Annotated in this window: 88 protein-coding genes and 9 pseudogenes (1 of these 97 running past the window's edge); 47 read left to right on the top strand and 50 right to left on the bottom strand. The window is 67.9% G+C overall.

Annotation, left to right across the window (positions count from 1 at the left end; all coding sequences use genetic code 11):
- Window positions 1-872 precede the first annotated feature (872 nt).
- Entirely contained in the window at window positions 873-3,386 is a 2,514-nt protein-coding gene (locus OG538_RS00005) for a Helicase associated domain protein (RefSeq protein ID WP_406088824.1), read from the top strand.
- Between the two features lie 227 nt (window positions 3,387-3,613).
- Here the strand turns inward: OG538_RS00005 and OG538_RS00010 are convergent, their stop codons facing one another.
- On the bottom strand, window positions 3,614-4,519 hold the full coding sequence (locus tag OG538_RS00010) for a hypothetical protein (RefSeq protein ID WP_406088826.1): 906 nt from the start codon (window positions 4,517-4,519) through the stop codon (window positions 3,614-3,616).
- Between the two features lie 96 nt (window positions 4,520-4,615).
- A complete protein-coding gene (locus OG538_RS00015; RefSeq protein WP_406088828.1) occupies window positions 4,616-5,737 on the bottom strand; it encodes a S1 family peptidase in 1,122 nt (373 codons plus the stop codon).
- A gap of 1,527 nt (window positions 5,738-7,264) precedes the next feature.
- On the opposite strand from OG538_RS00015, the gene OG538_RS00020 reads away from it, so the two are divergent.
- A complete protein-coding gene (locus OG538_RS00020; protein ID WP_406088829.1) occupies window positions 7,265-7,606 on the top strand; it encodes a hypothetical protein in 342 nt (113 codons plus the stop codon).
- A 295-nt stretch (window positions 7,607-7,901) separates the two neighbouring features.
- Complete coding sequence (locus OG538_RS00025) at window positions 7,902-8,297, top strand: hypothetical protein (RefSeq protein ID WP_406088831.1); 396 nt, start codon at window positions 7,902-7,904, stop codon at window positions 8,295-8,297.
- 814 nt (window positions 8,298-9,111) lie between these two features.
- On the opposite strand, the gene OG538_RS00030 is transcribed toward OG538_RS00025, so the two are convergent.
- Window positions 9,112-11,184, bottom strand: a complete 2,073-nt coding sequence (locus tag OG538_RS00030; protein ID WP_406088833.1) for a Shedu anti-phage system protein SduA domain-containing protein — start codon at window positions 11,182-11,184, stop codon at window positions 9,112-9,114.
- A gap of 383 nt (window positions 11,185-11,567) precedes the next feature.
- On the opposite strand from OG538_RS00030, the gene OG538_RS00035 reads away from it, so the two are divergent.
- Window positions 11,568-12,206: a hypothetical protein gene (locus tag OG538_RS00035; protein WP_406088835.1), complete on the top strand. Its 639-nt coding sequence runs from the start codon at window positions 11,568-11,570 to the stop codon at window positions 12,204-12,206.
- 674 nt (window positions 12,207-12,880) lie between these two features.
- A complete protein-coding gene (gene ltrA, locus OG538_RS00040) occupies window positions 12,881-14,320 on the top strand; it encodes a group II intron reverse transcriptase/maturase (protein WP_406088837.1) in 1,440 nt (479 codons plus the stop codon).
- Window positions 14,321-14,450: 130 nt separating this feature from the next.
- Here ltrA and OG538_RS00045 read toward each other — a convergent pair.
- The 8 genes and pseudogenes from OG538_RS00045 to OG538_RS00080 all read right to left on the bottom strand — a co-directional run.
- Window positions 14,451-15,300 (bottom strand): annotated as a pseudogene (locus OG538_RS00045) (IS5 family transposase); the annotation flags it as partial.
- 31 nt (window positions 15,301-15,331) lie between these two features.
- Window positions 15,332-15,913 carry a S1 RNA-binding domain-containing protein gene (locus tag OG538_RS00050; protein ID WP_406088839.1) on the bottom strand — a complete coding sequence of 194 codons (582 nt, stop codon included), beginning with the start codon at window positions 15,911-15,913 and terminating at the stop codon, window positions 15,332-15,334.
- A gap of 33 nt (window positions 15,914-15,946) precedes the next feature.
- Window positions 15,947-16,660 carry a hypothetical protein gene (locus OG538_RS00055; protein ID WP_406088841.1) on the bottom strand — a complete coding sequence of 238 codons (714 nt, stop codon included), beginning with the start codon at window positions 16,658-16,660 and terminating at the stop codon, window positions 15,947-15,949.
- A gap of 718 nt (window positions 16,661-17,378) precedes the next feature.
- On the bottom strand, window positions 17,379-18,263 hold the full coding sequence (locus tag OG538_RS00060) for an IS3 family transposase (RefSeq protein ID WP_406088843.1): 885 nt from the start codon (window positions 18,261-18,263) through the stop codon (window positions 17,379-17,381).
- The gene (locus tag OG538_RS00065; protein WP_406088845.1) at window positions 18,260-18,565 is read right to left on the bottom strand and encodes a transposase; all 306 of its coding nucleotides are present in this window, start codon (window positions 18,563-18,565) and stop codon (window positions 18,260-18,262) included. Before OG538_RS00065 ends, OG538_RS00060 begins: the two co-directional genes overlap by 4 nt.
- A 70-nt stretch (window positions 18,566-18,635) precedes the next feature.
- Entirely contained in the window at window positions 18,636-19,055 is a 420-nt protein-coding gene (locus OG538_RS00070; protein ID WP_406088847.1) for a hypothetical protein, read from the bottom strand.
- The gene (locus OG538_RS00075; RefSeq protein WP_406099914.1) at window positions 19,052-25,573 is read right to left on the bottom strand and encodes an RHS repeat domain-containing protein; all 6,522 of its coding nucleotides are present in this window, start codon (window positions 25,571-25,573) and stop codon (window positions 19,052-19,054) included. The genes OG538_RS00070 and OG538_RS00075 overlap by 4 nt, the downstream gene beginning before the upstream one ends.
- Before the next feature lie 198 nt (window positions 25,574-25,771).
- Complete coding sequence (locus OG538_RS00080) at window positions 25,772-28,078, bottom strand: LamG domain-containing protein (RefSeq protein WP_406088849.1); 2,307 nt, start codon at window positions 28,076-28,078, stop codon at window positions 25,772-25,774.
- Window positions 28,079-28,232: 154 nt separating this feature from the next.
- On the opposite strand from OG538_RS00080, the gene OG538_RS00085 reads away from it, so the two are divergent.
- Window positions 28,233-29,050 (top strand): IS5 family transposase gene (locus tag OG538_RS00085; RefSeq protein ID WP_406088851.1). Its coding sequence is split into 2 segments (ribosomal slippage): window positions 28,233-28,581 and window positions 28,581-29,050, totalling 819 coding nucleotides; the frame shifts between segments, so codons are not numbered across the junction.
- A gap of 921 nt (window positions 29,051-29,971) precedes the next feature.
- On the opposite strand, the gene OG538_RS00090 is transcribed toward OG538_RS00085, so the two are convergent.
- Window positions 29,972-30,097, bottom strand: a complete 126-nt coding sequence (locus tag OG538_RS00090) for a hypothetical protein (RefSeq protein ID WP_406088853.1) — start codon at window positions 30,095-30,097, stop codon at window positions 29,972-29,974.
- Between the two features lie 92 nt (window positions 30,098-30,189).
- Between OG538_RS00090 and OG538_RS00095 the strand changes: the two genes are divergently transcribed.
- Window positions 30,190-36,156 carry a hypothetical protein gene (locus OG538_RS00095; RefSeq protein ID WP_406088855.1) on the top strand — a complete coding sequence of 1,989 codons (5,967 nt, stop codon included), beginning with the start codon at window positions 30,190-30,192 and terminating at the stop codon, window positions 36,154-36,156.
- 3 nt (window positions 36,157-36,159) lie between these two features.
- Window positions 36,160-37,800: a hypothetical protein gene (locus tag OG538_RS00100; protein ID WP_406088857.1), complete on the top strand. Its 1,641-nt coding sequence runs from the start codon at window positions 36,160-36,162 to the stop codon at window positions 37,798-37,800.
- Window positions 37,801-37,872: 72 nt separating this feature from the next.
- Here OG538_RS00100 and OG538_RS00105 read toward each other — a convergent pair whose 3' ends face one another.
- From OG538_RS00105 to OG538_RS00115, 3 genes are all read right to left on the bottom strand, one after another.
- Entirely contained in the window at window positions 37,873-40,833 is a 2,961-nt protein-coding gene (locus tag OG538_RS00105; protein ID WP_406088859.1) for a hypothetical protein, read from the bottom strand.
- A complete protein-coding gene (locus tag OG538_RS00110; protein WP_406088861.1) occupies window positions 40,830-43,604 on the bottom strand; it encodes a DUF6603 domain-containing protein in 2,775 nt (924 codons plus the stop codon). Before OG538_RS00110 ends, OG538_RS00105 begins: the two co-directional genes overlap by 4 nt.
- Before the next feature lie 266 nt (window positions 43,605-43,870).
- Window positions 43,871-45,073 (bottom strand): IS110 family transposase, encoded by a 1,203-nt coding sequence (locus OG538_RS00115; RefSeq protein WP_406088863.1) that lies wholly within the window; start codon window positions 45,071-45,073, stop codon window positions 43,871-43,873.
- A 453-nt stretch (window positions 45,074-45,526) separates the two neighbouring features.
- On the opposite strand from OG538_RS00115, the pseudogene OG538_RS00120 reads away from it, so the two are divergent.
- Window positions 45,527-45,921 (top strand): annotated as a pseudogene (locus OG538_RS00120) (transposase); the annotation flags it as partial.
- Window positions 45,922-45,936: 15 nt separating this feature from the next.
- Here the strand turns inward: OG538_RS00120 and OG538_RS00125 are convergent.
- Window positions 45,937-47,127 carry an IS110 family transposase gene (locus tag OG538_RS00125; protein ID WP_406088865.1) on the bottom strand — a complete coding sequence of 397 codons (1,191 nt, stop codon included), beginning with the start codon at window positions 47,125-47,127 and terminating at the stop codon, window positions 45,937-45,939.
- 243 nt (window positions 47,128-47,370) lie between these two features.
- On the opposite strand from OG538_RS00125, the gene OG538_RS00130 reads away from it, so the two are divergent.
- Window positions 47,371-47,778: a transposase gene (locus OG538_RS00130; protein ID WP_406099916.1), complete on the top strand. Its 408-nt coding sequence runs from the start codon at window positions 47,371-47,373 to the stop codon at window positions 47,776-47,778.
- Window positions 47,779-47,930: 152 nt separating this feature from the next.
- Here OG538_RS00130 and OG538_RS00135 read toward each other — a convergent pair whose 3' ends face one another.
- Together OG538_RS00135 and OG538_RS00140 are read right to left on the bottom strand one after the other, a co-directional pair.
- The gene (locus OG538_RS00135) at window positions 47,931-48,326 is read right to left on the bottom strand and encodes a protein NO VEIN domain-containing protein (protein WP_406099918.1); all 396 of its coding nucleotides are present in this window, start codon (window positions 48,324-48,326) and stop codon (window positions 47,931-47,933) included.
- A gap of 204 nt (window positions 48,327-48,530) precedes the next feature.
- Window positions 48,531-48,689, bottom strand: a complete 159-nt coding sequence (locus OG538_RS00140) for a hypothetical protein (protein ID WP_406100447.1) — start codon at window positions 48,687-48,689, stop codon at window positions 48,531-48,533.
- Here OG538_RS00140 and OG538_RS00145 point away from each other — a divergent pair.
- The 3 genes from OG538_RS00145 to OG538_RS00155 all read left to right on the top strand — a co-directional run bounded on the left by OG538_RS00145 (window position 48,648) and on the right by OG538_RS00155 (window position 50,222).
- Entirely contained in the window at window positions 48,648-48,959 is a 312-nt protein-coding gene (locus tag OG538_RS00145; RefSeq protein WP_406088867.1) for a transposase, read from the top strand. The two genes, OG538_RS00140 and OG538_RS00145, sit on opposite strands and share 42 nt — an antisense overlap.
- 25 nt (window positions 48,960-48,984) lie before the next feature.
- On the top strand, window positions 48,985-49,455 hold the full coding sequence (locus OG538_RS00150; RefSeq protein ID WP_406099920.1) for a DUF4259 domain-containing protein: 471 nt from the start codon (window positions 48,985-48,987) through the stop codon (window positions 49,453-49,455).
- Between the two features lie 125 nt (window positions 49,456-49,580).
- Window positions 49,581-50,222 (top strand): DsbA family protein, encoded by a 642-nt coding sequence (locus tag OG538_RS00155; protein ID WP_406088869.1) that lies wholly within the window; start codon window positions 49,581-49,583, stop codon window positions 50,220-50,222.
- A 79-nt stretch (window positions 50,223-50,301) separates the two neighbouring features.
- Here OG538_RS00155 and OG538_RS00160 read toward each other — a convergent pair whose 3' ends face one another.
- Genes OG538_RS00160 through OG538_RS00175 form a run of 4 tightly spaced genes read right to left on the bottom strand, consistent with a single transcriptional unit; the run spans window position 50,302 to window position 54,564 of the window.
- Window positions 50,302-51,006, bottom strand: a complete 705-nt coding sequence (locus OG538_RS00160) for a TSUP family transporter (RefSeq protein ID WP_406088871.1) — start codon at window positions 51,004-51,006, stop codon at window positions 50,302-50,304.
- Window positions 51,003-52,364, bottom strand: coding sequence for an MFS transporter (locus OG538_RS00165; RefSeq protein ID WP_406088873.1), 1,362 nt, complete (start codon window positions 52,362-52,364; stop codon window positions 51,003-51,005). Before OG538_RS00165 ends, OG538_RS00160 begins: the two co-directional genes overlap by 4 nt.
- Window positions 52,361-53,227, bottom strand: a complete 867-nt coding sequence (locus OG538_RS00170) for an SDR family NAD(P)-dependent oxidoreductase (protein WP_406088875.1) — start codon at window positions 53,225-53,227, stop codon at window positions 52,361-52,363. The genes OG538_RS00165 and OG538_RS00170 overlap by 4 nt, the downstream gene beginning before the upstream one ends.
- The gene (locus tag OG538_RS00175) at window positions 53,224-54,564 is read right to left on the bottom strand and encodes a flavin-containing monooxygenase (protein WP_406088877.1); all 1,341 of its coding nucleotides are present in this window, start codon (window positions 54,562-54,564) and stop codon (window positions 53,224-53,226) included. Before OG538_RS00175 ends, OG538_RS00170 begins: the two co-directional genes overlap by 4 nt.
- A 141-nt stretch (window positions 54,565-54,705) precedes the next feature.
- Between OG538_RS00175 and OG538_RS00180 the strand changes: the two genes are divergently transcribed.
- Window positions 54,706-55,347 (top strand): TetR/AcrR family transcriptional regulator, encoded by a 642-nt coding sequence (locus OG538_RS00180; RefSeq protein ID WP_406088879.1) that lies wholly within the window; start codon window positions 54,706-54,708, stop codon window positions 55,345-55,347.
- A gap of 1,066 nt (window positions 55,348-56,413) precedes the next feature.
- Here the strand turns inward: OG538_RS00180 and OG538_RS00185 are convergent.
- Together OG538_RS00185 and OG538_RS00190 are read right to left on the bottom strand one after the other, a co-directional pair.
- On the bottom strand, window positions 56,414-57,535 hold the full coding sequence (locus OG538_RS00185) for an FAD-dependent oxidoreductase (RefSeq protein ID WP_406088881.1): 1,122 nt from the start codon (window positions 57,533-57,535) through the stop codon (window positions 56,414-56,416).
- A 49-nt stretch (window positions 57,536-57,584) separates the two neighbouring features.
- Window positions 57,585-59,117: an MDR family MFS transporter gene (locus OG538_RS00190; protein ID WP_406088883.1), complete on the bottom strand. Its 1,533-nt coding sequence runs from the start codon at window positions 59,115-59,117 to the stop codon at window positions 57,585-57,587.
- Window positions 59,118-59,266: 149 nt separating this feature from the next.
- Between OG538_RS00190 and OG538_RS00195 the strand changes: the two genes are divergently transcribed.
- The 5 genes and pseudogenes from OG538_RS00195 (at window position 59,267) to OG538_RS00215 (ending at window position 63,455) form a co-directional block, all read left to right on the top strand.
- Window positions 59,267-59,872: a TetR/AcrR family transcriptional regulator gene (locus tag OG538_RS00195; protein ID WP_406088885.1), complete on the top strand. Its 606-nt coding sequence runs from the start codon at window positions 59,267-59,269 to the stop codon at window positions 59,870-59,872.
- Between the two features lie 796 nt (window positions 59,873-60,668).
- Window positions 60,669-62,132, top strand: coding sequence for a serine/threonine-protein kinase (locus OG538_RS00200; protein WP_406088886.1), 1,464 nt, complete (start codon window positions 60,669-60,671; stop codon window positions 62,130-62,132).
- Between the two features lie 155 nt (window positions 62,133-62,287).
- A complete protein-coding gene (locus tag OG538_RS00205; RefSeq protein WP_406088888.1) occupies window positions 62,288-62,743 on the top strand; it encodes a hypothetical protein in 456 nt (151 codons plus the stop codon).
- Window positions 62,744-62,814: 71 nt separating this feature from the next.
- A pseudogene (locus tag OG538_RS00210) lies at window positions 62,815-62,976 on the top strand (IS256 family transposase); the annotation flags it as partial.
- Window positions 62,973-63,455, top strand: coding sequence for a hypothetical protein (locus tag OG538_RS00215; protein WP_406088890.1), 483 nt, complete (start codon window positions 62,973-62,975; stop codon window positions 63,453-63,455). The pseudogene OG538_RS00210 and the gene OG538_RS00215, both read left to right, overlap by 4 nt.
- Before the next feature lie 282 nt (window positions 63,456-63,737).
- On the opposite strand, the gene OG538_RS00220 is transcribed toward OG538_RS00215, so the two are convergent.
- The 6 genes from OG538_RS00220 to OG538_RS00245 all read right to left on the bottom strand — a co-directional run bounded on the left by OG538_RS00220 (window position 63,738) and on the right by OG538_RS00245 (window position 69,541).
- Entirely contained in the window at window positions 63,738-65,051 is a 1,314-nt protein-coding gene (locus tag OG538_RS00220; protein WP_406088892.1) for an MFS transporter, read from the bottom strand.
- A gap of 287 nt (window positions 65,052-65,338) precedes the next feature.
- Window positions 65,339-66,292 (bottom strand): catechol 2,3-dioxygenase, encoded by a 954-nt coding sequence (locus OG538_RS00225; RefSeq protein WP_406088893.1) that lies wholly within the window; start codon window positions 66,290-66,292, stop codon window positions 65,339-65,341.
- Complete coding sequence (locus OG538_RS00230; RefSeq protein ID WP_406088895.1) at window positions 66,289-67,395, bottom strand: 4-oxalomesaconate tautomerase; 1,107 nt, start codon at window positions 67,393-67,395, stop codon at window positions 66,289-66,291. Before OG538_RS00230 ends, OG538_RS00225 begins: the two co-directional genes overlap by 4 nt.
- On the bottom strand, window positions 67,392-68,087 hold the full coding sequence (locus tag OG538_RS00235; RefSeq protein ID WP_406088897.1) for a 4-carboxy-4-hydroxy-2-oxoadipate aldolase/oxaloacetate decarboxylase: 696 nt from the start codon (window positions 68,085-68,087) through the stop codon (window positions 67,392-67,394). Before OG538_RS00235 ends, OG538_RS00230 begins: the two co-directional genes overlap by 4 nt.
- The gene (locus OG538_RS00240) at window positions 68,087-68,842 is read right to left on the bottom strand and encodes a PIG-L deacetylase family protein (RefSeq protein ID WP_406088899.1); all 756 of its coding nucleotides are present in this window, start codon (window positions 68,840-68,842) and stop codon (window positions 68,087-68,089) included. Before OG538_RS00240 ends, OG538_RS00235 begins: the two co-directional genes overlap by 1 nt.
- A 45-nt stretch (window positions 68,843-68,887) precedes the next feature.
- On the bottom strand, window positions 68,888-69,541 hold the full coding sequence (locus tag OG538_RS00245; protein ID WP_406088901.1) for a GntR family transcriptional regulator: 654 nt from the start codon (window positions 69,539-69,541) through the stop codon (window positions 68,888-68,890).
- A gap of 1,821 nt (window positions 69,542-71,362) precedes the next feature.
- Between OG538_RS00245 and OG538_RS00250 the strand changes: the two genes are divergently transcribed.
- Window positions 71,363-71,593 (top strand): hypothetical protein, encoded by a 231-nt coding sequence (locus OG538_RS00250; protein ID WP_406088903.1) that lies wholly within the window; start codon window positions 71,363-71,365, stop codon window positions 71,591-71,593.
- A 368-nt stretch (window positions 71,594-71,961) separates the two neighbouring features.
- Here the strand turns inward: OG538_RS00250 and OG538_RS00255 are convergent, their stop codons facing one another.
- Entirely contained in the window at window positions 71,962-72,954 is a 993-nt protein-coding gene (locus OG538_RS00255; RefSeq protein ID WP_406088905.1) for a phosphotransferase, read from the bottom strand.
- 59 nt (window positions 72,955-73,013) lie between these two features.
- Here OG538_RS00255 and OG538_RS00260 point away from each other — a divergent pair.
- From OG538_RS00260 to OG538_RS00280, 5 genes and pseudogenes are all read left to right on the top strand, one after another.
- A pseudogene (locus OG538_RS00260) lies at window positions 73,014-73,554 on the top strand (Mu transposase domain-containing protein); the annotation flags it as partial.
- Window positions 73,551-73,855: pseudogene (locus tag OG538_RS00265) on the top strand (ATP-binding protein); the annotation flags it as partial. The pseudogenes OG538_RS00260 and OG538_RS00265, both read left to right, overlap by 4 nt.
- An 84-nt stretch (window positions 73,856-73,939) precedes the next feature.
- A pseudogene (locus OG538_RS00270) lies at window positions 73,940-74,197 on the top strand (IS256 family transposase); the annotation flags it as partial.
- A 49-nt stretch (window positions 74,198-74,246) separates the two neighbouring features.
- Entirely contained in the window at window positions 74,247-75,230 is a 984-nt protein-coding gene (locus tag OG538_RS00275) for a GNAT family N-acetyltransferase (RefSeq protein ID WP_406088907.1), read from the top strand.
- Window positions 75,231-75,492: 262 nt separating this feature from the next.
- Window positions 75,493-76,395, top strand: a complete 903-nt coding sequence (locus tag OG538_RS00280; protein WP_406088909.1) for a hypothetical protein — start codon at window positions 75,493-75,495, stop codon at window positions 76,393-76,395.
- A gap of 268 nt (window positions 76,396-76,663) precedes the next feature.
- On the opposite strand, the pseudogene OG538_RS00285 reads toward OG538_RS00280, so the two are convergent.
- A pseudogene (locus OG538_RS00285) lies at window positions 76,664-77,648 on the bottom strand (IS5 family transposase).
- A gap of 48 nt (window positions 77,649-77,696) precedes the next feature.
- Between OG538_RS00285 and OG538_RS00290 the strand changes: the two are divergent.
- Window positions 77,697-77,940 (top strand): annotated as a pseudogene (locus OG538_RS00290) (dipeptidase); the annotation flags it as partial.
- A gap of 142 nt (window positions 77,941-78,082) precedes the next feature.
- Here the strand turns inward: OG538_RS00290 and OG538_RS00295 are convergent.
- Window positions 78,083-78,454, bottom strand: a complete 372-nt coding sequence (locus tag OG538_RS00295) for a MerR family transcriptional regulator (protein ID WP_406088911.1) — start codon at window positions 78,452-78,454, stop codon at window positions 78,083-78,085.
- Window positions 78,455-78,502: 48 nt separating this feature from the next.
- Between OG538_RS00295 and OG538_RS00300 the strand changes: the two genes are divergently transcribed.
- Both OG538_RS00300 and OG538_RS00305 read left to right on the top strand, forming a co-directional pair.
- On the top strand, window positions 78,503-79,387 hold the full coding sequence (locus OG538_RS00300) for an NAD(P)H-binding protein (protein WP_406088913.1): 885 nt from the start codon (window positions 78,503-78,505) through the stop codon (window positions 79,385-79,387).
- A 77-nt stretch (window positions 79,388-79,464) separates the two neighbouring features.
- On the top strand, window positions 79,465-79,608 hold the full coding sequence (locus OG538_RS00305) for a hypothetical protein (protein ID WP_406088915.1): 144 nt from the start codon (window positions 79,465-79,467) through the stop codon (window positions 79,606-79,608).
- 346 nt (window positions 79,609-79,954) lie between these two features.
- Here OG538_RS00305 and OG538_RS00310 read toward each other — a convergent pair whose 3' ends face one another.
- From OG538_RS00310 to OG538_RS00320, 3 genes are all read right to left on the bottom strand, one after another.
- Entirely contained in the window at window positions 79,955-80,275 is a 321-nt protein-coding gene (locus OG538_RS00310; protein WP_406088917.1) for a hypothetical protein, read from the bottom strand.
- A gap of 772 nt (window positions 80,276-81,047) precedes the next feature.
- Window positions 81,048-81,389: an SDR family oxidoreductase gene (locus tag OG538_RS00315; RefSeq protein ID WP_406088919.1), complete on the bottom strand. Its 342-nt coding sequence runs from the start codon at window positions 81,387-81,389 to the stop codon at window positions 81,048-81,050.
- Window positions 81,386-81,661: an SDR family oxidoreductase gene (locus OG538_RS00320; RefSeq protein ID WP_406088921.1), complete on the bottom strand. Its 276-nt coding sequence runs from the start codon at window positions 81,659-81,661 to the stop codon at window positions 81,386-81,388. Before OG538_RS00320 ends, OG538_RS00315 begins: the two co-directional genes overlap by 4 nt.
- A gap of 623 nt (window positions 81,662-82,284) precedes the next feature.
- Between OG538_RS00320 and OG538_RS00325 the strand changes: the two genes are divergently transcribed.
- The 7 genes from OG538_RS00325 (at window position 82,285) to OG538_RS00355 (ending at window position 89,603) form a co-directional block, all read left to right on the top strand.
- Window positions 82,285-82,794, top strand: coding sequence for a DUF2231 domain-containing protein (locus OG538_RS00325; RefSeq protein WP_406088923.1), 510 nt, complete (start codon window positions 82,285-82,287; stop codon window positions 82,792-82,794).
- Window positions 82,795-83,552: 758 nt separating this feature from the next.
- Window positions 83,553-84,479 (top strand): SGNH/GDSL hydrolase family protein, encoded by a 927-nt coding sequence (locus OG538_RS00330; RefSeq protein WP_406099922.1) that lies wholly within the window; start codon window positions 83,553-83,555, stop codon window positions 84,477-84,479.
- 677 nt (window positions 84,480-85,156) lie between these two features.
- Window positions 85,157-85,963: a hypothetical protein gene (locus OG538_RS00335; protein WP_406088924.1), complete on the top strand. Its 807-nt coding sequence runs from the start codon at window positions 85,157-85,159 to the stop codon at window positions 85,961-85,963.
- A 472-nt stretch (window positions 85,964-86,435) separates the two neighbouring features.
- Window positions 86,436-86,981, top strand: a complete 546-nt coding sequence (locus OG538_RS00340) for a GNAT family N-acetyltransferase (protein WP_406088926.1) — start codon at window positions 86,436-86,438, stop codon at window positions 86,979-86,981.
- Window positions 86,982-87,051: 70 nt separating this feature from the next.
- On the top strand, window positions 87,052-87,231 hold the full coding sequence (locus OG538_RS00345; RefSeq protein ID WP_406088928.1) for a hypothetical protein: 180 nt from the start codon (window positions 87,052-87,054) through the stop codon (window positions 87,229-87,231).
- 691 nt (window positions 87,232-87,922) lie between these two features.
- Window positions 87,923-88,855, top strand: a complete 933-nt coding sequence (locus OG538_RS00350; protein ID WP_406088929.1) for an aminoglycoside phosphotransferase family protein — start codon at window positions 87,923-87,925, stop codon at window positions 88,853-88,855.
- Window positions 88,856-89,099: 244 nt separating this feature from the next.
- On the top strand, window positions 89,100-89,603 hold the full coding sequence (locus OG538_RS00355) for a DUF6924 domain-containing protein (protein WP_406088931.1): 504 nt from the start codon (window positions 89,100-89,102) through the stop codon (window positions 89,601-89,603).
- Window positions 89,604-89,862: 259 nt separating this feature from the next.
- On the opposite strand, the gene OG538_RS00360 is transcribed toward OG538_RS00355, so the two are convergent.
- Together OG538_RS00360 and OG538_RS00365 are read right to left on the bottom strand one after the other, a co-directional pair.
- A complete protein-coding gene (locus OG538_RS00360; RefSeq protein ID WP_406088933.1) occupies window positions 89,863-90,405 on the bottom strand; it encodes a DUF6882 domain-containing protein in 543 nt (180 codons plus the stop codon).
- 484 nt (window positions 90,406-90,889) lie between these two features.
- Window positions 90,890-92,140 carry a PP2C family protein-serine/threonine phosphatase gene (locus OG538_RS00365; RefSeq protein WP_406088935.1) on the bottom strand — a complete coding sequence of 417 codons (1,251 nt, stop codon included), beginning with the start codon at window positions 92,138-92,140 and terminating at the stop codon, window positions 90,890-90,892.
- 137 nt (window positions 92,141-92,277) lie between these two features.
- Here OG538_RS00365 and OG538_RS00370 point away from each other — a divergent pair, with 137 nt between their 5' ends.
- Window positions 92,278-92,601 (top strand): hypothetical protein, encoded by a 324-nt coding sequence (locus OG538_RS00370; protein ID WP_406088937.1) that lies wholly within the window; start codon window positions 92,278-92,280, stop codon window positions 92,599-92,601.
- A 40-nt stretch (window positions 92,602-92,641) separates the two neighbouring features.
- On the opposite strand, the gene OG538_RS00375 is transcribed toward OG538_RS00370, so the two are convergent.
- Window positions 92,642-94,177 (bottom strand): alpha/beta hydrolase domain-containing protein, encoded by a 1,536-nt coding sequence (locus OG538_RS00375; RefSeq protein ID WP_406088939.1) that lies wholly within the window; start codon window positions 94,175-94,177, stop codon window positions 92,642-92,644.
- A 600-nt stretch (window positions 94,178-94,777) separates the two neighbouring features.
- On the opposite strand from OG538_RS00375, the gene OG538_RS00380 reads away from it, so the two are divergent.
- Window positions 94,778-95,428, top strand: coding sequence for a hypothetical protein (locus tag OG538_RS00380; protein ID WP_406088941.1), 651 nt, complete (start codon window positions 94,778-94,780; stop codon window positions 95,426-95,428).
- Window positions 95,429-95,490: 62 nt separating this feature from the next.
- Here the strand turns inward: OG538_RS00380 and OG538_RS00385 are convergent, their stop codons facing one another.
- The 6 genes from OG538_RS00385 to OG538_RS00410 form a co-directional block, all read right to left on the bottom strand.
- The gene (locus OG538_RS00385) at window positions 95,491-95,907 is read right to left on the bottom strand and encodes a hypothetical protein (protein ID WP_406088943.1); all 417 of its coding nucleotides are present in this window, start codon (window positions 95,905-95,907) and stop codon (window positions 95,491-95,493) included.
- 4 nt (window positions 95,908-95,911) lie between these two features.
- Window positions 95,912-96,742 carry an IS5 family transposase gene (locus tag OG538_RS00390; RefSeq protein WP_406088945.1) on the bottom strand — a complete coding sequence of 277 codons (831 nt, stop codon included), beginning with the start codon at window positions 96,740-96,742 and terminating at the stop codon, window positions 95,912-95,914.
- Window positions 96,743-96,917: 175 nt separating this feature from the next.
- On the bottom strand, window positions 96,918-97,865 hold the full coding sequence (locus tag OG538_RS00395; protein WP_406088946.1) for a hypothetical protein: 948 nt from the start codon (window positions 97,863-97,865) through the stop codon (window positions 96,918-96,920).
- Window positions 97,862-99,286, bottom strand: a complete 1,425-nt coding sequence (locus tag OG538_RS00400) for a methyltransferase domain-containing protein (protein ID WP_406088947.1) — start codon at window positions 99,284-99,286, stop codon at window positions 97,862-97,864. Before OG538_RS00400 ends, OG538_RS00395 begins: the two co-directional genes overlap by 4 nt.
- Entirely contained in the window at window positions 99,283-100,599 is a 1,317-nt protein-coding gene (locus OG538_RS00405; RefSeq protein WP_406088949.1) for a prenyltransferase/squalene oxidase repeat-containing protein, read from the bottom strand. The genes OG538_RS00400 and OG538_RS00405 overlap by 4 nt, the downstream gene beginning before the upstream one ends.
- 1,118 nt (window positions 100,600-101,717) lie before the next feature.
- Window positions 101,718-101,975 (bottom strand): hypothetical protein, encoded by a 258-nt coding sequence (locus OG538_RS00410; protein WP_406088950.1) that lies wholly within the window; start codon window positions 101,973-101,975, stop codon window positions 101,718-101,720.
- Between OG538_RS00410 and OG538_RS00415 the strand changes: the two genes are divergently transcribed.
- Entirely contained in the window at window positions 101,974-102,507 is a 534-nt protein-coding gene (locus OG538_RS00415; protein WP_406088951.1) for a GNAT family N-acetyltransferase, read from the top strand. The two genes, OG538_RS00410 and OG538_RS00415, sit on opposite strands and share 2 nt — an antisense overlap.
- A 626-nt stretch (window positions 102,508-103,133) precedes the next feature.
- Here OG538_RS00415 and OG538_RS00420 read toward each other — a convergent pair.
- A complete protein-coding gene (locus OG538_RS00420) occupies window positions 103,134-103,394 on the bottom strand; it encodes a hypothetical protein (RefSeq protein ID WP_406088953.1) in 261 nt (86 codons plus the stop codon).
- Window positions 103,395-103,445: 51 nt separating this feature from the next.
- Here OG538_RS00420 and OG538_RS00425 point away from each other — a divergent pair, with 51 nt between their 5' ends.
- Complete coding sequence (locus OG538_RS00425) at window positions 103,446-103,808, top strand: SRPBCC family protein (protein WP_406088955.1); 363 nt, start codon at window positions 103,446-103,448, stop codon at window positions 103,806-103,808.
- Window positions 103,809-104,110: 302 nt separating this feature from the next.
- Here OG538_RS00425 and OG538_RS00430 read toward each other — a convergent pair whose 3' ends face one another.
- Window positions 104,111-104,608, bottom strand: a complete 498-nt coding sequence (locus OG538_RS00430) for a MarR family winged helix-turn-helix transcriptional regulator (protein WP_406088957.1) — start codon at window positions 104,606-104,608, stop codon at window positions 104,111-104,113.
- A gap of 96 nt (window positions 104,609-104,704) precedes the next feature.
- Between OG538_RS00430 and OG538_RS00435 the strand changes: the two genes are divergently transcribed.
- Both OG538_RS00435 and OG538_RS00440 read left to right on the top strand, forming a co-directional pair.
- Window positions 104,705-105,169, top strand: a complete 465-nt coding sequence (locus tag OG538_RS00435; RefSeq protein ID WP_406088958.1) for an SgcJ/EcaC family oxidoreductase — start codon at window positions 104,705-104,707, stop codon at window positions 105,167-105,169.
- Window positions 105,170-105,225: 56 nt separating this feature from the next.
- A complete protein-coding gene (locus tag OG538_RS00440) occupies window positions 105,226-105,921 on the top strand; it encodes an SgcJ/EcaC family oxidoreductase (protein ID WP_406088960.1) in 696 nt (231 codons plus the stop codon).
- A 267-nt stretch (window positions 105,922-106,188) separates the two neighbouring features.
- Here the strand turns inward: OG538_RS00440 and OG538_RS00445 are convergent, their stop codons facing one another.
- The gene (locus tag OG538_RS00445; RefSeq protein WP_406088962.1) at window positions 106,189-107,634 is read right to left on the bottom strand and encodes an FG-GAP and VCBS repeat-containing protein; all 1,446 of its coding nucleotides are present in this window, start codon (window positions 107,632-107,634) and stop codon (window positions 106,189-106,191) included.
- 264 nt (window positions 107,635-107,898) lie between these two features.
- Here OG538_RS00445 and OG538_RS00450 point away from each other — a divergent pair, with 264 nt between their 5' ends.
- Both OG538_RS00450 and OG538_RS00455 read left to right on the top strand, forming a co-directional pair.
- Window positions 107,899-108,039: a hypothetical protein gene (locus OG538_RS00450; protein ID WP_406088963.1), complete on the top strand. Its 141-nt coding sequence runs from the start codon at window positions 107,899-107,901 to the stop codon at window positions 108,037-108,039.
- A gap of 329 nt (window positions 108,040-108,368) precedes the next feature.
- Window positions 108,369-109,145: a DUF4097 family beta strand repeat-containing protein gene (locus OG538_RS00455; protein WP_406088965.1), complete on the top strand. Its 777-nt coding sequence runs from the start codon at window positions 108,369-108,371 to the stop codon at window positions 109,143-109,145.
- Between the two features lie 6 nt (window positions 109,146-109,151).
- Here OG538_RS00455 and ppk2 read toward each other — a convergent pair whose 3' ends face one another.
- Window positions 109,152-110,087, bottom strand: coding sequence for a polyphosphate kinase 2 (gene ppk2, locus OG538_RS00460; RefSeq protein WP_406088967.1), 936 nt, complete (start codon window positions 110,085-110,087; stop codon window positions 109,152-109,154).
- 386 nt (window positions 110,088-110,473) lie between these two features.
- Here ppk2 and OG538_RS00465 point away from each other — a divergent pair, with 386 nt between their 5' ends.
- From OG538_RS00465 to OG538_RS00480, 4 genes and pseudogenes are all read left to right on the top strand, one after another.
- Entirely contained in the window at window positions 110,474-111,022 is a 549-nt protein-coding gene (locus tag OG538_RS00465) for a DUF6896 domain-containing protein (protein WP_406099923.1), read from the top strand.
- Between the two features lie 37 nt (window positions 111,023-111,059).
- Window positions 111,060-113,306 carry a telomere-associated protein Tap gene (tap, locus tag OG538_RS00470; protein WP_406088969.1) on the top strand — a complete coding sequence of 749 codons (2,247 nt, stop codon included), beginning with the start codon at window positions 111,060-111,062 and terminating at the stop codon, window positions 113,304-113,306.
- Between the two features lie 6 nt (window positions 113,307-113,312).
- Complete coding sequence (gene tpg / locus OG538_RS00475) at window positions 113,313-113,870, top strand: telomere-protecting terminal protein Tpg (protein ID WP_406088970.1); 558 nt, start codon at window positions 113,313-113,315, stop codon at window positions 113,868-113,870.
- A 325-nt stretch (window positions 113,871-114,195) separates the two neighbouring features.
- Window positions 114,196-114,533, top strand: a pseudogene (locus OG538_RS00480) (site-specific integrase); the annotation flags it as partial.
- Here the strand turns inward: OG538_RS00480 and OG538_RS00485 are convergent.
- Window positions 114,461-115,343, bottom strand: the 3' portion of a protein-coding gene (locus tag OG538_RS00485; protein WP_406088972.1) for an MFS transporter. Its footprint extends 392 nt past the window's final position; 883 of the gene's 1,275 nt are visible here — the last part of the coding sequence; its start codon lies off the right edge, out of view; its stop codon occupies window positions 114,461-114,463. The pseudogene OG538_RS00480 and the gene OG538_RS00485 sit on opposite strands and share 73 nt — an antisense overlap.

The following is a 115,343-nucleotide window of genomic DNA, read 5'->3' on the forward strand; positions in this document are numbered from 1 at the left end:
CATCGCTGCGCGATGGGCAAGCGAACCACCGCGCTGCGCGCGGTGGTTGCGCTCCCGCTCCGCGTCCGCGCTGTACCTCGCTGCGCGAGGTACCCACCTCCCGGACTGCGTCCGGGAGGTGACGGTCCGTCCGCTGCGCTTCCGGACCGGGCCTTGCTGTGCAAGGCCTGACTGGTCCTCCGTTTCACTCCGGACCAGGTTGGGCCGGTCCGCTGCGCTCCCCTGCCCAACGGTCCCTCCGGCTGCGCCTCCAGGACCTTGTGGCCCGCTGGCGCGGGCCCGGCTGGCTATGAGGGGCGGGCTCTTAGCGCCTTCTTCTGAAGTAGCCGCGTTGGTGCAGCTTGTAGATGATCACGGGGGCCAGGATGAGCCACACGGCCAGGAATGCCCATTTGAGCCATGGGGGTCCATCAGGCCGGGCGCTCTGGGCCAGTTCTGTGGCAGCCACGCTGAGTCGAGTCATGTCTCCCGGATGCCCAGGCCGGCGGGCGGCACACAGCAGCCGCTGGCCAATTGCGAGGGCGGGCTGACCATCCGAAGAAGCGGACGAGACTGAGGGAGCGTCAAGGTCCCGGACTGGCTTGCGATAAGGCAAGACTAACGGCTTTCAGCCGCGTTCGGGGGAATCTCGTCTCATTCTTTGTGCTTCATTTCTTAGAGCGGGATAGACTCTGGACTCAGAGCACACCACCCCGGATCGCTCCGGAGGGTTATCGAGATCCACTCAACCGCCTTGCCGGTATTCCGGTGGGGCGGATCAACCAGCCGATCACGTCAGTCCAAACGTAGCCCTTGTGGTCCGTCTAAGTGCAGATTTGCCATTTCCCTCCGCTTGAATCGACCGGACGGCACCTCAGGAGAAGGCAGGCGATATGTCGAGCAAAGACCGCGCTGATCAGCGCGAGGCAGCCCAGCGAGAAGCCATTGACGCGGTCCTGCGTGCCCTCGAATTGCCTGCAAGATCACTTGTGCCCGAGCGAGGGCTTCGAACGCAGGTGATCATGGCGACCGGCTCCGGGAAGACGCGGGTGGCGGTCCGCAGCGCGGAGGAGCTCCACGCGGGCCGTGTGCTGGTGCTCGTGCCCTCGCTGGACCTGCTCGCCCAAACCGAGTCCGCGTGGCGCGAGGGCGGCCGCCGGGGGCCGATGATCGGGGTTTCCTCGCTGCGGCGTGAGGAGGTGTCCTTCCCCAACACCACGGACGTGGACGAGCTGGTGGAGTGGACGCGGGGCCTGGACAAGGTAACCGTGTACGCCACATACGCCTCGCTCGGTCTGGGCACGCTGGAGCGGGCGCACGCCGGGGGCCTCGCGGCCTGGGACCTGATCGTCGTGGACGAAGCCCACCGCGTTTCGGGCCGGATCGGGAAGCCGTGGGCGGTCGTCCACGACAACCAGAAGATCCCCTCCCTGCGCCGCCTCTACATGACGGCCACGCCGCGGCTGTGGCAGCTCGGGGACGAGGACGAGGCCGGCGCACCGGGCGAGTTGGTCGCGAGCATGGAAGACGACCCCGAGGGCCCCTTCGGCAGCCGCTGCTTCACGCTGACGCTCTCGGAGGCGATCGACCGGGGAATCTGTGCGCCCTACCAGGTCGTATGCGTGGACGTGACGGACACCGCGCTCCAGGCCGCGCAGCTCCTGGGCGCAGAGGGCCGCTCGGCTGAGGTGCGCGGGGCCCGGCTTGCCGCTCTGCAGACCGCCTTGGTGAAGGCGTCGGCGGAGGAGAACTTCCGGCGCACGCTGGTCTTCCACCACATGGTGAAGGAGGCCGAGGCCTTCGCGGCCGGCCTTCCGGACGTCGCCGCGCAGCTGCACGCCGCCGATCCGGAGCTGTATCCGAAGACGATCTGGGCGGACTGGCTGTGCGGCGACCACAAGCCGCTCCATCGGCGCCGGCTGCTCGGGGAGTTCGCGGCCGGGATCGCAGGCGACGGCACCGTGGTGGAGAAGTGCTTCCTGTGCTCGGTGAAGGTGTTGGGCGAGGGCGTAGACACCAAAAGCTGTGACTCCGTGTACTGGGCGGACGTACGCGGCTCGATGCCGGACCTGGTCCAGGCCGTGGGCCGGGCGCTGCGGATGCAGCCCGGCGAGGGCAAGGTTGCTTCCCTCGTGGTGCCGGTGCTGCTCGGGCCGGGCGAGACGGCCGACAACATGCTCACCTCCCGGGCCTTCGGCGGGCTCGCCAAGCTGCTGGAGGCGCTGCGGGCGCACGACGCGCGGATCGTGGAGAGCCTCGCGGAGCAGCAAGCCCCGAGCCGCTACAAGCCCGTAGCCAAGGACGACAGCGGCAAGAGCACGGGCGAGAGCGGCGAGGGCTCCGGAGGCGTCAGCGCCCCCGCCAAGGCCCTGCTGAAGTTCTCCACTCCCCGCGACCCTGCCGCGCTCGCCGCGTTCATCAACCTGCGGGTCCTCAACCCGGAGCACGAGCACTGGCGGCGCGGCGTGGAGGCGGCCGTCATCTACGCCCGCGAGCACGGGGACCTCCGCGTGCCGTTCACGTTCCGGGTGCCCGCCGTGGACGACGGCCAGGAGGCGGAAGCCACCGGGTGGCCGGCCTCGCTCGCCGGGTTCCCGCTCGGGCAGTGGACTGCCGACGCCCGCCGGTTCTACGCCCGCGGTGACATGGACGAGGACCGCGTCGCGCAGCTGGAGAAGCTCGGCATGATCTGGAGCCACTTCGACGTCGCGTGGGAGGAGGGCCTGTCCGCCGCGCGCGGGTGGGCCGAGACGAACGGGCACCTCCTGGCCCCGCTGGACGCCACCTTCCAGGGCGCGAAGGTGGGCATCTTCCTGAAGAACGCGCGGGCCGCCGCCCGCAAGGCCGCGGAGAACGAGCAGCGGCGTGCCGAGGGTCTGCCGGTTCAGTCGTCGGCCGGAGCCCTGTCGGACGAACGTCGCGAGCAACTGGAGAACATCGACGCCTCCTGGTGCCCGAGCTGGCCGGTGACCTGGCAGCGGGCCTTCCACCTGGTTCGGATGCACCTGGACGCGGGCGAGGCGCTGCCCACCGAGGCGGGCGACGTCCTGCGCCAGGGCGAGGACCTCGGACGGTGGGTGCAGTCGGTGCGGTACGGGTGGGATCAGCTCACGACCGTGCAGCAGTGGATGTGCGAGCAGGTTCTCGGGATCGAGCCCGCCAGCGAGGACGAGAAGCCTAAGCGCCGTACGCAGGCCGACAAGTGGGCGATGAACTACGAGGCCGCCAAGCAGTTCTACGAGCGCGAAGGCCACCTCCAAGTCCCGAGGAAGCACGTCGAGCGAATGGTCGGCGAAGAACGGGAGCACCAGCTGGGGGCCTGGATCGGGAATCAGCGGAGCAGAGCCGCGACGCTGCCCCCGGAGCGGATGGAGCAGCTGTCCGAGGTCGGGATGCGGTGGTCGTAGCTGTGTAGCGGCGTACAGACAAGCACGTGGGCCGGACAGGATGCTGTCCGGCCCACGCTGACGCCCAGGGGCAGTCGAAGTCAAGCATCTCCTGAGACGGGGCGGCTCCCTTGCGCCGTTCTGCCGTACTGTCTTCCAGCGGTCAGCTGCGCGCTACTAAAGCGGGTGGGAACTAACGGGGTCGCTGACGCTCCATTTCCAGTCCCTGCCACTGCTCCTCGCACGGCTCAGCTCCAGCTCGGTGAGGGCCCGTGCAGCGGCTTATAGGGAATGGGACGGCCGGTGTCTGCGTCCAGTAGAACTCGGTCTCCCAGAGGGCGCTCCAGCTTCACTGTCACTTGCTGCAAGTGTCCCTGCTTGGTGCAGGTGCCGGACCCCGCTCGCTCCTGGACAGAGGATGTCAGCACGACGCTGCCGTGCGTCTCCAGCACATCAATTGCCGGTTCATCGTCGCAGAGGCCATGAACTGTGACCACAGTGATCGATCGCCTGTCTGGTGTCATTTGAACCAGCCGGTCGAGTGGGTATCCGGGGATGTCCGAGCCCGACCCCATCGGCGACTTAGGGAGGGCCGACGGAATGACTGCGGCCTGCTTGAGGGGGGAGGCATAGCCCCGGAGGTTGAACAGCCAAGCTGGAACCACGGCCGGTCCGCGGGCAGTGGACAGGTTCATCTCTCCCAGACTCGCACCGGTCACAGTGAGGTGTGGTGTTCCATCATCGACGCGGGCACCGCCGGTCAAAATCTTGTACGCCTCATCGGCTCCCCTCAGCGGTCGTGTAAGTGTTCCGTCGTCGTCCCAAGTCACACGGCCAGCTTTGTGCGTGGTGCCGGGCAACTTTCCTTCCAGGACGAAACTGTGGTCTTGGTAGGCTTGTCGATCGGCCTTGCTGCGCAGCCCGCCTCTCGGTAGTTGAGTCACGTCGCTCATGGGATGGAAACCGTCACGCCATGCGGCAGCTGCGGCTGACCCGTCCCATGCCTCAGCGACCTGTTTGGCGCGCTGAGCTTGCATCTTCGTGTCCCTACTGACTTCTTGCTGGCTGCCGCAACCGGAGACGGCCCCCAGGCCAGCGGCAGACAAAGCGACTCCAGCGAGCAGGCTGACAGAGCGCAATATCTTGATGAGCATTTGGCCTCCCGGCGAAACAGAGCAATGGGTCGTCCCGTCTGTGACGTGGCTGGGCCAGGCGGGGTTCCGGTTGCGGCAACTGGAGCGCAGGCGGCGTCAGTAGACCTTGAGGCCGCGCTCTGTCAGCACGGTCTGCACCTTAGTGAAGTAGTTACGGTAGGTGCCGCTGGAGGAGGATGTGCACGTCGTCTCGGCGGTTCCTCCGGAGAGAAGTCCCAGCGCCGTCGTGCCATTGAATGCCGGCCCTCCACTGTCCCCGCCGAGAGCGCAATTGTTCACCTCAAACATGCCATACAATGACTTACCGTCGATCGTGACGGTCACTGCGTTCTTAGTGACATTGCCCGTCAAATCTTGGCTCATGACTCCAATCCTGCTGATGTGTTCGTTCTCCGACGGGTAGCGCGAGTCAGTGATCTGGCCGAACGTACCGTCCCGAAACCGGACCATCCCGAATGGGTAAATATCGGCACCATCTGCTCTAATGCTGGCCCAGTCGCACGCCCGAGTTGAAGAGTCGCAGTAGCCGCTGGTGCCGGTCCCGAAGTTGTATGCAGTCTGGGGACCGACCTCAGTGCCGTTCGCATTCATGTACCAGATATTACCGGTACCCGGCACGCAATGCCCAGCTGTCAGCGCGTATACCACCCCCGCGGAGTTCTTGGCATTGAATCCAGCGCTGCAGATCCAACCCTCGGAGGTAATTCCATTTCCGCCGCGGATATCAGCCTTGAACTTCAGCTTGCTATGGATCCTGTCGATGCGTATCGCACCCGGCTCAGCTGCCGCCACCTTCTTGATCCTGGCCTGACTGGCGGCGGGTACCCCGTCAAAGATCTCGACGCTCACCTGATTGGTCCTCGCCTCGATACCCCACGACGTATTGGAAATCCCTTCCAACTGGTCAAGCTTGCGGTGAATAGACGTCAGTTCAGCTGCACTACGGGCCACGAGTCTCGGAGTTCCGCCCGCTTCGCGGACGGCCCGTGCGGCCGCCTCGTCAGTGACAGTGATCACAGGGCGGCCGTCCTCGTAGTACACGCCGCCGGTTCGGTCGTCACCGAGCTTGGCCGCCAGTGCTGCCACCTCGGAGGGGGCACTCAAGGGCTTAGGGTCTTCCCCTGCCGACACCGGTCCGGTTGCCGCAATGACGGTCAGCAGGGCGACGGGAAGAATCTGCGCAAGTCTCTTACGGGCACGCTTCATGGCGATCTCCAAGAAATTATCGAAACTAATTGGGCAGTCACATCGGGGTGTCGCGTTGATTTACCTACACCCCTTAAGGATTGTCACGCAATCCAAAAAGTTGCTATTTAATTCAGGGACGCCCACCGGGCGGATACATCTTGCCTCGAAAGCAACTCTCTTCCCCTTCCCGAGATTCGGCTATCCCGGATTTGTCTCGTTTCGCGGTCGAGCGGTGTTGAAGGTATCAGCGATTTGACGGCGATGGACCCTATACTTTGAGACTGGCCTGAAGTAGCCATCAATTCCCCAACTGTGACCAATGTCCACAAATCGGATTTCGCGGTGGTCGTTATGCGAGAAGGCATTCTCGCCACGGCGGAAAGTAGCCCTTTGAGATCATCTGGATCATCACCGCCGTTCTGTGAATGGGCCAGGACAGGGGTCGTCGGCCAGGTGGTGATCGCCGTCGGCGGTCTGAAAGACTCGCCACTGGCTCTGTCGATGACGAGGAGCAGCGTTTCTCTGGCAGTTCGGGAGGCGTTTCCCGCGTCGAATATCGATCGCTTCGGACAGCAGCTCGGTGTCGACTGGCAAGACGCCGTCTGCTGGTCCTCCGAGGCCCGGGACAAAAGCGCTGGCTACGGGCGCAGGTGGCAGCTGTCGTCTCGCCGTTGCCGAGTGCCGGCGGGTGCCTCCCGTTCTCGTCGACGTCCAGATCCGGGCTCAGCGAGCGCCTCCCGAGGCCGTCGACAACTGCTGTCGTGTGACGTCGACAAAGCCAAACGCTCAAGATCCACTTTCGACACACGGCCTAGCGGCCGGTGGCGCATTGGCTACGAATCGTCTTCTTTGTCTTGCCTCAGGTGGTTCCTGGCAAAGGAGATCTCTTCAGGATGAGTCGTTGTCCGGGCCAGCACCCAGGCGGTGCGTGCGTCCATGCCGGGCCCGTACGCCGCTGCCAGACGCCGGGCACGCCGTGTGGTCAGTGGTGCTAGCAGCCACCGGCTCAGCGGAAACTTGATGCGCTGGTGTGGTGTGGAGGCGTCACGATGGGAGTTCACCTGTGCCTCCGGCAGTGCTGGTGTCCGGGAGAGTGCCGACAGTTTCCTTGAGTGGGCAGTGGGGTTCGGAGCACTGGGTGTGGTTGCAGGCCCGGAGGTTAGCCAGGGCGAAGCGCGCTTCGATCAGAGCCTTGTCGTCTTGGTCTGGGCTCCCGTATAGGAAGCGGGAACATGGCATCGAGAGGGGTGTGGGCGTTGCGGACGTCGGTGAGGATGCCGAACGTCGTGGTGCGGTTCAGCCGACCTTCGTGGGCGGCTCGCGCCCAACCGAGGAGGATCTGGTGGGCGTGGTCGCGCACGTCTGGCTGTCGCAGGGTCTGCATCCAGCCGTTGATCAAGAAGTCCCGGATGGCCGGGGCCGCTGGTGCCGCGCTCATGAGGGTGTCCAGGACGGTGTGTGTTGGGTCGGTGAGCGCTAGGAACGCCCGGGGACCATCCGTCAGGGCGGCGTCGCCTTGTCCACGTTCTCGCCCGGCCGCGCACCAAGTGGTATGCCATGCGCCTCGATCTTCGGGGTCCGGTGCCAACTCCCGAACGCAATCCGGACTACCGAGCCCTGGGAGTTGCCACCGAGGACGGGCAGGCGCACGCGTACGCCGCTGCCAGCGCTGACTGCGCAGCCGAACTGCTACAACACCACTCCGCGCCCGAGCGCGTCCTCACGGAGCTCTCTGCCGTGCTGGCGTCGGCATCATGGTCCCTCGCCTTCCAGCACAAGCATGTCGAGATCCTTACGGCCATGAAGGACGCGCAGGCGAAAATGCCGAGCCAGGCAAATGAAATCTGGGTCAGCATCATCGGAGAGCTCGAAGCCCGGGCCCCTCGCGGAGATCGTTGAGCCAGCAGCCCACTGCCGGTGCCAGCCTGACTACCGCGATAGCCCGTGGAGCTGCCCGGTCCATCACGGCCCGGCTAGGGCGCGTATCGAGTCGCGATCAGCCGGTGGGAGGAGGAGCTGGAGACCGTCCACCTCATTAGGGAGTGCGAGAACGCCGGTGTCGGCGCTGACCTGCGGTGACACGTCGCGTGTGTGTCAGCGACCTGTCACCGGGCAGGGTGCTCGGGTTTCGACCCGTGTCGATGGCCACCTTCCATAAGATTGCCCCTGGTGCACGGCCAACGAGGAGGCATGGATGGGAAATCTGGGGGGATACCAGACGATGACGACGCTGGCGAAGAAGGTGGGCGGCCCCGGGGCGCTGGCCGTCGCCACCGCCGTGGGCGGGTGGGCCATCGGCCGGAGTGCTGAAGCTGGTGGGAAGAGCGTATTCAGGGCCGCCAGGGCTGCGGCCAAGATGCGGAACGCCGCGTGCTCGACGAAGGGCCAGGTCTTCGACGTCGTGTCCGACGGCGAGGACGGCAAGGGTCTCGCGCTCCGGGCAGGTGACCAGTACCGAGTCATGGAGTGCGACGGGGAAGCGATCCTCATCGAGGTGCTCGGTGGCACGAACAATCCCTACTTCACGTCAGCGCAGTTCCTGGCGTCGGTGTCGGGCTTCCCCATGGCGGAAAAGGTTAATGCTGAGTAGCTCGACTGTGGGTGTGGGCACTCGAGTCAGCGGCTGACCCGCGATGCTTCGCAACAGGATTTCCTTCCATTTCATCCTGTACTGGGTGAACAGAAGCAAACCGTCAGCTAAAGACCTACGTGACGTGGCCGAACTGCGTCTCAACGAGCGACACGGACTCGCCGTTGGCAGTCGCTAAATTTCTGGACGACCTCAAGTTCGCGTGAGGGACACACATCCGACTCGGCCGGTGAGCAGCCGAAAACGAGCAGCGGGGCCGGACAGGGTGATCCTGTCCGGCCCTGCTGTCGTCGGATCAGCCGAAGTCGAGCGTGTACTGGGCGAAGTCGGCCGGGGCGGGCGGGGCCGGGGCGGGCCGGGGCGCCGGCGGTCCGTCCGGACGGGATGCCTCCCAGCGCGTTCGGCCAGCTCGTCCTTCCAGCCCTTCGGCGGGGGCCACGGCACGCCCCAGGCGCCGAGCTGGTCTCGCTTCCAGCCGCCGGCGGGTGTGCGGGCGGCTTCGATCTCTTCGGGTGAGGGGAGGTACGTCATGGATGGTGCGCTCTCCGACATGTTGCCGTGGATGACGCCGATGCCACCGCGGTCCAGACCCGTCTGCAACGGTTGGTAGAGCCGCGGCAGGCTAAGCAGCGCACCGAGGAGGATCGGGAGGCCGGAGAGCTGATGCGGCCGCCGTACGACTTTCCGGACGCTGAGGCGTTGCAAGCCTTCGCGGCGCCCGGGCGACGGAAGCGCGGGCCGAATCAGATGTGGCGCACGACTGCCCGTGTTGACCGTAAGAACAGAGTGGAAGGCGGGCCGACGGGTGGGCCGCCTAGCGATCTTCGACGATGAAGGACGCTCGCTGGTAAAGCTCGTCGAACGTGATGATCTCGACGTCCTGGATCGATGTCCGGAACAGCTCGAATGAGTTGATCTTCTCTGGGTTCACGGCGCCGTTGTGAGTGAACTCGCGCAGACTCCCGATCACCACGACCTGCCGGGGCCGGGTAGTGGACATCTCGACGCCGGTCGGAGTGCCGTCGTCGTCATAAATGCGGGTGAGGAACTCACGGGAGATGAGCTGCTGGGCCTTGCTGGCGGTCTTCTGCACCTGCGCCACGCCGCCCCCCAATTCTTTTGAGGCCTGGTAGACACCCGCGCGGTACGGGGTCTTGGCGAGCAGCTCCGTGTCGTGGGTCTTGATTTCACAGAAGAGCATGCTGCTGATCAGGCCCTTGGAACGCATGATGGCGTCGATGCGTTTTCCGGCTCCGCCGAAGATGTTCGCACCGGTGGTGATGCGTTCCAGCTTGCCGTCGTCGATGGATTCGCAGGCGATGAGGTTGAGTCCGTAGCCGAAGATCCACTGGTTCGCCTCGAAGAAGGCCTGCCAGACCGCTTCCGCCCCGCGCGTCGTTGCCAGGCTCTCCTCCTGCTGGAAGTAGTCCGCATCGTTCAGCAGTCGCTCGAACCTCTGGAGCTGTTCTTTGCGGTTGCTGATCAACCGGATGTCCTCCTCGGTGAGCCCGCCCCCGATCGCGGTCCTGACCGCACCGAGAACCATCGTCCGGTCCTGGCCGGTCAGCAATTGAGCCAGCTGATCCTCGTCCCTGGCCACGAGCTGGAGAGAGTCGCCGGGCGTGCTGAGCCCTGCGCAGCCCTGGAGGAAGTTGATGACCTTCCAGAAGCTCTCGTAGACGTCCCCGGTGTCGACGAGCGCCTTGATAGCCCGGGTGGTCCCGGTATCGGGCACCGTCTGCGTGGCGGAGGCCTCCCCTGCCTTCCTCTTGTCCTTCTTCCACAGCTTGATCCTCGGCGTGAAGGTGTCACCCTTCTTGATGATGGTGACGTTGCACAGCGTGGCCACCTGGGGCCGGTCGTCGAGGACGAAGTCAGTGACCATCCGGCATGCGCGGGTGTCGTAAAGGTAGTGGAACCCGCTGCTGTCCTGCGAGCTGCGGATTTCCAGATCGGCGAAATCCCTGCGGGTGACGTCGAACTCGGTAGTGGAGAAGGGGAGACGGAGACCGCGAACGATGGGGGTAGCGGGCGCCGCAGCCTGAGTCCGCCAGTCCGGCGAGATGTTGGGCAGCGGCCGGTGATCACCTTCGACGACGAGGTCCTGGACGTCGGTGCGTCCGAGCTGGCTGAACAGGTGCTCCAGTGTCCTCCAGATCACCTCCTTCATCTCCGGGGTGCAGGTGGGCTGGAGATCGCGCTCCACGGTCAGGACCGCCGCGTAGGTGTGCTCTGTCCAACTGTCACCAGGCGTGGGACGGAAGAAGCCACCATCGCGGCGCAGGGTCAGGACAGCCGTGCGCAACAGGTCACACGCGGTCTCCTCGCCGGCGCAGTCCAGGAGGCTGTAAGTCTGCCCGAGGACCAGATCGAGCTTGCTCGCGTCGTCGTCGTTCAGCGGCAGGGGGACCAGCGGTCCCGTGGGCGGAAGTCGGACCGGCGTGTAAACAGGGCGGCCCGAAAGGGACTCGTGTGGACGCAAGCCCCATCCGTCCGGTGCCAGCAGCCGGTTCAGCTCCTCAACCTGCTTCATCGCCTCCTCAATACCAGTCGCGACCTCGGGGTGGACGGTGCGCGCCAGGAAGGCAAGCAGCACCTCGTCCGGTCCGTCGGAGAGCTCCAACCGGGAGTCCTCGAAGATCCAGTCGTCGGGCAGGTCGTCCTCGTTGTTGATCCGGTGCTGCTGGATGTCAGCGCGGACGGTCGGGAGCCGGCTGTTCTCGAACGCAGGCCGGTCCAGGTCGTAGAGGCCTTCCAGGAACGTGACCTCGTCCAATCTCCCCCACCAGGGGCTCGATATCCCGCGCAGGGAGTCGAAGATCTCGCGCCGCGTCACCGAAGTGATCGATGGCTGCGGGTGTGCCGGGGAGGGGTCACTGGACGTCATGGGTCCCAGGATGAAGGGCAAGGCGGCCACGTACCGGCCGATCGAGATTTTCCCATCCCACACGAAACATCAGGCAGAGTGCCGCAGCAGGCTGCTGGACGACCTTGAGTTCGCGTTGGGCCGCGCATCCGCCTAGGACTTGTCCGGCCGATCATGGCGTTGAAGCAGCAGATGCTTTGCATACGGGGTGGGCTCGCCCGGTCCGGCCAGGATGGTTGCTGAGGTCGTCCTACTGGGCGTCACACCCGCTGTGCTCGGTGGTCACAGTCCTGGCCTTCCCATGTTGAACACGTGGGCGGGTTCCTGGGGACCTGGCTACCCAGAGCAACAGTGTCAGCCCGCACAACTAGGGTTGCTGACCACTGACCTCAAGGGGCTTCACCATGGGCATTCATCCCGACGTCGCCGTACTGCTCGACCTCGTGCCAGCAGACTTCGTAGGCGGCGAGCAAATCGACTGGGCTGCGGCCGAAGTCGCGCTAGGCACCAAGCTGCCGAGTGACTACAAGGCTTTGCTGGACACGTACGGCGTGGGCGATATCGGAGAGCTCGTCATTCTGCCCCCACTCCCGAGTGACGTGCGCGGTTGGGAAGGGTGTCACATCGGAGGCATGACGGACGGCCTGCGCGGGCTCTGGGAGGACGGCTCAGGAATCCCAGACGTGACGCTGGGTGCCGATGCCGTCCTGCCCTGGGGTTCTGGGATGAACGCCAACGAGAGGGCTTGGCTCATGAACGACCCAGATCCGGACAAGTGGCCTGTCATAGCCTGGCGCCGGCACCACTCGTGGGGCGAGTCGCCGTGGGCCCTGTTCGACTGCAACACGGTCCAGTTCATCACCCGCATGATGCTGGGCCAGTTCGACGCCTGCCCACTCGGCGATGCGTCGCTCTGGAAGCGGACAGACACCTTCGTCAGCTGGCGAGAGCAACATCGACGGCTTAGGGCCGGCCTGGACCCTTCTACAGGTGAGCCCGATCCCTACGCCCACATGTACCCCGTCACCGAGGACTGGCCCTGATCAGGACCGGAGCCAGATTGCGGGGGCTGCCACCGTCGCGGTGCCGAGGAAAACGTAACCGCGCTTGTCGTAGCGAGTGGGTGCGCCACGAGGCGCCATGGAATCGAGTGAGGTGAGAGACCTTCACCGCCGGGTTGTCGTAGCAATCCGGTTGCAGCTGGGGGCAGTTCGGTTCGGGGGATGTCGAGCTGAGCGGTAAGCAGCCCCGACAACGCCGGGACGGGTTGGTACTGCCAGACGACCCGGGTCCGGCTAGCGAGACAGGAAGGTGCACGCGAGAAATCAGTGCCTGACGCCCCGTAATTACGACACCGGCTCGAACCTGGCGGATTTGGGCCGGACGCAGTGCACGACCACCAGTGCTCGTCGGTGGTCGACTCCGAAGCCGACTCCACTCATCGGTGGGGAGGCCACGCTGAAAGTCTGCGGCGTAAGCGTGGCGATGCTGCCGGGGTAGAGCTGGGCACCTCACCTGTCGATCGATTCGTGGTGAACGTGGGAACTGTCCACGGTCGCTCCCGTGTCGGACATCCAGTCCGATCGGGGGCAGGTCCATCGCCGGCTGATGGCCGTCGGGCAGGACGGAGGCCCCGTAGTACTCCGAGGCCGGGAAAGCCGGTCACATGGGGAAGGGGCCAGCAAGTCAGCAGTAAGGAGACTGGAATGCCAGGAGGATGTCGCCGGTGAATACCGACGAGCTGGAATGGGCCTTGATGAAGGCCGAACGCCGGGTACTGGAGATCCAGACCAAGCTGCACCGTTGGGCTGTTGATGATTCTCATCGCGGGTTCGACGACCTGTTCAACCTCGTGGCCGATCCCGCCTTCCTGTTGGTGGCGTGGGACCGTGTCCGGGGAAACAAGGGTGCCCGCACGGCCGGAGTGGATGGGAAGACCGCCCGCTCCATCGAAGCCGGGCAAGGAGTCGAGGCTTTTCTCGACAAGCTGCGGACCCAGATAAGAGACCGCAGCTTCCATCCGGTTCCCGTCCGCGAGCGGATGATTCCCAAGGCGAATGGCAAACGTCGTCGTCTCGGGATTCCGACCGTGGCGGACCGAGTGGTCCAGGCGTCCTTGAAACTGGTGCTGGAGCCGGTGTTCGAAGCGGATTTCCTCCCGTGTTCCTACGGGTTCCGCCCGAACCGCCGAGCTCACGATGCGATCGCCGAGAGCCGCTACCTCGCCAGCCACGGATACGAGTGGGTGGTAGAAGGCGACATCACGGCGTGCTTCGACGAGATCTCGCACCCGGCCCTCATGGAGCGGGTGCGGAATCGAATCGGGGACAAGCGGGTGTTGTCCTTGGTGAAGGCGTTCTTGAAGTCCGGGATCCTGTCCCGTGACGGAGCCTTCACGGACACACGCACCGGGACCCCGCAGGGCGGGATCCTGTCGCCGCTGCTGGCCAACATCGCACTCTCGGTCCTGGACGAGCACATTGCCCAGGGCCTCGGAGGACCAGCTGGCACCTCCGAGGATCGGCGCAGGAGACGACGCCGGGGATTGCCCAACTACCGGCTGGTCCGGTATGCGGACGACTTCCTCGTGCTCGTCTTCGGGCGCCGGGACCATGCCGAGGAACTACGCGACGAGGTCGCAGAGGCATTGCGGCCGATGGGCCTACGCCTGTCGGTGGAGAAGACACATATCACGCACATTGACGAGGGCCTTGATTTTCTTGGATGGCGCATCCAGCGTCACCGGAAACTTGGCACTGATCGGCAGTACATCTACACCTACCCGGCACGGAAGTCAGTGCGTTCCATGACGGGAAAGGTGAAGGAACTGACCGGGCGACAGAACGTCGGCTTGTCGCTGGATTCCTTGCTCCACCGGCTGAACTCGGTGTTGCGGGGATGGTGCGCGTATTTCCGTTCCGGAGTCTCGAACGTCGCTTTCTGTTACCTCAGCCACTACGCGTGGATGAGGGTGACACGATGGATTCGACGCAAGCATCCCGGGATCACTTGGAAACAGCTCCGTCGGCGCTATTACGGCGGCGGCTGGTGGCCCGCCACAGAGGAAGCGGAACTGTTCAACCCGGCCAAGGTAAGCACGACCAGATACCGATACCGGGGAAAACTCATTCCGGCTCCGTGGCCCACTACGGCTTGATGAACTGAACATCCTGGAACGGGATTTGTGGAGAGCCCGGTGCCCGGAGACGGGCACGCCGGGTTCGGGAGGCGGCTCGGGGAAACCCACTGTTGGAAACACCAGCAGGGCGCCCCGAGTCGACCTCACCGACCGCCCGGGACTGCTTCAAGAGGTTGATCGCCCGCTCGACGGTGTTGCGCTTCTTGTACCGGTCCTCATCGAAGCCGGGCGGCCGCCCACCGCCTGTGCCCTTGCGCAGGCGGGCCGCCTGGCTGTCGGTCTTCTCCGGGATGGTGTGGCGGATTCCCCGCCTTCGCAGGTACTCGCGGATGGGGCCGTTGCTGTAGGCCCTGTCGGCCGCAAGGCTGTAGGGCTTCTTGCGTGGTCGCCCCAGGCCCGGTCTAGGGACTCGGATCTTCTCCAGCACCGCGATGAACTGGGTGCAGTCAGCTCGCTGACCTGGTGTGACGATCAGGGACAGCGGACGGCAACGGCCGTCCGCGCTCAGGTGAAGCTTGCTGGTGAACCCGCCGCGCGAGCGGCCCAGACTCTCGCCTCCAGCACCACCTCCACCAGGCGGGCGTGCAGACTCTGCCACGGCGCTTCGTCCTGATGTTCTGGCTCCTCGGCCCCCTTTGAGCCGGGCGCCGACGGTGGGGCGATGCGAGCGCCCGCCGCATGCTGATGCGCCCGCACGATGGTGGAGTCGACCGAGATGTCCCAGTCGATCTCGCCTGCTGCATCGGCTGCGGCCTGGACCTGCTGGAGGAGACGTTCCCAGGTACCGTCCGCCGACCACAGCCGGTGGCGTTCATAGACGGTCTTCCACGGACCGAACCGTTCGGGCAGGTCACGCCACTGCACTCCGGTTCGCACCCGGTGCAGGATCCCGTCGATCACCTGCCGGTGATCCCGCCACCTGCCGCAACGCCGGTTGCTGACCGGCAGGAACGGCCGCAGCCGTTCCACTCGGCATCACTCAGATCACCCCGCCCCATGCTCCATTCAACGGCTGGAGCACGCTGGCCGTCACGCGGCCGGCACGACACCTTCGCGCTGAGCGTTCTTCGGCCTGGAAAGAAAGATTCGGCGGGTCGGCAGGTCGATTTCCGTAACGACGACGGTGATCCCCTCTCCGGCCTCCATGTCCTCCACCGGACTCGCTGCGGGCCGACCGTCGATCTCTATGGAGGGGAGCAGCCCGACGAACCCGTCTCCGAGCTCGACGAAGACGCCGATGGGAACTGTCTTCTCCACCGTCCCGCGGATTTCCTGACCCACCGTGCGGTCGGCGAAAGCCCGCAGGGGGTCGGGCTCCAGCGCCTTCAAGGACAGTCTGGCCTCCGCGTTGTAGGTGTCGAACTGGAGGAACTCGCACGAGACCCGCTGGCCTACGTAAACGACATCGGTGGGGGCTTCGATGCGCCGCCAGGACAGTTCGGGGATCACGATGAACCCGACACCGGGGAAGAGGGGATGGGCAGGTCCGTCGTCCAGGGCCACGAAGACCCCGAACCGCTCGATCGCCGCAACGGTGCCAGACAATATGTCGCCGCTGTGCAAGGTCTCCAAAAATGCCCAGAGTTCCGGGCTCTCCGACTGCCAGTCCATACCGTCACCCTGGCATACGACATCGCGGGCCGACTATGACCTCGACAGACTGAAGCCCCGCTGTACCCCAGCAACCGGAACCATGATCGGCCGGACAAGTCCTAGGAGCGCGAGGGTGGCGTTGGTGGCGGCGACCCCGGACAACGTCGAGATGGCAGCTCCGGTGGAGGCGGTTCCGAACAGCGCGGCGGCGGCGAACGCTCCGTAGGCCGCGGCTCCGCCGGCCGCTGCCCCGGCCACGCCTCCGGCAGCGGCTCCGCGGATCGCGTTGGCGATCCCGACGGACATGGCTTCGATTCGTATCGCAGCAGGGGGTTCGCCCGTGGTCTCGAGCTCTTCCTCGCTCGGTCTGTCGGGCTCTGGTGCCCCGCTGATGCTCTCGGCCAGCTCGACGAACCTTAGGAAGAACTTGTCGCGGGCGGCGTCATGAACAAGGTTGAAGGCTTCACCGAATTCTTGGGTGATCTTCGAGCGTTGGGCCGCCTTCTCATTGATCTCGGCATGGCGTCGTTTAGTCTCCGCGACTTGGACGCGCAGCTTCACTGGCCGCTGGTCCCGCTGACGTGCGAGGGCCCTGGTTCGGTCCTCCGCCTCATGCTTGAGTTGCTCCGGCGTCAGTTGGAGGGCGAGGGCGATGGCGGCCAGACGGTGCTCCCTGGGGCTCACGAGCCCGTGCTCGATCCGGGAGATGGAGACCGCACCGCCCTTGCCGTAATCGGCCTGCTTGGCCAACTCTTCCTGGGTCATAGAGGGACTCTGGTCCTGGCGGTGCTCACGGATCACGAGGCCCATCGCCTCTGCGCTGAAGTCACTCATTGGCCTCGGCCCGGTTGCTGTGCGGGCTGTGGCGACGCCAGGAGGACTGCGCCTCACGTACTAGGGCGGCACCGGAACGGATGGCTTCGGCGCTGTCTTCGGCGAACCACAGGCTGCGAGGGACCCTCTACTCGTACACACGAGCGGCCATCACCATGCTGGCTAGCAGATTCCAATCGGGCTGGTCAGGCATTTCCTGCCCGCGATTTTTATACCATCCAGGCATGTCATGGACCCAGGCCGCCCAAGCTTCGAGGAAATCTGTAAGAGTACTGTTCCCCCATTCTTCGGGATTCTCTTCGAAATCCTCAAGAGCCTTCCGAAGAAATATAGAAAAGTCTTCCCTATTTCCTACCTCGACCGCGCATTGACGAAGACTCAAATCATCTGCCCCTTACGACTATTGACATACCGTCATTCATTGTCGTCATCTTCCAGCTTTCGCTCTGCACTTCCTCCGCCGAAGCGCGCGTGAAGCGAATACTTACCCCTGCCTCACGGAAGGCGTAGAGCCGCCTATTATCGAGCGTGTAGATTTTACCATTCTGTCGGAAAACTCGAATAGGAGGCAGGTCAGATGCCGTTACGCTGCCTGCCTTTAGGGCCTCGACGAGATTGAAGTGACCCCTCAGGTCCCGACACTTCCGTTTTATGCCGCGAGGTCCAGCCGTTGATGGCAGCGGATCCTCGCCTGGTACGGCGTGATGTAGCCGATGGTCGAGTGGAGCCGTTCCCGGTTGTAATGTTCCGCGATCCACCGGAAAACGTCCTGCCGAGCCTGCGCCCGGGTTTCCCAGACGGTCGTCCCGATCTCTGCTTTCAGGACGGCGAAAAAGCTCTCCGCGGCAGCGTTGTCGAAGCACGAACCGGTGCGCCCGGCGCTCTGCCGAATGTCCAACTCGCCGAGTAGAGAACGGAATTGATGGGACGTGTATTGGGATCCGCGATCGGAGTGAAAGATCGCGTTTCCTGCCGTGTGTCCACCCGCATGGGCCATCCGGATGGCATCCGCAACCAGTTCGGTGCGCATGTGGTCGGCCATCGACCAGCCCGCAACCTCCCGCGTGCACAGATCGATCACCGTCGCCAGATACAGCCATCCCTCGGCCGTCGGCAGGCGGGTGATGTCCCCGACGAATTTCAGACCCGGCAACGGCGCGGTGAAGTCCCGCAGGATCAGATCCGGCGCCGGCGGCGCCGTGCGGTCCTGTCGTGTCAGCGACCGCGACTTCCGTCGCGTTATCCCGACGATTTCACGCTCCCGCATGATCCGGGCGACGCGCTTGCGGTTCACCACGTGGCTCTGGTCCCGGAGTTTCCGGGTGATCCGCAGGGCCCCGTAAGCTCCCCGGGAATCGGTGTGGATCTCCCGGATTCGGCAGGCCAGGACCTCTTCCTCATCGGCCTTCTCCTGCCGCGCCTCCTTGTTCTGGTGCCAGGCGTAGTAGCCGGAGCGGTCCCAGCCGAGAACATCACACATCCGCTTCACCCTGTGGGCGCCTCTGTGCTCGTCGACGAAACGGAAGCGGATCACCGTGTCGTCTCCCGCGCGAAATAGGCGGCGGCTTTCCGGAGGATCTCGTTGTCCTCCTTCAGTCGGGCATTCTCCCGCCGCAGGCGCTTGAGCTCTTCTTTCGCGTCAGGGGTCATGCCGGCGTCACCCCCGCTGTCCGCCGCCTGGACGCGGGTCCGGTCCTCCCGGACCCACTTGCGCAGGGTCTCCAGATGGATACCCAGGCCGTGAGCGATGTCGGTGAGGGAACGGTCCGGCGAGGAACGCACCAGGTCCACAGCGTCCCGCTTGAACTCTTCGGGGTAGTTCTTTCGCTTTGCCACCTTGGATCACTTCCCCTGGATGACGAAACATCCAGCGTCCAGGTGTCGGAATTTCGGGGGTCACTCCACTTCACTCTGCCACCAATGCGATCACTTCCCCGAAACGCTCCAGGGTATCCGCAACAAAATCCTCGCCGCCGAAGCCAGGAATTTTGACCATCCACCAGTCAGCGTCGCCTGGCCGGACAGCCGGTCCTGATTCCACGAGGCTCTTGAACCGGAGGTCGATTACGTCAAGCTCACCTGCAAACCATGCAGAAGATACCAAACGCCTGGAAACCCTGCAATCTACAATGACCGCCTGAAGGACATTTCTGACGGATATGTCGTTCAGGTACTCAGAATAGTCATATTCGTAACCCTCTTGACACTCGTCAACGAACGATGACCACGAACCCAGCAATTCCCCAGGAGAAAGGATTTGCCGACGCCCAAGACGCTGAGACACCTCAGCCACGATGAGCGCAAGGTCGGTTGTATCCGGCGTCACTTAAACTGCTCCAAGAAATACGCCATGGGATCGCCTTCCGTTCTGAAGAATGTTGATATCGTACCAGACGAGTTCATGTATCCGAAGTATCCACTATTTGGGTCGACACGATACATGCCCCCGCTTGAGCTCGGAAGGGAAAGGGAGCCCTCCGGCCCATTTCCGGACATGAAGCTTCGAGCAGCTTCCCCATACCGCTTCCTCCCCTGGGGACCTTTGAATTCAGGCATATCGATCCCCTTGGGGTTCACCTTCACCTTTCCCCTGTTTTTAGCGATTACGGCGAGGACATGCTTGGAGTAGTGCCGCGCAGCAGACGAATTCGAATTGAAAGTCGCCCTCAAAGCAAGCGCCGCCCCGGGCGCGCTTTCACTCTCAGCCCGTACTGCAGCAGCTGCAACTGTGCCAGTCCCCGCGACCGCGCTGCCTCCAGAGGCGCCGCCGGTCGCCGCTTCGGTAATTTCCGCTGCGCACACCGGCGCTGCCGCCAGGCAGCCAGCGATCCCGTCAAGAGCGATGGGCGCCGCAGCTGCAATTACACCCACGGCCACGGCAAAACCGAGGACGATCTTCTGCCAGGTGGCGAGCTTGCCGCGGTCGATCCAGTCGTCGCTAACGGTTGGGGCGTAGTTCGGGTTGCTGCCCATGGCCCAGCCGTGCGAGACCACTTCCTTCTTTGCGGGCTTCGGCTCTGGCCCCTTCTTGAACACAATCTTCGTTGTGGTCCTGCCAGCGGTCTGGTGGACGGTCTTGGTCATGGTGCCGCTTCCGGCGTGACCGTCTGACTGGGTGTAATTGAAGGTTTTGGTAGTGGTTTTCGTGTAGGCCCAGTCCCAGCCGTTCTTGGTCTTGGTCCAGGTTTCGGTGCCACCGTTGCAGGAGCTTGAGGCGCCACCGCACATTCCATCGGGGCGGAGGCCGGTGGGGTCGGACAGGGTGACGGGGGTGTTGTTGGCGTAGGCGTAGCCGTTGAGGGACTCATGGTCGCTTGGGGCGAGGATGGGGTCGACGGAGAGGAATCTTCCGTTGGCCGGGTCGTATTCGCGGGCGCCGATGTGGGTGAGTCCGGTGTCGGTGTCGGTGGTTTTGCCGAGGAAGCCCTTGTCGTCGGGCCAGGTGGATGGTGTGGTTCCGCGGCTCTCGCCGAAGGGCTTGGTGTAGCGGCGGGTGACGGCCTGGGTGGTGGCGTCCACGCTCATTGAGGCGGTGCCGTGGTGGTCGTCGACCATCCAGGACAGGCCGTTCTCGGTGCGGACGGCGGTGGCGTCGCCGGCCGGGTAGTAGCGCTGGCCGGTGAATTTTTTGGTGGTTGTGTCGTAGTGGAGTTCCTGGCCGCCCAGGTAGAGGACGGTCTTGATGGGGCCGCGGCGGATCAGGAGTTCGCCGTTGGCGTCGTAGAGGTAGTCGGTGGTTTTGGTGACTTCGGTGAGTTGGGTGAGTTCTCCTTCGATGTCCCAGGTGAGGTTCTGCGCGGTGCCGGTGGGGCCGTAGCGCTTGGTGGTGTTGCCCTGCTCGTCATAGGTGAAGGTCTTGGCAGGGTTGCTGTTGACGGTGGTGGAGGTCAGGGTGTGGGGCTGGCCGGTGCCGTTGGCGTTGACGGCGGGGTAGCCGTAGCCGGTCTTGGTGTCACCGGTGGTTTTGTGCTCGGTCTGGGTGTCGCGCAGGCCGCCGGGCTTGTAGGTCCAGCTGGTCCAGTACGGGGCCGGGCCGCCGAGAGCGGAGGCCGAGCGGGTGGTGGTGCAGTCGTTGGAGGAGGGGGTCCAGGATTCGGTCAGGCGGCGGTAGCCGTCGTAGGCGAAGCATTGGGTGTCGTTGCCGTTGGCGTTGTCGGTGACCGACTTGATGTTGCCGGAGGTGTCGTAGGTGTAGTTGACGTCGCTGGTGTAGCCGGCGTTGGTCTGGTCGACGGTGTGGGTGTTGGTCAGGCGGCGGGTGCCGTCCTTGTAGTGGTTGAGGATCTGGAATTGCTTGGCGTCGGTGGAGGTGCCCAGGCGGGTCTCTTCGATTTCGCCGTATGGGGAGTAGCCGATGTTTTGGACGTAGTCGGTCAGGCCGTCGGTGCCGGTGAGCATGCCGAGGCTGTTGTAGGTGTTAGTTACGGCTTCTGCTGGTAGGCCGCCTACTGCGGGGAGCGTTGTCGACTGGAGGGTGCCGTCGAGGTTGTAGACGGGGGAGGTGATGAACGTCGGCGGTGCGCCGGCGACGACCAGAGCGTCGCTGGCGGCGATGACGGTCTTGGTGCCCTTGGACCGGCCGAGTACGTCGTAGCCGGTGGCGACCTGGGAGTAGATCTTGCCGGTGGTGCCGCCGACGTAGCGGATTGCGGCGGTGGGCTGTCCCTTGGCCAGGGAGTCGTAGGTGAACTTGGTCAGCTGGTGGGCGTTGTCCTTAACTCCGTCCCAGGTGCCGGTCTTACGGCCGAGTTCGTCGTAGTCGGTAATCAGGGTGCGGGAGGCACCATTGAGGGTGGTGGTGACCGTGAGCGGTTGGTCGCCGTCGTTGTATGTGGTGTCGATCTGGCCCTGGTCGGGGTCGGTGGAGGTGATCTCGCGACCGCGCAGGTCGTAGCCGTACGTCCAGGCGGCCCCGTCCGGGCCGGTCATCTTCTTGAGCTGGCCGCCGGGCGTGTACTCGTAGAGGGTGCGGGTGTAGTCGCTGCCGGTCGGGGCGGGGCCGGCGTATTCCCGGCGTTCGGTGAGCCGGCCGCGGGCGTCGACGATGCTCAGGGTGCCGGTGCCCCCTGCTGCAGCGGTGGTGCTGGTGCGGTCACCCTGCTGGTCGGTCTTGGTGCGCCACTCTTCTTGGTCGTAGACCCGGAAGACCGATTCGGTGGCCCGGCCGGCGGCGTCGAAGACCGTCTCGGTGGAGGCGGGGACGGATCCGGGGAAGGTGTTGGCCAGGGTGCCCGAGGGGGCGTTGTTGTCGTGGATCTGGCTGTTGGAGATGTATGGCAGGCCGCGGTCGTCGTAGAGAGTCTCGGAGATGACCCGGCCGCCGTTCGGGGCGGGGACCTGTGTCTGACGGGAGCGCAGCAGGCTGTCGAGGATCTCGTAGGAGCTGTTGTAGGTCTTTCCGTCGGCCTTGAGGGCGTCGGTGCGGACCCAGGTCTCCTTGTCGTTGTTGACACTGTAGGCGTAGACGGCGCTGGCGGCGTTGCCGAGCGTGCGGGAGCGGTCCGGCTGCCAGACCGATACCAGGCGGCCTAGTGCGTCAAGGGCCCATTCGGTGATATTGCCGTTGGCGTCGGTGGTCTTGGCGGCTGTGCCCCAGGCAGGGTCCACCTCGGTGGTGGAGGTGAACAGCTTGGGGTCGGTGGTGGTCTTCGACGTCAGCGGGCCGTAGCCGGTGTCATCGGGGACGTAGGTGGTTGTGACCGTGCGGTTGAGGGCATTGGTCGCGGTGGACGGCCGGCCCAGTTTGTCGTAGGTGGCACCCGAGACCTGCTGGTAGACGGGCTTCTTGTCGAGTTCGCCGTAGCTCGCGACTCGGTAGGAGGCGGTGATGTCCCCCTTGGTGGGTGCTGCACCGACCGTCTGGCCGTCGTAGGCCATGGTGATGTCGGAAATGGCGTCGGCGGGAATAGCTGGGGTGGCTGTGCAGGGAACTGAGTAGGTCTCGGTGCGTGAGACGGCGTTCACCAGCCAGGCCGAGGTGTTTCGGGCGTAGGTGTTTCGCACGCATGACTCGTCGCCGGTGATGGCGATGTCGCCGGAGTCTTCCACGGCGACCGGCATGCCGTATGTGGTGTCGTACGTGGTTTTCTGATTGACCGTGCGGGTACCGGTCGAGGTTTTGGTGCGGGTGACTGCCTCGTCGGCCTGGACTATCCAGGATTCGGTGGTGCCCCAGTCGTAGGTGTGGCTTCCGGTCTTGTGGGACCAGGGGGTGTTGATGGTGCGGCTGATTTCTTCGGTGCCGTTGTAGGCGAGGGTCTCGCGGACGAATCCGGTGTACTGGCGGAAGTCATCGATTGCGGCGCCGGTGGAGTCGGTGACCTTTTCCACGCGTGCGGTGCCGTCGAGTTCCTTCTCGCCGTTCAGGCCGCGCATGTAGAGGGTGGATTTCTTGGAGCGCGGGCCTTCGGAGTCTCCGAAGGTTTCCACGACCTTGCCGTAGCCGCGCCATTGTGACCAGGTGCGGTTGGAGGTCTTGGTCAGTCCTTCGTCGTCGGAGTAGCCCCAGCCGGCGCCGCCCTGGTAGTCGTAGTACTTCTCACCGGTGTCGCCGTGGCCGTAGGGATCTTCCTGGAAGACGGAGGTGACCACGTACTTGTGGAACCAGTCGGTGGTCGGGGTCGCGCCGGACTGGGACCATTTGACCGGGAAACAGCGGCGGGTGTTCGTGTCGACCGCAGACGGCATGCTGGTGCCCCAGATGCAGTCGGGGTCGGAGTAGTTCACGGTGAGTTTGGAGCCGGTCTCGGATTGGATGGTCCGTACCCGCCATTTGATGTAGCGCAGGGTGTCCGGGCCGCTTCCTTCGACGTGGTTGGACAATTGCATGCCGTCGAAGAGGACCGGCGGCATGGAGGCCGCGGTGGTGTTGGCCTTTCCGGTGTTCTGGATGGCCTGCAGCCACAGGCTTGCCGAGGAGGCGTCGCCGGTGTCGGGGAAGTTCTGCGTCAGGTGCCAGGTGTCCACGTCGCGGCGGGTGGTGCCGGTGCCGGTCCATACCGAGGTGGTGACATCGGTGAGGCGCTTGCGGGTGAAGAAGGCCGGGCCGATCTGGGTGCTGCATTTGGTGCCGGACACACAGATCATGTCGAAGGGCACGTCGGGCCAGTTGGCCTTGGTGTCCTTCGTAAAGCTGGTGCAGCCGTCCGTGGTGACGCAGCGCTCGGCGTAGGTGTAGCGGACCTGCTGGGATGCGGGCTTGGTGTAGATCAGGTCGCTGCGCTGGCCGTAGTCGATGCGGTAGAGAACGCCGCCGCGGGTGTAGGCGGTGCCGTTGACGGTGGTGTCGGCGTTCTTGGAATAGTAGTTCGTCTCCTTGGCGTACCAGTAGGTGGAGGCGTTGCCGTGGGTGTCCACGACGTAGTCCAGATTCCAGCGCCATGCCTGCAAGCAGGAGGAGTTCGCGAAGCCTGTGGATTGGTAGCAGGGCTCACCGGCGTCGTCACCGAAGACCGGGACAGTCCATACCGAGTTGGTGACGGCGTCGTCGTCAGCAGTATCGGTGGTTCCCTTGTTGCTCCAGCCGGGCATTTGGTGCTTGCCGAAGAAGTACTGAATGCCTGAGGCGTCCGTGACCTTCCAGTACTCGGTGTTGTCGTCGCCGTTACCGGTGGCTCCGGTCAGGTGCTCGACCCGCGAACCGTCCTCGTTCTTCACCTTCCACGAACCGCCGGACGACTGCGAGAGCGCTGCGGTGTCGCAGGCCGCCTTGGCAGCGCAGGTGTTGACCAGTTCGACGGCCTTGCCGTTGAGTACCAGTGTGGCGTTGGCGTACTTCCAGCACAGGTCGCCCTTGCCGGCCTGGCCGTCGTCCTTGCAGGACGCGTATTTGCGCTCGATGTAGGACTCGGCGATCGAGAAGCCTTCGCCGATCACCGAGGTCTGGTTGTTCTCTCCGGCCGTGCGGCCGTCCACCGAGGCAGAGTTGTAGGAGATGGACAGGTTCGGTGACGGGCCCGCCGTCGCGGGGGGTACGCGCAGGGGGTAGTCCCACGTGAAGTCGCCCGTGCTGCCGCCGGCCTCCCAGGTCGCCGTCGGGGACAGCGGGGTGGAGGCGTAGTCACCCCCGCCGCCGGAGGTGGCGGCCGCCGCGGCCAGCAGCATCGGGGTGCCGGTAGCGGCGGTGTTGGCGGGGAGGGTGCCTGTGAGGGTCTGGGTGTCGGTGTTGTTGTCCGAGCCTGCCACTGGTGTCTGGGTGCGGCAGGAAGCCTTCTCTGGCGTGGTCAGCGCACACGCCGGGAGTGCCACGAGGCGCAGGCGGGGACCGAAGTTGCCGCCGTAGACGTCGTTGAAGGAGGAGTAGTCCAGCGAGACGCGAAGCTTGTCGGTGTCACCGGCAGAGTCCTTGGGCGTGGCGCCTGCCGGGTCGATGGTGAGCAGGACGCCGTTGACACCCGCCTTCTGCGCAGCCGTTTGGGGGTGGAGGCTGAGTGCCACTTCCTCGGCAGGACCGGTGGCCTGGGCCTGCGTCGTGCTCTTCGCCCGCTTGGGTATTGGGGCGGTGGGCTCTTGGACCATTTTCATGGCGAGCCCGCCGACGGTGACGGTGGAAGCGCCGGTCGCCGCGACTTTGACGGTGGTGGTTCCGGGCTTCGGCCAGGCGGCCTTGTTCAGCCGGCCCCGGGTCTTCTGGGCGGAGGGGGCGGTCTTGTCTTTCGGGGCCCTGGACGTGGTGGGCTTGAACGAGCCCACCTTGTCGATCTTTGCGTCCGGCCGGTTCTCCAGTTGCTTACGGGCTGCCGGAGCCTGGGCCTGGGCGGCGAAGTCGAAGCCCGAGGGAACCACGATTTGCGGCAGGAGGGACAACGAGAGGGCGAGCGCGCCACGGCCGAGCCAGCGGCGTATGACCGTCGCTGGCAAGCGTGTGCGGAAGGGTGATGGAGACACGTGACTTCCTGGTTCTCGGAAATGGGCAGGATGTGCTCGGGCCGCGTCGGCGCTTGAGCTCACTGGATCGCTGATGGCGGGTCCGGGTGGACGCGCAATGTGTCGAGCAGTACGGGGCAGGACGGGCCTTGTTGCCCGCCCTGCCCCGTACTGCTTCTACTGCTCGGTGTTGCGCCTGATGGCGATCGTGCCGGTGGAGGTGGCTCCGGCCCAGACACGGACGCTGTCGATCGTCCCGGGGAAGTACCGCGCGGCAGCGCCGTTGATCTTCGCCCGGCCGATCTCGAACGCTCCGCCGCCCTGCCACGGTGCCGAGTACGGCAGGCCTTCCTCGTCGCCCATCAGGGCGCTGTCGACGTAGAGCTTGAGCCCGCCGAGCTTGGAGGTGTCGTCGGGGTCGGCGCCCGCCTGCGCGTCATAGACCACCGTCAGCATGACCGGGACGCCCAGTGCGGCGGTGGTAAGTGGGGTGGACTCACTTTCGGTCCAGACCGCACCGGTGCCGTCCTTGCTGGGGCGGCCGAAGGTCCACAGCCCTTGAGTGCTGCCGGCTGGTTGTTCGTACCAGACGCCCCAGGAGGACTGGCTCGTTCCTGACTGGCCGAACACCTGCACCGCGTACGACTTGGTGGTGTCGGCGAGCTTGGCGGGGTCGAGCGTCACCCATGCGGTGGCGGTGAACGAACCGGAGTCATCGACGACCGGGCCGGTTGCGGTGGCGTAGGCGCTGGTGCCGTTCAGCGTCATTGTCTGCGTGGTGGTGACCTCTTCGCCGATGTCCGGGTCGCCGGTGGTGAGCTGAGTGAGCGTGGCTCCGTTGAGTGTCAGGTTCCGGGCGAAGCCGCTGGTGTCGTTGACTGTGCTGCCAGTCGCGTTGGTCATGTCGGTGGCGTCCCATTTGGCCACCAGGGCGGGAACTGGATCGCCCGAGGTGCCGTCGCTGAGGTCCTCGTCCTCCAGCCAGGCATCGTGCGTGACCTCGGTGTCCGCGAGCGCACGGGACCAGACCTTCACCTCATCGATGGTGCCGGCGAAGTTCTCCTTGCCGGTTATCGCTCCGTACGAGGTGGACCAGCGCCGTCCGACCTGCAGGCCGCCCGATGCCTTCCAGGGGGTTGTGAAGGCGACCGGGTTGCCCTGCGGAGTGCCGTTGACGTAGAGCTGGACTGTCTGCGCTGCAGCGTCGTACACGCCGGCCAGGTGCGTCCACACCTTGAGTACCGGCGGGTGGGTGCTGAGCGAGCGGCTGATCTCCGGGGCGGCTTCGTCGGTCTGGTGGCGGTTGAAGACCCAGGCGTCGTACGAGGTGGAGTAGTACAGCTGGAGCCCGGAGGCATTCGTGCCCGCCTGGGACAGAACGGTGTAGTTGGTGTCCTTGTTCTCCAGACGTGCCCAGGCCGAGACGGTGAAGGACTTGGTGGTGTCCAGTACCGCACCAGGGGTGGAGAGGTAGGCGCTGGTGCCGTTGAACTGCGCCGCGCCAGCCCCGCTGCGCGCCCGAGCGTCCCAGGTGGTGCCGGAGGAAGTCAGGGGGTGCTGGGTGGCGGTGGTGGAGTCGGCGAGGGTGTCATCCAGGTGCCAGATCCCTGTGGGCTTCTCCGCTCCCTTGACGAGGAAGCTGTAATAGCCGGTGCGTGAGCTGTGTGCGGCCGCGTCGTAGCCCCAGACCTGGAGTGTGTTCTCACCAGCCTGGTTCGGTGCGATGGTCAGGGTGGTAGCCGCACCCTTGGCCACGTTGATCGGGGATGAGACAGCGCCGCTGTTCAGTTTCCACTTGTAGCTGACGACGTCCGACTGGATACCGGCTATGGCGGAGTTGGTGTCGGCGGGGGTGAAGGTGAACTTGCCTGCGGTGCCCACCCCACCTGCGGCCGGATCGGTCTCGGCCGGCTTGTACACGCCGTCCGTGCTGGATATGACTGGGGGCGGCGGAGAGTCGGTGTCGACCCGGAAGTAGCACCAGGACGACCATGCGGAATCCAGGACACCCGTGGCGCCGCGGTCCGTCATGTAGTACGCCTGCGTCTTGACCCGCATACGGTAATCGGTCTGCGCCGGCAGCGTGCTGGAGGTCGCGTCACGGGAAGCGTTGTCGGCCACCCAGGCGCTGCCCGGTGAGGCCGCGGACCAAGCGCGGCTGGAACCGTCGGCCTTCCATACCTCGAACATGGCCCGCAGTTGCGCGCCGGAGCCGTCCGCGGACTGCACCGTGGCCAGCATCTTCGGCGCGGTGGCACTGGTGACGAAAGCCGATGCGGAGGTGTTGCAGGCCCGCCCGGTCGTTCCTTGCCGCACCCCGTACGAGGTCGGCTTGTCCGGGTAGGAAACGTAGGTCACCGACAGCTTCGCGTCGTTGCGGAACCGCGCCCAGGCGCCATGGACCTCCTGGGCCAGCTCTTCAACACCACCGCCATGACCATCAGCCGCGCGGCGAAAGAAGTCCGCCCGCTCCTGGAAGCCCACGGAGTTCACATCCCTGCCTCGACCGCCCGCTTCCGCACGCCGACTGACATCGCGAGATTCCTCGACCTCGACAAAAACAAGATCAAACCGACGTGTTGATTCCCGGCAAGCCCTAAGACCGTGTCCTATGTGGGGCTGGCTCGTTGAGCTCGTCATGGGGCAGGGTACGTGGAGTTGGATTGTTCCGGACGGGCTGTGGGAGATCGCGGAGCCGCTGATCCCGCCGTCAAAGGTGCGGCCGCAGGGCGGCGGGACGCAGGACACGCCTGATGAGACGCTGTTCGCCGCGATCATCTACGTGCTGGTCAGCGGTTGTGCCTGGCGGGCGTTACCGCCGTGCTTCGGGATATCGAAGTCGACGGCCCACCGCAGGTTCCTGATCTGGTCGAGAGCCGGTGTCTGGGGCCGTCTCCACGAGGAGATCCTGCACCGCTTGGACGACGCCGGCCTCCTCGACCTCTCCCGGGCAGTGCTCGACTCCGCCCACGTCAGGGCTAAAAAAGGGGCGAACTCACAGGTCCGAGCCCCGTGGACAGGGGCAAGCCGGGTTCCAAGATGCACGTCCTGTCGGACGCGAACGGACTGCCCCTCATCGTCGGCCTCTCCGCGGCCAACACCCACGACAGCCTCGCACTGAAGCCCATGATCATGGGTCACCAAACGAGACACGACCCCCACCGCGGCCGACACTTCAAGCCCCAGCGCCTGCATGCGGACAAGGCGTACGACGTGCCTCACCTGCGGAAATGGCTATGGGGCAAGCACATCGGCGTACGCATCGCCCGCAAGGGCATCGAGTCCAGCGAGCGGTTAGGCCGCCGCAGATGGGTCATCGAGCGGACCATGTCCTGGCTGACCGGTTACCGCAGACTCAACCACCGCTACGAACGCCATCCCCGCAACTACCTGGCCTTTCTCGGCCTCGCCGCCGCCCTCTGCTGCTACAAACGACTCGCTCGCCTCACCACATAGGACACGGTCTAAGTGGCCGCTGCGCGGGGCGTCGCAGGGCGACCGTCCACTTGTTCGATGCTCGGACTTCGGATCAATCGACGACGCCACAGTCGCGCCGAAACGGTGCAGGACTCGTCGGCGTACCGCTGCTCGAGGAACGCGAAGTGCACGTCGATCTTGTTGATATTCTGACGCCTCGTCGGGTGGGCTCTTTGCCCGGCCCGGCGAAGTACCCGATCCACCTCCCGCGGGGTCCAGTGCCCACAGGTACGCCGAAAACGTGTCGATGAAGAGTGATTCCTCGTCGTGACGTGGACATCCCGCTTGCTGCCGCCGCTGAGGTATCACAACGTTAGCCAGGCCGGTCTCCCTGACACGACCCGCAGACGCGGCGATCGCTCGCAGAATCTGCCGGGCTATTGCAGAGTTCCCACTCCAGTGAGGGACTGGCGGGTACAGGAAATCTACATGCCGTGACGCGGCTTCGTCTGACGGCGGCGGGCCGTGGGAACCCATGCGTACTCCACTATCCAGTGAATCTTCGAGCTCCACAGGAATCGGGCCCGTCCGCATCCTTTCTGAAGTCATCCGGCGGCGGTTGGGTGGTCCGTGGCATGGGACACCTCCTTGCAACCCCACCTTCGATGCTCGCACAGCCGAGTGCACCGCGCTCGGCGGCATTGATCCGTGTTGCGACCAGAGGTCGCCGTGACATCCTGAAATGTGAAAACATGAGCAGATCGGCGCTTGCAGTCACCGCCTCGGCTGGGTGTAACGCCCAAACCCCGGCTCTGTGCTCCCCTTCCTTTGGCGCGACACGGAGTTGTCGGGACATCCCAGTCGGCGGCACGTCTTCCAGGATGTTCAGAGCCACAGGAAAGCGACATGGCCGAGATCAGAATTGACAGCAGTGGTCTGACCTTCACCAAGTTTTCTGTCTCAGGTCACGGCCCAGATCTCGTCGACGGCGCGGGCGCGCCGGTGCTCTTCCTCGCCCCCGGGGTCTACGGCGTACGGCGTCGAGCAGGTCCCCGGCCGGCCGGTGAGCTTCGAATTCCAGGTCACGCATGAGGGGTTCGTCGAGTACGACGCCGCCCAGGTCGAGTAAGGCCCCGGGAGCCGCGCATTTGGCCAGATCGTCAGGAAGGCCGAGAAAAATGGCAACACTCCGGCTCGCGTTCGTCGACTGGACGTTCTGCAACGACGAGAAGACTGAGGCCATCGGAATCCTGGGCGGCCATCAGGTGACGCTCACCGGGCAGCGCACCGTGGCCACGGATGAGGCCCCCCTGGGCACCGCCACATTCAACGGGACGTCCCCACACTTTCATACGGCATCCTTCACCCCGCCGCTGCCCGCCACGGACCTCATGGAAATCGTCGGTCTCAGGGGCGGGAGTTCATTCAGAGTGGAATTCGATGCCGAGGTGAAGGATCCCGTCTTTCATCTGGGATCGCTCGGCTCGACCCTGGAATTTCTGGATCTTCCGGTGGGTACGGAGGTCACCCGGCTCAGCGGCGACGCCACGGAGTTGAAGGAGTTCAAGGTCAACGGCAACAAGGTCATGGGAAAGGCGTTCCAACCAGACATAGGGTCGACTGAGCTCACTGATTCCGACGGCAGCGTGCGCCTCAACGGGCTCTTCCGGTCGATTGCGTTCACCCTGAAGCCGAGGTTCACGGGCGGCTCAGGGAATGACGGCGTACATTTCCAGATCGGCGGGATGGTAGAAACGGGAAGCGACAGGGCCGAGATCAGAATCGACAGCAGTGGTCTGACCTTCACCAAGTTTTCTGTCTCAGGTCACGGCCCAGATCTCGTCGACGGCGCGGGCGCGCCGGTGCTCTCCCTCGCCCCCGGGGTCTACGGCATCGAGCAGGTCCCCGGCCAGCCGGCGAGCTTCGAATTCCAGGTCACGCAAGAGGGGTTCGTCGAGTACGACGCCGCCAACGACGCCTTCCTCGGAGGACGCGGCACCAGCACGCTGATTCTCCGCGGCTTCCCCGTCACGCTCGACGGGCGGGCGCTGTCGCATGACCTGGAGGCACTCCTCAAGGGCAGCGCGGCACGGTTCGCGAGGAGCACGGCCCACGAGCTGACGCTCCTGCCTGCCGAGGGCTACGGATTCCTCCTGGCGCGAGGCTTCGCGGACTTCCGTTTCACCGTGACGCCCGACGGCCAGGTGAGTCTCCACCCCGACCACGTCGGCTTCGCCGAAGTCTCCGGCCGGACGCTCACCATCCACGGATTCAAAGTCATCATCGATGCACGGGCACTGTCACACGACCTCAACCCCGAACTGCTCGGCTGGACTGCAGGACCCCTGTCGCGGGCCACTGTCCACGAACTGACCCTCATGCCCTCCCAGCAATACATGTTCACCCTCGCCAGGGGCATGGCAGACTTCCACTTCGCCGTCACACCCGATGGGCGGGTCGTGCTGGATCCGCGGTATTCCAGGTTCGCCGTGGCTTCCTGGCGCACCCTGACCATTTCCGGCTTCGCGGTCACCGTGGACGGGCGGGCTTTGCCGCATGATCTGATGCCGGAGTTGTTGGGCTGGTCCGCCGGTGTCCTGTCACGTAGCGCCGCCCATCAGGTCACGCTCATTCCGGCGGCAATCTACGGGCTGACGGCGGTCGGAGTGCCGGGCGTTCACTTCCAGTTCAGTCTCGGCGTCGACGGGACGATCGTGCGGCTCGACGGGCCTGACGCGTTGGTCCTTTCCCTGGCTGCGCCACTGCCTCCCCGAGGAAGCCCGTTCGCGCTGCGTCGCGCGCTCGACGTGGCTCGCCTGGAGCACGACATCAAGGTGATCGACGTGGACGCCAGGGAGGTGACGCTGGGCAGGATTCACGAGTGGCAGCGCATGGGGGCCCCGACGCATCATCCGAACTTCGGTGGCACTGTCCACGCGTTCGTGCGTGAGGCCGAGAAGAACCAGGACGAGCGGCGCGAAAAACTCGCCGTCCTGCGCACCCAACTCGACGACGCCGCTCAGCAGCTCACCACCGCGCTCGACGCCGAGGCTCCCCTGTTCGGCGAGCGGACCAACGTGCCGATCGCACTACTGCCCGTGCGCATCGAGACGAAGTGGGCCGCCGACAAACGCAGCATCAAGGTGCGGGTCTACCCCGACGACATCCATGTCGACGCGTTCGAGCCGGCTCTCACTCCCCACGAGCTCAAAGCGGCCCGCGCCTACTGGGCCGATCCGGGCGACCGGGCGTGGCAGACACTGCTCCGTACGGTGGCCGCACCGCGCGCGGCGTGGGCCACGCGTGCCACACGCCCCGGCGCGCCCGCCCCTCGGCTGCGGGATCCGGCACGCAGGCGGGCTCCTGAGGTGTCCACGCTGCCCGCCCAGTGGCGCTTCCTCGGGTTTGTCGGCGGGCAGGCGGTCGTCGACCAGACCGGCACGGTCATCCCCGACCCGCTTCCGCTCGGCCTGCTCGCCGCCGACGAGTCCGCGCCCGACCACGGGCATGCGCAGTGGGCGATCGACTTCGACGCCGCGGTGGCCACCGGCATGGGTGCCGTACTGGCCCTGCCCGCGGGATGCGACCACCTGGACGAGCTCTTCGTCATCGGGGTCAGCGACCTGCCGCCGGAAGCCGGGGCGCAACGGCTGCTCCGAAACCTGCACAGTCACGCGTTCACCGACGGACTGGGCTTCCTCTCGCCCGGCACGCCGACGAACAACACGCCGGAGACCCGTTGCGCGTGGTCTTCCCGTCTGGTAACGATGCCGCCCGGCCCGCTGCCCGCGCCGGCAGACCGTACCGACGCCGCCCGCCTGGCACGAGCACTCGGGCTCGGAGCCGGGGCGGGAGCGGGCGCCGAACCCGGCGACGCGGCATTCCTCGCGGAGTGCCCGGGTGCCGGGCACGACGGCGACAGTCCCATCGCCGCGCTGTCGCAGTTGAGCTGGTGGGCACTGGCGTTCGCGTTCCAAATCGAATCGCTCATGCTCGACAGCGGCAGCCCGCTATCCGAAGAGGCGCGCAAGCAGGCCAACGCCCGGTGGCAGGAGGTACGGGCTCATCTGGCCGAACACGTCCGCAGCCGCGGACCGCTGCCGACCGTCCGGCTCGGGCGGCAGCCGTACGGTTTCCTCCCGGTGACGGCCGTCGACGAGTGGGTTCCGGACCGTCCCGACGGCGCCGACGCGCTGATCCTGCCCTGGCTGCAGCGGCTGCGCCATCACTGGAGGGGCGCGCTCGCGCCGGGCTGGATTCCGCGCGTGACCGATGGCACGCCGGCTGACCGGATCGCCGCGGACATCCTGTCGAGGCTTCCGGTGTCGAACGACTTCGTGATCCGTCGCGAAACGACCTCCTGGGGCGGACACGAGAAGTGGGACGGCATCAGTAAACGCGCACCCGCTCCCACCGTGGCGGTTGCCGGCGTCCGGTCCGGGCTGCGATGGACCATTCCGTCCGAGCTGATCAGCAACTTGTCCTGGACTTCCGACACCACGGAGCCGAACTACTCCCTCGTACCGGAACGCCTCGCACCGAATGCCGACAAATATCCAGGCCTCTTCGACGCCAGCCACCGACATTTCACGGACGCCGTAGCAGTACTCCGCAACCAGCTGACCGACGAACAGTATGCGGCACGGTGGCCGTTGACCGGCGAGGGCTTCCCCTCCCCCGACCGCAAGCCGACCGTCTTCGGGAGCTTCCGCTTCAACACGGCGGCGCAGAAGCCCAGCGATTTCGTTCCGCTGATGTTGAACGGCGAGAGCCGGGACGTCTTCCAAACCCATAGTGGCGGCGGCTTCTTCGGTGACGAGACGGACATCGCCTTCATGATCCCCGAGACTGTCGACCGGCTGGTCTTCGCACGACGGCAGGGCGGGCCGACGGCCGAGGCCGACGCGGCCGAGCTCATCGCCTCCGTACAGCCGGGGCTGCCGGCGGCCGATGCGATGGCGGCCGATCTGCAAGCCCTCGCCGGAGTGGCCGCGAGTGAATTCCTGCCGCTCTCCTTCGAGTTGCTCGACGTCTACTCCCACCGGTGGGACGCGTGGGCGACCTCCCTGGCCACCAAGAGGCTCAGCGGGACCCGGGCGGCTGGCACCACCGGCATCCGCCTCGGCGGGTACGGGTGGGTGGAGAACCTCTACCCCGGTTCGGCGAAGCCGTCCGACGGGTACGTGCACGCCCCCTCGCTGCACCACGCGGCCACCGCCGCCGTGCTCCGGTCCGGCTATCTGGCCCATCGTGACGAGGCTCCGCCGCCGGTCGACGGGCAGCCCCAGCCCCCGGCCCGCGCCGCCGGCGCGCTCTCGCCGCTCGCCGTCGACCTGACCTCCCGGCGGGCCAGGACCGCCCGCTGGCTGCTCGGCGGGGTCCGGCGCGGTCAGAACCTGGGGGCGCTGCTCGGGTACCGCTTCGAGCGGGCTCTGCACGACGCGGTGCTGGACCGGGAGAAGGACAAGTTCCGGCGGACGTTCCCCGCACCGGTCGCCCCCGAGCCCGCAACCGGGCAGCCCGACCCCGAGCTCTGGAAGCGCAGTTCCGAGGCGATCGCCGCGCGCAACGTCGTCGACGGCATCGCGCTCGCGCGGGCCCACGCGGCCGGCACGGTGGACACGCTGCTGGCCAGGCGCCGGCTGCCGACTGCCGACCCGCTGGTCCTTCCGCTGCTGAACGATCTGGTCGACGCCCTCGACGCGGTGAGCGACCTGCTGCTCGCCGAGAGCGTGCACCAGCTCGTAGGCGGGAATCCCATGCGGGCAGGCCTGGCCGCCGACTCCCTGGGCAGCGGTCAGCAGGTACCGGACCGGTTCGACGTGCTGCGCACCCCGCGCCGGGGGCGGGCCGTCACCCACCGCATCGCGGCCGTGCTGCCGGCCGAGCCGCCGCGTCCTGCCGGGTGGGGTGCGGACCTGTTCTCCGCACTCGAACCGCGGGTGGACGCCTGGGCGGCGGGACTCCTCGGGCCTGCCGCCGCATGGAAGCTGACCGGTGCGGTCAAGGATGGCTCGGTGTCGAAGCAGTTCGACTTCACGCTCGAACGGATCGGGTTCAGCGCGCTGGGACTGGTCCTGGATTCCGCCGGCAGCACGCACCGCAGGCTGTACGCCAGACTCGGTCAGCTGTCCCAGATCTCGGCGGCCGAGGTCGAGTTCACGCGGGGCTGGGACGAGCTACGGGCCGTCGCCGGCCGGATCCAGGGCCTGCTGGCGGGCGCCGGCCCGCTACTGCCGGCGCACGTACTCGACGACCAGCCCGGCCAGCCCGACCTGCCGACCCCCAATGTCGAGGAAGTGCGGCGACGGGTTGCAGGCTTCGTTGCTGGCCTCGCTGACGCCGGGCTGCGGAACACCCTCAGCATCGAGGGCGACCTGACCCGCCTCAAGGCACTTACCGCGGACGCGACCGCCCCCGGCTGGCTGGCCAACGTGACGCGCGTGCTGGGCGAGCTGCTCGGCACCGCCCTTCCGCTCACCGCGCTGCTGCCCGGCGTGGCTCTGCCCGCTTCGGCGACCGGTGCGTCCGGCGCGGCCGTGGCGGACTGGGTGCGCCGCTTCGGCACGGTCCGGCCGGCGGTCCGGACCTGGCACGAGACGCTGCTGCTGGCGGGCGCCCGCGCCGGCAGGCCCTGCCGGCTGTCCGCGTCGCAACTGCCCCGGGGCGGCGCATGGATCGGCGGGACCTTTGACCCCCTGAAGCGGCCTCCGGCCCGCCGGCACCTGGTCTGCCACACACCGGCCGACCTGCCCGCCGGCAAGCCGATCGCGGGGATCGTCTTCGACGAGTGGGCCGAGGTGCTGCCCGGCGCCGATGCGCTGGCCGCGACGAAGACTGGCCAGGACCCGGTCCCGGTGGAATCGGAGCTGACCGGAGTGGCCTTCCATTGCGACCGGCCCGACGCGAAGGCGCCGCAGGCCGTCCTGATCGCCGTGCCGCCCAATCCCGTACGCGGCTGGACCGCGGACGGACTTGCACTGGTGGTGCGCGACACCCTGGAGCTGGCCAAGATGCGCGCGGTCGACCTCGCCGATCTTCCGCTGGTCGACGACATACTCCCCGCCTCCCGGGTGGGCGACTTCGGCAGCACGGCGCTGGCGTCGATGCTGGAGGACTTCTGGATCGAGCTGGCAGAGGAGTAGCCGATGCCCCGGACGGCGTTTGAGCACAACGGATTCTTCCGGTTCCGGCTGGAGCCGCTCTCGCGTACCCACGAGGTGGCCTCCGGGTTGGCGGCCCGCGTACACGATCCGGCATGGGCCCTCGCCCGGCAGTGGCAGTTCGGCGAATTCGCCGGCCAGGATGCCGGCTCGCCCGTGCTCGCGCAGATCGACGGGCACAGCACCCTCATCTCCGCATGGCGGCCGGCGGGCCAGGGGGACCTGCCTGCACCGGCGGGTCCTCGACCCTGGGTTCCGTACGACCCGACGACCGGTCCCCTCGATGCACTGGTCGAGTCGGAGGACAGCGCCGGGCCGGACGAATACCTGCGGGTGGAAGGCGGCGCGCATTTCGTCCGGCTGCTGGACCAGGCAGGCCTTACGGCGAAACTCCCGCAAGTCCTGGCCGCATACGCGTTTGATCCGATGCCTGCCGGGCCGGCGAATCTCGTCACGCTGCTGGCGCCCAAGGTCCCCGATGCGGTCGAGCTAGCCAAGGACCTGGACGGCAACGGGCTGCGGGTGCCGGGCCTGGCCGCCGTCGGCGAACGGTGGATCGACTGGTGGCACGGGGTCGCTCCCGCGACAGCACCCGCTGCACCGGGTACGCCCGATGCCCTCGACACCTTCGATCCGCACCGCTTCGAGCACAGCACGGACTTCTCCTTCGGCGACCGGGTCTTCCATGCCGAGGAATACCTCGGCGACGGCCTGGACTGGTTCAGTGTCGATCTCGACCCGGCTGCCTCACCGGCACCGGCAGCAGCAGCCGTCAGGCCGTTCCATCACGAGGTCGTGCCCTCGACGGTGCGTTTCGGAGGGATCCCGGCCGATCGCTTCTGGGAAATGGAAGACGCCCAACTGGACTTCGGGGCGACGGACGTCTCCGCGCTGGACACCGGCCGACTGCTGATGATCGCCTTCGCCGAGGTCTACGGCAACGACTGGTTCCTGGTGCCGCTGGAAGTGCCGGCCGGTTCGCTGACGGCGCTGAAGCCGATCATCGTCACCGACACCTTCGGCGCCACGCACAACGTCGAACGCGCCGGGCGCGACAACCCCCACTGGAACCTGTTCACGGTCACCGGAGCCGCCGACGGACTGCTGCTCATGCCGTCCGGGCAAGGCGCCGTCGGCGAGCGGCTCGAATCGGTGACCCTCACGCGCGACGAACTGGCCAATATCGCATGGGCCGTCCAGACGTCCTTCACCGATGCCCGGGGCGAACTCGTCGACCGCAGGGCGCGCTGGCTGCGCGCACCGCAGGGGCCGCCACCCAACCCGGTCGGTTCGTACGCGGTGCAGACCATCGTGCCCGACTACTGGCTGCCGCTCGTGCCGCACGCCATGACGGCGGCGTCGATCCGGTTCGCCCTCGTGCCGCTGCTGCAGCCCGGCGTGGACCCGGACTCGCAGCTGTCCGGCCGCCTGCTGCACACCGATCACTGGGTGCACGAGGAGGAAGTGCCGAGGGAGGGCGCGCTGGTCACCCGCCGCCCGGTGCTCGCGCGGTGGTTCGACGGCTCCTGGCACGTGTGGGTCCGCCGCGAGAAGAACCCCGGCGGCGGCGAGAGTTCCAGCGGATTGCACTTCGACGTGGTCCGGCCGTCCGAGACGTGGCCGTAGGCGGTACGTAGTCACGCTGGTGGTACGTGGCCACGCTGGTGGTACGTACGGAACGTGGCGGCGGCGGTTACGTCACGCAGGCGGTTCGCCGACCATTGCGCTCGCCGAGAACGCCAGCTGGAACGGGCGCTGGAAGAGGATCCGCGCGAAATTCGAAGCGTCCAGGCCTTCCCATCCGGGAGGGTCCTGGCCGGGGCCGAGAGCGGGCGGGCGTCGGCCCTCGGCCCCTGCCAGGACCCTAGGTATGACGAACCCGTTCACGGTGGGGACTTCGTCCCAGGTGAGGTTGGGCCAGGAGTCGAACGCCGGGGATTTGGGGGTCCGTACGTCGAAGCCGAACTGGGCGCCGCGCATGGGTTCGCGCATCACGAACATCCAGTGTTCGGCGACGGCTTGTGGGGCGGTCAGGTCGGCGAAGCCGTACACGTTGGTGCGTTCGTCCACGGGCAGCACAAACCTGGGTTTCTTCCAGGTGTCGTCCGGGCCTTCCACCTTCCGGTCCACTGATTTGGCGGCGAGGACGACGGTGCCCGGATATCGCTGGAGTACCTCGCCGCGGATCAGGAGGAAGAGAAGGTTCGTGCCCCGGTCGGGGCCGTGGTCGCCGAGTTTGCCGTCCAGCCCCCAGCGGGCGATCTCGCCGTAGCCGGGTTGGGTGCCGCCCGGCGGCCAGAAGCGGGAGAACGGTGTGCCCGCCTCGTCCGTCGGGTACTCACGCCACCGGAGCTCGCGGTTGAACTCCTGGTTCAGTCCGACCAGCATCGCCTCCACGAAGGCCGGGTTGGGTTCGAGGAGCGTCGAGGAGTTGTCGGGGAAGGCTGAGATGCCTGGCACGGCCCATTCGGGCCAGCGGGTCAGCAGCTCCGCCGCGATCGGGAACCCGAACTCCGGGTGGGTCATGATCGGGCGCAGCGGGCGGGCATCCTGGTCGGTGCGTTCGCCCATTACCACCTGGCCGAGGCGCGACGTCATGTGCCCCATGCACTGCGGCACCGGGCGGATGACGCGCCGGATGCGCTTGACGAGGGTGCCGGACGTCATGCCCAGGCCGGCTGCGGCCAGCAGGGGTGTGGCTCGCTTCTCGACGCTGATCTTCCGGCGGATCCCGCGCAGGGCCCCCGGCCGCGCCGCGGGACGAGGCTCACCCGGCCGTTCCCGTTCTTGCTTCTTGACGAAAAGGGCTTCAAGTTCCTGTCTCGGGTTGCCGAATTCCTCGAACATCGGGGTGTCGATGCCTTTCTCGCAGAAGTCGACGGCGACCATCCACAGCCCGAACAGCACGTCGTTGAGGGTCTGGGACGCGAACTCGGCCGACGGGTCGCCGGCACGGGCCTCCGACGCGGCCATCGGCCCGTGTACAACTTCCCCGGCCGGCAGGATCGCCTCGCGCTCGACCCCGGCAAGCCAGGTCGACGGCAAGGAGACCTTCGAGGCGTCCAGAGCCCGGCTGAGGAAGGGCTCGGTGTCCGGCGCCCTCACGCCACCCGCCGGGACCCCAGCCGGCGCCTGCGCCGCAACCGCTGCCACCTCCATAGCCCGGCTGCTGCGGCGGCGCAGTGCGCCCCCGGGACGGGTCAGCCGTACGAACGCCGTCGTGGCGACGCCGTCCGGGACGGCCGAGTGGCGCAGCAGGCTCGCAACCGGCTGTCCGCCTGTGCCCTCCTCCTCGGCCTCTATGACGTCACGGTAGAGCGAGGACAGTTCCGTGAGCGGGGCGGTCCGCATGAGGTCGAGATGTTTGGCCTGCGCGGCCCGGGCGGCCTCGGCAGCGAGTTCCGAGGCCGCGAGGGCCTGGTTCGCCTCATTGACCTGCCCGACCTGCTCCCAGGCCCGGGCCATCAGGAATTCCTGCTCCAGCTGGACGTACCGGGCACCGATCGCGGCCGCGATGCGATATTTCACCTGCGTGTTCAGCTCGTTCATCCAGCCGGCCCCCGGGACCTGCTGCGCGCCGGTGTGGTGGCTTCCGTACAGGGGTGCGGCGACGGCCTTCTCATCGCGGTCCGGCGGCATCCCCACCCGGTCGGGCTGCCGCCGGGCCGCTGGCGCGTCCAGGTGCTCGACGATCAGCCCGCGGAACTTGTTCATGCTGGCCTCGTGGCTCCACACCTCTTTCGCGGTGTCGGTGTGCGGCAGCCGCAGGGCGCCGTGGACGGGCACGGTCACCTGTGCGGGTGCCACGCCCTCCAGCACGTCCTTGTGCGGCCACGGATGGCGGACGTCCACGGTGCGGGCACCGAAGCCTTCGAGGCTGTCTCCCTCGACCGGTGCGACCTTGCGGGCGAGCTCCTCGAACGATCCTTCCGACCCGGTGCGAAACCGCCACCAGTGGTAGACGGGCAGCCGGGCCTGCGCCTGTCCCGGCGACCAGGCCGGGGCGTTGCCGTCCGGCGGCGGTGTGTCCCCGAGTCCGGCGGCGATGCCGGCCTTCGTGGCCGGTACCACGCAGGCCAGCCAGCCCCGGTCCGGATCCAGGTCACGCGGGCAGATCAGCCGGGCGACGACGTTGTCGACGCCGCTGCGCACGTCCCGGGTGACGGCGCCCTCGGGGGTCTCGGCGTCTTCGACCCGCGCCTCGACGTGCGCCCATGCCCAGGCATCTGCCAGGTCGGGCAGTGCTGTCCCTGAGGCTTCGACGATGGGCAGCGGGCCACCCTGCTTCAGGTCGCCCTCGTTGTCGCGCAGGACGAGCAGGGCCAGCCACGGGAGCTTCCGGACGGCCGGGAAGCTGAGCAGCCACGGGAGGCTCGCGTCCGAGAACTCCACGTGGGCGAGGTAGTTGGCCGGGCTGTTCGGGCAGCCCGGCGGCGGTTCCTCCCGGACGACCACGGCGCGGTCGAAGCCGATGGTGTCACCGGGGCCGAGGAGCTGGAGGGCGGGGCCGGGGCGGTCGGGGAAGGTCTCCACCGACTGGTCTTTGATCGCCCGGGTGATACGGACGGCGGGGCTGAACGACGGCCGGGAACCCGTGACCGACGTCGCGTCGGCTGCGGCGCCGACCTCTGCTGAGGAGATGAACCAACGGCGGGTCATCGCAGGACCTCCACCTTCATCGTGTCGATCGGTCGTTGCGCGGCACGCCACCGGTCGGCCCGCTCGGCCGCTCGCAAGGGGCGGGCGAAGCCTTCGAGGACGAACGCTCCGGTTCCGGCGAGGGGCAGGCCGTTGCGCGGCGGCGGCGCGGTGAACCAGCCCGGCTCGACCTTGTAGCCGGTCTCGTAACTCTCGTCGACGAGGTGCCGTGTGCCGAGCTGGACGTCGGTGTCGGAGAGCCGGACGCCGCTCGTGCAGTCTTCGAAGGCCGGTCGTGACAGTTGCTCCTCGTCGTTCATCGCGAAGAATTCGCCGGGTACGAACGGCTGTGTGAGCGGTCCGAAGGTATCCATCGGGTCGTCGGTCGCACGCTCGACGGGGGTGATCCGCCACAACTGCTCGGGCACACCCACCCGGTGGAACCGGGTGATCGGCTTTTCGAGCGGTACGACCTTCTGGCTCACGCGGAAGGTCGCGTCCGGCGCTGCCACTTCGCCGCGGGCCAGCGAGCCGTTGGCCGCGTCGGTGTACCGCAGGCCGCTGCGGTCCGCCGGGCTGCGCTCGGCCGTCCAGGCATCCGGCTTGGCCAGTGCGTCACGCAGCAGCGGGAGGATGTCCTCGGCCTTGGCCGCCGAAGCCGGGAGTTCACCCCACCGCTCGTCGAAGTCCAGGGACACGTCCCAGAACAGCACGGAGATTGTTCCCGTGCCGAACGCATGCCAGCAGGGCGCGGGCCCTTCCAGGGTGAAGTCGATCCCGATGGAGGCCAGTCGCTCGCCGAACGCGAGGACGGCGACCCCGGCGTACACGTGCACGGAGAACGACAGCGTCGGCTCCCACACGAAGAGCGCGTCGAGGCCGAGGTAGCCCTCCACGCCGCACCCGGCGATCACCGCGTCGAGGTGCAGCTTGGCGCCGAATTGCAGCGAGTTCGAGGTCAGCGCCAGGTTTGCCTCCGCGCGCAGGCTGATGATTCCGTTGCCCAAGTCCATGGACAGGCGCTGCAGTTGAGGTACGCCAGGCGGGCGGGCGTAGCGCGGGTGGAAGCCGCCGGCAGACAGGACGAACACCGCATCCCGGCCGCCGCGCAGCAGCAGGAAGACCTCGCCGGCGACGGGCAGGCCGACGATGCGCGACCCGGTGAGGGTCGCCAGCAGCTCGACCGACGGCACACCGGGATCGATCTTGCCGAAGACGTTGGCCTGGAGCCGGATCAGCGGCACGACGGGATCCGGCAGGGCGATCACCAGCCGGCCGACGAAGAAGGCCCGTACCGGGTCGGGCAGGTCCAGGATGAGCGCGGCGGACAGGGAGACGATCCGGCCGCCCCAGGTGATGCGCACCATCGGGCCAATGACGAACCGGCTCCGCGCGACCGGGAAACAGGCTTCCAGGGAGCCCGCTATCTCGTCGGCACGGGCGACGGCGTTGCCTGGGAACAGGACACGGTCGGCGTTGCCATCGAGGATCAGCCCGCGCAGCCGCTTCTCGTCGACCCGCCGGTTGACGCCGACCAGGCCGCCGACCGCATCGAGCGCGAAGCCGAAGCTGAGCTGGATCCCCGGGTACCCGAACTCCGCCCCGAGCAGGACCAGAAACGACAACTGCTTGCCTTTCACGGGGAGTTGCAGCAGTCCGATCGCCTGTACGCGGACCACGCCAAGGTCGATGTCCAGGACGCCCGCGTACGCGCCGCTTCCGGCTTCGCCGCGCTGCTGCACCGCCCCGCCACCGGAGACCGGGCCCGCGGCGAGCTCGATGCCCATCCCGATGGGGAAGTTCGCCGCGATGCGCAGTGGGTCGACACCGATCCGGTCGGCGTCGAAGCTGACGGGCAGGCTGAGCCCCAGGCCGTCGAGGCTGGCGCTCAGCGGGAGGGCTGGTGGTTTCGCGAACAGGGACAGGGTGGGCCTGAGGACGACTTCGGTGTCGTCGTGGTCGAGTTCCAGTGCAAAGCGCCGTGCAGTTACGCCCGGCAGGTTCAGGCTGACGGGGAGTTCGAGGCGGGCGCCGCCGTCCTTGAACCGCACGCCGTCCGCGCGGCTCGCCCGGATGGCGAAGTCGGTCTTGCGGGTGGTCGTGGCGCCGCTGTCGCCCAGGACGGACGAGAGCGCGGGCGGCAGTACGGCAGCCTGGAAGCCCAGCACGCCGAGTTCGACGGCGAAGGGGACCTGGGGTGACGCTGTCGTCTCGAGGTGGAGGGCGTCCATCGAGATGTGCGGCCCGTCGGCCGGGCCGCAGGTGATCTGAGCACGATGGGCCAGGGTGATCGTCGCGGTCCCCGCCGGTGTCACGAACGCGCCGCCAGGAGAGAAGGACGCGGTCCAGGCGTCCTGGGACTGCGCTTCGGCGGTGACGCTCCAGAGGCCGTCGGGGTGTGCGCGGCTGAACGTCACGCCCGGGGTGACGACGACATCGACGGTCGGTCCGGTGTCGTCCGGCCCGGGTGACACGGCGAGCACGGCTCGGGAGCCGCCGTCGGTCAGTACGAGGGCCAGCCCGCGTGCCGCTCCTGGTGCGCGCTTCCATCCGTGGGCGCGGACGGGCGATCCGGCGTCGGTGACGTCGCCGAGTGCATCGCGCAGCAGCCGGAGCAGGGAGTGGCTGTCGGGGAGGGCGGCCAGTGGCTCCAGGAGCCTGTCCCGCAATGCCGGGTGCTCGCCGGTGAGCGCCTGAAGGCCTGCCAGCGGGTCTCGTAGGGTGCGGGCCGCGTCGTCGGCCAGCTTCCACAACAGCGCCGACACGGTCTTCAAGAGTGTGTTCGGGTCCATCGCCGCTCGCCTTCCCAGCGGAAACGCGGGAAACGCTGTGCTCTTTCGACAATAGATCCCCAGCCCACCCCCGGCGAGTTCACGGCCAGCGGTCGCGGATCGTGGCCGGTACGCGACCGCTGGCGAGCAGAGTCGAGAGTCGCGCTTGAGGGGTTCAGAGAGAGTTTCAGGGCGTTTAGTAGCTGTCGGTGACAACGAGCATGGACTACAGCTGCACGCTGGTGGCGTAGTAGCCGGTGCGGCGGGGGGTGCCCCTATGGGTTTGGTCAAGCTGATGGGGCGGGTTGGGGGTCGTAGAAGGTGCCGTCCCGGAGCATCGCGAAGAGCACGTCGGCTCGTCGTCTGGCGAGGCAGAGGAGGGCTTGGGTGTGGTGCTTGCCCTGGCTGATCTTCTTGTCGTAGTAGGTGCGGGAGGCCGGGTCGGCCAGGGCGGCGAACGCGGAGAGGAAGAAGGCCCGCTTGAGCTGCTTGTTTCCTCGCCGGGATGGTTGCTCGCCGCGGATCGACGAGCCCGAACTTCGGGTTGCTGGAGCGAGGCCGGCGTAAGCGGCGAGGTGGGCGGCAGAGGGGAACGAGCTGCCATCGCCGACGTCGATGAGGATCCGGGCTCCGGTCCTGACGCCGATCCCCGGCATGGACGTCAGGACCTTGGAAAGAGGGTGGTTCTCCAACACTTCCTCAATCCGCCCGGCCAAGAGTTTGCGCTGGTCAAGCACGGCGGTGAGGGAGCCGGCCAGGCTCGGGACGATCAGCGCGGCCGCGTCCGTGCCCGGGCCTACGACGGTCTGTTCGTCCAGCGCGGTGAAGATCTCTTCCACCAGCCGCTCGGCCATCCTCGGCGCCTTCGGACGTATCAACGTGATCAGCCGTCGGCGTCCGGCCTTGCGGATCTGGGCCGGGGACCCGAACCGTTCCAGCAGCATCAGAACGGCCGGGTGCTGGATCCGCGAACCGAGGACTCGTTCCAGATGCGGGTGGATCTGTGTCATCAGGCCGCGAAGCCGGTTGCTGATCCGGGTGGCCTCGCCGGCCAGGTCGTCGTCGAACCCCACGATCATCTCCAGCTCGGCGATGGTCTCGTCCTCGAGATCGACCGAGCGAAGGGTGTGCGGCATGACGCGGGCTGCGTCCGCGATGACGAAGGCGTCGCGGGCGTCGGTCTTTGCCTCGCCGGGAGAGAGATCGGCGATCCGCCGCATCGTCAGCCCGGGCAGATAGGCGACCGGGCAGCCCATGTCCCGGGCCACCGCCAGTGGCAGAGCCCCGATCGAGGCCGGCTGATCGACTACCACCAGCACGGTTCCGTGTCTGGCCTGCAGCTTGCCGAAGACCTCGCGGAGCCTGGGCTCGCTGTTGGGCAGCCGTTTGTCGAAGGCCTTCTTTCCCGCAGGCGTGACGGCGGTGGCGTGGTGTTCGCCCTTGCCGACGTCCAGGCCGAGAAAGGCACCGATCTCGCTGGTGTCGATCACGTTCGTCCTCCGGTCGCCCCACCCGGCCGTCCCACGGCACCGATCGCCACATCCACATTACGAAGAGCCTCCCGACCTGCGAAGAAGCCGGTGGTCATGCCCCTAATCAGCGGTCTGTCGATGCCTCCGGAGCCGGGTTGAGTCGGCACGGAGCGCGGTGCCGGTGTTGCCACCGGTCTGTTTCTCCGTGCCGCTCGCCGAACCCGCCGTGCGCCTTACGACGCAACGGGCTCTCCACGGTCTCTGCCGTTCTGCGTGGTTATGCAGGGACCCAAGGATTGGGAATCTTGTTGCCTCGATAGCGGTAGCGGGTAACCGGCACCGCCGCCATATCGAACAACTCGACCCCGTCCACCGAAATCGGTTTCCAGCTCCCGTTGAGCTCGTAACACGATCTTGCTGAAACGGCCTGGTAGGCCGTGACCGGTGTGATGATTCGGCCGTTCGTGAGGTGTGGGTACTCGACCGTCGATCGTGGACGATGAGTTGTGGGCTCTGATCGAACCGTTGCTGCCGCCGTGGCCGGAGCGGTCGCCCGGGCCGCGGCCGGTGTCGGACCGGCTCTGCCTGCAGGGCATTCTGTTCGTCCTCTACAACGACATAGCCTGGCAACTCCTGCCGATGGAGCTGGGGTTCGGATCGGGGCAGACTTGCTGGCGGCGTCTGGACCGGTGGCAGAAGGCAGGGGTCTTCGACCGGCTGCACCGAGTCCTGCTCGCGGAGCTGAACGCGGCCGGCGAACTCGACTGGTCACGTGCGTGCGTGGACGGCTCCCACATCCGCGCGAAAAAGGGGGACCCGACACCGGTCCGTCGCCGGTCGACCGGCGGAAAACGGGCAGCAAACACCTCCTAATGTTGTTGTCAAGCCGCTGGCGTGACGGGGAGTTCATGTTCAAAGCACCGTCCGTCACGGATCAGGGCCCAGAGAACGTTCACCCGTCGCCGGGCCAGAGCGAGGACGGCTTGGGTATGCCTTTTGCCTTCAGCGCGCTTGCGTTCGTAGAAGCGACGAGACTCGTCACAACTGCGGATGCTGATCAGCGCGGAGGTGTAGAAGACCCGCTGGAGGCCACGGTTGTAGCGCCGGGGCCTGTGCAGATTGCCGCTGACGTTGCCGGAATCTCGGGGCACCGGAGCGACCCCCGCGAAGCTGGCGAGGCGGTCGGAGCTGCCGAAACGGCTTATGTCGCCAGCGGTAGCCGCCAGGAACTCGGCACCCAGCAGGGGCCCGATCCCGGGCATGCTGGAGATCACCTGGGCGAGCTCGTGTTCGCGAAATCGAGCGGCGATGAGCTTGCCGATCTGTGCGATCTGCTCGTTGAGAGCGATCACTTCCTTCGCCAGGGTGTGAATCACTTCTGCGGTGATCTTCTCTCCAGGGATGGCGGTGTGCTGACGTCCGGCTGCCTCCAGGACGGTCTCGGCGAGGGCGTCGGCGCCCCGGACTTTACGATTCCTTAGCCACGTCTGCAGCCGGTTGCGGCCGGTGCGGCGCAGGGCGGCTGGGGTCTGATAGCCGCTCAGGAGGATCAGCGGGCCGGCGTTGCCGAGATCCAGCACGCGTTCCAGTGCGGGGAAAATACTCATGAGTTGGCCACGGAGACGGTTGACCCGGCGCGTGCGGTCCGCGGTGAGGTCAGAATGGCGGTCGGTGAGAATTCTGAGCTCAACGACATTCTCATCGTCAGGCTGCAGGGCCGTCAGGTCCCGGCGCATCCGGGCCTGATCAGCGATAACCGTCGCATCCTTAGCGTCGGTCTTGCCCATGCCCCGATAGCCGGCCGATGCCCGATTGACCGCCAGACCCGGTAGATAGACGAGTCGTTGCCCGTGATTGAGCAGCACGTTGATCCACAGTGCTGCCATGCCGTCGGCGACGTCGACCGCCCAGACCACGTCCTCGTCGAGGGCGAGCACATCACCGAGCAGGTCTAGCAGCTGCGGCTCGTCGTTCAGTACTCGCCGCGAGAGCAATCGCCTGCCCTCAGCGTCCAGAACCACACAATAATGGTGGGTCTTCCCGATGTCCGTACCTGCCCAGATCTGGACCACCAGTTCCTCCGGTCATTCGATAGGCGCCGTACTCCCGGACGACCTCGCCAGCGTGGTCCTACTCAGCGATCACCCGCAGGGGCCCGCAACTCCTAATCAGCGGCCGGGTCGTCGTGAGACACCGGGCGGCGAGGTGTTTGGAACCATCGAGGGCAACCACCTGAAAGCCACACCCGGCATCTCTGGGTCTCTGGACCTTAGGACTGGCCCGTTCCAACCCACGCAACAACGTAGGACCACCTGATCTGCGACGGACGCGGCGTCCCGCTCAAGGTCATCACGACCGCGGCCAACGTCAACGACGTCACCCAGACCCTCGCCCTGGTCGACGGGATCCCTCCCGCCTCGGGCCGTCCCGGCCGCCCACGCCGACGGCCCGACGCCCTGCTCGGCGACAAGGGCTACAACTCCAACGCACACCGCGACGAGCTCCGTCACCGGCGGATCCTGCCCGTCATCTCCCGCAAGGGATCACCGAACATCAAGGGCATCGGCAAGCTCCGCTACGTGGTGGAGCAGACCTTCGCCCTGCTCCACCACTTCAAACGCCTCGCAGTCCGCTGGGAACGCCGGACTGAACTCCACGACGCCTTCGTTTCCCTCGCCTGCAGCCTCATCTGCTGGAGACGACTCAAGAAGGCCCCATCATGATCGTGTTACGAGCTCAAAGCCACTCAGAGATCATTTACGGGACAACGCTTAGCTGTACTCGCGAGGCCGGGGCACAAAGATGCCCTCCGGTCGAAGGACATGTGACCGGGCATCAGCCCATCGACTCACTTCCTGCGGCCGGAGGCATCCGTTCACCCAGTGAGGTCGGGCAGGCGGTACTCGTACTTGCGGGGCCGGAGGTCTTCTTCGGCCGGCTCCCAGTCGGGGTAGTGCGAGACCGTGCCGCCGCTGGCGGTGTAGGGGTCAGGGTCAGTGACGGTGTCGACGCGGATGTCGCTGACGACGTAGAGGTCGACGGTGTTCTCCTTGTCCCGGGCGTGCAGGACCTCGTTGATGGTGAGTTCGACGCTGTTGGCGGCGCCGGTCGTGCCCTTGACCTCTACGTGGCGTTCCTCGGCGCCTCGGGTACAGCGCAGGTCGTAGGGCTTGCCGAGCTTCTCGATCGTCCAGCCCTGTGCCTCGTAGTGGATGGTGGCGAGTTCTTCGGCGTGCTCCTCAATGGCTTTGCGCTTCTTGGGATCGGAGATGTAGCCGGCTCCGCGGCGGCGGCGCTACCGACTGGACCAATGTCGGCGGCCCCGCCCAAGACTTCGACGCAGGCGGAGCCGGGCTCTTCGCCACCGCACCGGACGGCAAGATCTTCAAATACGAGGGCACCCCCGAAACCTGCACACCGAGATCGTCCCGCTCGGCTACAAGGGCAGCTACCAGCGCGTTCGCGCCTACCTACGTCAGAAGCGCATCTCACCCCGGCCCGTGATGGCCCGGCCGCCCTCGCCCCGTTCGCCGGGTGGATCCTCCGTCGCCCAGAGGCCCTCACCGAGACCGAACAGCTCCATCTCAGGACCGTGCGAGCCCACTGCCCCGAACTGGATGCTCTGGTCCGGCATGTCCGGTCGTTCGCGACCATGCTGACCGAGCGTCGGGGCGAGCGCTTGCTGGATTGGCTCGACGCCGTCAGGCAGGACGACCTGCCCAGCCTCCACACACTCGCCGCGGGCATCGATCGTGATCGCGATGCTGTCATCGCCGGCCTGACCCTGCCCTGGAACTCGGGCGTCGTCGAAGGACATGTCAACCGGATTAAAATGTTCAAGCGCCAGATGTTCGGCCGAGCCGGTTTCGATCTACTACGCAAACGCGTCCTGCTGGCCTCGTGACCCACTGTCGGCGGCAGATGCGACGATCCTCAGATCAGTATCTGGGAGGAGATCACCATGGCCACCTGGGGGAGTCGGCCCCTTCGACAACGACACAGCCGCCGACTTTGCCGGCGACCTGGATGAGGCAGCCGTGGACGACCGCGAGTCTATAATCCGCAGCGCGCTCAAGCGCGCCGCCAACCCTGCAGACCAACTGGAAGCCCCCGACGCCGAGCGAGCCGTGGCTGCGGCAGCACTGGTCGTCGCACAGCACCCTGACGGCGAAGCTACGTGTTCGAACTACGGCCCCTCGGGACCGATGCCGCAGTTTCCCGCATACCTCCGAATGCTCGCCATCGACGCCTTGGACCAGGTGGTCGCCGAGCCGTCTGAACTCGCCGAGCTGTGGGGTGAAGCCGTGAACGGCCCGAAATGCCGCCAGGACATCACCCGCCTCCGCGACGTCCTCGACCCTCCGATCCCGCCACAAGAGGAAGCCCTCTTCGAGATCTAACCGGTGACGCACAGTCACGGGCCACAGAACCTGAGCCAGAACCGGTTCTCGGGTTCTGGCTCAGAGTCCGGGCCATTGGCCACGGGGGAAAGCCATTCATGCTGGTGAAGCGTGCGATTCGGGCAATGGCGATCGCCACCGTCCTGGGACTGTCCCTTGCGGCCTGCGGGACGCGTACCGGCTATGCCACTGATGCCGACATACCGGAGTCGCTGGGCGCGGACGGGACGAGCATCGTGGTCGGCGATGAGGGCGCGGGTACCACCGTCCGGCTCTTCGAGGATCTGCGCTGCCCCTTCTGTGAGGAGTTCGAGACACAGGGCGCGGGGGCCGAGCTGAGCAAGCTGACTCAGAAAGGTTCGGTGCAGGTCCACTACACACTCGCGTCCTTCCTCGACGACAGGCTGGGCGGCAACGGCTCGGAGAAGGCCGCGAACGCGCTGCGCGCTGCACTGGCAGAGGGCAAGTTCGTCGAGTACCACCAGGTCCTCTACGCGCATCAGCCAGATGAAGCGGTCGACGGCTTCACCGACGAGTTCCTACTGAAGACGGCATCCCGCGTAGAGGGCCTGCGCGGGCCGGGCTTCGACGCTGCGGTCAGGACGATGCAGTACCAGGGCTTCGTCGCCGCATCCGAGAAGGCTTACGAGGACTCCAGTGTCGTTGGTACGCCGGCACTGGAACTCAGCGGCGTGGAACTGCCAGAGTTCAAGAGGGGCTACCTCGCCTACTACACCGGGCAGCCCGCTTGGACCGCAAGGCCCTGATACCTCCCGGTCGGCTCCCCAGCACCTGGCAGCAGCAGTCTGCCGTCCGGCGGGCAGTCGGCGGCGGGGCGGCGGCCGGTCAGGCGATGGCGGTGCCGATCAGGGCCAGGGCCCCGGCGGAGGAGACGGCCAGGACGGTGGTGCGGGCCGTGGCGGGGGTCAGCCGGGAGGCCAGGGCCATGCCGCCCGCCGAGCCCGCGGCGAGCGCGGCCACGGCGGGCCAGGAAGGGAGGACGAAGCCCAGGAGGGCGGCGGTCGCCACGTTCTGCGCGAGGAAGAAGACGTGCATCGTGGCGCGGGTCTCGCGGCCCGGCCAGCCCGCGTTGGCCGCGTACAGGCCGATCGGCGGCCCGCCCACCCCGCCGATGACGTTCAGTGCGGCGCTGGCCAGCCCGGTGAGCCAGGTGCCCGCCGGCCGCCGCAGGAACGGCGAACGCACGCCGCGGGCGAGGAGCGCCACCCCCGCCAGCACCCCGCACCCGGTGGCGACGGCCAGTACCCGGGTGTCCGTCCCGCGCAGCAGCCAGGCCACCACCGGCATCCCGAGCAGGGCGGGCACCAGCAGCCGCCCGGCGTCGCGGAGGCGGGCGTGCCGCCGGCCCTGGGACAGTGGCAGCGCCGATGCCAGTACGGCGAGCAGCAGCACCGTCGGGACGCCCCGGTGGGGCCCGAGCACGGCGACCAGCGCCGGGGCCGCCACCAGGGAGAAGCCCATCCCGGTCGCGGCCTGCGCGAAGGCGCCGACGGAGACCGCCGCCACCGCCAGCAGTTCGGGCCCGATCACGCGGCGCCGTCCAGCGTGTAGCGCCGCTGGAACCACAGGGCCACCGCCATCAGCGCCGCCGGGAGGACGGTGAAGCCGGCGAGCAGCGCGCCCAGTGCCGTACCGGACTGGGCGGCGGGCGCGGCGGCGGTGCTGGAGACGAACCCGCCGAGGGCCAGGACCGCCGAGTACAGGTAGGGGCCGATCGCCGTTCCGGTCGCCTCGGTCGCGGTCCACACTCCGGTGTACGCCCCGGCCTTCGAGGAACCCGCTGCCTCCGCCGCCGCGACGGCGTCCGGCACCATCGAGAACGCGAACAGCTGGAGCCCGGCGAAGGCCACGCCCATCGCCATCACCACGCCGGCCGTGACGGCGGCCCTGGGTGCCCCGTCGAGCGAGGTCGCCGGCAGCAGCGCCAGCGAGCCCGCCGCGAACATGCCCTGCGCGCGCAGCAGTCCGCGCTGTTTCCCGGTCTGCCGCGACCAGGCTGTCCAGACCGGGCCCGCGAAGAGTGCCGGCGCGAGGAACAGGCCCATGAACAGTGCGGTGAGCCGGGGATCGTCGAAGAGGTACGCGGTGACATACGGCAGCGCGGCCAGGAACAGGTGCGTGGTCGTGCCCGTGAACAGGTACGACAGCACCAGCGCCCGGTAGTCCCGGTCCCGCCACGCCACCCGCAGGTCGGCCAGGGCCGAACGGCCGTCCCGTTCGCCCGGCACGCGGAACCCGCACGCGTCGGTGAGCCGCCGCACGCCCACCAGCGCGACCACCGCCGAGAATGCCATCATCACCGCGAGCAGCAGCGCCATCCGCGCGTAGGCGCCCCGGTCGCCGGCCGCCGCGAGGGCGGGCGCGGCGACACCGGCGCCCAGCAGCCCGAGGGTCAGCAGCACCATCCGGAACATGATGACCCGGGTCCGCTCGTGGTATCCGACCCGCAGATCGGACGGTGTCGTCAGATACGGCACCTGGAAGCTCGCGAAGAGCAGATTGCCCACCGTGAGCCAGCAGCCCGCCCACAGCGCCGCCGGCCCGCCGGTCAGCCCCGGCGGCACGCTGAACAACGCCACCATCGCCGCCCCGAGCAGCACCCCGGCGCGCATCATCCGGCGCCGGTGGCCGAACCGGCGGGCCTGCCGGTCGGAACGCGAGCCGAGCAGCGGGTGGACGACGATGTCGACCAGTTTCGGCAGCAGAAGCGTCAGACCGGCCAGGAAGGCCGGCACGCCGAGGACGTCAGTGAGGAAGTACAGCAGCAGCAGACCCGGCACGGTGACCCAGACGCCCATGCCGACCGAACCCGACGCGTACAAGGTGAGCGTCCCCCGGCCCGCCCGGACGGGCGTGCCGGCGGCCTGTCCCGGCGCCGCGGCCGTCACGGCCGGCCCCTCTTGCGCTGCACCGCGCCGGTGTTGCGCTCCACCACACCGGCGGCGAGCGGGGCCCCGTCGAAGGCGCCGCCCGCCGCCCGCGCGGCCAGGGTCCGCGCCACGATCCGGTCGGTGAGCGCGGGCAGGTGCCGGGCCAGGAAGAACTCCACCGCGCCCTTGCGGGTCGTCGTCACGTCCCGCGGCGGCCGGACGGCCAGCGCGGCCCGCCCGATCGCGTCGAGCACGCCCTGAAGCGGCTCGTACACGCTCATCCCCTCCAGGGACAGCCCCGCCGCGTTCGTCGAGTCGTGGATCGGGCTGCGCACGGCGGAGGGGTACACGCAGCTGACCGTCACATGGGTGCCGAGCTCGAGGCGCAGCGCGTCCGCGTAGGCGACCATCGCCCGCTTGGACGCGCCGTACGCGGCGGCGAGCGGGAGCTGCATCACCGCCATCCGGGAGGCCACCATCACCACCCGCCCACGCGCGGCGACCAGCGCGCCGACGCACGCGGCCGTCACCCGCCAGGTGCCCAGGAGGTTGATCTCCAGCTGTCGGCGGACCTCGTCCCCGGGGGCGTACTCGGCCGGTGCGGGCCCGCCGATCCCGGCGTTGTTCACCAGGATGTCCAGCCCGTCGAGGAGCGCCAGGGCCTCGGCGACGGCGGACGTCACGCTGTCGTCGTCGGTGACGTCGCAGCCGATCACGGGGAACGGCTCATCGCCCGTGGGCCGTAGGTCGAGACCGACCACCTGGGCGCCGGCCCGGGTCAGCCGCTCGCCCAGGGCGCGGCCGATAGTGCCGGAGGCGCCGGTGATCAGGACGCGTCGGCCGCGCGGATCGTGGAGCCGGCCGAGGAAGGGGAACGTCATGCGGAGGCCTGCGCCTTCGGGTTCGGGGTGGTGGTGGCGATGCGGGATGCCCGGCGGACACCCGCCCGGATCTCGCGCGGCAGCGCGGCGACGTACTGGTCGAAATCGACGCGCATCACCGGCCGCTTGTCCCCCCACCGGCGCACGGCGGCGGCCCTGGCGCGCCCGACCGCGGCCCGCTGGGCCTGCGGCGACGGCAGGGCGTACCGGCCGGCGAGGCAGGCGGCGGCCAGTTTGGCCTGCGCCTCGACGACGGGCAGCGCGGCGCCGGTGGACTGCATCAGGCCGATGAAGGTGAGCGTCGGCTCGTCGAGGTGGAAGACCCTCTGATAGAGCGGCATCGTCTCGGGGTCGTCGCCCAGCCACTCGCGTTCGAGGAAGGGCATGGTGACCCGGTAGCCGGTCGCCCACACGATCACGTCGACGTCCTCGGCGGTGCCGTCGGTGAACACCACCCGGCCGCCGTCGAGCCGCTCGACGCCGGGACGGGCGACGACCTCCCCGTGGGTGAGCCGGTGCAGGATCGTGTCGCTGATCGTCGGATGGCTCTGGAAGAGGCCGCCGGCCGGGCGCGGCAGCCCGTAGCGCTGCGGCGTGCCCACCGCGAGCCGCAGCACGGTCTGCGCGACCGTCTGCCGGATGCGCCATGGCAGCACCGCGAGGGCTTTGCCGGTCGCGTCGGCGGGGCGGCCGAAGAGGTACTTGGGGACGATGTGCGTACCGTGCCGGGCCGAGAGCAGCACCGGGCCCCGGGAGACGTACGAGGCGTCGACGGCGAGGTCCATGGCCGAGTTGCCCATCCCGACGACGAGCACCCGCCGCCCCGCGAAGGCGTCGGGGCTTCGGTAGTCGTGGGCGTGCATCTGCGTGCCGTCGAAGGTGCCGGGGTAGGCGGGGCGGGGCCATTTCGGGTCCCGGTTGTGGCCGTTGGCGACGACCACGGCGTCGTACTCCTGCGTGACATGACCCGCCGTGACCTCCCAGACCGGCCCCGCGCGGCGGACCGAGGTGACGTCGCTGTCGAAGCGGATGCGTCCGGTGATCCCGAAGGCATCGGCGTACCGGGCGAGATAGCCCGCGACCAGCGCCGCCGAGGGGAAGTCCGGCCACTGCTCGGGCATGGGGAAGTCAGCGAACTCGGTGCGCCCCTTGCTGGTGTTGAGGTGCAGGCTGTCGTAAGCCGGTGAGTCGCCGGCACCGTCGTCCCGCGCCCACAGACCGCCGGGGCGCGTGCCCCGTTCCAGGACGGTGACGTCCAGCCCTTCGTCGAGCAGTGCCTTGGCCGCGGCCAGTCCGGCCGCCCCGGCGCCGATCACCGCCACCCTCGTCGAGCCCATGCCCGGCCCTCCTTTCGTCCCTGCGTTCGAGGGCGCTCATTCAATCGAATGATGGAGAGCTGCGCAACCATCTCTGACCTGCATTTTTCTTCCCCAACAGCTGATTGAATCCGTGCGGACACATCCGGTAGTCTCGGGCTCATGAGCAGCCGGCCCGACGACGGACACAGTCGCGAACGCATCCTGGCGGCCGCCACCCGGCTGTTCGCCGAACGCGGTTACGAAGCCACCAGCACCCGCGCGATCGGCGAGGCCGTCGGACTCAACATCGCCACGGTCGCCTATCACGTCGGCGCCAAGCCCGAGCTGTACCGCACCGTGATGCGCCGAGCCCACCTGGCCCAGCGGGAAGCCGTCACCGCCGCCCTGCACCGCCTCGGCGCCTGCGGCCCCTCCCCGCGCGAGACCCGCACCGCACTCCTCGACTTCGTCGACTCCTATCTGACCTTCTGCCTCGCCCACCCCGAGATCCCCGCCCTGTGGATGCGCCGCTGGCTCGCGGAGGGCACCGAACTCGCCGAGATCGAGACCGAGTTCGCCGGCCCGCTCGTCGCCGAGGTCGCCGCCGCCGTCCGCACGGTCACCGATCGCGCCGGCCTCGGCGCCGGAGCCGACATCGAGCTGCTGGTCTTCACCATCGTGTGGACCGCCCACTCCTTCGGCCAGGCCGGCGTCATCGACGCCACGGGCCGCCGCCTGGGCCCCCACGACCTCCCCACCCTCGACCGCTTCCGCCGCCACCTCCACGCGGTAGTCACCGGAGTCCTGGACCGCGAGCCCTGACCCGCACAGCGCAGACCCCGGGCCGGCGGACACCGGAAAAGGCACACCACCACGAGCACGGAAGCCCACCGCACACGCACCCTCGTCACCGCAAGCCACATCATCGACTACGCCCCCCACCGACGACCACACCCTGATCCGGAACGGCCACGTCGCCCACGAGGACACCCGGATCTTCCACGCCGGCCACGGACACGACCCCACCGACTGCGACGAGGCGATCAAAGCCGGACAGGCGCCCGTCGGCCCCGGCTTCGCCGACCGGGACGCACACTCGCCGACACCGACCACGCACTCCCGGACACCTGACACGCAGACAGCCGCGGCCTGCAATGGCCACAGCAATATGCAGGAGCACGCGCCCCGCGGCCCGAGGGCGGCGCCCGACACCTAGGAACGGGCGTACAACCGCGCGCACGCGCCGACGCAGCTCACCCGCAACGACATCACCACAGCACCACCGATCACCACCGAGACCCACCCCGACTGGGCACAGACCCACCAGGACATGACGGCCATGGCCCACAGCGCCGCCCGCTCCGGCCTGCGCATACACCTGGGCCCCAGCCACCACGCGGGCGTCCCCGTCATCACCCCCGACGGCAAACGCACCCCCCTGGCGGCCCGAACACACAGAGGCCGGCCCGGCCGACGCGATCCGCTTCGTCCGGGCCCTCGACGGCACACACGACGGCCCGATCCGCGGCACCCTGCCGCCCTGCCGCATCGAGACCCTCACACCCGAGCTGATACGGCACACCACACGACGCACCGCCACCGAACCGGACTGCCCGGTACGGCTCCACCGCCTCCAGGACACCGGCGAACCGCGACGGCCAGCCGAACTCCACAGCACCACCCCGCTCGCCCTGCTCAAGCAGACAGGACTCCCAGGCCCGCACCTCCTCATCCCGCACGCCATCTCCATCGGCGGCCACAGCGAGGCGGACACCTCCTACGCGGGCAAGCCCGACGAGCTCACCACGACCACACACAAAAACTCACACCCCCAAACCCACCCCCCCTCTCACCCAACCCCCAACATCACCTAGCCACCCGCCTCATGTCACTGCGCGAAGTCGGGCAGCTCGGGGGACAGCAGTTCTTCGGCGCCATTGTCGAGGAGTTGTTGCATCTGGGTGGAGCGGGGCAGCATTCCCATCTCGTAGGCGAGGACGGCATCGTCGACGGTGTCGTGCTGCACGATGGCGAGGGCGAGTTCGCAGGCGTCGAGCATCGCAAGGTTGACGCCGACGCCGAGCGGGGGCATCAGGTGGGCGGCATCGCCCAGGAGCGTGACGGCGGGGTTGTGCTTCCAGGTGTGCGGGACCGGCAGCGCGTGGATGGGGCGGTCGACGTAGCGGCCGTCGTTGTCGGTGAGCAGGCGGCGCAGGTTCGGTGACCAGTCGTTGTAGCGGTCGAGCAGGAGGGCGCGGATGCCGTCGGTGTCCTCGATGGTCAGGCCGGCTGCGGTGACCCAGTCGGCGGCAACACGCTGGATGATGTAAACGCGGATGTGGTCGCCGCTGTTGCGCTGAGCAAACAGGCCACGGTCACCGTCGGCCGCTGCCGCGCTGCCCTGGCCGACGAGTCCGGCTACCTCGGGATGCCGGGCGTCGACGTCGTGGAACCAGGCTTCGAGGAAGCTGACGCCGCTGTACCCGGGGGTGGCGTCCGAGAGGGCGCGGCGGACCCTGGACCAGGCGCCGTCGGCTCCGACGACGAGGTCGGCCTCGATGACGGTGCCGTCGGCGAAGTGGAGTCGGCGGGGACCGGTCGTGGGCCCGTCGACGGAGCGCAGGGAGTGGCCCCAGCGCACGGTGCCGGGCTTGAGTGAGTTCAGCAGGAGGTCGCGCAGTGCGCCTCGGTCAATCTCCGGACTGAAGCGTTCGCCTTCTTCGGGAAGGTGGTGGAAGACGACGGTGCCAGTAGTGTCCAGCTGGCGCATCTCCTGCCCCTCGGGGCGCGAGATACGGAAGAAGGCGTCGAGCAATCCGGCTTCGCGCAGGGCGATTTGGCCGTTGTCCTCATGGAGGTCGAGGGTGCCGCCCTGGTTGCGGGCGTCGGGGCCGCTCTCGTGGTCGTAGACGGTAGCGGTGACGCCGTGTCGCTGCAAAATACGGGCGCAGGTCAGGCCGCCGGGGCCCGCGCCGATGATGGCGATGCGCGGGGTGGGGGCAGTGTTCATAGTGGTGCTCCGTTCATGTTGCGTGCGTGCTGTGTTGCCATGTGCCGCGTCAGGTGGCGGCGGCGGAAATGTTCTCGGCCTTGCCGGCCGGGTGGGCGGCCGGTACGGCCTCCGTCAGGGGGACTTCGATGACGAAGAGCGCGGCGAAGAAGGCGAGCGCGCACTGGGTGGCGGCGGTCAGGAAGACGTGGCCGGTGCCGGTGGTGACCGCCTGGAGGTAGGCGTCCTCAACGCCCCCGGGCAGGTGATGCGGGGCGCCCGGGGCGGTTGCGGCGGCCAGCGCGGGCTCGACGGCGCGGGTGAACAGAGAGCCGAAGACGGCGACGCCGAGGGAGTCGCCCAGGGTGCGGAAGAGGTTGACGAAGCCCATCGCGGCGCCCATGTCGCGCGGGGACACGCTGTTCTGCGCGATGATGCCCGACATCTGCAGGGTGAAGCCCAGACCGATACCGACGAGGGCCATGTACAGGCTGGTCAGCGGCTGTGAGGTGTGGGTGCTCATGGTCACGAGGAGCCCGAGTCCGGTCGCGAGGAACAGGATGCCCAGGACCGGAAAGATCTTGTACCTGCCGGTGGCCGACATGACCTTGCCCGCGATGGTCGAGACGATCACGATGAGGATCATCATGGGCAGCATCAGCAGCACCGAGTTGGTGGCGGAGGCTCCCTGCACGGACTGCTGGAACAGCGGCAGACACAGGCCCGCGCCGAAGATCACCGCACCGGCCACGAGGATCAGCACCATCGCGAGCGGGTAATTGCGGTGGTTCGTGAACACACTCAGCGGCAGCAACGGCTCAGCGACCCGCTTCTCCACGGCGATGAAAGCGGCCAGCCCGATCACGGCCAGCACACCGAGGCCGAGCATCTGCCAGGAGCCCCAGGCGTAGGTGGTGCCCGCCCAGGTCGAGGCCAGCACGATCGCGGTAATGGAGCCGGTCAGCAGGCCGATGCCCACCCAGTCGATCCTCGCCTTGATGCGCTGAGCGGGCACGTGCAGCATCCGCCACACCCACACCAGAGCGAGCAGACCGACGGGCAGATTGACGTAGAAGGCCCAGCGCCAGTCGAAGTGGCCGGTGACGAAGCCTCCGAGGAGCGGACCGCCGATGGTACCGACCGCCACCACCGAGGCGGTCAGGCCCTGGCACTTGCCGCGCTCGCGTGGTGGCACGAGCGCACCGATCAGAACGAAGGCGCCCGCGCCGATCCCGCCGGCGCCGATGCCCTGTACGACACGGAAGGCGATCAGCCCGGTCATCGACTGAGCAGCCCCGCACAGCGCAGAGCCGACGATGAACGAGGCGATCGACGCCAGATACATGGGCTTACGCCCGAACAGGTCGCCGAACTTTCCCCAGATCGGCGTCGTGATGGCGGTCACCAGCGTGTAGGCGGTGACCACCCAGGAGATGTGCTCCAGCGCGCCCAGGTCGGCGACGATCACCGGCATCACCGTGCTCACCACCATGTTGTCGAGCATGGACAGGAGCATCGCGAGCATGATGCCGAGCAGCACCCAGCGCACGTTCTTGGGGACGGCCCAGGGGCCGGAGGCGGGAAGGGAAGCGGACGTGGACATGCCTGATCACTCCTTTCGGAGAGGAGGAGGGGAAGAGGAGGGGCCGCCGGGCGTATCCCCGCGCCGACCACTCCAGCAGAGCACAACGACCCAATAAGTGCAACAGCTCAACTTTTGTAACCGAGCAACCCGACGGGTAGAGTCGGAGCATGAGCGACACCCAGAGCGGCCCCGCACCGGTGGGGCGCCGCGAGCGCAAGAAGGCCGCCACCCGCCAGGCCATCGCCGACGCCGCGCTGCGCCTGTTCCTGGAGCGCGGTTACGACGACGTCGGCATCCGCGAGATCGCGGAAACCGCCGACGTGTCCACCACCACGCTGTTCAAGCACTTCCCTGTCAAGGAAGCCCTCGTATTCGACGAGGACGCGGACCGGGAGGCGCACCTCCTCGCCGCCGTACGCGAACGCCCCAAGGGCCAGTCGATCCCCGCGGCCCTGCGCGAGCACGCGTTGCGCTCTCGCACGGCCACTACAGGCAGTGACGCCCGCTTCACCGCCTACCTCGACCTCGTGAACAGCACACCGGCTCTCCGTGACTACTCACAGGCGATGTGGCTGCGCCACACCGCCGCCCTGGCCCAGGCCATCGCCGAGGAGGTCGGCCTGCCGGCCGACGATCCCGGCTGCACCATCCTGGCCCACTTCGCCCTCGAAGCGCCCCGCGCGGCCCGCGGACACAACGACCCCCGCCAGGCGATCACCCTCGCCTTCGATCTCCTTGAGAACGGCTGGCAGGCCCCCGCCCGCGGAGAATGAACCCCGCCGCCCTCTCAGCCATCGCAGCAGGCCATCGACTCATAAAGTCCACCGAGAACGACACCCCGGACGCCCCAAGACGACACCGAGCGACATGCCGAGCGGAACGAGCAGCCCCTCGACCTCAACTTCATGGCCTTCGGGCCGTCATCAGGCAACCCGCCCATCTCCTGCAGCCCGTTCCCGCCTGGAGTGACCTGACCGACTGCGACGGCTTCCAGCAGCTCGACCACAACGGGGAGAGTCCTCCCGCCCAACTCATCGACGAACGCTGCTGCTGAACGTGAACGAAGCTATCCGGCCCTACCAGGCTCCATGGCCTGGGGCCCTGTCGTGTGGCGGGATGGCCGTGGGTGAGTCGGCAGACCATGATGCCGATCATTGCCCAGCTGATCATGATCCAGGAGGGGGCATCCTGCCGCTCACAGTCTCGGGCAGCCGCGCCGGCCCGGGGCCCAGCGCCGGGCACGGGCGGGCGAGCCGTGCGCTACAGCGACTGCATGACCCGTACGACCGCAAGGCCCCCCAGTGAGCGCGGTCCTGGCCGTCAGGAAGGCGGTGGCGCCCTGGTGAGGAAGTCCGCTGGTGGGCGCCGACGGGCTGGGTCGATCCCCGACTGCCTGCGGAAACGTACCGACCCGTCCATTCAATGGCGCTGCGCCTCCGGAGGGCTCGCTTTCGTCTCCGCCTTCGGGAACACGGGGCTACCCCGCGTCTTCGCGGGTACTCGCGTTCGGAGGCGCGTCAGCCCAGGCTCGCCGAAGAATAGGAGCCATCCGATGCAGTGGGAGAGGAAATGAGGCTTCGCGAGTTCGCTCAGGCCACAGCTTCCCGGTGCTCCACCGAGGTGCTGAGTGGCCGGTACCGCCTTGACAATCCTCTCGGCTCAGGTGGCGCTGCGGATGTCCACCGGGGTTTCGACCTGCGACTGAGACGACCGGTCGCGGTCAAGATCTTCCGGCCTGATGCGGGTTTCCATAGTCAGGCGAGTCGGTACGACGAAGCCGTGATCCTGGCTCGGCTGCATCACCCCGGCCTCGTCACCGCCTTCGACGCAGGGCAGCACGACGGACGCTCCTTCCTGGTCATGCAGCTGATCGAAGGCACCACGCTCAAGGACCGCATCTCCAAGGGCCCGCTGCCCCCTGGTGTGACCGCCGCACTCGGGGCCGACCTCGCCCAGGCGCTGGCTCACGCCCACCAGGCGGAAATCGTCCACCGGGACGTCAAACCGTCCAACATTCTCCTGGACGCCGCCAATCGGCCCTACCTGGCCGACTTCGGGATCTCCCGGCTCCTGGACGCCACCACCCGCACCGCCACCGGCACGCTCATGGGCACCGCCGCCTATCTCTCCCCCGAGCAGGTACTCGGCCAGCCCGTCGGTCGGCCCTCCGATGTCTACGCTCTCGGCCTGGTGCTGCTCGAATGCCTCACTGGCAGGCTCGAGTACGACGGCGGGCCCCTTGAGGCCGCCATCGCACGACTGCACCGACCGCCCGTCCTGCCGCAAGGGCTGCCTCACCAACTGAGCAGTCTGCTGAGGGAGATGACGGCCCTGGACGAACAGAACCGCCCGACAGCCGGCGAGTGCGCCCGCACTCTGGCGGCGTTGACCGACACAGTTCCCGTAGCGGCCGAACTGTCGATGCCCGCCACGCGCCTCGTCGCCGGCCAGGAGTCGCCGGGGGCGACAGACCACACGCACGTCAATCCGGCGCTCGTCAGGAATCAGGCCGCCGCTCGCAGCGCGCCTGCACGTGGGCGCACTCTGATAGCCAGCACGACTGTCGCACTCGCCGCTGTCGTGGCAACCGCGTTCGCCGTCACCGGCAGTTCCGCCCCTCAGGACTCGCACAGGAACACGACGAGGGCTTCCGGCTCCCCCACCGGTACACCCGAGGCTTCTGGCGCCGCAGGACAGCGGAAGGAGGTCACGCCGTCCGCGACGGCGCAGCCCTCCAACCACAACGCCACGGTGGGCACACGAGCCGAGAACGAACCCGGGCTCAGCGTCCCCTCCGCCTCTCCCAGTTCGGTCGGCGAACCCGCTGCCAGCCCGGATACATACAGCTCAACTCCAGCCGCATCACCCACCACAAGCCCGGAACCCACGACATCCAAGACACCGACCACACCGACCACACCGAGCAACGGAAGTACCTCAGCAGCAACACCCCAGGCCCCCGCGACCACGCCCTCCCAACAACCACCCGGCCGGGCAAAGAAGACAAAAGCGGCCGAGGACAACGCTCAGTAGAACAGGGCCAACCAGCCAGCGCTCTGACGCTGCCCGGCCGAAGAACCAGCCCCGCCCGGCGGGATACGGAAGGTGCAAAGCGAGCTGGAGGCACCCGGGCGGCCCCGAAACCCCAGCTCCAGGACCTCTTCGACGAATGGCCCGTCCACTGGCAGATGCGCCCCCTCCTGAACGGTCAGCTGGCCGAGATCCCCTGGATCCACCGCGACCACACCCATCATCCGTTCAACGAGCACACCTGGAACCACATCCGCACCACGATCACTCACTGCACCGGCCACGATTCCGAACTCCCGCGAAGCCGACGCCGCCGACGCCCCCGACCAGCTCATGCGCCGCACCACGCAGGGACCGCAACCCGCGTCGAACGGCACCTCCTGGCCCGCACCGCCTCCACCCATGCCATGCCGGCCGGGCCGCACGAGCCCGGCCGACAGAGCGGACCCGACCCCGACACCGGCCGGACCGAGCCCGCCACCGACCACGACAGCCTCGACGAACTCGACGACAGCCCGGACGAGACCACCATCGAAGACAACGGCGCCGACAGCCACGCCCCGCACACCGGATACGGCCTCTACGACACGGCGACGGAGGCCCTGAAATCGTGAACCACGCCCCGGCACCGGCCGCCGGCATCCACCCGGACAACAACAGCATGAACCGCGTGGGGGATGCCTTCGGCAGCCGCACAGCCGCCCTCGCTATGGTCTACAAGCTCATCGAGTCCGCCCGGACTCGCCGACGCGCGGTCAACGCACCCCATCTTGTTGCGCTGGTCCGGGCCGGCGCCTGCTTCGAACGTAACCAGCTGGTCAAACGGCTGGAAGGGATCGCCGCATGAGTGACGAGCACTTCGACGAGGAACCTGTCGAGCACCACCGCTACCGCCGCTACCTGCAGGACCTGGAAGACGTCCCGGAGGCGGACGAAGCCGCCCTGGTGGCCACCGTGCTGCGCGACCCGGTCTTGTCGATGGCGGAGGCCGCGGTCAACCGCCATCTTGAGTGCCGGGCTTGCGAACTCCTGACCCACCCGGCGTTCACCGGCTGGGCCCACAGCATGGCCACCGTCATCGGGGACCGCCCCTTCCTCACCCGCCGTCTGCGCGAGTGGACCCTGCTCAGGGCAATCGCGCTGGACGAGCCGTGGACCGCCGAGGAAGTCACCACCGCATCCGACTGGTTCCAGCGCACAGCATCGGCCGCACAGATCGTCACCTCAGCCGAGGCCCTCAGCCTGCTCGCTGAGCAGGGGCGAAGTCGCCGCGTTCGCAACGCAGCAAGCCGCCGACTGCAACATCCGGATCAGCAACCGACCTGACACAATCCACAGGTCTTGACCATTCCTCCGCCCAGCCTCGGCCGGCACGGTGATGCTCTGTGCCCAGCCATGCCGGGAGGACAGTCCCAACGCCTTCTGTTCGGGGCGGTGCGCGAGGTCGCCGTCGAAGCAGGGGGCTCGGTGCCCGCAGATGCCGCGAATCAGCCGACAGCCACGCGCTCGCTTACCAGAGCGCGCCCGCCCGTGCGCGGGTGATGCAGAGGGAACGGCCTTCCAGTACCGAGGTTCCAGCGCTGGAAGGCTCCGTCCTGCTGCTTCACGTCACGTTTGCGCCGCCGTACGCGCCTTGATGGTGAGGGCGGCCAAGGACATCATGATCGCGCCGAACAGTGCGGCACAGGCGTACATGGTGAAGCCGATGTCAGCATTGCCGGCCTGGATCAGCGCACCGCCGATCCACGGGCCGAAGATGGCGCCGAAGCGGCCCATGCCGGAAACCCAGCCTAGGGCGGTGGGGCGATCCTCGTCGTCGTGGTGGGTGCCGACCGCCGCGTAGACCATGGTCTGGCCGGAGAAGAGGAGCAGTCCGGCGAAGAAGACCACCGCGTACAGGACGCCGACCGACATCTCGACGCCCATGAGGTAGACGAACACCGCGGTCAGGACGAACCAGGCGATGACGACCGTGCGGGGTCCGATCCGGTCGGCCGTGCGGCCGGCGATGAGCATGCCGCAGATGCCGCCGACGTTGAGGAACGTCGAGAAGAGGAGTGAGTCGCCGGTGTCGTAACCGAGATCGACCATGATCTTGGGCAGCCACTGGCCGACGCCGTAGACCAGGAGCAGGCCGGCGAACGACGTCAGCCAGAAGCACAGCGTGGTGGGCCACTGGCCGCCGCGGAAGAGGTTCTTCACGGCGTCCAGCTTGTCCGTGGTGTTCGCCTTGAGCTCGGGCAGCTCGGTGCCGAAGTCAGCGGCGAGCGCCTGGGCGTCGGCGCGGCGGCCGCGGGTGAGCAGATTGGTGGGCGACTCGGGCAGGAGCTTGAAGGCGATCGGGAACAGGATCAGGGCCGGTATCGCGGAGGCGATGAAGGCCGTGCGCCAGCCGTGGTCGTCGACGAGCCAGAGAGCGATCAGCGGGGCTAGGGCGCCGCCGGTCTGGTGCGCGGTCATGATGACGCCGGTCGCGAGGGCGCGGCGGCCCTTGGAGGTGAACTCCATGCCGTACGAGATCGCGATCGGCAGCAGGGCGCCCAGTCCGAACCCGCACACGAAGCGGAAGAGGCCGAACTGGCCGGAGGTCTGCGACCAGCCTGTGCCCAGGGTGGCGAGGGTGAAGATCACCACGCTGGTGAAAACGGTGACGCGCCTGCCGATCCAGTTCGACGCCATGCCCGACAGGATCGTGCCGAGCAGCATCCCGAAATTGGCGTAGCTGCCGATCGTGCCCGCGGTGTCGGGGGTGAGGCCGAGACTATGGCCGCCGAGCATCTTTGGGAGCACGGAGCCGTAGATGAACGTATCGATGCCGTCCAGAAGGACGAGCCCCCAGCACAGGGCGATGACGGCGTTACGGCTTCTTCGGGCGGTGACCCCGGTTGCCTGGGCGAGCGGGGAGGTGGCGGAGGAGGACATCTTTGTTTCCTCTCGTGCGGGGGCCAGGGGCGGGGGGCCATGGGCCCTGGCTGCAGGTCGGTGCGGCCGGCGCGGCTCGCGTGGCCGGTGGGAGGGGGTGCGGAGCGTCCATGGGGACTGTGGCTCGGTGTGGCTAGAGGTTAGGAAGCCACTGACACGAGGTCAACACTTTTGTTAACAATTATGGTGACGATTCGGCCCCGGGGTTCTGTGCACTTGTCGCAGGACCCTCATGGGCCTGTGCGACGCGGCGGTCCCCGGGGCCGGACGGGGTGAGGCTCGGACTGTCAGCTGTCGACTGGGGGCGTGCCGTGGGTATGGAAGGACCCGATCGTTTGCAGCCCCCAGGCCTGCCCCTTCTTCCGCTCCTCCTCGGTCCATGTGATCAGGGGCCAGTCGGGGGCGAGTACGAGCCGGGTGAGCGGGTTGCAGAGCTCGATGCGGTTGCCGCCGGGCTCGTAGACGTACAGGAAGAACGTCTGCTGGATGGCGTGCTTGTGCGGGCCCGTCTCGATGAACACGCTGGAGTCGATGGCGAGGTCGGCGGCGCGCAGGATGTCCTCGCGGGTGTCGGTGGCGAAGGCGATGTGGTGCAGGCGGCCCTCGCTGCCGGTCCAGTCGGACGTGTACACCACGTCGTACGACTTGTCGGTGAACGTCAGCCACCGGGCCGCGATCTTCCCGGAGTCGAGCCGGATCTGCTCCGTGGGGCGGGCCCCGAGGATCTGTTCCTGGAATTCGGCGTTGGCCAGGACGTCGGCCGCGAGAAAGTTGATGTGATCGAGGCGGCGCACGCCGACGCCACGGTTGGGTTTGGCCTGCGGCTGATTCTTGAGGGCTGGTTCGAGCGCGTCGGGGGCCCGGTAGTACTCGCTCTCCCAGTACAGGGCGTGCTCGTGACCGTCGGGGTCGGTGGTGACGTAGAGCTTGCCGAGGCCGGGTTCGTCCTCGACCCACGTGCCGGTACCGCCGGCCTCCTCGACCGCCTCGACCCGGCGCCGGAGGGCCTCCTCGCTGGAGGTACGCAGGGCGAGCCGGCCGAGGCCGGGCTGCTCACGGGCGGTGAGGACGATGCTGTGGTGCTCGTAGTCGTCGAACGTGCGCAGGTAGACGGTGTCACCGTCCTGTCCGTTGACGGTAAGACCGAGGAAGTCGGTGAAGAAGGCGACCGAGGCATCCAGGTCGGGCGTGAACAGTTGGACGTGGCCGATGTGCGCGATGTCGCCGAGCGGCGGAGTCATCCTTGACCTCCTGTGAAGGGTGCGGTCGGCGCCGTCCGGGGTGAACCGGGGAAGACGGTGCCGTCGAAGATCTTGCGGGCCGTGCGGACCACCGCGGTTCGGTGGGCGCGCGGCCGGTTGCGGGACGTGGGGTCGATACTGCTTTCGATGTCGGTGAAACCGGTGGGGTGCTCGATGCGGAGCCGGTCGCCGCGCTCGGGAAGGATCGCGATGCCGTGAGCGACACTTCCCTCGATGCGCAGGCCCGCGGCCACGCTCGCGGCGCCGAGAACGCCGATCGCGGTATGGCAGCGGACCGGGATGAACGTGCGTGTGGTGACCGCTCCCCCGTGCCGTGGTGGGGCAAGCAGCGTCAGCTTGGGCACCGTGGCGGCGGAGACGTCGCCAAGGCCCATCGACTCGCCCGCTGCCAGCCGGAGGTCGCGGAGGCGTCCGGCGAGTTCCCCGTTGGCTTCGAGGCCGGCAGGGTCCTCGTAGCCGGTGACGCCGAGGGACTCGGCGCGCACGAGGACGGTCGGCATCCCGTTGTCCACGCAGGTGACCTCGACGCCGGCGACGGTGTCACGCACATTTCCGGTGGGCAGCAAGGGCCCAGCACGTGGTGGGAACTCGATGACGACAGCGGCCGCGTGCCCGGGTACGCCGGAGATCTCGGTGTCGCCGCCGTATTCGACACAGCCACCGAGTGTCGGGAACGTCGCTGTGGCGAGGTCACCGGAGTTGAGCATGCGGATGCGTACGGTGGTCTCGCCTTCCTCCAGGGCGATCAGACCCCGTTCGACGGCGAAGGGGCCGACCCCGGCGAGGAGGTTTCCGCAGTTCTGCCGATCCGACACTTCCGGTGTGCCGACGCCGATCTGGAGGAAGAGGTAGTCGATGTCTGCCTCAGGGTCGGAGGAGACAGACACCACAGCGACTTTGCTCGTCAGGGGGTGGGCGCCGCCGAGGCCGTCGATCTGGCGCGGGTCCGGGCTGCCCATGATCCGCAGCAGCAGGTCGTCCCGGACCGCCGGGCTGCCCGGCAGGTCGCAGGCCAAAAAGTAGGCACCCTTGGAGGTACCGCCCCGCATCAGCATGCACCGGATACCGCCGTCCCTGGTCACGCGGGGTGCTCCTCGCCGGTTCGGTACTCGACACCGAGCCGCTCCAGGGTGTCCCGCAACCCATACCGGTCCAGGCCGAGCTGACCCTCCTGGAAGGCGGCGCGGGCTGCGGCCTCCTTCTTCTCGCGCGCCTCGGACGCCTCGATGGTTGGCCGGGCGCGCTCACGTGGCACGACCACCACACCGTCGTCGTCGGCGACGATCACGTCGCCGGGACGGATCATCTGGCCGCCGATCACGATCGGTACGTTGACGCTTCCGCCCGTCGCCTTGACCGTCCCCTGCGGACTGACGGCGGCGGACCATGCGGGGAAGCCCATCGCGCGCAGTTCGGCGGTGTCCCGGATACCGGTGTTCAAGACCACGCCCCGTACACCCCGGCGTTTCAGGGCCGTGGCGAACAGCTCGCCGAACAGGCCGTCCGCGCACGGGGAGGTGGTGGTGACGACGAGAATGTCACCCTCAGTGCACTGCTCGACTGCCGCGTGGATCATGAGGTTGTCTCCGGGCCAGCACAGCACCGTCACGGCCGTGCCCGCGACCCGCACGTCCTGCTGGACCGGGCGCAGATGCGTGCCGAGGAACCCGGTGCGGCCCATCGCCTCGCCGACCGTGGCCGTTCCGTAGCCGGCGAGCGCCTCGACGTGCTCCGCCTCGGCCCTGGGGGGGTTGGTGACGATCACGCCGGACATCAGGCGAGCTCCTTCGCGATCTGCGGGAAGGGGCGCATGTAGGCCTCGGCCAAGGTTTTGTGGGCGAGGCCCAGGTTCGGGCCCGCATTCCGCTTGAGCTGGACCCCGCGGCGCACGGCGAGATCGGTGTAGTAGTCCCACAGGTGCTGCTGCGCGCCCAGGCACTCCATAGCGGTGCGCTTGGTGTCCCAGACCTCGGTGATGTCCAGGAGGACCTCGGGCTTGAAGCCGCTCATCTCGGGCTGGTGGGGTTCGAAGTAGAAGACGGGCGGGGCGCCGATGATCTCGCCCTCGCCGGGATAGCCGATGGCCTGGGCCAGAACGCGCGCCTCCAGGGCCATGCGGTTGGCGGCCGGGTGGTCACCGTTGTAGGGGTCCTCGACGGGGTGCGTGAGGACGGCGTCGGGCTGCGTCTCCCGGTAGAGCGCGACCAGCCGGTCGGTCAGGTCGGCGGTGGCCACCAGCGGGTAGTCGCCGGCATCGTAGAAGCGGACATCGGCGCCGAGCGCGGCGGCGGCACGTTCGGCTTCGTCGCGCCGCATCGCCTTGATCTCTTCGAGCTTCCTGCCCTCGCGCCAGGCTTTGGCGGATTCGCCGCGCTCGCCGAAAGTCAGGCACGCGATGGTGACCTTCTCGCCGCGAGCGGCGGCCAGTGCGATGGCACCGCCTGCGCGCCACACGAAGTCCCCGGCGTGGGCGGTGACGACCAGTGTCGATCGAGGGGTTTCGGCGGGCGCGCCGGTGGCGTGGGTCATGCTGTATCTCCTTGGTGACAGGTCCGCGCCCGCCCCAGGGGTGCGTCAGTCGTCGCGCAGGGCGTCGATCACGCTGCTGAGGTGAGCGCGCACGGCCGCTTCGGCCGCTCGCGGATCCCTGGCGCCGATCGCCTCGATCACCGCCAGGTGCTCATTCAGGGACTGCTGCGGACGCCCTGGGCGGAGCGCCAACTGGAAGCGATGGCGCACCAGTTGGGCGTTGAGCCGCTCCAGGAGACCGACGGCCGTCTGCTGGCCCGAGATCTCCCGGATCCGGGCGTGCAGGTCATGGTTGAGCTCGGAGTAGGAGACCGGATCGCCGTCGGCGACCGCTTTGGACATGGCCTTGCCCAAGCAGTTCAGCTCGCCGACCTGCGCATCGCTGGCCACCTCGGCGGCCTTCGCGGCGCACAGCCCTTCGAGCGCCATCCGGCATTCCGTGATCTCCACTGCCTCCTCGACCGTCACCACACGCACGCGTGATCCGCGGTTGCGGATCCGCTCGACCAGGCCTTCGGCCGCGAGGTCGAGCAGCGCCGCCCTGATGCTGGCGCGGGTGACGTCGTACTGCTCGGCGAGTTCGTTCTCCACCAGCCGTTGGGCCGGCGCCATCTCCCCTTGCAGGATCGCGTTCCGCAACCGCTTCAGCGCGTACTGCTTGGCCTGCTCTCCGGAGCCTGGACGGGCTTCCTTCGGCATGTGCCCTCCCTGAGTGAGTGCCTGTCGAAGCTAAATCTAGCGAACACAATTGTCAACGATTTTGTTTTCACTTGGACGGTGATGCCCTCAGCGATGGGGCGGAAGATGGCACCAGGCGTGGGTGCACGGGGCATGGCACTGTCGCCGACAACCTGCTGATGGTCCAGGACGCGGGGATCCGCCGCGCGGAGGCAGTTCGCGAGGAGATGACCGCAGCAAAGCCCGGCCCGCGGCCTCTTCGGCAGTGTGCGCCCACAACACCCTTCGGATGCGGCAGCCCCGCGAATCAGCTCTTTCTCTCACCATCCCGCGCACCGGCAGGATGGGGCAGAGCGTCGCGGAAGCGGATGGGCAAGAAGCCGACTCCGGCTGCTGCCACGTGAGAGCCGATGGCGGCCGGTCGGCGCGGACGCGGTTCCGCCCTCCTCCGCCCGGACGGCCAGGGACAGCGGGTCGGGGCTTGTCGGCGTACTCATATCAGGGCTTGTCGGCGTACTTACAAGAGTGGCTCCGGCAAGGTTCTCGTAGGCGGCGATCATCTCGGAGGCACGTTCGGCCGTCCGCATGGCGTCGGCGGAGGTGAGCGATCAGGACGACGCGGTGGCGGAGGAGACGGACGCCGGCTCGTCCGGCCATGATGCGTTTCTGCCGTTCGACGTCGGTGATGCGGCCCTCGTCGAGCCCGGACCTGGGCGTGACCGGTTTCGGCAGTGGCACCCGCAACAGCTGGGACAAGACGGCGACCCGAGAGAGCCTGATGTTCAAGATCCGAAGCATTCGGTATCCACCCCGGCCTGCCAGGACTGCCGCGAGGTCCTCGACCAGCGGATTGCAGTCGGAGTGTCCGGCGCTGGTAGCGCGCGGTCAGGCCCGATATCTGCTCGGCGAAGGTCGTCTTCGGGCAGGTCGTGTTCTCGCAGTACAGGCGGCGTACGGACAGGTCGATGCACAGAGGGCGGCCTGCGAGCGTGGCGTCGGTGAGGCGCCGCGCAAGCGGCTGTGGCACCACTCGCTGAGCCGACCGCATCCCGTGCACCCCGCCGGTTCACCTGATCTCGTGCGGGCACGGACCACCAACGCGGCATCGGATACCTCAACCGAAGCCACCTGCAGATCGGACAACTGCGATAACAGGCTGACCAGTTCGACAGAGCACAATCACAGTCTGCCCATCATGCGGACCGGCCGACCGCGCCACCGAGATGATCTCCGCCTACGAAAATCTTGCCAGAGCCGCGTTCACGTGTACGCCGACAGAAGGCGTCGGTGCTGCACCTGTCTGCGGCGAACTACTGCTGGTTCGAGGACCCGGCGAAGGCCCTGTGCCGCAAGCTCGCCGGCGCGAAGGCCGCGGCAGGCCCGCTGAACGGGCTCTGCGACAGCGCCCGCTGCCCGCAGGCCACCCACCACGTCGTCCACCGGACCGACTGGCAGACCGCCGCCGGCAACGGCGCCGTCCTCCTGGCCAGTCCCCGTGTCCCCGCAGGGGGGGAAGAAACGTCTGCAGGCCGAGCACGAGCGCTTGCTGCGCGTCCTCGAAGAGATCGACAAGGCAACCGGAAAGCCGGACGACATGACACTCAGCCAGACCCAGTGTGACCAGGTCGAAAGGCGGATCCGAGCCGCCGTCGACCGTCTGCCGGCCGGCGGATCCCTCGCGGCGGGGCGTGCGACGTCAAGACGTTCGCCCGCGAGGCCGGGATCTCCCGCGCGGCCCTCTACCGAACCTGGGGCCATCTCAAGGACAAGTTCGAAAAGCGGCGAGCCGCAGCCTGGGCCGCCGGGCACCGGCCCGATCCACACAAGGTCCGCATCAGCCGATTGCAGGACGTCGACGAGCGACTCACCACCGAACTCGCGTGCACCAACACCGAGTTCACCCTGCTCAAGGAGCGGCATCGACAACTGCTGTCGGTGCTCACAGCCAAGGACGACGAGTCAGAACGTCTCCGCCGCGAGCTGAGTGCGTTCGCCGGCGCACACGCCAACCCGGCTCGCAACAGCGGGCAGGCGGACGACGCTGCGAGCGTCCTCCCCCTACCCCGCCGTTGAACCGCGGCTGCGGCGTCGGCGCCGTGGCCCTGCAGGGGCGGGGCGCCGTTGTGGCCGACTTCGACGCAGGAGCCGGGATGCTGGATGAAGGTCTGTGGACCCGGATCGCGGCGCTGCTGCCTGAGCATCGCCTTTGGGACGCCTGGTTCGGGGCCGTTGGATGACGGTGCTTACAGGGCACCTTGTTCGTCCAAGGGCTGTCCCACAATTCCTGGTGGATCAGAGCGCGGCGTCAGTTGCGGTGCACCGCAAGGCGGAGAGGCGCCCGCATACGGGATGTATTAGGGCGTTTCGACAAAGCGGCGAGGCGCCGTAACTGTCGTCGTGCGCCCACCAGGAATTGCGGGACAGCCCTTGGCGTCCCCGGCTTACGCCTTGAGCCAAGTGGCCCAGACAGGCATGGCGTTGAGCATCATGGCCATCGCCTTCACCGACTCTCTGAGTGTCTGAGCGAAGTCGGCCTGGTATTCCGGACTCCCGCCCCGGTGGCCGCAGGCCATCCACAGCTGCCAAGCCGCCACTCCCACCCGTCCGGCGAACATACCGGTGAACGCCGACTCATCGACCGCCCCGACTGCCCCTCCCGCAGCGACATACCCGGAGAGGCACGCTTCGACGATACGGCGCTCGGGCACTCCCAGGCCGCGGTCGAAGCCGGCGAGGTGGAAAGCAGTGAAGACCAGCTCCCACCACGGGTCCTGCGCCCCGGCGGCATCGAAGTCCAACAGGACCGGCCCACCGGAGCCGGTCAGAACGTTCTGGTGCCGGATGTCGCGATGCATGACCAACTTGGACCGCCACAACCCCTGCTGATCTTCGACCATGGCCTCGGTCTGCTCCACCGACAGCTTCAGGATGCGGACGTGCTCGGCACTGAGGACCTCGAGGCGTTCGGCCTGAGCGAACCACTCCTCCCACTCCTCCTGGGAGTACGACCGGTAGTCGCCATCGACGGTCGGATCGGCCGGAATCGCGCACCGTGCAAGGTCAGCGACAAGCCTGCCGGCCCAGGCCGCCAACGCTTGCGACGTCGGCGCGGTCGGATGCGCGCCCTCGACGAAGCGCACCGCACGGGCGTAGAAACCGTCCCCGATCGGTCGCCACAGACCCGCTTCTTCCAGAGTCGTCGATTGCGGCTCGGGCATCGCGACACCGATCTCCCACGCGGCGGCCTCAAGCGCCCCTGCCTGGGCAGCCATGGGCAGCCAGAAGTCACCCCAGGGCTGGGCGATCTTCACCACCCATGAGCCGGAGTCAGTAACGGCCTTCCACACCGGGCTCTGCTCGTCGTCCTTGAGCAGCAGCGGGGCATCGAGCAACTGCCCCAACCCGAGCCGCTCGGCCGCCTGCGCCAGGTTCATAGCCAGTCAGTCAAGCCGCCCGCCACCCCAGCGGCAACCGAATTAGTACTCCAGTGAGCCGGACTCACCAGCAGGTCATCGGTGAGCGGGCAGTTCGTGACCACGCGGCTCTCAAGCCGTTGCCAGCCACTCCGTATCTGGTGGCCGAACGTGATCTGCGGCCGGTCGGCAAGGACTGCCCGGTCGCCTTCGGCGGGAACCTCTACTCAGTCCCCGCCCGCAAGGTCCGACCGCGTCAGCCGGTGGAGATCAGGGCCACGAAGTCGCAGGTCATGCTGCATTCCACCATTACCGACTCCACCATCGAGACGTTACTTGCCATGCATCCACGGGCCGTCGGACGCGGCGTCCGTGTCCTCGAAGAGCAGCACTGGGACGGCCTGCCCCACCGGCCAAGGACGCCGGACCACCACCGGCGATGCCTTGCCCAGGCCGCGTCACGATCGCCCCCTGGGCGAGGGGAGCGGACCGCTGCAAGCCCTCCTCAGCCGGGCTGCGGCGATCCGAGTCGAGGTCGGCCGCCGGCCGTTGTCGGTCTGTGACGAATTGACCGGGACCCGCCTTTTCACCAGTAAGCGAGCTACGAAGGAATCGTCTTGAGCGAGCTGACCGGCAACCGCAACCGCGCCACGGCGACCAAGCTCGGTATGACTGCCCCACCTGGCGGAAACCATCATCGAGCACACGCGGCGGGCGGACGAGAGCAACATGGGATACCTCGACTTCCTCGACCTGGCCCTTCCTGGGACTCGCCGGCCGCGACGACCGCCGCTTCCACCAGGGCCTGCGGCTCTCCCGGCTGCTGCACCACAAAACGATCGATGAGTACGACTTCTCGTTCCAGCCCGAGCTCGACCCGCGCAAGATCAAAGACCTGGCCACCCTGTCCTTCGTCGAAGCAGGGCCTTGACCTCTGATCCTGGACACGGATTATGCGGCTGGTGTCAGCGTAGTTGGTGTGTGGTGGAGGGCGTTCTCGAAGGACTTCCCCGCCGAGCACTGGGTCCACCTGCGGACGACCAACCCGATCGAGTCGACCTTCGCGACCGTCCGGCTGCGGACCAAGGTCACCAAAGGGGCCGGCTCACGAGCGGCCGCACTTGCGACGGTGTTCAAGTTCGTCGAGTCCGCCCAGACCCGCTGGCGAGCCGTGAATGCACCCCACCTCGTCGCCCTCGTCCGAGTCGGAGCCCACGTCGAACGCGGCTACCTCGTGGAACGGCCGCAGACGACCGCAGCATGAATCATGAACAGGGTGGCGGACCTGCCTCAATGTTCGAGATCATCCGGTCATGTCGGATGACACGCCAGGACAGGACCTCCCAGCCGGCTTCGGGTTCCGGCCGTATCGGGGCGACGAAGACCACGGCCCCATGGCCGCGGTGCGGCTGGAATGTGTCGAACGGGACCGGGTCGACGCCCGTTCGGTTGTGGAAGGGCTCCCGACAGCCGCCGAGATCGCCGAGGCCTCTGCCAAGCTGGACGAGCCGTCCAAGAACCAGGTTCTGGTGGTGCGCGACGGGAGCGTCGTCGGCTACTCGACGATCCGGTGGTGGCAGGAGCGAGATGATACGTGGCTGTACCTGCACCGCGGTTACCTCTTGCCCGAGCATCGCGACCAGGGCATCGGATCAGTCATGTTGCGCTGGGCCGAAGAGCGGATCCGCCAGCTCGTCGAAAAACATGGCACGGCGCGGACTGCAGTGATCGGTGCGAACGCCATGATCTCCGAGCAGGACGCCACGGCGCTTCTGCGCGCAGCCGGCTACCGACGTGTCTTCAGTCTGGTCGAGCTAGAACTGGGCGATCTGCAGCAGTTGCCCGAGCCGGGCAGCGAACTCCCTGCCGGGATACGAACGGGGCCGATCGGGACCAGCCACTACCGCGCGGCCTGGAGGACGGTCGTCGATTCGTATGCTGACACCGGTTTCACTCAGAAATGGTCCTTCCAGGACTTTGTCGACACCGCCAACCCGGCATGTTGGAGGGCTGCCTGGAACGGGCAGGACATGCTCGGCGTGGCCCTCTGCTCCATCCGCGGGCACGACCACACCGTGGGCGAGGTCGAAGAGCTGAGTGTCCGAACGGACCAGCGACGCCTCGGAATCGGCCGGATCCTGCTGCTGGACGGGCTGCGAAGCCTTCGCGAGCAGGGTGCAACGACTGCCAGGTTGTACACGGGCACGGCAAATCCGCACCGATCCTACGATCTTTACGAGAGCGTGGGGTTCCGGAGACAGAACGAGTATGTCCGCTACCGCAAGCCGCTCGCTTGATCGACCGGTCATTGGGCTGTCCGGTCGGTCCACAGAATTTGACGATTCCTCCAGCCAACGCGGTGGTCACCGATGTGCCAGAGGGTGCCGCGACGGGCACCGAGGTGCGGTCGTCACTGCCCGTGGCGGCGTAGGTGAAGCGCAGATTTCGGTGTGGCGCGAAGGGCTGGCCCCGCCGGAGACCCCAGTTACTACTACGACGACGGCCACACCCGCAGTCGCTGGGGGACGCCCGGACCTGATCACCGAGAAGGAATGCATCTTGCCCTACCGCATCCCCGCATTGCCGTTCGACGTGGAATCGCTGATCCCGGAACTCGCGGGCCTCGGACGAAGAACGACCCTGCTGTATCCACGAAGTGGCGAACCCGGTGTGCGGGACACTTCCATCGGCGGGCCCCTGCTGTGGCCGGCCGATGAGCCGTGGCCGCCGTGTGCCGAGCCGGGGCACTGGAAGCCGCTGAGGACTCCTACCGAGGTCGTGGGGCCTGAGCCAGTGGCGATGGTGCCAGTGGTGCAGCTCTGTGCACGGGATGTGCCTGAGTTGCCGTTCCCGGCGGGCATGGACGTGCTGCAGGTCGTGTGGTGCCCCTTGATTCACAATGACGAGGCCGGGACTGCGCTGCCCAAGGTGTACTGGCGCAGCGAGCAGACGGCCTCAGCGGGTCTGGTGTTGTCGGACCGGCCGCTGCCGTACGAGTACGACGAGGAGTTCGTGCCCCGATCAGGCACGGTGACGCCGACGCGTGTGGTGGAGTATCCGAATGGGGACCTGCCGGGAGGTCTGGCCCAGAACCTGAGCCAATGGTTCGATGAGATCGAGGAGGTGTTCGGCTTCTCGTACTACGAGATGGCCGTCACCGTCCAAAGTAAGGTCGGCGGGTACCCGGGTTGGCTCCAGCAGCCCGACTGGCCGGACTGCTGCTGCGGCCGGCGCATGGACCACCTTCTCAGCATCACCGCCTCGGAACCGGCCCAAGGGCGCTGGTTCCCGCTCGACGAACAGGGACCAGAGAACTCAGATCCGAGCAAGTGGACCGCGACTGACCACGTGGTCGTCGACAGCATCGGCCACGGGATGGACATGGGCGATCTCGGCGGCGTGTACCTCTTCGTCTGCCCTGAGTGCCCGGACATGCCGTACGCCCACCGCTACGACTGCTGAGCAGCGCTCCGCTCAGAAAACGATCAGTGGTCGATGGGGAGCGATCGTCAGCGGTTCGGTGTCGGCACGCCGCTGATCAGGCCCCCTCGTGAACACCCCGCTCCTGGTCGGCCGGCCTCTTCTGCCCGCCGTGCTGGGAGTGGGTGGGAGGCTGTTTGTGCCGCCCCCGAGGCCTCGTTCCGGTTGATACCGCAGCCGCGCCCCAATACGGCTCCCCGGCGTGCCTCTGTCCCGCCGCCGGCCTGCGCTCCAGGCACTGTTTCTCGGATCATGTCCTGAGCCAGATGACGAGGGCTGAGAGCGTGATGGTGCCGAGGTAGATGTAGGCGCGTTTCTCATAGCGGGTGGCGACGGCGCGGAGCCTTGAGGCGGTTGATGGCGCGTTCGACGGTGTTGCGCTTCTTGTAGCGCTCGCTCGAAACCGGTGGGTCGACCGCCTCGGGACCCTCGGTTCTTGCAATCTCTCTGCTGGTCGAGACGTTCGGGAATCGTGTGCGCAATGCCGCGTCGTCGTGGGTAGCGGCGGCTTTTTCGGGAGGTATAGGCCTTGTCCGCCAGGACGCGGCCGGGCCGGATGCGAGGCGGCCCACTCCGGTTCGGGGCACCGATACCTGCTCCAGGACCCGCTCGAGCTGGGGTCCATCACCGTAGTTTCCGGGTGTCGGGGTGTCGGGGTGTCAGGGTGTCAGGGTGTCAGGGTGTCAGGGTGTCAGGGTGTCAGGGTGTCAGGGTGTCAGGACGAAGGCTAAGGTCGGCGACGAGGTGGATCTTGGCGGTGAATCCGCCGCGGGAACGTTCCAGACACTCGCCGAGCTGACCACCTCCTCCAGCCGGGCGGCCAGTTTCCGCAGTACCGGATCGACCTGGTTCGTCCCCCGCGAGGCCCCCCTTTGAGGAACGGTGACCGGGGACGTCTTCCTCGCGCGGGCGGCGTGCTGGTGTGCTCGCACGGCTGTCGAGTCCACCGACACGTCCCAGTCGATCCCACCCTCGGCGTCCTCAGCTGTCTGGATGCGTGACAGCAGCATCTGCCAGGTTCCGTCAGCTGACCAGCGAAGATGCCGTTCATAGACCGTCTCCCACGGCCCAAACCGCTCTGGCAAGTCCCGCCACTGCACACCGGTCCGCACTCGGGAGAGAACCCCGTTGATCACCCGACGGTGATCGCTCCACCGGCCACCACATGCACCACCAGGAGGTAACAACGACTCCAGCCCATCCCACTCCGCATTCGTCAGATCCCCACGGCCCACACAGCCACCATGGTCCCAACACCCCACTCGCATCAGGAATCCGAGGTGCCTAGCCGGTACGTGTCCCCGCCGGAGATCGCCCCGCACCGCGCCGGCGCCGCCGTCGACCTCACCCTCGTGAACGCCGACGGCACCGAACTCGACATGGGCACGCGCGTGAACGCCAGCCTCGAAGAGAGCGACGACGCCTGCTACAGGGACGCCGTCTCGATCAGCCCCCCAGGCCCGCACGCACCGCACCCTGCTGGCCGCCACCCTGTGCACCGCCGGGTTGATCAACTACGGCACGGAGTAGTGTTCCCAGTCAAGTCCTTGTGTTCAGGCTCTGGGTTTCAACATTGATGACGGCGGCGCGGCCAACACGCCACGACTGGGCCATGAGGAAAGGCCGAAGGGGGCTACTCGGCGCACAAGCTTTCCGGCGGGAGGCCGGTTCAGGCTTCACGGACGAAGTGCGCGCAGTCCGGACAGTCATCGAGATATCGATGCCGACACTCAACGGTGTGCTGCAGGAAGGTAATGGCCTGTTGTGTGCGAACGACCTCACTTTCGAGTGCGGCGATCTTCGCCCTCACAACCGCCTGTGCTGCCCGCTTCTTCGGCGTCATGGCGGCAATGACTTCTGGCAACGAGAGCCCGACGCGACGCAGCTTCAGCACCGTGCGTGCCTGCTCCAGAGCGTTGTCGTCGTAGATGCGGTAGCCACTGCCATCGCGGCGCACGGTGAGTGCCCCCACATCTTCCCAGTGCCGCAGCACGTGAGCTTCGATGCCGAGTTCTGCGGCTGCTTCTCCGATCGTCTGCATCACACGCGCCTTGCCTTCATGTCGACCTGAACCGTTAGCGTCTCGATCATGCCTGACACCAATCGCCCCATGGGCACCGATTACAGTCCGTCGATCCTGGTCACCGGCGCGGCCGGCAACCTCGGACGTGAGGTCGCCGACCGCCTCCAGGCACACGGCGCGCGCGTGCGATGCCTCGTGCGCCATCAAACCGGCCCCCGCCCCGCAGTCGAGTCGGTGGTCGGCGACCTCACGGACCCCATGGTGTTCCGCGCTGCGCTCCAGGGCATCGACGCTGTCTTTCTCATCTGGCCACTGCTCGATTCCTCCCCCGCCCACCCAGTGGTCGCGGAACTCATCGCGGCGGCGCCCCGTGTCGTCTACGTGTCCTCTACAGCCATAGACGACGAAGCCGACCGCCAGAGCGATCCCATCGTTCAAGTGCACGCTGACATGGAAGTCCTGCTGCGCGATGCCGGGCTGCGACCTGTGGTACTGCGCAGCGACACACTGGCGTCCAACGCTCGTGGGTGGGCTGCACAGTTGCGCGCGGGCAACGTGATCGCGGGCTCGGACGTCGCGCGCACAGCCGTCGTCGACGAACGCGATGTCGCCGATGCGGCGGTAGCCGTATTGCTCGCGCCGCACCATGCCCAGCTGGATCTCAGCCCGTACGTGTTGACCGGACCTGAGGTGCTCAGTCGCGCCGACCAGGTCGCTCGGCTCGGGGCCGCACTCCAACGCCCTCTGAGCTTCCAGCCACTTCCCGCTGATCTCGCTCGCTCACAAATGCTGGCAGACGGTCGTCCTGAGCGACTGGTAGAGGCGCTGCTGGCTGCCTCAGTGTCCCGACTGGAGTCAAATCGCACCACCGATCATGTTGAGCGCCTTACCGGCCGGCCGGCTGGCACCTTCGCGAGGTGGGTCATCGACCACGTAGCGGAGTTCGGCTGACGGGAGAGCCGCGGCACGGCCCGCCAGGATTCCCCTTCGCGCCCACCTATCAGGGATCCGCCATCGAGAAGTACGACGTGCACGTAGAGAGAAACAACTACTCCGCGATGCCCCTGGACAGAACGCAGAACGGCGCCGCCGGCAACCTGCTTGCCGGTTTCTACACCAACAACCGCATGATTGACGGCCCGGACGACGGCTTCATCGTCAAGTTCGGCTGACCAACGTGCGGGCTCGCCCCTAAGGGCTGTCCCGCAATTCCTGGTGGATCAGCGTGCGGCGTCAGATGCGGTGTATCGCAAGGCGGAGAGGCGCCCGCATACTGGATGTATTCGGGCGTTTCGACAACGCGGCGAGGTGCCGTAGCTGTCGTCGTGCGCCCGCCAGGAATTGCGGGACAGCCCTTAGGCATTGGGGCGAGCCCGTTTCGTCATCGTTGAAACCAGAAGTCGACGACGTGCTTGTCGATGCCGTAGGCGACCCCTTCTTGCTCGGACACTCGCTTGGCCTCGGCTCGGCCAGACCACGTCACCCGGACCCGCCACCGGCCCAGGGCTCCCAGGCTGATCAGATCAGGCAGCGGCCATAGACCGTCGACCAGATCGCAACATCCCCGTTGGCCGAATCGAAGTCGACCTCCTCCAACTTGTCCCAAGGCTGGCCAACCGTCTCTGGCTCAGCGTCCCAGACCCTCACTCGCACCTCGGCGTCGTGCGTATGGGCGGCGCTGTACACATCAATCCTGCGCGCGTGCGCGGTCAGGAAGCCGTCTTGCTCACATGCCTCGTTGTACGCCACCGGGACCAAGCTTTCGTCCGACTCCTGGAAGGCGAAGCTGTCGAAGGAAACCCGCACGTCAAGAACGTCATCTCGGGCCAATAAGGCCACGGATGCACTCCATTCCTCATCCGGCGAGAAGGTCAAAAATCACTCTGGCCTCGATCGTTCATGAGTCCTCGTCGGTTCGCTGGCGGGGGCCTCGTGCTGGCGAGGTGCGGTCCTTTCGGGGCGGGGTGATCACAGGCGTCCAGGGCCATCGGGCGGTGAAGCGGGGCGAGCGGCGGCGGCCGGTGGAGATCAGCTCAGCAGCGGCAGAGAACCACCGCGGGTGAAGCCGTTCGGGCTCCCAGTGGCGGGCTTCAGCGACTCCAAGCCCGACATCCAGCAGGGCCTTGCCCGGATCATGCACCACCCGTGGCTTGCGCCACGGGGCCCACCGGCGCGGGCATATGGTGACCCGTCGTCGGCGCGTCGGCCGGGGCGAGGCCGCTGCACTCCCCCAGTGACCTATCTGCGGAAGCCGCAAGGTTCTGCGGCTGGTCAGCGCTCCCGCCCCGTCGAGCGCGTGTCAACCCCAGCCGCGTCAAAGTGCCCGATCTCCCGCTACGCCGCTCCGTCTGACCAGGCGCAAGTCCTGGGCGCCTCCAGGATCAACATCACCGTGCACCCTGCCGCCGGACTGGGTGGTGCTGACTGCGGACGGGTCGTCGGGCAGGGTACTGCCTGATGCGGTGCCGCGGGGAGAGGGAGCCCGGGCGGAATCGGACACTCCTGTCTCCTGTGGTTACTCATGCTGTATCTCGTTCCTCAGTCGTGACAGATGTGGTGGGGACGCGACCTGCTTGTCGCTCTTACGCGCCTGTGCCGCCCGCGCCGGGGGTCAGGCCCAGCGCGCTCCGCCGTCGACGTGGAGGGTCTCGCCGGTGATGAAAGGGTTGGTCAGCAGTGCGCGGGCGGCGGCCGAGACGTCGGAGGGCTCCCCGACACGGCGCGCCGGCGCGGAGGCCGCGACGCGTTGGAACAGTTCGTTCTTGTCGGGTGCGGCGGTGTTCCACGCGCTGGTGGTGATCACTCCGGGCGAGATGGTGTTACCGCGCGTGGGTGCCAGTTCAACCGCGAGGGCGGATGCGAGCGCGCTGACGCTGCCGTTGGTGGCTGCCATCGCACGCCTCCCGGTGACGGCCGCCACGCGCCCAGGCCGGAGAAGAACAGCAGCGATCATTCTTCGGCGATCATCGGGGCGAAGTGCTTGGCCAGCAGTATGGGTCCGAGGACCTTGGCGTCGAAGGCCGCGAGCAGCGCGCGGCGCTCGAGGGAGGCGACCGGCCCGCTGGCCCGTTCCGCGGCGACGCTGACGAGATGGCCGAGCCTGCCGGCGGCCCTGACCTGATCCGCGGCTGCCTGGATCGACCCCTCGTCCGACAGGTCGAGGGCAACTGGCCGGACGGTGTCCCCGAGGGCCTTCGCCGCGACAGCCGTCTTCTCGAGCGCCACCGTGCAGGCCTGACTGCCGCTGGCCGTGCGGAGCTGCCCAGGCGAGCAGAGTCGTGGGACGGCGATGCCATACGGCTCGTCTGCGTCGTCGGGCAGGGCGCCGATGCCCCCTCCGGGCGGTCGCCGCAGCAACGCCGGCCCGTGCGGGCGTTGCTGCATCCGGGTCCGGCCTTTGCCGAGTCGCTGGGTGCTGACGCCGCCCCGCTGTTGGTCGCCGGCGAACGACCTGGTCGCCTACCGCCTCGGCGGGACGATCCTCAGGAGGACAGTCACGCCTTCGCGGAAGCAGCGGGCGCGGGCGAGGCCTCGCCGTGCAGGGTGGTGTCGAGGTTGGCCAGTGCGGGCGGGGTGGACCTTGGGGCCGCCTGCCGGGCTGGACGGCGTCGACGGGGCAGCGGGGCGGGAAGCCGCCCCCGGCCGGTCTGGACCACGCGCAGGGCTGCCTGGAAGCTGGCCGGGCGGGCCGCCCCGTCGTGGGCCCATCTCGGTGGTCTACGGGCGCGGGCAGGGGTGGCGAGGCACCAGCTGTGCTGCGTCCGGGTGTACGGGAGTGCGTGCCGCTGCCGGTGCCCGCGGTGAGCCTTCTACGGTGACCGTACATCCCCGCCGATCCTGGAGCCGAAGTGGGAAACACGACGATCAATGGGATCCCGGCGCATCCGTTGTGGGTGCACACCGTGGTGGTCCTGGTGCCGTTGTCGGCGTTGCTGTTGGTGGCATGTGCGGTGTGGCCCGCGGTGATGCGCAGGGCTGGGGTGGTGCTGCCGCTACTGGCGCTGGTGGCGCTGGTATCGGCGCAGCTGTCCACGAGTGCCGGGGAGTGGTTGCAGGAGCGGGTGCCGGAGACCGCGGCGGTCGAGCTCCACACGGAGATGGGCGGAGATCTGCTGCCCTGGAGTGTGGGGGTCTTCGCCGTCTCGGTGGTGCTGTGGGTGGTGCATCGCGGTTTCCTGCGCCGTCTCGTGCGGGAGGGTGGCGGACGCGAGTGGGCGTGGGTGAATCGGGTGTCCTTGACCACCGTGGCTGTACGTGTGGCGGCGGTGGTGGCGGCGCTGGTCGTGGGGGTGGGGGCGGTAGCGGAGGTCTACCGGATCGGTGATTCCGGCGCCAAGGCCGTGTGGCAGCACCGCTGACCCGGTGTTCGCCTCGAAGGTTCCTGCCGGGCTGCGGTCGAAGGGCCCTGGCGTGGCCTCCGACCGGGCATGTGGGTGGTGGCAGAGCGACGGCACCAATCTACGGGATGGCGGTGGTCGAGGCCGCAGCACCACGGGCCGTCGCAGCGGTGGTCGGCCCGCGGGCCAGATGGTCAAGACCAGCAGGCCCCACGGCCACCCAGGAGTAGGTGGAGTGCGGCGCTGCGGCGGCAGTCCGCTCGCATCGACGACCTCGCCCTGCCGGCCGATGCCGGCGTCGGTGCAGGTGACGGCCGGCAGCGTGCAACTGCCAGCGGCCAGGCTGGCCACCGTTCCGCTGTCGACACCGCCCGACAGTGCGACCGCGGTGTTCATGCGCTCGCTCACCGAGCGAGCGCCCTGTGCTGATGACAGTCACGTACTCCAGTCGTCGATCATGACCGTCACGCCTGAATGGCTTGTCGGATCCGCTGTCGGACAGGACCTACGGAGCGCCGACCAGGCTGTTCACAGCAGGTGCGGGTGACGGAGGGGGTGTTGGTCACACCTGCTCACGGACGTAGCCGCCGGGGCGCCCGCGGTCCCTTGGTCGGGCTGAGTTCGTCCGATCACTGGTCTCACGGCCTACTGGCCGGTATACAGGCGAGGTTGGGTCCGCCGAGCGCGAGTCGCCGAGGGTCCGGGTGCCTTCTGATGTCCCGTGCGCCTTGGTCACCGCTGCCCGTCCGCGGATTGTCGGATTTTCTGGGGAGGGCATGATGATGCATCGGACGCGTCCGGGCGAGACCGTATCCAAGCGACGCACCGCCATCACGCTGGCCGCGCTGAGCAGCTGCGCGCTCACCGTCGGCTTCACCGGCACGGCCTCGGCCACGGCCACGGCGGGGGATGCGCACGGGACACCCCGCTCCACCTACGTGGCGCTGGGCGATTCCTACACCTCCGGCCCCCTGATACCCACTCAGATCGATGCCAACTGTGCCCGTTCCGACCACAACTATCCGTCGATCGCCGCGCGCGAGCGCCACGTCACCTCGTTCGCCGACGTGAGCTGCAGCGGGGCGACGACCGCCGAGATGTGGCAGGCGCAGGGCACCAACGGACCTCAACTGGACGCGGTGAAAAGCGACACGGACCTCGTGACCCTGCAGATCGGCGGCAACGACGTCGGCTTCGGCTCCATCATCGGCACCTGCGCCGGCCTCAGCGCCAAGGACCTCTCTGGCAACCCCTGTGAGCAGTACTACAGGGCCTCAGGCTACGACCAGTTGTCGCTGAGGATCCTCCAGACAGCGCCCAAGGTCGCTCGCGTACTGCGGGAGGTTCACAACAAGGCCCCCCACGCGCGCGTGGTCGTCGTCGGCTACCCGGACCTCCTTCCCGACGACGGCACCGGCTGCTACCCCAACGTCCCGTTCGCCGCGAAGGACTTCCCGTACCTGCGGGACACGGAGAAGCGCCTCAACCTGATGCTGCGCGCGGTGGCGCTGCTGAACCGGGCCGACTACGTGGACACGTACGGACCGACGGTGGGCCACGACATGTGCAAGGCACCCGCCGACCGGTGGATCGAGCCGCTGCGCCCCTCGGCGCCCGCCGCTCCGGCCCACCCCAACGCGAAGGGCGAGGAAGCCATGGCACAGGCGCTCCTGAAGACCCTCAGCAGGGGTGCAGGGCACCACTGATCCATTCCGCGGGCAGGCGGCGCATGGACCCTGAGGTGCAGGAGCGAATCACCACACGCAGGGCGGAGTGGGAAGGACCTCCGCACATGCCGTCACAGGCAACATGAAGATCCCGGCAGCTGGAGCTGGCGGGATCTTCGGCGTCTTTCGGCCTCGCTCATTGCCGACATACGCGATAGTTCCTGCGGCATGGCGTACTTCCGCCTCAGTTGTCGCTCCGGCGGCGGCGCGGGAACGCTCGACGGCCGCATACGCGTCAGGACTTCCGGCGTTCGGGAGATCGGTCCCGGTTGTCGGACGCTTGCCGGGAATCGCGATGTCGGTCCTGTTTCGGTCTCGGGCACCCCGGCCCCCGGCGATCCACATCGTGGCGCTACTACGCGCAGCAGTCAGGTACGAGCCGGGGCAGTCGCGTGGCAGCAGACCATCGCCTCGGGCCGCCGCCTACAGACGTCGTCTGCTCCTGGCAGGTGGGCCGGACCTGGCCGACGCGGAGGGGGCGAGGCCGGGGGTCTGAGCGTCGACCCGGCGCACCGCTGGGCACACCGTTCTGGCGGCGGAGCGGGGAGTGCGGCGGCTGAGCGCGGTACGCGGCCCCTGTAACGGAGCGTGTGTCGGTGGCGGGTACTAGCCTGCCCGCAGCGTCCAGTCGATCTCTGTACTCGTGAGGAACCACGATGCCCCAAGACACTCCCGAACCGCCCTCGAAGGACCTGCGCGCCTTGATACCGGAGTACGCGCAGCTTGCCCGGGACGCCGTCGTGCTCAACCCCGAGGCCGGCAACCCGGGCGTGCGGGACAGCTCGCTGGGAGGCGTGTTGCTGTGGCCCACCGATGAGCCGTGGCCGCACTGCGCGCAGGAGGACCACTGGACGTTCGGAACCGACTGGCGCAATCGCACCGAGATCGTTCCGGGGCAAGTGCCGATGGTCCCGATCCTTCAGCTCTTCGCCCGGGATGTGCCCGGACTGGAGTTTCCGGAGGGGAAGGATCTGCTTCAGCTGGTGTGGTGTGCACTGATACACGAGCAGGAGCAGGGGCCGGTGGTGCCCCGGCTGTTCTGGCGCAGTGAGGCAGAGGTCGTGTCCATCGGGCTGCTGGAGGAGATACCCGGGGTGGGTGAAGGAGAGTTCGACGAGGACCACATGCCGGAGCCTTCCACGCTGTCCCCGACCACCGTAGAGGACTTTCCGAGGTGGTCCGATCTGCCGGAGGGCTTCTGGGAGACCTCGGAACCTCGTCTCGGGTTGCCGGTGGCCAATTCCACTCGGCCGCCTGATTCCAACGTCATCGCTACGAAAGTCGGCGGTTGGCCCGCCTGGACACAGCCGGCGTACTGGCCGAGCTGTGCGAGCGGGCATCGCATGGAACACCTCCTGACCATCACCGGCGACATCCAGTTGGGTGACTGCGGTGGCATCTACTTCTTCCACTGCCGGCAGTGTCCGGGCCTCCCCTGGGACTGGCGCTTCGACTGCCACTGAACGCCCCGAGCGCGCATCCGTAACGCTGCGCAAGCAGTGGCGCCGGCCTCGGGTCGGCACCCGTCGGGCGAAACTCCGTGAGCAACTTGCCCAGCGGGGTTTGTCGCTGCTCCCCGGCCTGCCTGAGGAGGCCAAAGATCAGGAGAACCCCCAGCATGACCCGTCTGCCCCTCAGCACCGAGCGCCTGGCTCTCTTCGGCCCTGCCGGCCACCTTCGGCGAACGGCACCCTGCCTGTGACCACTGGATCAGCGTGGCAAAGGCCGTGTCCACCATCCAGGTGTCTCGGTACGCGGCGGTCGGTTGCTGATGACAGCGGCTTGCCTCAGGTTCTGGACGTCTCGGTTTGACGCCGTCCACGCTCGGTCCAGCCATGCACCCCTGGGAGTGGTAGGTGGATCGTGTGCCGTGGCGCTGGCTGTGGTAGTAAATCCTTTGCTGCGAGCCACTGATGACGGGTAGCCTCGCGCGTCATGACTCCCCCGCTGCGCAGCGATCGGCTGTTGCTTGAAGCCTACGTACCTGCTGATGAGGACGATTTCGTAGCGCTCTTCATGGACGCCAAGGTTTCCCGGTGGATGGGTGACGGTCCCTGGCCCGAAGCCGAATATCGCGCCACATTTGCCCGGATCTTCACGCATGCCTATCAAAGTGAGAATTTCGACGTCTGGGCCGTCCGCCAGGGCAGCCGCATGGTGGGTCATGCAGAGATCAAGCCGGCGAAAGTCGTCGAAGGGCATGAGTTGGTGTATGGCCTCGCCCCGGAGGTGTGGGGGCGAGGCCTTGGCACTGAGCTCGCTCAGACAGTCACCGCATACGGCTTTGAAACGCTGAACTTGGAGCAGGTTTACGCGACTGTGGCAGAACCGAACGTTGCTTCGCTGGCAGCCCTTCGTAAGCTCGGGTTCCGCCACGTCCGAGACATTGCCGAGGACGACGGGACCATCACTCATCTGCTTTCCTGCGGACGCGCTGAGCAGCGAGTGAGCTGCTCAGGGGAGCCGGAGATTTACCGGTGAACGTGCCCAGTTGGAGGCGGAGTCGATGGACCGCGTCGCCGTTGGCCGCCAGGACCCACAGCAGGTGCCGGTGACGTCCCTCGAGCTGCGTGAGCTCGGTGTGGGTGCGGGCGAGTTTGCCGGCGAGCCGTTGGTTGAGATCACGCAGCCGGGCGATGCGGGTCTCGCGCGGGTCTGGCTGCCGGCCCCCCGCCCAGGCGGCTGCCCGCCGTTGCTCGAACTCGTTCTTGAGGTGGCCCAGGTCAGGTAGAGGGGCGCGCGGGAGATGGCCGCCTCGCGGGCAAGCGTTTTGACGTCGCAGGTGCCGTCGGGAGGGATCTGCCCGGCCAGCAGCCGATCGATGGGCGCGTGGGTGCGCCGCTCGATCCGGTCGCGCTGTCGGTGGCTCAGTGTCGTGTGATCCGGCCGTTCCGGCTGCCGTGTCGATCTCTTCGGGAACCCCGCCCGGACGGCTCGTGCTCGACCCGTACCCGGGCCTTCTCCGCGGGTGGAATCCGAGGGCTTGCCATCAGGACGACGCCGTAGTCGGTCGTCATCTGCAAGACGGATCGGTGAACGATGTGGTGGGGGCCTGCGGGCAGCGGGAGCTGTCACTCAGCCCTGTCAGGGAGCTGCCGCGGGCCTGGTGCCCGGCGAGCTTGAGACACAGCGGCTGTGCCGGGTCCTCGAACCAGCAGCAATTAGCCCCACAGGCGATTGCGTACGGGCCCCCGAGGATGGGCCAAGCCCTTGCCTCGACTGTTGATCTGAGCGCAGTAGGACCTCGGGTGCCGGGCTGACACTACCCACGTTCGACGGCTTCAACGCCCTGGCCCGAGCGCACAACCTTGATCGTTTCTTAGTACTCCTGCTGGAGATCGCGATCTTCGTACAGCGCGTCTGCCGGGCAGCGGCCGGCCTGGGCTTGGTGGCCGCGGCGGGCTGACGCGTAGGGTGCCGGGATGATCGCGATGCCCGAGGAGTTCGTACAGAGCACCGTCGACCGCGAGGGGGAGGACGGGGTGGCGTGGCTCGCCGAGTTGCCCGGGATCGTGGAGGAGTTGCTGGGGCACTGGGAGTGCGTGCCGGATGGCGAGGTCATGCACGGGGGCGTCGGCGTCATCGTTCCGGTACGGAGGCGGGCTGAGGAGAGCGCCGTGCTGAAGGTGTCATTTCCACATCCCGGCAACGTCCATGAGCCGGATGCGTTCGTTGCGTGGGGTGGCTGCGGTGCCGTCCTGCTGCATGAGCGCGACGAGGAGCGGTTCGCGATGCTGCTGGAGCGGGTTCAGCCGTCGACCCTTGCGGAGGTTGAGGACGGCGACGAGGTGGTGACGGTCGCCGGGCGGCTCAATCGCCGCCTGGCCATTCCCGCACCGCCCGGCCTGCCCCGGCTGCGTGAGCAGGCCGATGTCTGGGAGGAGCAGCTGTGCAAGGACGCCGAGGAACTGCCGCATGCGCTGCCGCGTCAGGTGCTGGATGCTGCCGTGGCGACCGTTCGGGAGCTGGGTCGGGCACAGCCGGAGACCCTCATCCATGGCGACCTCCATGCCCGGAACATCCTGCGTGCCGCCCGGGAGCCGTGGCTGGCTGTCGACCCCAAGGGATATGCGGGAGATCCCGCCTACGACGGCGGCACGCTACTTAAGTCCCGCGCGCGGACGCTCCTCGCAGCGGATGACCTGCGCAAGGCTGTCCATCGCGTCTTGGATGTCTTTGCCGAGGCGGCGGAACTCGACCGTGAACGCGTCCAGCAGTGGGCCCAGTTCCATGCCGTCCAGGCTGCGTTCTGGGGCCGCCGCCACGGTTTTCGTATCGCCCGCCATGGACCACGGCTGGACTGGCTTACCGCATTCGCCGACCGTCTGGCGGAGTTGCTCACCGAACGCTCGTAGTGCGTGGTGGTGCTGGCCGGGTCCGGTGGGTGGATGAGCACGGCGACCATTGATGATCATGAGTCGTGTGAAACAAACGATAGGACGGTGGCCTCAGGACAGCGTAGTCTCCCCCATTCGGCGGGAGTTGTTCGCGGCGGCCATGGGTCTCATCGCGGGTCGCTTCGCCCGATGCGAGCCCCGCATGCTTTCGGATCGCTCCCGCAGGAGCTGGATGTCCGTGCGGCATGGGAGAGTCCTGGGCATGACGTTGCCGGAGAACCTTGAGCGAGTGCTGCCTGAGATCGGACGCGACTTCTTCGACGTTCTCGTCATCAGGACCGACTTCAGCGACGACGAGTCGTGGAACGCGGTAGTTGGGGAGTTGCACCGGCCGTGGGGGCCTGTCGGTGAGTTTCCCTCAACAGTGCAGCTGGTCGAAACGCCTGCTTGGTCAGGAGCAACGACCGATGAGGTTTTTGCCGCCGTGGTGGATGAGGAGCTGATTGTCGTCTTCCTCGCTGACCGCAACACGATGCAGTCGCCGACGCGGGCGTTGCTGGCTTTGTCGACCGCCCGGGAGGACGTGAGTGGTCTTGACCCCGTCTATTACCGGGAACTCATCGAGTCGCCGGAGCCCAGGGAGTTTCGAGCCATGCCCGCCGCGGTGCACGGCGTCCAGGTGGACTTGGCGCTCGGCAACGTGAACTTCGCAGAGTACGCCGGGGCTGCTTCCGAAGAGCCTGATCAGGTGCTGCGGCCCATCTGACCGCAACAGCGGGCGGCCGTTGCCTCGGCAGATAATGAGTCGTTCGTTGGGGCATGTCGTTGAGTAATGCGCAGTGGGCCCGACATCGCGGGATCCGGGCGGTGCCCCCTCAACCCGCAGACCGGACAGCGAATCGCCAACGGCTTGGCAGCCGCGGTGGGCGCCCTCCGGCCTCCGCGCGGGCGCAACGTACGAACAGCGGAACACGGTCGAGCGGTGCATCACAAGATCTGGCAAGTGATGACCCGGAGGAAACGGCCTAGTCGATATTGATGTGGAACGTTGACGTGCTGCCATCCGCAGCGGTCAGGGTGACCGGCCCAAAGGTGATGATCGCGGCGGAGCTGGCCCCCGGACCCCGGTAGAAGCCGGTTGCCCTGGTGATCCGGACGGCCAGGGCCGCGAGGGTTGCCGCTGCCTGCTCGTCGGCGTCGACCTTCGGCTGGGCCAGAGCGTGATGGCCGTGCTCCTCTCCCCAGTCCCGAACGGTTCGGGCGTCGCGGCTCATCTCCGGCAGGACGCTCTCGTTCGCCCAGGCCCACAGCCACGAGCCCGACGAAGGGCTGAAGCCGGCCAGAATCTGCGCGGGCGCCGTCGCGGTCTTCTCGGGGAAGGTCCACGTGATGAGGCCCGTCCTCTGGTCCAGGCCCCAGCTGTCCGCCGAGCCCAGCCCCCAGGACACGTGCGCCCGAGCCAGCTGCTCGATCATCTCTTCGCCCTGCAGCAGCAGCGTGCTCAGGTCAGCCGGATCCACTCCCTGAGCAGGACTCTCCGACGTGCCGACCCGCTTGAACAATCCCATGCCGCCTAGTCTGCCAGAGGGCAGCTGCCCGGCCGGCGGCCCCCGTCATGCCCAGCCCCACGCCAGATGACCAGGTGGCGAATTGCGCGAACTACGCCTGGGTAATGACGAGAACGTTCACAGCCAAGGGGCCTCGGCTCTACGACTGGGCTGCTGCCCGCCTTCCGGCGGTACGGGAGTTCGACGGCGTCGAGCCCACCCGGCAACGTTGGGTGCTTGCCCGCCGCAGCATCACAAGCCCGACGAGCTCGCCTACCTCCTCGCATCCGCGCCCTTGGACTCCACCGTGGCCGATCTCGCTCAGGTCGCCGGGTCCCGCTGGAAGATCGAGGAGTGTCTCCAGGGCGCGAAGAACCCAAGCGGCCTGGACCGGTACGGAGTCCGCCGCTACGTCGGACGGGCGCCCCGAGGCGCCCAGCGCAACTGGGTGAATGCCGCGGGTCCTGCTTGTGGTGGAAGGCGGGGGCTCAGAAGCCCGGGCAGGTCAGAGACAGACGATGATCAGGGCGATGTCGTCCCGGCCGCCGCTTGCGACGCCGAGGCGCGCCAGGACGGTGTCGGCGACCTGTTCGGCGCCCAGGCGGCTGCAGTCGCTGAGTGCGTCGGTCAGGCGGCGCAGGCCGATGTCGATGTCCTCGCCGCGCCGTTCAATCAGTCCGTCGGTGTACAGCACGAAGGTGTCGTCGGGTTTGTAGGCCAAGCTGGCCTGCGGGCGGGGGACGTGCAAGGGGCGGGCACCGAGCGGCGGGTCGGTGGCCTGGTCAAGGAATTCGCAGCTGCCGTCGGGGTGGGCGAGCACGGGTGGCGGGTGGCCGGCGTTGCTGTAGGTGATCAGGCGACTGCGGCTGTCGATGATCGCCTTGACGGCCGTAGTGCCCAGAGCGCCGTCCACCGACCGGGCGTACAGGCCGAGAACCTCCAAGGCCTGGGCGGGGCGCTGCACGGCACGGATGGTGGCGGACAGGGCGCTGCGAAGCATGCCCATGACGGCGGCGGCCTGAAGACCGTGCCCGATGACGTCGCCGACGGCGAGGGCGAGCAGGTCGGGCGGAATGTCGACCACGTCGTACCAGTCGCCGCACACGTTGAGGGAGCCGACCGCGGGCAGGTAGCGCACCGCGACATCGCGGTGATGGTCCAGGTCGGGCGCGTGGAGCATGGCTTCCTGCAAGGTGACGGCGACCTCGCGTTCACGGGTGTGGGCCTGACGCAGCTCCTCGTTGAGCCGCTGCAGCTCCCGGGCTCGGGCGTACAGCTCGGCTTCCAGGCTCTGGGCGCTCTCCAGGCGCTCGCCCACCCGGATGCTGGCAGGGTGGGCGACCTGATGGGCTTTGACGTACGCGGTGACGTCCTCGACCCGGTGGATGATGTAGGCAACCTGTCCGTCCGGGCCCGGGACGGGGGTGTTCACCGGGGACCACCAGCGTTCCTCGAACACTCCTGGCCGGCCCATGACGGGGATGTCGTACTTCTGCAGAGCCATCGAGTCCGGCTTGCCGCCGGACAGCACCCGGTGCAGGGAAGCACCAAGGTTGCTGACCCCGTCCGCGTCCGGGTCGGCGGGGTTGTCAGGGAACGCGACGAAAACGTGCCGGCCGATCAGGTCCTCACGGGTTCGCCCCGTGGCCACCAGGTACGCCCGGTTCACATCGACGATCACCAGGTCCGGACCCAGCACCAGATAAGGGCTCGGAGTAGCGGCGAACAGCGCCGCGTGATCAACCGCCGATGCCACCGGTGACCACTCCCTTCCGCCCCCAGCGGTCCCGCCCTTTCAACTTACAGTCCGTCTCCCGGTTGCGCCCGTCGGCACGAAGGCACGGGGCCGCATGCCGCGTCCGCCCTCGCTGGGCCGACATCGCGCCGGCTCGGGTGCACCAGCTCCTCGCCCACCTTCAGATCCCCGCATGCGTCGAGGACGTTTTCGGCGTACTGGCCTCCAATCCCGTGGCCGTCGCGCTCTCCCCCGGCGAGAACCGGCTTCGTTCCCTCCTCCTCAACCCGGGGGAACAAGCCGTCCAGCAGGAGAGGGGGAAAGCGACCGCGGACTTCATTGCCGCTCTTCGCGCAACCATCGAGGATGACGCCGGCAACCGCCGGGGCGTCGAGCGTGTCGGAGAGCTCGCACTTTCCAGCCAGCGGTTCCGCGACCTGCGGGCCCAAGGGCCCGCCGACCGCTACCCCGTGCCGCGATGATAGCGGGGCACGGGTAGCGGACGGCCCGGCTGCTGGTGGGTCAGCCGCCGATTCCCGAGTCCTGCGCGGCAGCAACGACCGCCGACGCGTCCTCCCGCAGCAAGTACCCCGCATCGACCGACGTCTGCGCGGCCGCGCGCACCTTACCCACATAGTCGGCGTGGGTCGGGTAGAGCCGGCTGAGCAGCGGCTCCGCCGTGGCCGGGAAGAAGGGGTCGGACGGATCTCCGTCGTCGTGCCGGTCCCAGGCGTCGGCGTCGCCGTTCCACGGATCGCGGGCGCCGTACAGACCGCAGAAGATGCCGCTCCCCGTGGTGTCACGCGAACCGGTGAGCGTACGGGTGGGCACCGTGACGTCCGGCAGGCGGACACCGCCGGTGGCCAGGCCGGTGGCAGGGTCACGCAGGACGGTGCTCAGCGGCTGGCCGCTCGGCGGCCGCGCTCCGCCCCGTGCCCAGACGGCCAGGTGGCGCAGCGCCGCGTTCATCGCCCAGTGGCCGGGCCCGTCGTTGAACGGAGCCGACCCGGCGGCACAGTCGGTCGACGGCGCGGCCGAACCCGCGGACTTCTGTACCGTTGGGTTGCCGAGGTCGAAGGCCCACTGGTCGCCGTGCGCGGTGCCTGCCAACTCCCAGTGCACGACGCTGGTGGTGTCAGGCTGCCGTGCGGTCGCGGCGCCCGGCACATCCGTCTCCGTGAGCACGACGAACGTCGGCGCCGCCAGGTCGCTCCTGATCCGCGACGGGTTCGGCATCAGCAGGGTGTCGGCGAGCACGCCACTGATGGGCGAGGCGATCGCGCTGTTGCTGTGCACCATGAAGCCGTCGTAGACCTTGGACACCGGCTGTACCGCGTTGACGTACGTCGTCATGAAGCCGGCCGACTGCGACTCGCCGTCGGCGAGCAACGTCCGGACCGCGAGCCCGCCGAGCGGGTTCGGCCCGTCAGGGGCGCGTAGCGCCTGGCCCGCCTGGGAGAAGATGTCGTAGGCGAAGGCGTCCCCTGGATGGACCAGACTGCCGTACCGGGCCGGGTCCCAGCCCTTGAGGCCCTTGATCTCACCCCGTCCGCCGTTGACCCCGACGGCCTGTGCCGAGACGCCGACCCAGGCGTAGCCCTCGCGCAGCAGCTCGTCGCGCTCGAACCAGTAGTCCGGAGAGAGGTCGAGCCGGCCGCTGACGTTGAGCCACTCCACGACCACCGTGCCGTTGAATTTCGCCGGATCGACGGGGCGGCGCACCAGCAGGCGACTCTTGTAGGGGGCGGTGCCCGACGCTCGGACGTTCCATCGGCCGTCCGACGTCCACAGGCCCGACTTGGCGTAGGACGTGGCGGTGCCCGAGATGAAGTACTCGCTCTCGGCGTAGCCGAACGAGCCGAGGTCCTCCGCCGCGGCAAGGAACGGGAAGCCGTGCGTGCCGGCGGGCGGGACAGTGACGGTTGGGCTCGCTGCCGCGGCGGCGGAAGCTGCGGCCGGGGCGGCCGGCGGGGCGACGGCGAGGAGCGCGCCGCAGAGCAGCGCCCCTAGCGCGGTGGCGGTGACGGACCGCCGGGATAACCGAGCAAGTATGCGCATGGAGTGCCTCCGTGAATGCATGTGCCAATGGGTGGAGACCGCAGTCTCGGCGGACCAGGACGGGCTGCCATCGGTGAATCCACCAGCGTCCCAGGAGCGGTGACAGGGGTCCGGTGACCGGTCACCGGGCCCCTGTCTCAGCCGCACCTCCCTGCACCTTCCTGCCTCGCCTCGGTACAGCTCGGCCGGCCACTCGCGCGCCCTTTACCCCCGCCACCACCGGATACATGGCAGGGCCGCGTTCAGATATCGCCTGCCTGCGATGCCCGCCTCATGAGTGCGGAAGCCAAGGGGCGAGTGCGTGCGCGAGCACGTCGTATGCGCCGTCCGAGGAGAGCCGTGGAAGCTTGTGCTCCGCGCGGGCCGGGTGGTCACCTCCGCGCCGCACGTTCTGTGTGTGGCCGTGCCAGGTCGCAGCCCCGGGGTATGTCTCGCCCGTGCCGGCTGTCAGAGGGCATTCTGAACCTGTATGACCGATTCCCGCAGTTGGCTTGTGCCAGGCACCGTCCTGGTGGTCACGTGGTCCTTCGGCGGCTTCTACAGTGTCCCGAGGTAAAGAGGTCGGGCGGGACGGTAGATCAGAAGGGCTGACTCAAGAACGTGGCGCGGATCGAGGGACTGGCGGGCCTGAAGCCCGTTCACCAGCGTCAGGCGGCCGTCCTGGCCCTGTGGCAGTGGCGCGCGCCGATACTCGCGTTCGAATTGGATGCAGAGTGGGGCGTCGACCAGTCCGTGCTGGAGTCGCTGTTCCGACTGGCAGCATCACCCGCTGGTGAACAGTCGGATCGCGCATACCGGCGAGCAATCGCCGAGCTGTGCACGGCCCCGCTCTTCACGTCCGAAGTCGACCCGGACACGGTCCAGCTCTTCCAGTTGGAGACCATCAGCAACCTGTTGACCTTCGGCGAACTGCTGGACGAGGCTGGCGTGGACGAAGTCGAGCGAGTGGTCGAAGCCTCGGCCGGCCTGGCGAACTACCTCGACGGTCTCGTCGAGGGCTCCTTCTACTCTCATCCCTCGGAGGAAGCCCACCGCCAGTACCTCGCCGACCTGGCGGACCGGGCGAGCGAGGGCTACTTCGCGTTGCGCCATTTCGCTGTCGAGACCGCCTGTCATGGTGCTCTCGGGGTTCTCCCCGTTTCCGCAGGGCTGCTCGACTCGTCCACGGGTCGCGAGTTGCTCGCGCTCTGCGAGGACTTCGGCGAAGAGCTCGTCACAACGATGCAGTGGCTCCGCGTGACGGGTCACTAGCGTCGTGAGCCGGATGGCGAGTGCGGCAGCCGTGACGGACGGGTGGCCTGAACGGAGGGCTGCTACGGGCCTCGCTGGATGAACAGGCCTGGTTCGGTCTCGGCGAGGACGCCCAGGCTGACCAGGCGCTTGAGCTTGTGCCGGGTACTCTCTATGTTCTTCGGCTTGAGCGGGAGGTCCAGGGCCTGGCACAGGTCGCGGGCACACACCGGTCCAGCAGCGTCGGCGAAGACGTCGAGGATCTGCTGGTAGGCCGGGTGGGCCGGCAGGACAGGCGGCTCCTCGGTTGGCTCCGGGGTCGCCGGCGGGAGGGCGAGGAGCGTCTTGCGGGTCACGGCCAGGCTCTCGATCTCCTCGTCGAGTTCACGCAGGCGCGCGGTGAGCTCGTCCATCTGCGCACGGATCTGCGCTGCATCGCCGACGAGCTCGCGTTCGCGTGCATCGATCCGCTCCAGAAGCGGCGTGACCTGGTCATCCATGCCTTCACCCGCGCCATCTGGGCGTGGTCTGGCCAGTGAGGCGGCGCGCTATCACGTCGATCATTGCCCAGCGCACCCTGGACTCCGAGGACTTCGGCCTGCTCTCGTAGTCCCGCACGAGCCGCCGAAACAGCATGAGGATGCCGAGCGTCTGCTCCACGATCCACCTCTTGGCCTGCGGGACGGAGCCGACGCCCCTGTCGGTTGGGTTGCGTTCGACGATCTCGACGTCGATGCCAACCGTGGTGCCGTGCTCGACGACGGTCTTCTTGAAACCCTGGTCCACCAGCGCTTTCTTGATAGTGCCAATGGGGGCGACCTGGTCGAGGAGCGCGATGCCGAACGCGTTGTCGTGGGCGCTGGCGGCCAGCACGGTCACGGCGATGACCAGGCCGAGGACGTCCACCGCCAGCCCGCGCTTGCGGCCCGGCACCTTCTTGGCCGCGTCTTTCCCGGTCGTGGTGGTGGGCACGTTCACTGCCGCGTGGACGCTCTGCGTGTCGATCACGACCAGGCTCGGGTCCTCCGACCGCCCGGCCTTCTCGCGGACCTGCCAGCGAAGCAGGTCGTTGATCTTCACGTCCGTGCCGTCGTCGCGCCAGGCCGCGAAGTAGTAGTAGACGGCCGACTTCGGCGGCAGGTCGTGCGGGAGGTAGTCCCACTGGCAGCCGGTCCTGCCCTGGTACAGGATCGCGTTGACGATCTCCCGTATCTCGTACCGACCCTGATGCCCCGTCGGGGACGGGTGGTCGGCCTTCCACGCCGAGATCACCGGCTCGATCAGCGTCCACCGCTCATCGGGCAGGTCGCTCTTGCAAGGCTTGCGGTCACTCACCCAGACAGCCCAACAGGACCAAGCAGCCCGATCGGCCCGAACCGCCCAAACCCACACGATCAGGCGACCACAAGACCGTCATACCGGCTCAGAATGACCTCTCAGTGCTGCGCGGCCGGAGCGAGCGGCTCAGCCCGCCCAGCGCCGTCGTGCCCTGCGCCGATCGGGCGGTCCGTCAGGCCGGTCGGCGGGGGAAGCGGGAGGCGGCGGCGCGCGCTTGGAGCGCTCGGATCTCTCCGGCCGAGAGGTTCAAGGCCTGCGCGGCCAGGTTGAATTCGTCCGCCAGGGTGCGCCCTGTGTGCAGCGGCACGTCCGTGTTGAGGGAGACCGGGACGCCGGCCGCCAGAACCGTCGGCAGGGGATGAGACGCCAGCCTCGGCACCGCCCCCAGTGCCAGGTTCGAGCTCAGCGACACCTCGGCCAGGATCTCGTCGGCTGCCATCCTGCGCAGCAGCGCGGCACTGGTGGTACAAGACAGGCCGTGTCCGATCCGGTCCGCGCCCAGCAGGTCCAGGGCCCGCCAGATATGCTCCGCGGTCCCGAACTCCCCGGCGTGCACCGTCCTCCCCAGGCCCGCGCCGGCCGCCGCTCGGGCCAGCGGCACGAAGGGACGGACGTCCGGGTGGGCCTGCTCGTCCCCTGCCACGTCCACGCCCACGAAGACCAGTGGCAGCTCCCCTATCCGGTCGGTCAGCTCCCCGATGAAGTTGGCCGGGCTGTTCCGGTTCACCAGCAGCACTGCCGAAACCACGGGATCGCGCAGCGGCCCCAGCACCTGCTGCGCAGTGCTGGTGAACTCCTCCCAGGCCATCCCGTCCAGCAGCAGCCGACGCGGCGAGAGCCGCAGTTCCACGTGGTCCGCGCCTTGGGCGGCCTGTTCGGCGTGCACCTGGGAGAGGAACAGACCGAGGTCACCCGGACCGGTCCGGGACCGGTCCGGGCGGTCGGTGCGGTGCGCCGCGAAGAACCGGTCCCTGGAGCTGAAATCGCGAACAGCCAGGCCAAGTTCGCGGCGCTTACGTTCCTCTGGCTCAAGGTGGAGGTGGAGGTGGGGGCAGACCGGGACCGGGAGTGTGCCGCAGCCGCCGTCGGCGAGGGTGTCCGCAGTTCCGGGGCCGTTCACGTCGCGCGGCGGAGGCGGAGTTTTCTCCACTGCTGGAGTTCGGAAGAAGAGTCCCGCTCCTCCGTGGTCCAACTGCGCTCCACCTCGAAGCCGGCCTCACGGGCGAGAGGTGCCAGGTCCTCGTGCCGGTAGTAGAAGAAGTGCCGGCAGAAGGGGTTCTCGCCGCCCATCGGCAGTGCGGCGTGCCCGTCGCCCTCCTTCACCGAGACGTGCAGGGCGCCCCGGCTACCCAGCACGCGGTGGAACTCGACCAGCGCGCGCAGCAGTTCGGCGGGTGGCAGGTGAAGCAGCACGGCCGAACACCACACCGCTCCCACCGCCCCGGCCGCCAGTGGTACGGCGCGCACGTCCCCGGCGACCCGGCGGAGTCGGGGGTCATCCGGGATCATCGACAGCAACGGCAGGCAGGCGTCCAGGGCAATCACCCGGCGGCCGGTGCGGGCGAAGCAGAGCGCGTCCCGGCCGGCGCCGGCCCCGGCGTCCAGGACAGTTCCGTCAGTGGCGCCGGCCAGGTCGGCGATCTCGCCGGGCAGGGCGGAGTCCGCCCCGTACTGCTGGGTGCCGGCCGCGTAACTGTGGGCGGCGGCCCCGTACGCCAGTAACGTCTCGCGCAGCCAGCGCTCCGTCTCACCCTGGTCGCCCGCGGGCCCCCGGAGGTGGTCGGCCGTCTTCTGGCAGTGGGTCAGGAACGGGAAGGCGGCCCAATCCCAGAGGTCGGGCTCGTCGAGGGTTCCCGCCCAGACGCGGCGTGCGTACTGGGAGGGGAGGTTCGGATCGGACAACAGGTACCCCTCGTCGCGTTTCCAGGTGCAGAAGTAGTAGTTCCGATTGCGGTGCGCCGTGTCTATCAGGTCCGAGAGGCCTGTGGTCCGGCGACTTCCGGAAGCGACGAACAGCCCGGCCCGGGACTCATCCGAAAGCGGGAAGACATGAAGGTGGGCATGGATGATGCAGGAGCCCCCGGAGGAGTGAGCCGGAGCGTGGCCCGTGGGGTGACCGGCTGCCGCACTCCCGGAGGAACCGTGTTCGACCAGCACGGTCGGGCTGCCGAGCTCCCGGCCCACACGGTCGGCGTACTGCCAGGCCAGGTCGAAGGCCTCAGCCAGCTCGGCCGGCGCCAGCTCGCCCAGGCTGGCGGTGTGTCGCCGGGGCACCACCAGCAGGTAGCCGGGGCGCAGGGACCCCAGGCCGGAAAGCACGTCGATGGCTGCGGTGCGGGTGATCAGCCGGGAGAAGCCGGTGTCGGATGCGCCGAGCGGGTACGGGTTGCCTGTGGCGAACGCGCCTGCCAGCCGGACCTCCTCGCACATCTCGCACTGCTCCGGCGGTGCGGCGAACACGGTGTCCCGGGGTGCGTGGGCGGCCGACCGCCCGTGCGGCCGGGGGCGGGATTGCGAGGGCGTCCGCTCGGGCGCGCTCACGGGTTTCCCCGGGGCCGGGCCGGCGGCCTGCGGTGGTCCCACGCGTACTGGAACACCATCAGCAGGATCGGCAGGATCAGCGCGGTCAGGAAGTCCTTCATGGAAAAGCGGCCAGTCGCCAAAAGGACGGCCGGGATACCGGTGGTCAGGAGCGCGACCACCCAGAGCACCAGCGTGAGCCACTTGCTGCGCAGCCAGTCGAAGAAGGCGTTGCGGATCAGCAACTGGCGGGTCAGGTCCTGGGGCTGGTCCTCGCTCTGGATGATGGCGCAACCCGGGTAGAGCAGATCCGCCCGGCTGCGGGGCGTGGAGAGCACCGCGCCCCGGACCGCGGACAGCGCCGAAACGAAAGGCCACACCGCCCACACCGAGGGCCGCATGGGGCTACGGGGCAATTCCCAGCAGCCAGACTCGAGTTGGGTGTCGAGAATGCCGGTGACCAGGTTGAACACCTTGGGCTGGAGGGGGTTGACGACGCCCGTGGCGCAGATAGCGGAGAGCGCGAGCGGGCCGGCGAAGTGCGGCAGGGAGTTCTGGAAGACCGCGGGTGTCCCGGCGTCGTCGAAGGGGACGTCGTACTCCTCGACCGTGGTGCTGCGCTCGACGTGCACCCCCGGCTCGACCCGCTCCAGTAGCCACTCGGCCGTCTGCCGCATGGTGTTGGTGCTCAAGGCACCGGGGATCCGGGACAGCGCCATCAGGGCCATGCTGGTGTGGACCACGGTCGGCTCTGTGCCGGGGAGCGGCCCCCAGCCGGGCGTCTGCGGGTTCTGTACGTCGATCAGCCAGCGCTGGGCATTGGTGAGGGCTTCGCCTTCCGCCCCGGCCTCGTGCAGGGCGAGCATGTTGAGAGCGGTGAGGAAGACCCGCGAGGGCCGGCCGCGGTAGGAGCCCCAGCCGAAGTCGACGTTCTGCTGGGCCCGGAGCCATTCAATGCCCAGCCGTACGGAATCCCCGGAGCCCAGCGCGATGCCGGGCCGGCTGAGCGCCCGCAGCACCCAGGCGGTGGCCTCGCCTATGGGGAAGCCGTTGGTCGTACGCACCGGCCAGCCGCCATGCCCGCCGTCCGGCGAGAGGCGCTGCTCGCCGGTGAGGTACGAGACCACTTCGGCGGAGCGCTCGAAACGCAGCCCTGCCAGGCCGAAGGTGAACAGCCCGACGGCGGAGGCGGTGATGCCGGGTTGCGGATCGTCGAGGTAGTGGTACCAGCCGGCCGCGTCCGGGGCCGTGCGGAAGGTCTGACGCAGGCACCCGACGGCACGGTCGATGGACTCGGTCACGGCGGTACCGGACAGCTTGGCAGCGGAACGCACGCCTGTCTCCCCCTGGTTAGGTACAGCTTCCCGATCCTGCATCAGGCCGCGCGCTCAGCGACTTGACGCGACCGGACGGTAGCCCCAGTGTGCCCGCCCCAGCCTGCCCTGGCACCGCTTTCTGCCGGAGCAGACGTTGACAGGTCAAGATCGGCGACGGTGGCGTCCAAGGGAGCGGATGCGAGGAAATAGGCCAGTTCGTCGGGCTTGGTTATGCTGCGGCGGGCGAGCATCGAGCGTTGCCGGGTCGGCTCGTCGCCGTCGAACTCCCGGACCGCCGGCAGTCGGGCGGCAGCCCAGCCGTGCAGCCGCGGTCCATTGGACCGTCGCCGCAGGAGAGCCGCTGCCATGCCTCGTCGGGGGCCCTTCCCGGGCCATTAGGGACGCCGACGCCGTTCGCGACGACGTCCGTGAATACACCGTCGAAAACGTCCACGCCGAAGCAGGAACGGGTATCGGTGTCCCGAAGCCGAGTCGGTCGGCCTCGCACCTCCGAAGTGACGGGCGCGGGCCGGGGCGGCGAGACCTCCAAGAGCGTCAGCGCGGTGTGGATGGTGGGGGTCGGTGGCGATCCGGATCAGGAACGGTACGGCGAGAGCTGCGGCGGCCCGGCTGTCGTCGGTGCACATACCGATCAGTACAGCCATCGCATGGCGTGCGGTCCCGTCTGCGGTGTGCAGCTGCCGAACGGCATCTCGGGCCTCCTCCCCATGAGGGAAATTCCCCCACGGAAGATCGTCGAGGAACGCTCTGTTGCTGGTATCGGGCCGGGTAGCCGGCACCACAGCACGGACGTCGAACGGGCCTCCCGCGAACGCGGCCGCATCGGCCCCGTCCACCAGAGCACGGCACATCGCGCCGTCGGATCAGTCCGCCAGTCCCCCACACCACTGCGCCCCATCGTCGAATCCACAGAGATTCGATCATGCGCAATCCGGACGACTCGAATCCACCCGGCAGTCGGGGCAGCACACTGCAGACGTTCGTGATCCCGAAAGACCTCCGCTCTGCCGCGATCGGGTGGGCCATCAATCGCGCCCTGGGAGGGAGCCGGGTGTGAGTGGTGAGGTCGTCCAGATTGTTCACGGTGGCGGGTTCAGCTCGGGCCACAGTTTTCCTCAGATGCAGTACGCGCATGCTCTCTCGCCGTAAATAACCCCGTACGGGGTCAGGGCGATGACGCCGACACCACGCGAGAAGGTCTCCGGGCCGATGCTGAGCGGGCTCCCCCCAAGAGATGGGGCGATCGCGGGTGCAAAGTCGAACGCGGCCCACTTCCATTTGTCCGCGTCGTCCTCGGATTCCAGCGCGGGGTCCCATACGGGCTGGAGGCCAAACTCCTTCGGCGCGCCCACCCGTGACATGGTTGCTGCCATGACAGATAGCGCCGCTCCAAGCAGTGAGGTCGTACTCGAGACAAGTCGCCTGCTGCTCAGACCCTGGCGGGTAGCCGAGGCTGTCGTCCAGCGTGAGCTGTGGACCGAACGTGATCCACGAGTGCCGCCGCACCGTCGCATCGACGCGGATGGAAACCCAACGGTCGCGGAACTCGAGGATTCGATCCGTAACAACCAGCTGTGGTCGACCGGGTTGCTGGCGGTCGAGCGGAAGGCCTCACGTGACGTCATCGGCTACTGCGGGCTGGTCGACAGCGGGCGAGGACCGAAGGGGGAACCGGAATTGGCGTTCGAGCTGCTACGCCGAGTCTGGCGTCAGGGATACGCGACCGAGGCCTCGTTGGCGGTTCTGGAATGGGCGAGATCATCTGGGTACGAACGTCTGTGGGCCACGGTCTGGGACTGGAACACCGCTTCTCGACGTGTGCTGGCCAAGGTCGGATTCACGGCCGAGCGCAAGGAAGTGGACGCGGTGCACGGAACCAACCTGTACACCACAAAGCGGCTCTGACACGCACCCTCTTGACCTTGCGGACGGCCGTGCACTGCTGGCCGGTGTCACCCATGCCGTTGGCAGAAGCGGATGCGGTACGCGCTCGATGCCGGGACACCCAGGACGCGACATCACGGCGCCCTTCGGTCCGTTGTCTCTGCGTCCCGCGGACTCCGGTTGGTCGGACACGGTCGGTTCAGGCATCCAGCCTGCCTCCGCCCGTCTCATCGTCGTCCGCACGCCGCTGTGCACGTTCAGCGCTCGGGCTCTGACAAGATTTCGTAGCCGGAGATCATCTCGATGACACGGTCGGTCGGTCCGCGTGGCGGCGACGGACGTGGGCCATGAGAGCGAAGCGGTGGCGGAGTAGTGGGACACCGGCGCGACCGGCCATGAGGCCTCTTTGCAGCTTGACGTCGGTGATGCGGCCTTCATTGACATGGGAGTTGCAAGAGGTGGTGATTCCCTGGGCGCCGGCATGCCGGTCCCCCGAAGGGCTGGGGCGAGGCCGATGAGAGGGGCCGGTCCGCTGTGCGTGAGGTCGTTCAGCCAGTCGGGCAGAGGTGTCGCGTCGTGGTCGGGCATGGTCGTGGTTGTCGAGCATGGCGGCGAACCTGCGGACCAGGTCGTGCGCCCGCCGGAGTTCAGGGCAACGGTCGGGGAGCCGGGGCAGGCAGCCGCGACGGGCGCAGGAATCGGTGGGCGGAGGCGATGTCCTGGACGCGGCGGGAGGGACCCTGCCACGAGTGGAAGAGGTCGCTGACCTGCACCGCGTCGGGAGATCCGGCCGTGACGCCCATCGGGTAGGTGAGGGAGCCGTCGCGGCGGACGACCTCGACACCGGGGTGCTCGCGGGTCCCCCATGCCCTGGTGGGGCCCCTTGGGCCGGTCTGCCCAACCAGCACACGCCGCCCTTCTGTGAGCATGGTGGGGAGGTGAGAAGAACAGTGCGCGCCGTGGGCGCGGCAAGCGTGGAGACGGTCTGGCAGCGGTACGTCCGGACAGCGGCCTGGCCCACGTGGGCTCCGCAGATCCGGGCTGTGGAGTCGGAGGCGGAACTGCGAGCGGGCATGCGCGGCCGAGTGGTGCCCGTGGTGGGGCCGGGGGTCTCCTTCGTCATCGAGGCCGTCGACCATCAGGCCCGCACCTGGCGGTGGCGGGTCCAGGCAGGTCCGGTGCGAATGCGTCTGTGGCACGCCGTCCGAGCCCGCACGCCATCCGGCACGGAAACCGAGCTGCACATCGACGGCCCCGCTCCGGTCGTGGTGGCATATGCGCCGGTGGCCCACCGCGCGTTGCGCCGTCTGGTGGCCCCCTGAGGCGGCACCGACGAGTGGGGCTTTGTCACGTCTCCGGGCAAGTTCCGGCCTTGATGACTTCCTGCTGGTGTGACGGTTGGTGAACTCGCTTCGTACAGGAGTCGTAGCAGCGGAGGTTTCCGTGCGGTGGGGCAATGACGTCGAAATCTCCCCCTGCCGCCGCGTCCCGGTGCTCGATCGCTCATTCAAAGGCGGGTGCGGAAATCGGGCTTGCGGGGCTGATCCCCCTGAGGTGATGGCCCCGCACGAGGTGACGGCCCCGCACGAGCGGATAGAGCCGCAGTTCAGGTTGGTTGCGGGGCTCAGCCCGGCTTCTCCGTGCGCCCCTTGCCCCGCCGGGGCGCGATGGCTCCGCGGATCTCCTCCGTGGCCGCGCGGAACGCGGGCGCCGCGCGGGCGAAGTAGTCGAAGAGCACAGCCTGCTGCTCCGGGGTGTAGGAGCCGATGACCGCCGCGATGTGCCTGCGGGCCGGTCCGACCACGTCCTCGACCCGGTCCAGCGCGTCCGCCACGGGCTCCACGATGACCCGTCGCCGGTCACTCGGATCGGCGGCCCGACGGGCGTAGCCTGCCCGTTCGAGGCGGTCGATGAGCCGGGTGGTCGCGCCTGTGGTCAGCCCGGTGCGGGTGGCGAGCTCGCCGGAGGACAGGCTCCCCTCCAGGGTGATGAGGCTGAGCGCGTACCACTCCGAGGTGTGCAGACCGGCTGCCTCGGCACTGGCCAGACCTTGGAGGCCGACGGCGTCCAGGTACTGCCGGAAGGTCGTGTGCGCGTTCGGGCCGTCGCCGCCTGTTGCCATTCTCAGGATCGCCTCCTACATTTATATCTGCACGCATGCAGATACTGCGTTCGATCAGTATCTGCATCAGTCTAGTCAATTGGAGAGTGATCCGTCATGCAGTCCACCACCGAGTCCGTCGCCTCCGTCCGGGCCGCGCTCGACCGGCTCGTCGCCGCCTGGGAGCGGCACGACGCCGAGGCGTACGGCGAGCTGTTCACCGAGGACGCCACGTACATCACCTACGTCGGCACCTTCTACCAGGGGCGCCGCGACATCGTCGAGAGCCACCGCACCCTCTTCGCAGGCTTCCTCAAGGGCACCCGGCTGGCCGACGAGATCATCGACGTCCGCTTCTACGGGCCCGACGTGGCCGTGGTGAACGGACGCGGGGACACCTACAAGGGCAAGCGCCCGGAGAAGCTCAGCAAGATCCAGACGTACACCCTCGTCCGTGACACGACCGCCGGCGCGGACGGGCAGTGGCGGATCGCAGCCTTCCAGAACACCAAGCGCAAGCCGCTGATGGAGGCCGTGTCCTACCGCTTCTCCCCGGGTCTCGTCCCTGCCGCCGAGCACTGACCGTGCGCAGCCGATCCGCGCCCACCCACACCCGAACGACCTTACGGAGAGCTCGCATGACCACCGATCAGATCAAAAGCCAGCTCAACGACCCGACCGGCGAGCGGGCCGACGGAGCCGACGCCCCGACCGCGCACCGTTCCCGGCGGCGCACCGTGAAGCGCGCCCTCGTCGCCACCGCGCTCACCCTCGCACTCACGGCCGGCGGCGGCTACCTGTGGCTCGACTCCACTTCGGAGGTCAAGGCCACCGGCACCGCCGAGTGCACGGCCGTCGCCCCGGCCTCGAGCGGTACGGGCCCCGCCCCCTCCACCAGCGACCGCGACGCCGTCTGTGGCGTATTGGCCTCGCTCGCCCGGGCCTGGGGCGCCGCCGACGCCGACGCGTACGGAGCCCTCTTCACCCCGGACGCGACGTACACGACCTACGTCGGCACCCACTACCAGGGCCGCGACGACATCACCGAGGCCCATCGGGCCCTCTTCGGCGGCTTCGTCAAGGGGACCGAGCTGGCCGACTCGATCCTGGGCATCCGCTTCCTCGGCACCGAAGCGGCCGTCGTCACAAGCCGCGGCGACACCTATGAGGGTGGTCGGCCGAAGGAGCTCTCGAAGGTCCAGACGTACACGCTGACCCGCGAGAGCGACGGGCAGTGGCGGATCGCCGCCTTCCAGAACACCCAGCGCCGGCCGGTCATGGAGAGGATCTCCTTCCTGCTGTCGCCCGACACGGTGCCCGGGGCCGAGAAGTGATGGGGAGGCCGTGAAGTGGCGGCCTGTGGCTGTGCGCCGGTGTCAGAGGCGACAGTCGGCGTGCTCGGTGGCCAGGTCCCACACCGTACGGACCGCCTCCACACACAGCTTGGCGGTCTGCGGGTCGTCGGCGTGGCCGGGCCGTGGCGGCGAACATCCGGGCCGCCGGCCGGTGGGCGGGGACGTACCGACGTACACACAGGGGCAGAACCTGAGCGTACGTCGGCACACCACACCCCGGACCCGGCTCCGGCAGAGCCCGGGCGTTCAGTTGGCGAAATCGTCGCCGAAATAGGAGATCCCGGCAGGCCCGCCGACCGATCCCGGACCGAAGGACGTCGATCCGGTGGCCGTGATGCCGCTGGACCCCGTCTTGAACAGCCAGACCGAGCCGACGCCGCTGTTCTCCGCGGCAGCACCGGTGACCAGTTCCGCACGGCCGTCGTTGTTGCTGTCCGTGACCCATACGGAGTCGCCGAACTCGTCATGGGTCTCGGCGGCGCCGGGGACCCCCGCCGTGTCCTGGGAGAAGCTCTTCGAGCCGGTCCCGGTCAGTCCCTTGGCCGATCCGCGGAGCACCGTGACCGTGCCGGCCGACTGCATGGATCCGAGGGACTCGCCCGTGGCGCCGACGGCGACGTCGGCGTACCCGTCGCCGTTGGTGTCACCCACGGACACGCTCCACCCGAAGCGGTCGTTCTTCTCGGCGGTGCCCGGGACCGAGGCGGTGTCCTGGGTGATCCGGACAGGGGTCCGGGTGGACAGACCGGAAGCGCTTCCGTACGTCACGGTGACCGCGCCGCCCGGACCGCCGTTCGGTTCATCGGCGGACTTCTCCATGAAGTTGCCGGTGATGATGTCCCCGTAACCATCCTTGTCGACGTCGGCGATTGCCGCCGCGTAGCCGCCCGCGAGGGTGCTCGACGCCTTGAGGCCGGTGGAGCTGCCCTTGTAGAGGACGCTGCGGGTGGCATACACGTTGCCACTCTCCTGCTGGCCCATGACGAGGAGGTCGGCCGCACCGTCCCGGTTGACGTTGCCGGCGACGAGTTTGTCGGGGTAGATGCCGGTGGCGGTGATGGTGTCGATGCCGACGAGGGCAGCGGCCTTGCCGGTACGGGAGATGGGGCCCTTGAAGATGTTCAGGCTCGGGGTGGAGTTGTTGCCGGCGGCAAGGTCGGTGTGTCCGTCGCCGTCGAAGTCGCCGGCCGCCAGGGCCCAGCCGAGCTCGTTCCGGTACTTGGGCAGCGGGGACGCGATGTCGGTGCCGGTCGTGAGACCGGCCGCCCCGCCCCAGATGACGGTGAGGACACCGAACGAGTCGGTGGATCCGATCCGCTCGGAGTGCACGCCGACCACGAGGTCGGTGTACCCGTCGCCGTCGAGGTCGCCCGTGGTGAGCCGGTCACCGAAGAGGTCACCGGCCTCCGGAGTGCCGGGGATGCCCGTGGTGGCCTGGCTGATGACCGCGTGCTTGGACTTGTCGAGGCCACTCTTGGTCCCGTAGACCACCGTGACGTAGCCGGCCCCTTCCTTGCCCGAGATCTTGCCGATGGGCGCGGCTATGACGAGGTCGCGGTAACCGTCGCCGTTGAAGTCGCCCTGCAGCCTGGAAGGCGCGGCGGAGGCGCTGCCCGCGCCGGCGACGAGCAGCGCGCCGGTGAGCGCGGCCGCGGCGGCGGTAGCGGTGGCGATACGGAGGCTCTGGTGCATGTGGGTCTTCTTCTCCTGGAGCGGGCGCCGGATGCCGGTGGTACGGCATCCGGAATTCGGAATTCGGTTGATCGGTCGGCACGGGTGCGGGGGCGTTCGGGTGCGTACGCGCGTGCGTTCAGGCGCGTACGTGCCTGTGCCCACGTCGTTCGGTGCAGATATGGACTACTGGAGTGCGCCTGGAGTTGTACGGGACAGGTGTGCCGTCACGTACCCCTCAGTCCGCCGCGATCCACTACCTCGGCGCGACTGTCCGTCCGCGGCATGAGCCTCTGGCAGGGCTCGCGGGTTCTTGAGCCCCTCGGGCGCCAGTGCACGGTCGGATCGTTGTGCACGGGAGCCGTGCACGTCGAGCACGGCCTGGAACTGTTGCCCGCCTCGCGGATGCAGCCCGCCACCGCGTAGGCGTGGCCCGGGCGGCTGAGGATGTCCATCTCCCGTCAGTCGTAGATCAGCATGTGTGCTCAGCTCGTCGATCAACTGGGACGGGCAACGCTGCGGGTCCACACAACTAGGGCGTGTGTCGCCGGTGCTCCAGGTTGGCTGGCGCGAGTGGGCGGGGGCGAAAACATCGATATGCCGGACTGGTCGAGCTGAAGGCTGCCGTCCGGCCTGGGGATCAGCCCGCGCCTGCACGCCAACGCTGACTCCCGCGGATCCGACCCGCGCTGTCCCGCTGAGCCACGGCCGTGTGCCATGCCATGGGATGGCTGCGCGCAGGGAAGGCGAGAGACATGAACCTCACGGCTTTCACGCATCGATCGCAATGGGCCGCGCTGCTGGCGACCGTTCCCCTCCTGGCCGCGTGCGGCGGAGACCCCGGCGCACGGCTCGATGGAGCGCCGCCCGACCTGGGCCGGGGATCGCATCTGGTGATCACGACCGACAACGGCGTGCGTCTGCGGCCGGCCGAAGACGACCGGGCGGTCATCGAGGCCCGGGTCGACAGCCGTTGGTCCCACCGCGACGACACCTGGGCCCTCGACCTGTCCTGCCCCGGGCAGGACGAGCCCGCGCCCGACAAGCAGGGCGATCACGAGGACGGGCAGTGCCCCCGCATGCCCGCGGTCGGCATCCCCGCGGGCGTCCCGGTCACGGTCACCGCCAGGAACGCGGGCATCGACGTGGTCGGCGTCGCGACGGCGCTGGACCTGACCACGGTCAACGGGGACGTGACGGTCGCCCGGTCCGGCCTCGGCGACGCCACTGTTCGGCTGGTCACCCGCAACGGCTCCGTGCGCGCGGGAACCCTGAGTTCGGCGCGGCTGCACGCGGAGACCGTCAACGGTGACGTCACGCTCGACAGCACCACCTCACCAGCCCGTCTCGACGCCGCCACGACCAATGGCTCGGTGCGGGTGACGCTGCCCGGCGACGCGCCCCAGTACGCCGCCGACGCGACGACGCAGAACGGCCGGACCTCGGTGGTGTTCCCCTCCGCCACGGAGCGGGACGGGCACGACATGACCCTGACCACCGTGAACGGCGACGTCACCGCCACGCGCGGCTGAGACCGGTCAGGGATGTTCGCCCGGCCCCTCGGCATGCGGGGCGAGGCGGGTGGGCGAGAGGGCGGTGTCCTCCTCGCCCGGTTCCAGCAGGGTGGCGGCCGGGCCCACGACGAGGGGGTCCGGCTTGCCGACCGCCTCGTCGCTCTTCGCCGTGTAGTCGATGCGGGCGAGCAGACTGCGCATCGCTTCGAGGCGCGCCCGGCGCTTGTCATTGCTCTTCACGACGGTCCAGGGCGCGTGCTCGGTGTCGGTGGCACGGAACATGTCGACCTTCGCAGTGGTGTAGTCGTCCCAGCGGTCAAGGGAGTCCACATCCGTGGGCGAGAGCTTCCACTGGCGGACCGGGTCGACCTGGCGGATGGCGAAGCGTGTGCGCTGCTCGGCGCGGGAGACCGAGAACCAGAACTTGACCACGATGATGCCGTCGTCGACGAGCATCTTCTCGAACTCCGGGCACTGCCCCAGGAAGAGCTCGTACTCGGACGGAGTGCAGAAGCCCATGACGCGTTCGACTCCGGCCCGGTTGTACCAGGAGCGGTCGAAGAACACGAGCTCGCCGGGCGCCGGCAGATGGGCCACGTAGCGCTGGAAGTACCACTGGCCGCGCTCGCGGTCCGTGGGCTTGTCCAGGGCCACGATGCGCGCGCCACGCGGGTTGAGGCGCTCCGTGAACCGCTGGATGGTGCCGCCCTTTCCGGCCGCGTCCCGCCCCTCGCAGACCACCACGACCCGTGCGCCGGTGCTCTTGGTCCACCGCTGGAGCTTGAGCATCTCGATCTGCAGGATGCGCTTGATCCGCTCGTACTCCCCGCGGTGGATCTTGCGGTCGTAGGGGTAGTTCTCGCGCCAGGTCCTGATCGGCATGCCCGCCTCGTCGAGCAGGATCGGCTGCTCGGGGCGGCTGGTGTCGACGGTCAAACCGTCCAGCAGCTGTTTCTCCATCCGGTCACGGTCCACCTGATCAAGCCTGTCACCCGTTCGGCCGTAGCGCCACCAGGCGGATGGGACGGTGAGCACGGGGCCACCCAAAAGGGCGTTTGTCCTGTTCAAGGGCTTGAGCGGGGCGTCATGGCGGGGTGGTGCCCGGTGCCGGGACGGATCCTGCCCCTCGAACGAACGCCGCAGCTACTGGCGGCACCCTGACCGCGCGCCGACGCGAGTACGCCTCAGTAGGACCCAGCAGCTGGGCGAGCTCGTCAGCGGGCTGCTCAGGATCTCGTGCTCGGTTACGTCCACGCTTGGAACGTGGTTGACGAGGCCGTGAGGGTGGCGATCCCTTCGCTTGGGGCGAACTGGCAGATGTCCTCGGCCTCGCCCGATCGCGCCGGATCACACGAAGTGGTCGCGTCGGTACCTACTCGTACACGGTTCATGGGGCAGGCTGCCGCTTCGTCAGTGACAACGGCACTGAGGTCGATGTGGACTTCGCAGCCGACGAGAGTGAAGTCTTCGACCTGTGGCGGCTGCGCCGATACGGGCTGAGCCGTGATCAGGGGTTTGATGCCGCGCTTCCACAGCAGGCGGCGGTACCCACCCGCCCTCTGAAGACCACTCTCCGAGTCCGGTGGGATTCACGCAGGGCCAAATGGGATGAGACTCCTCATGTGTGTGAAGCTGCACGCCTTGAGTCACACACTGAGCGCAGGTCCAGCAAAACGCAGGCCCCTGTGCCGGAACGGGCGCCGGCACCCCAGGCCACTCGAACTTCGGTGAAACCAAACTGCCAGTCATCCACCTTCGGTGACTTCGCTCAACCTTCGGTGACACAGCAGAGCGACTACACGTTGGACCACACAAGGAGCCTCCTCCCATCGGAGCGCGAACGGACTTCGTACGCGCTTTGTACGCGATTCGTACTCGTTTCGTACGCAAGCTAGGCGTTTCGCGCGATAGGGTGATCGTCAGGAGGTCTCCATGTCCGAGTTGTTCGACGCGGTCGACGCACTGGTCGCGTCCCGCTCGCCGCTCCCGTCGCCGATGGAGCGCAAGCGCCTGCGTACCGCGCACGGCCTGACAATTGACGAGGTGGCAGGCGCGCTCAAGGTGCGCCGGGCCACGGTCAGCGGCTGGGAGTCCGGCAAGACCGAACCCCGGCCACCGGAGCGGGACGCATACGCCCGGCTGCTGGAGAAGCTCGCGGAGCTCTACCCCGCCCCGGCCGAACCGTCCGCCGCCGTTCAGGCCGTTCCGGCGCCCACGCCCGCGACAGACGAGAACACCCCGCCGGGGGCACAGCCGCCGACGGCAGAGCAGGCGCCCGCGGCCACGACCACGACCGCGGCCCAAAACGCCCAGAAGGCCCCGACCGGATCCGTCGACCCCGTCTCCGCATCTCCTGCTCAGGCGACCCCGTCACACCCGGTGAGCACCGCCTCGACGCCTCGGCGCCAGGGCGCTGAGATGCCAACCTCGACCAAGACGGCGGCGGGCACCGACCCGCGGTTCGAGAACGGCCCGCTCGCGGTCGTCGACGTAGAGAACGGGCAGGTACTGGCCCACTGCACCGGCGGTCTGATCCTGGACGTTCCCGCCAAGTCCCTCCCGGCCCTGGTGGATTGGACACTGCGCGAGGCGAAGCTCGGCCACCCGAAGCTCTCCGGGCCGGGCAAGGCCGCCGATCCACTGCTCGTCCTCACCGAGGCCGCCCTGGAGCGCTACGGTCTGCCTGTCGCCCTCACGGAGGAAGAGAGGCTGGCCGGGCGCATCCCCGAGGGCCACAAGGTCATCAAGCAGGTGGTGCGCGCGCAGTGGAAGCTGACGAAACGCGGGTTCGGACCGTGGGCGCGTATCTACCGCCCGGCCCACGGCTCGGAGCGGGCTTGCGTGCAACTGTGCATTCCGTCATGGAACGCGCTGGACACCCGCCACTGGGGCAACGCGGGACAGCTCCCGCCGGCGGAACTCGCCCGGCTCCTCGGCACGTACGCCTCCCGGGTGATGACGCCGCGCGGCTCCACCGCCGTCACCGGCCTGGAGTTGATGACCGCACTGCACCCGGCGACCCGCGCCTCCGAGCCCGACGAGACGGGAAAGCGGCACTCCGAGCACAATCCCGGCTCGTTGGGGAACGACCCGGTGAACTGCGCGCCGTGCGAGGCGCCGGACGGGCACCCGTTGCTCAAGGATGTGCCGCGCTTCCACGTCCGCGGTCCCGGAGAGAAGCTGTTCGAGGAGGCGTACGACTGGGCGCGCCCGCTCACGGACTCCGAATGTCTGCGCCGCTACCTGGTGGGCGTCGACGTGAACATGGCCTTCGCAGCCGGCGCGAACGGACTGATCGTGGGCCTGGGTGAGCCCACACACGTCAGCCGGCCGGTGTTCGACCCGAAGCTGCCCGGCTCCTGGCTGGTCGACCTGAGCCACGTCGACCTGTCCCGGGTGAAGGTCGGCAAGGAGTGGGCGGAGCTGGACGGCAGCCTGCTGCCCAGCCCGTTCACACCGAAGGGTGAGCGGCCGCGGGGGGCGGCCTGGTACGCGACGCCGACGATCGCCTACGCCCAGGAGCTGGGGTACGAGGTGCGCCCGACGGAAGCGTGGGTGCGCCACGACAACGGCCGGTATCTGGACTCCTGGTACAACCGGCTGCGCGATGCCTACCTCGCCACCATGGCGGACCTCGGGGTCACCGCGGACCTGTCCCCGGAGGCCTTCCTCGCGGCGATGGACGGCTACCGGAGCCATGATCCGGAGCTTGCGATCGTGCTGTCCGCGATCAAGGCGACGGTGAAGGGCGGGCTGGGGAAGCTGCGTGAGCGGCCCCGCGGCGAGGGCTGGCGACCCGGCGAGCCGTGGCGGGCGCTCTCCCGGCCCACCTGGCGGCCGGACATCCGCGCGGCAGTCATCTCGCGCACACGGATCAACCTGCACCGCAAAGTGCTCAAGCACGCGGCGTTCACCGGGCAGTACCCGGTCGCGATCCTGTCGGACTGCGTGGTGTACGCGGCCGATGGCGAGAGTCCACTGGACTTCCTCCCCTACCGGGAGGGCAAGCCCCTGCCGGGCGGCTTCAAGCTCGGGGTGAACCCTGGCCTGGTGAAGCACGAGGGCACCCAGACCACCCTGTGGGGAGAGGGCGTCCGGGAACAGTTCGACGCTCCGGAGCTCAACCTCGCCCGGTACATCAAGGACGGCAGCGTCACCGACCAGGACGCCGGGGAGTAGCAGGCGATGAGCACATTCGGGGACGGCCTCGACAGGGCGGTACAGAAGGCGTTCACCCGCCCCGTGCCGAAGTCGGCCGGTGCGCAGATGCGGTACCTGGTCAAGCAGCTCAAGGGCACCAGAGCAGTCGCACAGATGCTGAGGATCTCCCAGCGCACGGTCGAACGGTATGTGAAGAACCAGATCAAGAAGCCCCGCCCCGACCTCGCGACCCGCTTGGAGGATGAGGTCAGGAGGAGGTGGCAGCCGCAGATCCGGGCCAAGGCCAGGGACAGGGCGGCGCGTACCGACGGCATCGTCATCGACACCCGGGCCCGTCTCGGCTACGTCGCCCCGATCGGATCGACGGATGAGGACCGCATCCGGCATCTGACCGTCGCCCTGCCTCCGCGGCACGCCGCCCGCCTCTTCAGCGCCCAGGAGGAAGGGGCCGGCGACGACCGTTTGAGGGAGATCGCGGCCGAGGCTCTCAAGGAGGCGTACTTCCAGGACGGCGGCCGCCGCGCCGGCTCCCTGGAGGAGGTCCGCTTCACGGATATCGAGCACGTGGCGTTCGAGTTGTAGCCGTGAGCCCGGGCGGGGTTCGGCCCTTCAGCCTGTGTCCAGGTGTACTGCCCCCGCACCACGTGCAGGGCGCTCAGCCCGGCGGCCGGGACGGTGCTGACGGCGCCGGGACGCGCCGATCATCGCGGTGATGCACGCGAACTCGGCGACGAAGTCCCGCGAAGCCGTCCCGTCGATGGAGTTGCCCATCGAGCCGCGGCGGCCTCCGGCACCACGGTCACTGCTAGGGGCGGCCGAGATTGCCGGCCAACGGGAACGCAGCCGAGACGGGTAATTGCGGCGGATAAGGGCCGCCGTCGAGGAACGGACACGCTACTGGGGCCCTCGCGGCCCGGTGTTCGTCACCCACCCGCCGCCCGAGGCCGGGCAGGGCGATCAGCCTCACGACCGGTGCCCGGACACCGGCCTTGCTCGCCTCTCCTTCGGCCGGGCACGCGCCCTGCTGGGTGAGCACACCGTTCTCCGGGAGCCGGGCACGGGCTGGGACCTTCAGTACCGCCACTCCTCGCTGACCCACCTCGGCAAGGAGGGGGCCTCCCTGTTGATGCTGATGTCGAAGTCCCGCCACAGAAGCCGGCGAACGTCCGCCGCTACTCCAAGTCGTCGCCGGCAGGGATGGCCGAGCTGACGATCCTGCACGTGCCCGGCGGCACCAACCGCTGAGCCGCGCCTTGATCCTTCTCGGTGGCGACGGCGGAGGCGGAGAGGAGCGTGGCAGCGGCGAGGCTGCCCCAAAGGGCGGCCGAGCCGTGGGGTGCGAGAGCGGTGATGACTGCCGGGGAGACGGCGAGGCCGAGGCCCGTGGAGAGCTGGAAGCGGGCGAGGGCGCGTCCCAGGACAGGGGCCGGGGCGAGGGCTGTGACGAGCGCGGTGGCGCTGCCGGCGTAGATGATCTCGCCGATGGTGCAGAACACGGACACCGCGGCGACCGCGGGGGCGCCCCAGCCGTGTCCCAGTGAAGTGGCCGCGAGGAAGCCGAGGTAGGACGCGGTGAGCACCACGCCGGCGAGAGCCAGCACGGTCCGCCGGGGGAAGCGGGACATCAGGACGGTGACCGGGACCTGCAGGGTGACCACCAGCACTGTGTTGGCCACGAAGATGGCTGCCGACCACACCGGGGATGCGTCCAACTGTGTCACCAGGACCAGCGGGAGCGCGATTTCGGTGATGTTGAGGCAGAAGACGTAGACCACGTTGGCGGCCAGCAGCGCGCGCATCCGAGGGGCGGGCCCCTCGGCCCTGCCCGTGGCCGACATAGCGGCGGGATGGGCGTGCAGGTGAACCGACCATGCCAAGGCCGCCGCAGAAAGATAGGCGAGCCCGGTGACGGCTGCCAGCGCCTGCATTGCGGTGGTGCCGCCCGCCAGGCATGCGGTGGCCAGGAGCGCGCCCGCGCCCATGCCGGCGTTGCGCAGGGCGCGGCCTGCCGCGAGAGCGGCGTCGCGTTCCCGGCCGTGGGCGACCGTGGCCACG

The organism is Streptomyces sp. NBC_01013 (genome assembly GCF_045162765.1).
GTDB lineage: Bacteria > Actinomycetota > Actinomycetes > Streptomycetales > Streptomycetaceae > Streptomyces.

What these genes read in the sequence shown, in the direction of transcription:
- OG538_RS00005 (WP_406088824.1), top strand. Translation starts at nt 873, where the DNA reads ATGTCGAGCAAAGACCGCGCTGATCAGCGCGAGGCAGCCCAGCGAGAA.
- OG538_RS00010 (WP_406088826.1), bottom strand. Translation starts at nt 4,519, where the DNA reads ATGCTCATCAAGATATTGCGCTCTGTCAGCCTGCTCGCTGGAGTCGCT.
- OG538_RS00020 (WP_406088829.1), top strand. Translation starts at nt 7,265, where the DNA reads ATGCGCCTCGATCTTCGGGGTCCGGTGCCAACTCCCGAACGCAATCCG.
- OG538_RS00025 (WP_406088831.1), top strand. Translation starts at nt 7,902, where the DNA reads ATGGGAAATCTGGGGGGATACCAGACGATGACGACGCTGGCGAAGAAG.
- OG538_RS00030 (WP_406088833.1), bottom strand. Translation starts at nt 11,184, where the DNA reads ATGACGTCCAGTGACCCCTCCCCGGCACACCCGCAGCCATCGATCACT.
- OG538_RS00035 (WP_406088835.1), top strand. Translation starts at nt 11,568, where the DNA reads ATGGGCATTCATCCCGACGTCGCCGTACTGCTCGACCTCGTGCCAGCA.
- ltrA (WP_406088837.1), top strand. Translation starts at nt 12,881, where the DNA reads ATGTCGCCGGTGAATACCGACGAGCTGGAATGGGCCTTGATGAAGGCC.
- OG538_RS00050 (WP_406088839.1), bottom strand. Translation starts at nt 15,913, where the DNA reads ATGGACTGGCAGTCGGAGAGCCCGGAACTCTGGGCATTTTTGGAGACC.
- OG538_RS00055 (WP_406088841.1), bottom strand. Translation starts at nt 16,660, where the DNA reads ATGACCCAGGAAGAGTTGGCCAAGCAGGCCGATTACGGCAAGGGCGGT.
- OG538_RS00095 (WP_406088855.1), top strand. Translation starts at nt 30,190, where the DNA reads ATGGCAACACTCCGGCTCGCGTTCGTCGACTGGACGTTCTGCAACGAC.
- OG538_RS00100 (WP_406088857.1), top strand. Translation starts at nt 36,160, where the DNA reads ATGCCCCGGACGGCGTTTGAGCACAACGGATTCTTCCGGTTCCGGCTG.
- OG538_RS00105 (WP_406088859.1), bottom strand. Translation starts at nt 40,833, where the DNA reads ATGACCCGCCGTTGGTTCATCTCCTCAGCAGAGGTCGGCGCCGCAGCC.
- OG538_RS00110 (WP_406088861.1), bottom strand. Translation starts at nt 43,604, where the DNA reads ATGGACCCGAACACACTCTTGAAGACCGTGTCGGCGCTGTTGTGGAAG.
- OG538_RS00140 (WP_406100447.1), bottom strand. Translation starts at nt 48,689, where the DNA reads ATGCCGGACCAGAGCATCCAGTTCGGGGCAGTGGGCTCGCACGGTCCT.
- OG538_RS00155 (WP_406088869.1), top strand. Translation starts at nt 49,581, where the DNA reads ATGGCGATCGCCACCGTCCTGGGACTGTCCCTTGCGGCCTGCGGGACG.
- OG538_RS00170 (WP_406088875.1), bottom strand. Translation starts at nt 53,227, where the DNA reads ATGACGTTCCCCTTCCTCGGCCGGCTCCACGATCCGCGCGGCCGACGC.
- OG538_RS00175 (WP_406088877.1), bottom strand. Translation starts at nt 54,564, where the DNA reads ATGGGCTCGACGAGGGTGGCGGTGATCGGCGCCGGGGCGGCCGGACTG.
- OG538_RS00180 (WP_406088879.1), top strand. Translation starts at nt 54,706, where the DNA reads ATGAGCAGCCGGCCCGACGACGGACACAGTCGCGAACGCATCCTGGCG.
- OG538_RS00185 (WP_406088881.1), bottom strand. Translation starts at nt 57,535, where the DNA reads ATGAACACTGCCCCCACCCCGCGCATCGCCATCATCGGCGCGGGCCCC.
- OG538_RS00190 (WP_406088883.1), bottom strand. Translation starts at nt 59,117, where the DNA reads ATGTCCACGTCCGCTTCCCTTCCCGCCTCCGGCCCCTGGGCCGTCCCC.
- OG538_RS00195 (WP_406088885.1), top strand. Translation starts at nt 59,267, where the DNA reads ATGAGCGACACCCAGAGCGGCCCCGCACCGGTGGGGCGCCGCGAGCGC.
- OG538_RS00200 (WP_406088886.1), top strand. Translation starts at nt 60,669, where the DNA reads ATGAGGCTTCGCGAGTTCGCTCAGGCCACAGCTTCCCGGTGCTCCACC.
- OG538_RS00205 (WP_406088888.1), top strand. Translation starts at nt 62,288, where the DNA reads ATGCGCCCCCTCCTGAACGGTCAGCTGGCCGAGATCCCCTGGATCCAC.
- OG538_RS00215 (WP_406088890.1), top strand. Translation starts at nt 62,973, where the DNA reads ATGAGTGACGAGCACTTCGACGAGGAACCTGTCGAGCACCACCGCTAC.
- OG538_RS00220 (WP_406088892.1), bottom strand. Translation starts at nt 65,051, where the DNA reads ATGTCCTCCTCCGCCACCTCCCCGCTCGCCCAGGCAACCGGGGTCACC.
- OG538_RS00225 (WP_406088893.1), bottom strand. Translation starts at nt 66,292, where the DNA reads ATGACTCCGCCGCTCGGCGACATCGCGCACATCGGCCACGTCCAACTG.
- OG538_RS00235 (WP_406088897.1), bottom strand. Translation starts at nt 68,087, where the DNA reads ATGTCCGGCGTGATCGTCACCAACCCCCCCAGGGCCGAGGCGGAGCAC.
- OG538_RS00240 (WP_406088899.1), bottom strand. Translation starts at nt 68,842, where the DNA reads ATGACCCACGCCACCGGCGCGCCCGCCGAAACCCCTCGATCGACACTG.
- OG538_RS00245 (WP_406088901.1), bottom strand. Translation starts at nt 69,541, where the DNA reads ATGCCGAAGGAAGCCCGTCCAGGCTCCGGAGAGCAGGCCAAGCAGTAC.
- OG538_RS00255 (WP_406088905.1), bottom strand. Translation starts at nt 72,954, where the DNA reads ATGAACCTGGCGCAGGCGGCCGAGCGGCTCGGGTTGGGGCAGTTGCTC.
- OG538_RS00275 (WP_406088907.1), top strand. Translation starts at nt 74,247, where the DNA reads ATGTCGGATGACACGCCAGGACAGGACCTCCCAGCCGGCTTCGGGTTC.
- OG538_RS00295 (WP_406088911.1), bottom strand. Translation starts at nt 78,454, where the DNA reads ATGCAGACGATCGGAGAAGCAGCCGCAGAACTCGGCATCGAAGCTCAC.
- OG538_RS00300 (WP_406088913.1), top strand. Translation starts at nt 78,503, where the DNA reads ATGCCTGACACCAATCGCCCCATGGGCACCGATTACAGTCCGTCGATC.
- OG538_RS00315 (WP_406088919.1), bottom strand. Translation starts at nt 81,389, where the DNA reads ATGATCGCTGCTGTTCTTCTCCGGCCTGGGCGCGTGGCGGCCGTCACC.
- OG538_RS00330 (WP_406099922.1), top strand. Translation starts at nt 83,553, where the DNA reads ATGATGCATCGGACGCGTCCGGGCGAGACCGTATCCAAGCGACGCACC.
- OG538_RS00335 (WP_406088924.1), top strand. Translation starts at nt 85,157, where the DNA reads ATGCCCCAAGACACTCCCGAACCGCCCTCGAAGGACCTGCGCGCCTTG.
- OG538_RS00340 (WP_406088926.1), top strand. Translation starts at nt 86,436, where the DNA reads ATGACTCCCCCGCTGCGCAGCGATCGGCTGTTGCTTGAAGCCTACGTA.
- OG538_RS00350 (WP_406088929.1), top strand. Translation starts at nt 87,923, where the DNA reads ATGATCGCGATGCCCGAGGAGTTCGTACAGAGCACCGTCGACCGCGAG.
- OG538_RS00355 (WP_406088931.1), top strand. Translation starts at nt 89,100, where the DNA reads ATGACGTTGCCGGAGAACCTTGAGCGAGTGCTGCCTGAGATCGGACGC.
- OG538_RS00360 (WP_406088933.1), bottom strand. Translation starts at nt 90,405, where the DNA reads ATGGGATTGTTCAAGCGGGTCGGCACGTCGGAGAGTCCTGCTCAGGGA.
- OG538_RS00375 (WP_406088939.1), bottom strand. Translation starts at nt 94,177, where the DNA reads ATGCGCATACTTGCTCGGTTATCCCGGCGGTCCGTCACCGCCACCGCG.
- OG538_RS00385 (WP_406088943.1), bottom strand. Translation starts at nt 95,907, where the DNA reads ATGGATGACCAGGTCACGCCGCTTCTGGAGCGGATCGATGCACGCGAA.
- OG538_RS00415 (WP_406088951.1), top strand. Translation starts at nt 101,974, where the DNA reads ATGACAGATAGCGCCGCTCCAAGCAGTGAGGTCGTACTCGAGACAAGT.
- OG538_RS00410 (WP_406088950.1), bottom strand. Translation starts at nt 101,975, where the DNA reads ATGGCAGCAACCATGTCACGGGTGGGCGCGCCGAAGGAGTTTGGCCTC.
- OG538_RS00430 (WP_406088957.1), bottom strand. Translation starts at nt 104,608, where the DNA reads ATGGCAACAGGCGGCGACGGCCCGAACGCGCACACGACCTTCCGGCAG.
- OG538_RS00435 (WP_406088958.1), top strand. Translation starts at nt 104,705, where the DNA reads ATGCAGTCCACCACCGAGTCCGTCGCCTCCGTCCGGGCCGCGCTCGAC.
- OG538_RS00440 (WP_406088960.1), top strand. Translation starts at nt 105,226, where the DNA reads ATGACCACCGATCAGATCAAAAGCCAGCTCAACGACCCGACCGGCGAG.
- OG538_RS00445 (WP_406088962.1), bottom strand. Translation starts at nt 107,634, where the DNA reads ATGCACCAGAGCCTCCGTATCGCCACCGCTACCGCCGCCGCGGCCGCG.
- OG538_RS00450 (WP_406088963.1), top strand. Translation starts at nt 107,899, where the DNA reads ATGAGCCTCTGGCAGGGCTCGCGGGTTCTTGAGCCCCTCGGGCGCCAG.
- OG538_RS00455 (WP_406088965.1), top strand. Translation starts at nt 108,369, where the DNA reads ATGAACCTCACGGCTTTCACGCATCGATCGCAATGGGCCGCGCTGCTG.
- ppk2 (WP_406088967.1), bottom strand. Translation starts at nt 110,087, where the DNA reads ATGGAGAAACAGCTGCTGGACGGTTTGACCGTCGACACCAGCCGCCCC.
- tap (WP_406088969.1), top strand. Translation starts at nt 111,060, where the DNA reads ATGTCCGAGTTGTTCGACGCGGTCGACGCACTGGTCGCGTCCCGCTCG.
- tpg (WP_406088970.1), top strand. Translation starts at nt 113,313, where the DNA reads ATGAGCACATTCGGGGACGGCCTCGACAGGGCGGTACAGAAGGCGTTC.